At 58.8% G+C, this 112,957-nt stretch carries 108 protein-coding genes and 2 tRNA genes (2 of these 110 cut by a window edge); 50 read left to right on the top strand and 60 right to left on the bottom strand.

Annotation, left to right across the window (positions count from 1 at the left end):
- Nucleotides 1-349, top strand: the 3' portion of a protein-coding gene (locus THS5294_RS05610) for a hypothetical protein (protein ID WP_058122955.1). 29 nt of this gene lie to the left of the window's left edge; only the last 349 of its 378 coding nucleotides appear in the window; its start codon lies beyond the left edge, outside the window; its stop codon occupies nt 347-349.
- A gap of 17 nt (nt 350-366) precedes the next feature.
- Here THS5294_RS05610 and THS5294_RS05605 read toward each other — a convergent pair whose 3' ends face one another.
- The 3 genes from THS5294_RS05605 to THS5294_RS05595 all read right to left on the bottom strand — a co-directional run bounded on the left by THS5294_RS05605 (nt 367) and on the right by THS5294_RS05595 (nt 2,772).
- On the bottom strand, nt 367-1,053 hold the full coding sequence (locus THS5294_RS05605) for a hypothetical protein (RefSeq protein ID WP_058122954.1): 687 nt from the start codon (nt 1,051-1,053) through the stop codon (nt 367-369).
- 269 nt (nt 1,054-1,322) lie between these two features.
- Nucleotides 1,323-1,856 (bottom strand): hypothetical protein, encoded by a 534-nt coding sequence (locus THS5294_RS05600; protein WP_058122953.1) that lies wholly within the window; start codon nt 1,854-1,856, stop codon nt 1,323-1,325.
- Nucleotides 1,849-2,772, bottom strand: coding sequence for a helix-turn-helix transcriptional regulator (locus THS5294_RS05595; protein ID WP_058122952.1), 924 nt, complete (start codon nt 2,770-2,772; stop codon nt 1,849-1,851). Before THS5294_RS05595 ends, THS5294_RS05600 begins: the two co-directional genes overlap by 8 nt.
- Nucleotides 2,773-2,868: 96 nt before the next feature.
- Here THS5294_RS05595 and THS5294_RS05590 point away from each other — a divergent pair, with 96 nt between their 5' ends.
- Together THS5294_RS05590 and THS5294_RS05585 are read left to right on the top strand one after the other, a co-directional pair.
- Nucleotides 2,869-3,345, top strand: coding sequence for a hypothetical protein (locus tag THS5294_RS05590; protein ID WP_058122951.1), 477 nt, complete (start codon nt 2,869-2,871; stop codon nt 3,343-3,345).
- Nucleotides 3,346-3,496: 151 nt separating this feature from the next.
- Nucleotides 3,497-4,159: a recombinase family protein gene (locus THS5294_RS05585; RefSeq protein ID WP_058122950.1), complete on the top strand. Its 663-nt coding sequence runs from the start codon at nt 3,497-3,499 to the stop codon at nt 4,157-4,159.
- A 15-nt stretch (nt 4,160-4,174) separates the two neighbouring features.
- Here the strand turns inward: THS5294_RS05585 and THS5294_RS05580 are convergent, their stop codons facing one another.
- A complete protein-coding gene (locus THS5294_RS05580) occupies nt 4,175-5,443 on the bottom strand; it encodes a tyrosine-type recombinase/integrase (RefSeq protein WP_058122949.1) in 1,269 nt (422 codons plus the stop codon).
- A gap of 348 nt (nt 5,444-5,791) precedes the next feature.
- Between THS5294_RS05580 and THS5294_RS05575 the strand changes: the two genes are divergently transcribed.
- Nucleotides 5,792-6,829, top strand: coding sequence for a LacI family DNA-binding transcriptional regulator (locus THS5294_RS05575; protein ID WP_038005570.1), 1,038 nt, complete (start codon nt 5,792-5,794; stop codon nt 6,827-6,829).
- A gap of 19 nt (nt 6,830-6,848) precedes the next feature.
- On the opposite strand, the gene THS5294_RS05570 is transcribed toward THS5294_RS05575, so the two are convergent.
- From THS5294_RS05570 to THS5294_RS05560, 3 genes are all read right to left on the bottom strand, one after another.
- Nucleotides 6,849-8,264, bottom strand: a complete 1,416-nt coding sequence (locus tag THS5294_RS05570) for an L-serine ammonia-lyase (RefSeq protein ID WP_038005571.1) — start codon at nt 8,262-8,264, stop codon at nt 6,849-6,851.
- Nucleotides 8,265-8,330: 66 nt separating this feature from the next.
- The gene (locus THS5294_RS05565; protein ID WP_058122948.1) at nt 8,331-9,941 is read right to left on the bottom strand and encodes an LpxL/LpxP family acyltransferase; all 1,611 of its coding nucleotides are present in this window, start codon (nt 9,939-9,941) and stop codon (nt 8,331-8,333) included.
- Nucleotides 9,938-10,765 carry a glycosyltransferase family 4 protein gene (locus THS5294_RS05560; RefSeq protein WP_233486411.1) on the bottom strand — a complete coding sequence of 276 codons (828 nt, stop codon included), beginning with the start codon at nt 10,763-10,765 and terminating at the stop codon, nt 9,938-9,940. Before THS5294_RS05560 ends, THS5294_RS05565 begins: the two co-directional genes overlap by 4 nt.
- 331 nt (nt 10,766-11,096) lie before the next feature.
- Between THS5294_RS05560 and THS5294_RS05555 the strand changes: the two genes are divergently transcribed.
- A complete protein-coding gene (locus tag THS5294_RS05555) occupies nt 11,097-11,957 on the top strand; it encodes an alpha-1,2-fucosyltransferase (protein WP_058122947.1) in 861 nt (286 codons plus the stop codon).
- A 4-nt stretch (nt 11,958-11,961) separates the two neighbouring features.
- On the opposite strand, the gene THS5294_RS05550 is transcribed toward THS5294_RS05555, so the two are convergent.
- Both THS5294_RS05550 and THS5294_RS05545 read right to left on the bottom strand, forming a co-directional pair.
- Entirely contained in the window at nt 11,962-13,704 is a 1,743-nt protein-coding gene (locus THS5294_RS05550) for an ABC transporter ATP-binding protein (RefSeq protein ID WP_233486410.1), read from the bottom strand.
- Nucleotides 13,705-13,783: 79 nt separating this feature from the next.
- Nucleotides 13,784-15,025: a Coenzyme F420 hydrogenase/dehydrogenase, beta subunit C-terminal domain gene (locus THS5294_RS05545; protein ID WP_058122945.1), complete on the bottom strand. Its 1,242-nt coding sequence runs from the start codon at nt 15,023-15,025 to the stop codon at nt 13,784-13,786.
- Between the two features lie 169 nt (nt 15,026-15,194).
- Here THS5294_RS05545 and THS5294_RS05540 point away from each other — a divergent pair, with 169 nt between their 5' ends.
- The gene (locus tag THS5294_RS05540; protein WP_038005577.1) at nt 15,195-16,217 is read left to right on the top strand and encodes an aspartate-semialdehyde dehydrogenase; all 1,023 of its coding nucleotides are present in this window, start codon (nt 15,195-15,197) and stop codon (nt 16,215-16,217) included.
- Here the strand turns inward: THS5294_RS05540 and THS5294_RS05535 are convergent.
- Nucleotides 16,214-16,579, bottom strand: a complete 366-nt coding sequence (locus tag THS5294_RS05535; RefSeq protein ID WP_058122944.1) for a hypothetical protein — start codon at nt 16,577-16,579, stop codon at nt 16,214-16,216. The two genes, THS5294_RS05540 and THS5294_RS05535, sit on opposite strands and share 4 nt — an antisense overlap.
- A gap of 156 nt (nt 16,580-16,735) precedes the next feature.
- On the opposite strand from THS5294_RS05535, the gene THS5294_RS05530 reads away from it, so the two are divergent.
- Entirely contained in the window at nt 16,736-16,975 is a 240-nt protein-coding gene (locus THS5294_RS05530) for a hypothetical protein (protein ID WP_038005578.1), read from the top strand.
- On the opposite strand, the gene THS5294_RS05525 is transcribed toward THS5294_RS05530, so the two are convergent.
- On the bottom strand, nt 16,939-17,589 hold the full coding sequence (locus THS5294_RS05525) for a carbonic anhydrase (RefSeq protein WP_058122943.1): 651 nt from the start codon (nt 17,587-17,589) through the stop codon (nt 16,939-16,941). The genes THS5294_RS05530 and THS5294_RS05525 overlap by 37 nt on opposite strands.
- Before the next feature lie 152 nt (nt 17,590-17,741).
- Between THS5294_RS05525 and THS5294_RS05520 the strand changes: the two genes are divergently transcribed.
- Genes THS5294_RS05520 through THS5294_RS05510 form a run of 3 tightly spaced genes read left to right on the top strand, consistent with a single transcriptional unit; the run spans nt 17,742 to nt 20,430 of the window.
- Entirely contained in the window at nt 17,742-18,122 is a 381-nt protein-coding gene (locus THS5294_RS05520) for a hypothetical protein (protein ID WP_058122942.1), read from the top strand.
- Nucleotides 18,123-18,181: 59 nt separating this feature from the next.
- Complete coding sequence (locus tag THS5294_RS05515; RefSeq protein ID WP_170863225.1) at nt 18,182-19,579, top strand: leucyl aminopeptidase family protein; 1,398 nt, start codon at nt 18,182-18,184, stop codon at nt 19,577-19,579.
- The gene (locus THS5294_RS05510; protein ID WP_233486409.1) at nt 19,576-20,430 is read left to right on the top strand and encodes a C40 family peptidase; all 855 of its coding nucleotides are present in this window, start codon (nt 19,576-19,578) and stop codon (nt 20,428-20,430) included. The genes THS5294_RS05515 and THS5294_RS05510 overlap by 4 nt, the downstream gene beginning before the upstream one ends.
- 4 nt (nt 20,431-20,434) lie before the next feature.
- Here THS5294_RS05510 and THS5294_RS05505 read toward each other — a convergent pair whose 3' ends face one another.
- Both THS5294_RS05505 and THS5294_RS05500 read right to left on the bottom strand, forming a co-directional pair.
- Nucleotides 20,435-20,764 carry a DUF2794 domain-containing protein gene (locus THS5294_RS05505; RefSeq protein WP_038005975.1) on the bottom strand — a complete coding sequence of 110 codons (330 nt, stop codon included), beginning with the start codon at nt 20,762-20,764 and terminating at the stop codon, nt 20,435-20,437.
- Nucleotides 20,765-21,292: 528 nt separating this feature from the next.
- Nucleotides 21,293-22,162: a branched-chain amino acid aminotransferase gene (locus tag THS5294_RS05500; RefSeq protein WP_038005977.1), complete on the bottom strand. Its 870-nt coding sequence runs from the start codon at nt 22,160-22,162 to the stop codon at nt 21,293-21,295.
- Nucleotides 22,163-22,315: 153 nt separating this feature from the next.
- Between THS5294_RS05500 and THS5294_RS05495 the strand changes: the two genes are divergently transcribed.
- Genes THS5294_RS05495 through dxs form a run of 6 tightly spaced genes read left to right on the top strand, consistent with a single transcriptional unit; the run spans nt 22,316 to nt 27,528 of the window.
- Complete coding sequence (locus THS5294_RS05495; protein WP_058122941.1) at nt 22,316-22,819, top strand: MarR family winged helix-turn-helix transcriptional regulator; 504 nt, start codon at nt 22,316-22,318, stop codon at nt 22,817-22,819.
- Nucleotides 22,816-23,517, top strand: a complete 702-nt coding sequence (locus tag THS5294_RS05490) for a response regulator (protein WP_058122940.1) — start codon at nt 22,816-22,818, stop codon at nt 23,515-23,517. Before THS5294_RS05495 ends, THS5294_RS05490 begins: the two co-directional genes overlap by 4 nt.
- 48 nt (nt 23,518-23,565) lie before the next feature.
- Nucleotides 23,566-24,495, top strand: coding sequence for a histone deacetylase family protein (locus THS5294_RS05485; protein WP_058122939.1), 930 nt, complete (start codon nt 23,566-23,568; stop codon nt 24,493-24,495).
- The gene (locus THS5294_RS05480; protein ID WP_038005586.1) at nt 24,492-24,734 is read left to right on the top strand and encodes an exodeoxyribonuclease VII small subunit; all 243 of its coding nucleotides are present in this window, start codon (nt 24,492-24,494) and stop codon (nt 24,732-24,734) included. Before THS5294_RS05485 ends, THS5294_RS05480 begins: the two co-directional genes overlap by 4 nt.
- Before the next feature lie 4 nt (nt 24,735-24,738).
- Nucleotides 24,739-25,608 carry a polyprenyl synthetase family protein gene (locus THS5294_RS05475; protein WP_058122938.1) on the top strand — a complete coding sequence of 290 codons (870 nt, stop codon included), beginning with the start codon at nt 24,739-24,741 and terminating at the stop codon, nt 25,606-25,608.
- A gap of 9 nt (nt 25,609-25,617) precedes the next feature.
- On the top strand, nt 25,618-27,528 hold the full coding sequence (gene dxs, locus THS5294_RS05470; protein ID WP_058122937.1) for a 1-deoxy-D-xylulose-5-phosphate synthase: 1,911 nt from the start codon (nt 25,618-25,620) through the stop codon (nt 27,526-27,528).
- 6 nt (nt 27,529-27,534) lie between these two features.
- Here dxs and THS5294_RS05465 read toward each other — a convergent pair whose 3' ends face one another.
- Genes THS5294_RS05465 through hslO form a run of 8 tightly spaced genes read right to left on the bottom strand, consistent with a single transcriptional unit; the run spans nt 27,535 to nt 36,574 of the window.
- Nucleotides 27,535-28,332 carry an ion transporter gene (locus THS5294_RS05465; RefSeq protein WP_058122936.1) on the bottom strand — a complete coding sequence of 266 codons (798 nt, stop codon included), beginning with the start codon at nt 28,330-28,332 and terminating at the stop codon, nt 27,535-27,537.
- Between the two features lie 5 nt (nt 28,333-28,337).
- A complete protein-coding gene (locus THS5294_RS05460; protein ID WP_058122935.1) occupies nt 28,338-29,546 on the bottom strand; it encodes a class I SAM-dependent RNA methyltransferase in 1,209 nt (402 codons plus the stop codon).
- Between the two features lie 15 nt (nt 29,547-29,561).
- Entirely contained in the window at nt 29,562-31,412 is a 1,851-nt protein-coding gene (locus THS5294_RS05455; protein WP_370736571.1) for an ABC transporter ATP-binding protein, read from the bottom strand.
- A complete protein-coding gene (locus THS5294_RS05450) occupies nt 31,409-33,250 on the bottom strand; it encodes an ABC transporter ATP-binding protein (protein ID WP_058122934.1) in 1,842 nt (613 codons plus the stop codon). Before THS5294_RS05450 ends, THS5294_RS05455 begins: the two co-directional genes overlap by 4 nt.
- A 32-nt stretch (nt 33,251-33,282) precedes the next feature.
- A complete protein-coding gene (locus THS5294_RS05445; RefSeq protein WP_038005980.1) occupies nt 33,283-33,876 on the bottom strand; it encodes a LysE family translocator in 594 nt (197 codons plus the stop codon).
- A gap of 16 nt (nt 33,877-33,892) precedes the next feature.
- Nucleotides 33,893-35,011, bottom strand: coding sequence for a CCA tRNA nucleotidyltransferase (locus THS5294_RS05440; protein WP_058122933.1), 1,119 nt, complete (start codon nt 35,009-35,011; stop codon nt 33,893-33,895).
- A complete protein-coding gene (locus tag THS5294_RS05435; protein ID WP_058122932.1) occupies nt 35,008-35,586 on the bottom strand; it encodes an NUDIX hydrolase in 579 nt (192 codons plus the stop codon). The genes THS5294_RS05440 and THS5294_RS05435 overlap by 4 nt, the downstream gene beginning before the upstream one ends.
- The gene (hslO, locus tag THS5294_RS05430; RefSeq protein WP_038005598.1) at nt 35,579-36,574 is read right to left on the bottom strand and encodes an Hsp33 family molecular chaperone HslO; all 996 of its coding nucleotides are present in this window, start codon (nt 36,572-36,574) and stop codon (nt 35,579-35,581) included. The genes THS5294_RS05435 and hslO overlap by 8 nt, the downstream gene beginning before the upstream one ends.
- Nucleotides 36,575-36,661: 87 nt before the next feature.
- Here hslO and THS5294_RS05425 point away from each other — a divergent pair, with 87 nt between their 5' ends.
- Entirely contained in the window at nt 36,662-37,096 is a 435-nt protein-coding gene (locus THS5294_RS05425; protein ID WP_058122931.1) for an NUDIX domain-containing protein, read from the top strand.
- Between the two features lie 28 nt (nt 37,097-37,124).
- Here the strand turns inward: THS5294_RS05425 and THS5294_RS05420 are convergent, their stop codons facing one another.
- The gene (locus THS5294_RS05420; protein ID WP_058122930.1) at nt 37,125-39,323 is read right to left on the bottom strand and encodes a transglycosylase domain-containing protein; all 2,199 of its coding nucleotides are present in this window, start codon (nt 39,321-39,323) and stop codon (nt 37,125-37,127) included.
- Between the two features lie 272 nt (nt 39,324-39,595).
- Here THS5294_RS05420 and THS5294_RS05415 point away from each other — a divergent pair, with 272 nt between their 5' ends.
- Nucleotides 39,596-39,934: a P-II family nitrogen regulator gene (locus THS5294_RS05415; protein WP_038005603.1), complete on the top strand. Its 339-nt coding sequence runs from the start codon at nt 39,596-39,598 to the stop codon at nt 39,932-39,934.
- A gap of 24 nt (nt 39,935-39,958) precedes the next feature.
- Nucleotides 39,959-41,272: an ammonium transporter AmtB gene (locus THS5294_RS05410; RefSeq protein WP_038005605.1), complete on the top strand. Its 1,314-nt coding sequence runs from the start codon at nt 39,959-39,961 to the stop codon at nt 41,270-41,272.
- A gap of 315 nt (nt 41,273-41,587) precedes the next feature.
- Here THS5294_RS05410 and trxA read toward each other — a convergent pair whose 3' ends face one another.
- From trxA to regB, 8 genes are all read right to left on the bottom strand, one after another.
- Nucleotides 41,588-41,908 carry a thioredoxin gene (gene trxA / locus THS5294_RS05405; protein ID WP_038005607.1) on the bottom strand — a complete coding sequence of 107 codons (321 nt, stop codon included), beginning with the start codon at nt 41,906-41,908 and terminating at the stop codon, nt 41,588-41,590.
- A gap of 76 nt (nt 41,909-41,984) precedes the next feature.
- Nucleotides 41,985-45,314: a double-strand break repair helicase AddA gene (gene addA, locus THS5294_RS05400; protein WP_058122929.1), complete on the bottom strand. Its 3,330-nt coding sequence runs from the start codon at nt 45,312-45,314 to the stop codon at nt 41,985-41,987.
- Nucleotides 45,311-48,319, bottom strand: coding sequence for a double-strand break repair protein AddB (gene addB, locus THS5294_RS05395; protein ID WP_058122928.1), 3,009 nt, complete (start codon nt 48,317-48,319; stop codon nt 45,311-45,313). Before addB ends, addA begins: the two co-directional genes overlap by 4 nt.
- The gene (locus THS5294_RS05390) at nt 48,316-49,002 is read right to left on the bottom strand and encodes a nucleotidyltransferase family protein (RefSeq protein ID WP_058122927.1); all 687 of its coding nucleotides are present in this window, start codon (nt 49,000-49,002) and stop codon (nt 48,316-48,318) included. Before THS5294_RS05390 ends, addB begins: the two co-directional genes overlap by 4 nt.
- Complete coding sequence (locus THS5294_RS05385) at nt 48,999-49,982, bottom strand: aminoglycoside phosphotransferase family protein (protein ID WP_058122926.1); 984 nt, start codon at nt 49,980-49,982, stop codon at nt 48,999-49,001. Before THS5294_RS05385 ends, THS5294_RS05390 begins: the two co-directional genes overlap by 4 nt.
- Nucleotides 49,975-50,454, bottom strand: coding sequence for a tRNA (adenosine(37)-N6)-threonylcarbamoyltransferase complex ATPase subunit type 1 TsaE (tsaE, locus tag THS5294_RS05380; RefSeq protein ID WP_058122925.1), 480 nt, complete (start codon nt 50,452-50,454; stop codon nt 49,975-49,977). The genes THS5294_RS05385 and tsaE overlap by 8 nt, the downstream gene beginning before the upstream one ends.
- Nucleotides 50,455-50,496: 42 nt before the next feature.
- Entirely contained in the window at nt 50,497-52,122 is a 1,626-nt protein-coding gene (locus tag THS5294_RS05375; protein WP_058122924.1) for a PAS-domain containing protein, read from the bottom strand.
- An 81-nt stretch (nt 52,123-52,203) separates the two neighbouring features.
- Nucleotides 52,204-53,592: a sensor histidine kinase RegB gene (gene regB, locus THS5294_RS05370; protein ID WP_233486408.1), complete on the bottom strand. Its 1,389-nt coding sequence runs from the start codon at nt 53,590-53,592 to the stop codon at nt 52,204-52,206.
- A gap of 145 nt (nt 53,593-53,737) precedes the next feature.
- Here regB and THS5294_RS05365 point away from each other — a divergent pair, with 145 nt between their 5' ends.
- Nucleotides 53,738-54,292 carry an ActR/PrrA/RegA family redox response regulator transcription factor gene (locus THS5294_RS05365; protein WP_038005987.1) on the top strand — a complete coding sequence of 185 codons (555 nt, stop codon included), beginning with the start codon at nt 53,738-53,740 and terminating at the stop codon, nt 54,290-54,292.
- Between the two features lie 121 nt (nt 54,293-54,413).
- Here the strand turns inward: THS5294_RS05365 and THS5294_RS05360 are convergent, their stop codons facing one another.
- The 3 genes from THS5294_RS05360 to THS5294_RS05350 form a co-directional block, all read right to left on the bottom strand.
- Entirely contained in the window at nt 54,414-55,286 is an 873-nt protein-coding gene (locus tag THS5294_RS05360; RefSeq protein ID WP_058122923.1) for a LysR family transcriptional regulator, read from the bottom strand.
- 236 nt (nt 55,287-55,522) lie between these two features.
- The gene (locus tag THS5294_RS05355; protein ID WP_058122922.1) at nt 55,523-56,005 is read right to left on the bottom strand and encodes a GNAT family N-acetyltransferase; all 483 of its coding nucleotides are present in this window, start codon (nt 56,003-56,005) and stop codon (nt 55,523-55,525) included.
- Nucleotides 56,002-56,595, bottom strand: coding sequence for an HD domain-containing protein (locus tag THS5294_RS05350; RefSeq protein WP_058122921.1), 594 nt, complete (start codon nt 56,593-56,595; stop codon nt 56,002-56,004). The genes THS5294_RS05355 and THS5294_RS05350 overlap by 4 nt, the downstream gene beginning before the upstream one ends.
- Nucleotides 56,596-56,787: 192 nt before the next feature.
- On the opposite strand from THS5294_RS05350, the gene ahcY reads away from it, so the two are divergent.
- The 4 genes from ahcY (at nt 56,788) to THS5294_RS05330 (ending at nt 62,302) form a co-directional block, all read left to right on the top strand.
- Nucleotides 56,788-58,176 carry an adenosylhomocysteinase gene (ahcY, locus tag THS5294_RS05345; RefSeq protein WP_038005622.1) on the top strand — a complete coding sequence of 463 codons (1,389 nt, stop codon included), beginning with the start codon at nt 56,788-56,790 and terminating at the stop codon, nt 58,174-58,176.
- A gap of 161 nt (nt 58,177-58,337) precedes the next feature.
- On the top strand, nt 58,338-58,679 hold the full coding sequence (locus THS5294_RS05340; protein WP_058122920.1) for a DUF2853 family protein: 342 nt from the start codon (nt 58,338-58,340) through the stop codon (nt 58,677-58,679).
- A 367-nt stretch (nt 58,680-59,046) separates the two neighbouring features.
- A complete protein-coding gene (gene clpB / locus THS5294_RS05335; protein WP_058122919.1) occupies nt 59,047-61,662 on the top strand; it encodes an ATP-dependent chaperone ClpB in 2,616 nt (871 codons plus the stop codon).
- A 52-nt stretch (nt 61,663-61,714) separates the two neighbouring features.
- Nucleotides 61,715-62,302 (top strand): hypothetical protein, encoded by a 588-nt coding sequence (locus THS5294_RS05330; protein WP_058122918.1) that lies wholly within the window; start codon nt 61,715-61,717, stop codon nt 62,300-62,302.
- A 65-nt stretch (nt 62,303-62,367) separates the two neighbouring features.
- Here the strand turns inward: THS5294_RS05330 and THS5294_RS05325 are convergent, their stop codons facing one another.
- On the bottom strand, nt 62,368-62,856 hold the full coding sequence (locus tag THS5294_RS05325; RefSeq protein WP_038005629.1) for a fasciclin domain-containing protein: 489 nt from the start codon (nt 62,854-62,856) through the stop codon (nt 62,368-62,370).
- Between the two features lie 238 nt (nt 62,857-63,094).
- Here THS5294_RS05325 and THS5294_RS05320 point away from each other — a divergent pair, with 238 nt between their 5' ends.
- Both THS5294_RS05320 and THS5294_RS05315 read left to right on the top strand, forming a co-directional pair.
- The gene (locus THS5294_RS05320; RefSeq protein ID WP_058123035.1) at nt 63,095-64,603 is read left to right on the top strand and encodes an FMN-binding glutamate synthase family protein; all 1,509 of its coding nucleotides are present in this window, start codon (nt 63,095-63,097) and stop codon (nt 64,601-64,603) included.
- Nucleotides 64,604-64,624: 21 nt separating this feature from the next.
- On the top strand, nt 64,625-64,987 hold the full coding sequence (locus THS5294_RS05315; RefSeq protein WP_058122917.1) for a SpoIIAA family protein: 363 nt from the start codon (nt 64,625-64,627) through the stop codon (nt 64,985-64,987).
- Here the strand turns inward: THS5294_RS05315 and THS5294_RS05310 are convergent.
- Both THS5294_RS05310 and THS5294_RS05305 read right to left on the bottom strand, forming a co-directional pair.
- Nucleotides 64,984-65,583, bottom strand: coding sequence for an enoyl-CoA hydratase/isomerase family protein (locus THS5294_RS05310; RefSeq protein WP_058122916.1), 600 nt, complete (start codon nt 65,581-65,583; stop codon nt 64,984-64,986). The two genes, THS5294_RS05315 and THS5294_RS05310, sit on opposite strands and share 4 nt — an antisense overlap.
- Nucleotides 65,580-66,320 carry an SDR family oxidoreductase gene (locus tag THS5294_RS05305; RefSeq protein ID WP_058122915.1) on the bottom strand — a complete coding sequence of 247 codons (741 nt, stop codon included), beginning with the start codon at nt 66,318-66,320 and terminating at the stop codon, nt 65,580-65,582. Before THS5294_RS05305 ends, THS5294_RS05310 begins: the two co-directional genes overlap by 4 nt.
- Before the next feature lie 98 nt (nt 66,321-66,418).
- Between THS5294_RS05305 and THS5294_RS05300 the strand changes: the two genes are divergently transcribed.
- From THS5294_RS05300 to THS5294_RS05285, 5 genes are all read left to right on the top strand, one after another.
- On the top strand, nt 66,419-67,879 hold the full coding sequence (locus tag THS5294_RS05300) for a DUF2125 domain-containing protein (protein ID WP_158508578.1): 1,461 nt from the start codon (nt 66,419-66,421) through the stop codon (nt 67,877-67,879).
- 128 nt (nt 67,880-68,007) lie between these two features.
- Complete coding sequence (locus THS5294_RS18320; protein WP_158508577.1) at nt 68,008-68,169, top strand: hypothetical protein; 162 nt, start codon at nt 68,008-68,010, stop codon at nt 68,167-68,169.
- A 96-nt stretch (nt 68,170-68,265) separates the two neighbouring features.
- Nucleotides 68,266-69,669, top strand: coding sequence for an allantoinase PuuE (gene puuE / locus THS5294_RS05295; protein WP_058122913.1), 1,404 nt, complete (start codon nt 68,266-68,268; stop codon nt 69,667-69,669).
- Nucleotides 69,666-70,487 carry a bifunctional allantoicase/(S)-ureidoglycine aminohydrolase gene (locus THS5294_RS05290; protein ID WP_058122912.1) on the top strand — a complete coding sequence of 274 codons (822 nt, stop codon included), beginning with the start codon at nt 69,666-69,668 and terminating at the stop codon, nt 70,485-70,487. Before puuE ends, THS5294_RS05290 begins: the two co-directional genes overlap by 4 nt.
- Complete coding sequence (locus THS5294_RS05285) at nt 70,484-70,984, top strand: ureidoglycolate lyase (protein WP_058122911.1); 501 nt, start codon at nt 70,484-70,486, stop codon at nt 70,982-70,984. The genes THS5294_RS05290 and THS5294_RS05285 overlap by 4 nt, the downstream gene beginning before the upstream one ends.
- On the opposite strand, the gene THS5294_RS05280 is transcribed toward THS5294_RS05285, so the two are convergent.
- The 8 genes from THS5294_RS05280 to THS5294_RS05245 all read right to left on the bottom strand — a co-directional run bounded on the left by THS5294_RS05280 (nt 70,985) and on the right by THS5294_RS05245 (nt 79,489).
- The gene (locus THS5294_RS05280; RefSeq protein WP_058122910.1) at nt 70,985-71,671 is read right to left on the bottom strand and encodes an ABC transporter ATP-binding protein; all 687 of its coding nucleotides are present in this window, start codon (nt 71,669-71,671) and stop codon (nt 70,985-70,987) included. It lies immediately after the preceding gene.
- Complete coding sequence (locus tag THS5294_RS05275; RefSeq protein ID WP_058122909.1) at nt 71,668-72,414, bottom strand: ABC transporter ATP-binding protein; 747 nt, start codon at nt 72,412-72,414, stop codon at nt 71,668-71,670. The genes THS5294_RS05280 and THS5294_RS05275 overlap by 4 nt, the downstream gene beginning before the upstream one ends.
- Complete coding sequence (locus THS5294_RS05270) at nt 72,411-73,376, bottom strand: branched-chain amino acid ABC transporter permease (protein ID WP_058122908.1); 966 nt, start codon at nt 73,374-73,376, stop codon at nt 72,411-72,413. The genes THS5294_RS05275 and THS5294_RS05270 overlap by 4 nt, the downstream gene beginning before the upstream one ends.
- Entirely contained in the window at nt 73,373-74,293 is a 921-nt protein-coding gene (locus tag THS5294_RS05265) for a branched-chain amino acid ABC transporter permease (protein ID WP_058122907.1), read from the bottom strand. The genes THS5294_RS05270 and THS5294_RS05265 overlap by 4 nt, the downstream gene beginning before the upstream one ends.
- A gap of 42 nt (nt 74,294-74,335) precedes the next feature.
- Nucleotides 74,336-75,478 (bottom strand): ABC transporter substrate-binding protein, encoded by a 1,143-nt coding sequence (locus THS5294_RS05260; protein WP_058122906.1) that lies wholly within the window; start codon nt 75,476-75,478, stop codon nt 74,336-74,338.
- A 33-nt stretch (nt 75,479-75,511) separates the two neighbouring features.
- Nucleotides 75,512-75,748 (bottom strand): Lrp/AsnC ligand binding domain-containing protein, encoded by a 237-nt coding sequence (locus tag THS5294_RS05255; protein WP_038005653.1) that lies wholly within the window; start codon nt 75,746-75,748, stop codon nt 75,512-75,514.
- Between the two features lie 72 nt (nt 75,749-75,820).
- A complete protein-coding gene (locus THS5294_RS05250; RefSeq protein ID WP_058122905.1) occupies nt 75,821-77,800 on the bottom strand; it encodes a CocE/NonD family hydrolase in 1,980 nt (659 codons plus the stop codon).
- An 84-nt stretch (nt 77,801-77,884) separates the two neighbouring features.
- Nucleotides 77,885-79,489 carry an ABC transporter substrate-binding protein gene (locus THS5294_RS05245; RefSeq protein WP_233486407.1) on the bottom strand — a complete coding sequence of 535 codons (1,605 nt, stop codon included), beginning with the start codon at nt 79,487-79,489 and terminating at the stop codon, nt 77,885-77,887.
- Nucleotides 79,490-79,731: 242 nt separating this feature from the next.
- Here THS5294_RS05245 and THS5294_RS05240 point away from each other — a divergent pair, with 242 nt between their 5' ends.
- Genes THS5294_RS05240 through THS5294_RS05230 form a run of 3 tightly spaced genes read left to right on the top strand, consistent with a single transcriptional unit; the run spans nt 79,732 to nt 83,220 of the window.
- The gene (locus THS5294_RS05240; protein ID WP_038005656.1) at nt 79,732-80,712 is read left to right on the top strand and encodes an ABC transporter permease; all 981 of its coding nucleotides are present in this window, start codon (nt 79,732-79,734) and stop codon (nt 80,710-80,712) included.
- The gene (locus THS5294_RS05235) at nt 80,709-81,629 is read left to right on the top strand and encodes an ABC transporter permease (protein ID WP_058122904.1); all 921 of its coding nucleotides are present in this window, start codon (nt 80,709-80,711) and stop codon (nt 81,627-81,629) included. Before THS5294_RS05240 ends, THS5294_RS05235 begins: the two co-directional genes overlap by 4 nt.
- Nucleotides 81,619-83,220 (top strand): ABC transporter ATP-binding protein, encoded by a 1,602-nt coding sequence (locus THS5294_RS05230; protein WP_058122903.1) that lies wholly within the window; start codon nt 81,619-81,621, stop codon nt 83,218-83,220. Before THS5294_RS05235 ends, THS5294_RS05230 begins: the two co-directional genes overlap by 11 nt.
- Nucleotides 83,221-83,299: 79 nt before the next feature.
- Here THS5294_RS05230 and THS5294_RS05225 read toward each other — a convergent pair.
- Nucleotides 83,300-83,376 (bottom strand) — tRNA-Met (locus THS5294_RS05225).
- A gap of 74 nt (nt 83,377-83,450) precedes the next feature.
- Between THS5294_RS05225 and THS5294_RS05220 the strand changes: the two genes are divergently transcribed.
- Nucleotides 83,451-84,809: an FAD-binding oxidoreductase gene (locus THS5294_RS05220; RefSeq protein ID WP_058122902.1), complete on the top strand. Its 1,359-nt coding sequence runs from the start codon at nt 83,451-83,453 to the stop codon at nt 84,807-84,809.
- Between the two features lie 38 nt (nt 84,810-84,847).
- On the opposite strand, the gene hemC is transcribed toward THS5294_RS05220, so the two are convergent.
- Nucleotides 84,848-85,801 carry a hydroxymethylbilane synthase gene (gene hemC, locus THS5294_RS05215; protein ID WP_058122901.1) on the bottom strand — a complete coding sequence of 318 codons (954 nt, stop codon included), beginning with the start codon at nt 85,799-85,801 and terminating at the stop codon, nt 84,848-84,850.
- 101 nt (nt 85,802-85,902) lie between these two features.
- Here hemC and hemE point away from each other — a divergent pair, with 101 nt between their 5' ends.
- Nucleotides 85,903-86,946: a uroporphyrinogen decarboxylase gene (gene hemE, locus THS5294_RS05210; RefSeq protein WP_058122900.1), complete on the top strand. Its 1,044-nt coding sequence runs from the start codon at nt 85,903-85,905 to the stop codon at nt 86,944-86,946.
- 298 nt (nt 86,947-87,244) lie between these two features.
- Entirely contained in the window at nt 87,245-87,553 is a 309-nt protein-coding gene (locus THS5294_RS05205) for a hypothetical protein (RefSeq protein WP_058122899.1), read from the top strand.
- Nucleotides 87,554-87,560: 7 nt separating this feature from the next.
- Here the strand turns inward: THS5294_RS05205 and fosX are convergent, their stop codons facing one another.
- Nucleotides 87,561-87,965, bottom strand: coding sequence for a FosX/FosE/FosI family fosfomycin resistance hydrolase (gene fosX, locus THS5294_RS05200; protein WP_058122898.1), 405 nt, complete (start codon nt 87,963-87,965; stop codon nt 87,561-87,563).
- Between the two features lie 131 nt (nt 87,966-88,096).
- Entirely contained in the window at nt 88,097-88,978 is an 882-nt protein-coding gene (hemF, locus tag THS5294_RS05195; protein ID WP_038005671.1) for an oxygen-dependent coproporphyrinogen oxidase, read from the bottom strand.
- A 253-nt stretch (nt 88,979-89,231) separates the two neighbouring features.
- Between hemF and THS5294_RS05190 the strand changes: the two genes are divergently transcribed.
- Together THS5294_RS05190 and THS5294_RS05185 are read left to right on the top strand one after the other, a co-directional pair.
- Nucleotides 89,232-90,530: a D-alanyl-D-alanine carboxypeptidase family protein gene (locus THS5294_RS05190; RefSeq protein ID WP_058122897.1), complete on the top strand. Its 1,299-nt coding sequence runs from the start codon at nt 89,232-89,234 to the stop codon at nt 90,528-90,530.
- Between the two features lie 444 nt (nt 90,531-90,974).
- The gene (locus tag THS5294_RS05185) at nt 90,975-91,859 is read left to right on the top strand and encodes a DMT family transporter (RefSeq protein ID WP_058122896.1); all 885 of its coding nucleotides are present in this window, start codon (nt 90,975-90,977) and stop codon (nt 91,857-91,859) included.
- 305 nt (nt 91,860-92,164) lie between these two features.
- Here THS5294_RS05185 and THS5294_RS05180 read toward each other — a convergent pair whose 3' ends face one another.
- The 8 genes from THS5294_RS05180 to THS5294_RS05145 form a co-directional block, all read right to left on the bottom strand.
- Complete coding sequence (locus THS5294_RS05180) at nt 92,165-92,944, bottom strand: succinate dehydrogenase iron-sulfur subunit (protein ID WP_058122895.1); 780 nt, start codon at nt 92,942-92,944, stop codon at nt 92,165-92,167.
- 101 nt (nt 92,945-93,045) lie between these two features.
- Nucleotides 93,046-94,857 carry a succinate dehydrogenase flavoprotein subunit gene (gene sdhA, locus THS5294_RS05175; RefSeq protein WP_038005678.1) on the bottom strand — a complete coding sequence of 604 codons (1,812 nt, stop codon included), beginning with the start codon at nt 94,855-94,857 and terminating at the stop codon, nt 93,046-93,048.
- 17 nt (nt 94,858-94,874) lie between these two features.
- Complete coding sequence (gene sdhD, locus THS5294_RS05170; protein WP_058122894.1) at nt 94,875-95,249, bottom strand: succinate dehydrogenase, hydrophobic membrane anchor protein; 375 nt, start codon at nt 95,247-95,249, stop codon at nt 94,875-94,877.
- A gap of 24 nt (nt 95,250-95,273) precedes the next feature.
- The gene (gene sdhC / locus THS5294_RS05165; protein ID WP_038005682.1) at nt 95,274-95,654 is read right to left on the bottom strand and encodes a succinate dehydrogenase, cytochrome b556 subunit; all 381 of its coding nucleotides are present in this window, start codon (nt 95,652-95,654) and stop codon (nt 95,274-95,276) included.
- Nucleotides 95,655-95,927: 273 nt separating this feature from the next.
- Nucleotides 95,928-96,959, bottom strand: coding sequence for a MaoC family dehydratase (locus tag THS5294_RS05160; RefSeq protein WP_058122893.1), 1,032 nt, complete (start codon nt 96,957-96,959; stop codon nt 95,928-95,930).
- Complete coding sequence (locus THS5294_RS05155) at nt 96,959-97,162, bottom strand: DUF1737 domain-containing protein (RefSeq protein ID WP_038005685.1); 204 nt, start codon at nt 97,160-97,162, stop codon at nt 96,959-96,961. The genes THS5294_RS05160 and THS5294_RS05155 overlap by 1 nt, the downstream gene beginning before the upstream one ends.
- Nucleotides 97,163-97,165: 3 nt before the next feature.
- Nucleotides 97,166-97,711: an NnrU family protein gene (locus THS5294_RS05150; protein WP_058122892.1), complete on the bottom strand. Its 546-nt coding sequence runs from the start codon at nt 97,709-97,711 to the stop codon at nt 97,166-97,168.
- Nucleotides 97,712-97,717: 6 nt separating this feature from the next.
- Nucleotides 97,718-98,581 (bottom strand): HpcH/HpaI aldolase/citrate lyase family protein, encoded by an 864-nt coding sequence (locus THS5294_RS05145; RefSeq protein ID WP_058122891.1) that lies wholly within the window; start codon nt 98,579-98,581, stop codon nt 97,718-97,720.
- 315 nt (nt 98,582-98,896) lie between these two features.
- Here THS5294_RS05145 and THS5294_RS05140 point away from each other — a divergent pair, with 315 nt between their 5' ends.
- Entirely contained in the window at nt 98,897-99,199 is a 303-nt protein-coding gene (locus THS5294_RS05140; protein WP_038005691.1) for a hypothetical protein, read from the top strand.
- On the opposite strand, the gene THS5294_RS05135 is transcribed toward THS5294_RS05140, so the two are convergent.
- Complete coding sequence (locus THS5294_RS05135) at nt 99,196-99,951, bottom strand: sulfite exporter TauE/SafE family protein (RefSeq protein WP_058122890.1); 756 nt, start codon at nt 99,949-99,951, stop codon at nt 99,196-99,198. The two genes, THS5294_RS05140 and THS5294_RS05135, sit on opposite strands and share 4 nt — an antisense overlap.
- 187 nt (nt 99,952-100,138) lie before the next feature.
- On the opposite strand from THS5294_RS05135, the gene mdh reads away from it, so the two are divergent.
- The 8 genes from mdh (at nt 100,139) to lpdA (ending at nt 110,591) form a co-directional block, all read left to right on the top strand.
- Nucleotides 100,139-101,101, top strand: a complete 963-nt coding sequence (mdh, locus tag THS5294_RS05130) for a malate dehydrogenase (protein WP_058122889.1) — start codon at nt 100,139-100,141, stop codon at nt 101,099-101,101.
- 233 nt (nt 101,102-101,334) lie between these two features.
- Entirely contained in the window at nt 101,335-102,528 is a 1,194-nt protein-coding gene (gene sucC / locus THS5294_RS05125; RefSeq protein ID WP_038005695.1) for an ADP-forming succinate--CoA ligase subunit beta, read from the top strand.
- 5 nt (nt 102,529-102,533) lie between these two features.
- A complete protein-coding gene (gene sucD / locus THS5294_RS05120) occupies nt 102,534-103,421 on the top strand; it encodes a succinate--CoA ligase subunit alpha (protein ID WP_038005696.1) in 888 nt (295 codons plus the stop codon).
- Between the two features lie 29 nt (nt 103,422-103,450).
- Nucleotides 103,451-104,041: a hypothetical protein gene (locus THS5294_RS05115; protein WP_058122888.1), complete on the top strand. Its 591-nt coding sequence runs from the start codon at nt 103,451-103,453 to the stop codon at nt 104,039-104,041.
- Nucleotides 104,042-104,105: 64 nt separating this feature from the next.
- Nucleotides 104,106-107,063 (top strand): 2-oxoglutarate dehydrogenase E1 component, encoded by a 2,958-nt coding sequence (locus THS5294_RS05110; RefSeq protein ID WP_038005698.1) that lies wholly within the window; start codon nt 104,106-104,108, stop codon nt 107,061-107,063.
- 6 nt (nt 107,064-107,069) lie between these two features.
- The gene (gene odhB, locus THS5294_RS05105; protein ID WP_058122887.1) at nt 107,070-108,560 is read left to right on the top strand and encodes a 2-oxoglutarate dehydrogenase complex dihydrolipoyllysine-residue succinyltransferase; all 1,491 of its coding nucleotides are present in this window, start codon (nt 107,070-107,072) and stop codon (nt 108,558-108,560) included.
- Between the two features lie 159 nt (nt 108,561-108,719).
- The gene (locus THS5294_RS05100) at nt 108,720-109,130 is read left to right on the top strand and encodes an MAPEG family protein (RefSeq protein WP_058122886.1); all 411 of its coding nucleotides are present in this window, start codon (nt 108,720-108,722) and stop codon (nt 109,128-109,130) included.
- 69 nt (nt 109,131-109,199) lie between these two features.
- A complete protein-coding gene (gene lpdA / locus THS5294_RS05095; protein WP_058122885.1) occupies nt 109,200-110,591 on the top strand; it encodes a dihydrolipoyl dehydrogenase in 1,392 nt (463 codons plus the stop codon).
- A 67-nt stretch (nt 110,592-110,658) separates the two neighbouring features.
- On the opposite strand, the gene THS5294_RS05090 is transcribed toward lpdA, so the two are convergent.
- Together THS5294_RS05090 and THS5294_RS05085 are read right to left on the bottom strand one after the other, a co-directional pair.
- Nucleotides 110,659-111,306 carry a GntR family transcriptional regulator gene (locus tag THS5294_RS05090; RefSeq protein WP_038005702.1) on the bottom strand — a complete coding sequence of 216 codons (648 nt, stop codon included), beginning with the start codon at nt 111,304-111,306 and terminating at the stop codon, nt 110,659-110,661.
- A 15-nt stretch (nt 111,307-111,321) separates the two neighbouring features.
- Nucleotides 111,322-112,032 carry a M48 family metallopeptidase gene (locus THS5294_RS05085; protein WP_082644950.1) on the bottom strand — a complete coding sequence of 237 codons (711 nt, stop codon included), beginning with the start codon at nt 112,030-112,032 and terminating at the stop codon, nt 111,322-111,324.
- 112 nt (nt 112,033-112,144) lie between these two features.
- Between THS5294_RS05085 and THS5294_RS05080 the strand changes: the two genes are divergently transcribed.
- Together THS5294_RS05080 and THS5294_RS05075 are read left to right on the top strand one after the other, a co-directional pair.
- The gene (locus THS5294_RS05080) at nt 112,145-112,483 is read left to right on the top strand and encodes a TIGR02300 family protein (RefSeq protein ID WP_058122884.1); all 339 of its coding nucleotides are present in this window, start codon (nt 112,145-112,147) and stop codon (nt 112,481-112,483) included.
- 81 nt (nt 112,484-112,564) lie between these two features.
- Nucleotides 112,565-112,640 (top strand) — tRNA-Ala (locus THS5294_RS05075).
- Between the two features lie 91 nt (nt 112,641-112,731).
- On the opposite strand, the gene THS5294_RS05070 is transcribed toward THS5294_RS05075, so the two are convergent.
- Nucleotides 112,732-112,957, bottom strand: the 3' portion of a protein-coding gene (locus THS5294_RS05070; protein WP_058122883.1) for an SDR family NAD(P)-dependent oxidoreductase. Its footprint extends 509 nt past the window's final position; 226 of the gene's 735 nt are visible here — the last part of the coding sequence; its start codon lies beyond the right edge, outside the window; its stop codon occupies nt 112,732-112,734.

The following is a 112,957-nucleotide window of genomic DNA, read 5'->3' as shown; positions in this document are numbered from 1 at the left end:
CCAGAATTTACGTACCTTTCGCCGCGACTTCAAAGCGCTGGCAGACACCGTGAGGGCAGCTGATGGAAAGTACGTGATGTATGAGGTCACCCCATCGGCTACATTGCCCTCGATTATCAGCAAGGCAGACTTTGACCGCGTGGTAAGCGCCGAGATGCATGGTGAACCTAGCGCTTTCTCAAAGCGTATCGCGGGTGGTCGCTTTACCCAGGACCGGTTAGACCGTGCCTATGGTGCTCTAGCTCGAAAAGCCTTAAAGAATAGCATAGCGGAACATGGACGCTCCAAAATATTGAGCAGGCGAGAATACCTTGACTATTACAATCTCAACATCTTTAGGAGGCACTAAGTATTTCAGTTCTATGCTCAGTTGCATTCAGCATCAAATTTACGAATTGATCGTTGGATGTCTATGTCGGTACCACTAAGAATATCTCGTGATAAGGAGCCTCTAGCTTCTCTGCAATTCCAATATTTCTCTTCCTTTTCTTGTTTCAAAAAATGCTCCTTATCTCTTTCTTTGATATATAAAATTAAAGCAGTATTGATTGTGAAGAGGGTAAGACAAACAACCCACGTCCATGTATGGTCGTTTTCTAAAATGGATTTGTGTTCATTCCAGATTGCATCGAAATGGAAAACAAAAAGCAATAGAGCAAAAAATAAAACTATGTAATAGATTATTGCTGCATTTGGACCAAGGATAAGCCCAAAGGACAGAAGAAGCACAACATATACAAGCCAAGCAGCGAGCTTCGAAACGGTTGTTTTCTTTGACTGGTAGTTATCGCTTTCTAGAGCATCATTTTCTGACCCCACTGGGGCGTAATTGGATGTTTCAAAGTATTGTAAAAAAGCATGATTTTTGGAAAAATATTCATCTTCGTCAATGTGCCATTGGTTAGCGATCTTTTCTGCCGATTTGAAAAAGTGATCTCGACACCGCTTGTTGATTGCCCGTTGAAAAGCTTTAAGGTTTCTATAGTCTATATCACAGTCTTTATGTAGTAAAAGGTGTTGAGATTGAAATAGATCTCGAAGTGATTTCTTCATTGGGATTATTCCTTTATTAAGCTGCTAATAACCCCGAACATTTCGGGCTATAAAATCAAACTTAAGGAAATTTAGAAAGATGCCCCACGTTTCTCCGTGGTATCTTTAGCTCTATCGAGGCCTCAGTTTCCAAAAATAATGGAACGCACGCATTGCGGATAGGTTCTAACCGTATCTGAAACTTCGTTATTGCCGTCAGGGCATCTTTTTATTGCCATTCAATTGAACGTTTGCGGTTTGATCTGAGAGTTGCATTTTCTTGAATAGACCTACAGGATCGCTCTGAATTTGGGGTTCTTAACAACATCAAGAATTGTCAAACTAAGCGCTTGATTGAATGCTGTCGCCGTGTTGTTGCAGGCAGCCACAGCGGAGAAGCTTGTGCTATATTTTGTTGCACGCTGAACGTCTAAACTTCCTTTTGGCGTCGATACAGTCATTCCGATTGTCCATATGCCGGAGAAAGTGTCGGGCTCAAGCTTTGTCACTATAATGCTTATTGGGGTTCCCTTCGCTTTAAATACGTCGGCGGCTAGCAGCTCCGTTAGGAAAGCCTGTTGGACTACTGTTGCCGCATCATTACCTCCACCGATGTCGATTGGCCCTGCCAATCGACAAGTTGGTCGTTCCGGGACATTTTCGGCAAGTCTTACAGAGGCAACGTTTGCTTTCCTTCCGCTTGCCGCGATGCTTTGAAGTGCGATAGTATTCTGCGGGTTGGCTTGGTATTGCTGAGATATGTAGCTGTCGCAGCCAGAGACCAACACCGCACAGGTCAAAGCTACTCCTGTAAATTTACGCATCTATCTCCACCTCTCCAGCCCAATCCGGGTGTTGCATTTCATGAAGGAGCTCCAGCTCACCTCTACACTTAACTATCAAAAGAAGACTACCATCTGGCAAGCGCTTTTTTCGTTCAGAAGGATGGAACTGCACGCTCTGCGCGCGATCGGCCACCCGTGGCGAAAACACAAATCGCCACGTCTTAAGCTCGTCACCGTGATAAATGCCAAAACTTTCCGCCGCCCAAGCTTTAAGGTTGAACCCACGTGCATCGAACATTTCGCTTGTCAGCTCTACACTCTCAATCAGCTCCAACCGAAACGTCTTGATAACGCGGCCTTGGCGGGCCACCAAATACCCAAATCGAGAGTAGATAAGGCCAAGCGGTTCCACTGTTCTGGGCACTGGTTTGCGCTTTTGAGGCGACCGGTAGAGCAGTGTAAGGCGTTCAAACCCCTGAATAGCGCGTTCTAAAGTGACAAGTATGTCAGGGGCAATTTCTGCTTTAGGTCCAACCCGTCCAAGATAGGCCACCCGCTCAATCAATGTTTCCTGGTCCATGTTAGCACTTACGCCCGCTGAGCTTTGCGCTGCTAGTAGCTTGGACAGTGCCAACCGCTCAGAGCCACCAGGGAGCGCTTCTAGCAAGCTTTCGAGCGAAGCGCGGTCAATGCCACTCAGGCCCAGCATTGCAGCTGGTAGCGCGTTTTTGAGCCGGTACCGCTTCATGAGGTGGTGGTCGCTGTCCAGAACCCCTTTTTTTTCGTCCAGCCCCCAGTTTTTTAGCTCTTCTAGTAGGCGCATCACAGTGCGCCTGCTGCACTCCATTTCGACCATCAGCTCTGAAATTGTTCGACCGACCGTGCTTGCCTGCAGGTAGGTTATCAGCTTCAGAAGCTGAGCCGCTTGTGCGTTACCGTCGCCGCGTTCAGACATTTCAATACCTTATTACATGCCGCTTGAGGGCACATAAGAACGATAGATTGAACTTACTGAAACAAACAACTGCACATCAGCAAGAGGAACGTAAAAATGCAGAATTTTTTGAACGAAACCGCTAACTTGGGTACGACTGGAAAATTGGTCAAGGCGACGAAGCGCACTTACCGGGGTCAGACGATTGCAGATATGCGCCATGATATTGTTACCCGCGCACAGCAGACCATTGAAGCGCTTGATGGCTATAAGGGAGGCGTTCTTCGCGCGCCAATGGCTCGCAGTATCCGAAATGGTCTGTGCGTTAAGCTTGGATACGGCAAGCGCAACGTTGGGTTCTTTGAAGGTGAAGGAAGTGACCGTGTCGCTGTCATTTCTGACCGCAACTTTGCACGCAATGAAGCATACGCAGCAGCAGTTTATCTGGAAAAGGTTGTTGAAGCAGTCAGTGCTGGTGAGTTTGATGAATTACTTGGTCATACGCTCAACAAGCTGAAAGCCCGTTTCGTCAAAGAGGATGAAAAAACAGACGATAAGCCTGATGCGAACGTTCACCACTTTGCGGCTGAGTGAGTGCACGAGGTGTGGGGGCGGCAAGTCCCCCAAACCCAACCTGCATATCGTGAAATAGCAAGCCTAGTAGAGCCTTAAATAACTATCAACCAACCTTGCATTCTTACATAGCGTTCTTACATAGCTCTCAACAAACAAGATGAGGGTGAAAATGCAGCGTTTCGTGGTCTACACGCGGGTGAGCACAAAGAAGCAGGGGGACAGTGGCTTAGGCCTCGACGCCCAGGAACGCGACATTCAGCTTTTCCTGGAAAACTACAGCGAAGTTCCTTGGGAAGTGGTGGCTCGGTTTCAGGACGTGGAAAGCGGTTCTCGTTCGGACCGGCCTGAACTTAAAAAAGCTATTACCCTGGCAAAAAGCAGTAACGTAACGCTGCTTGTTGCCAAGCTGGACCGTCTAAGTCGGTCTGTGGCGTTCATTGCTCAATTGCTTGAAGACAAGAAGTTGAATTTTCGCGTTGCTTCGATGCCCTACGCAGACAAGTTTCAACTGCATATCTACGCGGCTTTGGCGGAGCAGGAACGTGACTTCATTTCAAAGCGTACGAAAGCTGCTCTTCAGGAAGCAAAGGCCCGAGGTGTAAAGCTTGGCGGTTACCGCGAAGGTCACAAAGCTCACCACGACGCTATTCGTCAGAATGCAGACAGGGTGGCGGAGCGTGTTGCCTCAACCATTCTCAGCAGGCGTGCTGTAGGCACGACTTTTCAAGCTATCGCTGACGAACTAAATGCGCTGGGCGTTGAAACGGCCCGTGGTGGCAGGTGGCATGGCACTACCGTTCGTAACTATGCACAGCGTTTGGAAGCAGCGTGAAGACCGCTAAGCATTCTACCCATTGACTGGTTTCTCATTCACGCGTTCAATCACTTTGCTGAGCGAGGGAGCGTATTCCTTCGCGGTCGCGTGATGGTACCATCGAGCAATAACTTCCGGGCTACTCCCGCCGTTAACGGCAAGTTCGTGCAATCGCACATCAGAATGGATTAGGCGTTGCTCAAAATACAAATGACGCAGGCTGTAAATCGTGCGCCTTCGGTGTGGTGGTGAAGGTTCAAATTCCATTCCTGCCCACTTGATGAAATGGTTCCATTGAGTTTTGAAAGACGCAACGGGACGACCAACATACGCAGATGCCAGCTGTGTGCTGCGAGGATGTCCAAATATAAAGCCGAAGTCCTTCTTGAGATGCGAGCCCTCTAACTGCTCAAAGTACTGCCATAGTTCAGCCAAGCCTATTACAGGACGAACAACCAAGTCGCCGTCCTTGCGTTTAGCAGTGTGAACTTTTAGCAGAACATAGGTTGAACCGCCCTCGCTGATGAGCTCCAAATCTTCCCAGCGCAAAGACGCCATCTCTTTTCCAGGGCGAATACCGGCGAAGTAAATCACCAAGCAATACAGGCGGAACAGACGCCGATAGTCACGGACGTGCGGGCCGTCAAATTCGTGCGGGGCGTCTACCCAATCGTCTAGCTTGCTTCGGAGAACGTCCGCTTCTTCTGTTGAAAAGCTGGGCCGACGTGCAAAAGCGCTTACGTTTTCAATGGTCGGGATGGACAGGATATAGTCCTGACGTAGGGCAAACTTGAACACAGCCCGTAACACCGCGTTGTCGCGGTTAATAGTCGCCGGTTGCACCTGAACGCCAGGCCGGGCACCGTTGTTCTGACGCTGTTCCTGGAAGCGTTCAACGTCCATAGGTCGAATTTTGTGGAGCTGCATCTCTCCAAAGAACGGGTTCAACGCACTCTCAACTATCGATCTATGATACTTGTAAGCGTTTTCGCTGCACCTTTTAACTTTTGCCTGACCTTGTTTCCATTCGAGATACTCAGAGGCGACACGTGCAAATTGGGTCGGTCTAAGTGGCAGGCCTTGCTGACTACGACCTTCGGCCTCTCGAAAGCGGTCAATTGCAATGCGCTCAGCTTCCGCTTCGTATCGTGAGCGTGTTGAAAAGTCCAAATGTCCAGCACTTGACGGGACGGAAATTCTGGCACGCCAGAAGGGGCTTTCCTTTCCTTTGAACCTTCGTTTGTAGAGCAGGATTTGCCCGCTGAAGACACGCTTCTCAACTGTTCGTTCGCTATTTGCCACTCTGCCCCTCTTTCACTGGCAGTTCATCTTACTATCGGAACATACCGTAAAAAGAAGCTCGCCAAAAGCTCGCCAATAAAATTTGTAAGTCATTGAAAAATATAAGCTCGTAAGATCATGAAAAGGTGGCATTTTTTCATCTAAGTCTTTGTAGTTACGTATCTGAATGCCCCTTAGGAGGGGGCTGCTCTATCCAGTTGAGCCACGGGGCCTGCGGTGGGATCATTACCGCTCATGGATCGGCCTCGCCAGTTTATTTTTGTGGCTACGCTCTCAAAGCCGGCTTTCGCTTGATCAGCCTAGGCTTATAGCGCTAACAAAATAGGGCAGAGAACAAGGAATACCTCATTGGCAGGACGCAACGGCGACGAGCGGCGCGGGCAATTAACACTTCGGGATGTCTCGGAAGCATCGGGCGTATCAGAAATGACCGTCAGCCGGGTGCTGCGCAATCAGGGTGATGTCTCTGCGAAGACGCGCGAAAAGGTTCTCGAAGCGGCGCGTATGCTGGGTTACGTGCCCAACAAAATTGCGGGGGCTTTAGCGTCAAATCGGGTGAACTTGGTTGCGGTCATTATTCCGTCGATGAGCAACATGGTCTTCCCTGAGGTCTTGGCCGGGATCAACGAACAGCTCGAAGGTACGGACCTACAGCCTGTTGTCGGTGCCACATACTACGATCCAGAAAAAGAAGAAAAAGTTCTGTACGAAATGCTGTCATGGCGCCCGTCGGGCGTTGTGATCGCGGGGTTGGAGCATTCTGAGGCGTCACGCGCGATGCTCGCCAACGCGGGCTGTCCTGTGGTTGAGGTCATGGATGTGGACGGGGAGCCGGTGGATGTGGCGGTGGGAATTTCTCATTGGCGCGCGGGCTATGAAATGGGTCAAGAAATCCTGAGCCGTGGATATCGACGGATTGGCTTCATGACGACGACCTCCGAAGGCGATCACCGTGCACGCAAGCGGATGGAGGGGCTGGAGCGCGCCTTGGGCGAGGCCGGTGTGACCCTGGCAGATCAAATTTTCTATTCGGGCAACTCTGGCTTTGCCAAAGGCCGTGAGATGACAAATGAGATGCTCACTCGGACCAAAGACCTCGACTTTCTCTATTACTCCAATGACCTGACGGGGGCCGGTGGGCTGCTGTATTGCCTTGAGCAGGGATTGGATGTTGGTGGCGATTTGGGGATGGCAGGGTTCAACGGCTTTACCCTGCTTGAGGGATTGCCGCGCGTATTGGCGACCACTGAAAGCTGTCGTCGTGAAACCGGGATTGAGGCGGCGCGGATCATCGCTGGCCAGCATGTGTTTGAGCCCGGCGCGGACCGCCGGATTGAGCTAAAACCCACGATCCGTGCGGGCGATACGATGCGGCCGAAGCTCTAGGTCTTGGAGGCCTAAAAACTCAGCATTGCGGAAGGTTTACGGCCAATCCGCCAAGGCTGGTTTCCTTATACTTCATGTTCATATCCAGCCCGGTCTGGCGCATGGCCTCAATGCAGTTGTCCAGCGGCATAAAGTGCGTACCGTCACCCCGTAGGGCGAGCGACGCGGCGGACACAGCCTTGATCGCGCCAAGGCCGTTGCGCTCGATGCAAGGCACCTGCACAAGCCCGCCAGCTGGATCACAGGTCATACCCATGTGGTGTTCCAGCGCGATTTCGGCTGCATTCTCAATCTGTTCATTCGTGCCGCCTAGGGCGGCACATAGCCCGGCCGCTGCCATCGCCGATGCGCTCCCGACTTCGCCCTGACAGCCGACTTCAGCCCCCGAGATGGAGGCATTGTGCTTAATCAGCCCACCGATCGCGGAGGCAGTCAGAAGGAAAGTCCGCAGCCCTTCCTCGGTCGCGCCAATGCAATGATCGCGGTAGTAGCGCAGCACCGCCGGGACGACACCAGCCGCCCCATTGGTGGGTGAGGTCACGACGCGGCCCCCTGCGGCGTTTTCCTCATTCACGGCCATTGCGTAGACCGAGAGCCAGTCATTCACGACATGAGGTTGTGCGAGGTTCTGCCCCGATTCTTGTCGCAGCTGTTCATGGATCGCCTTCGCGCGGCGCTTGACCGATAGGCCGCCGGGCAGGATGCCGTCCATCCGCAGCCCGCGTTCGATGCAGCCGTCCATGGCCCCCCAGATTTCACTCATCCGACGGTCAAGTGTTTGCGCATCCATGTGGCTGACTTCGTTGGCCCATTTCATCTGTGCAATCGTCTTGCCGCTTTTCGCCCCCATCGCGAGCATCTCTTCGGCAGAGCCAAAGGGGAAAGGGTAGCCCGCTTCCTCTTTCTCTGCGTGAAATTCATCTGCACCACCATGTTTACTGGCTGCAAGCTCGGCCTCGGTCATCACAAAACCGCCACCGATCGAGTAATACGTTTCCTGCATATAGAGCAGGCCAGAGGCGTCAAACGCCTTGAGGATCAGACCGTTGGCGTGTCCTTCAAGGGCGGGGCCGTAGTCGAATACAAGGTCAGCATCGGGATCAAAGGCAAGGGTTGGCAACCCTTCGGGAGAGAGCGTTTTTTGCGTGCGTAACTCGGCTTCAAGTGCCTCAGCGGCATCGGGGTCGAGCGTGTGAGGCAAAAAGCCCATCAAACCCAGGATCACCGCGCGGTCGGTTGCGTGGCCCTTGCCCGTAAACGCCAGCGAGCCATGCAGCGATGCCGCAACTGAGGCCAGTTCGCCGGCTCCGGGTTCCTTTTCGCGGCCACCGCGTAAATCGTCCAAGAACCGCGCCGCCGCAGTCATAGGGCCCATCGTGTGGGAGGACGACGGCCCAACGCCGATTTTGAAGATATCGAAAATACTTAGAAACATGGCGCTTCCTCCCGTGCAAAGACTACGGTGCGCGCCCAGACAAACGGCTTCCCTGAGCGACGTTTTTCACGCTTCGTGCGACGGGGTGGGATCATTCCATTGGCCAATTTTCCAGCGATTGTGCAGCCAATGCCATTGTCCGGGTGCGGCTCGGACCTGTTCCCCGAGCCTGTCATTAAAGGTCTGCATCATTTCGCGCGCATGGGTGTGCGGAATAGGCTCCTCAGCGACAATCTCAAATCCATCGCGGGTGCGCTTGGAAAAAATAGGAACCAGGGGTAAATCATAACGCAGAGCCATTTGTGCTGCTGACAAAGAGGTCACTGCGGGATGCCCCATAAATGTTAACGTTGTGCCGTCTTGGATGTATTGATCCATCAAAAGGGCAATAAATCCACCCGATCTGATGTGCTTGATCATGTTGCGATTGCCCACAGAGCCACGTGCAATAATGGGCGCCCCGCCTGCCTTAATCCCGCGGCGAAAGAGAGGCTCGTAATGGGGGTTATTGTTGGGTCGATAAAGGGCGCCAGTTTCGAGGCCCTGCGCTTTGAGGGCGTGTCGGATGGCCTCCCATTGGCCGAAATGGCCAGAGACGATGATGGCGCCTTTGCCTTTTGCCTGTGCTTGGCGCAGGGCTTCTAGGCCAGGGCCGTTGATCGGTATAGCCTCAGCCTGCGCCGCAAATTCTTGATTAAACAAGATTTCCGTGAGCGTCCGGCCTGTATTGCGCGCGACCTGTCCCAAGATTTGGCGGCGTTGAATTGGATCCATGTCTGGAAACACACGATGCAGGTTGTCTGCAGCGCGCCTCCTCAAACTGGGCACAAGGTGAATGGCAGCATTGGTCAAGTGCCCTGCAAGAGCCGCGCGTAGCGGCAGCGGCAGCACCTTGGCTGCACCTAGAAAGCCGCGAATTAATGTAGCCTGTAGGCGGTAGTTGGCGGCCTTCAAAGCGGGAGTGCGGCGGGGTTTGACTGTAAGCCTATGTGCCGCTGACGTGTATCGGGCAATTGCGAAGGACTTTAGCCAGTTTTTTCTTATCTTGAGACTGCCGACGTTATTGCGTCCACTGGACACTCCAGAAGGATTGGCCGAGCAAATGGGCTGCCCCGTGGTGCGAGTCAGTTGTAGTAGTGAGCCGATCGGACGGTCGACCACCTTGGAAGCGGCCAACAAACGCAACGCGGCGGTCCTTGATAGCATCGTGGCCGTTAGGCGTAGCAAGGTAACTGGTGGCCGCACGAGCTGTATTCCTTTGTCTTGTAGGATAACCTCGGTGCTACCCATAGTTTCGCGCGTCTGGAATTGAATAACGCCCAGTTCGTCAATATGCGTCTTTGCCAGCTCAAACGCAGGCTCAAAAGTTGAAGGGTTAACAACCGCATCGTCCTCAAAAACGATTGCCGCGTCTAACTCTTCATCCACGATTTTTTGCCAGACTGCGCGATGGCTTTTGTAGCAGGCGATTTCACCCTTCGATAGTTTGAACGGATAGTGCGGCCGCACATGACTTGTCCGCGTAACATTTGAATATAGCGTACCGTGGTCCAGTGCTGCGCCATCTATTGCTGGAAACACTTCAGCAGGTATCGGCAAAGCGGCAATCAAGTCCGCCACGATAGGTTTTCGAGCCGTCGCGCGTTCTAGGTGAATAATGAAGGCCTTGATGTTCATGCGCTCGCAGCCTCGGCCCACAATTCTTGGTACACAGTGTCGATACCGCTGATCTCTTCTTGCGCGCTGTGGCGGGTGCGAGCGGTGTTTAGGGCGTGGTCAGACATGCGCGCAAGTTCTGTTGGGTTGTTCAGAAGCGATTGGATCGCCTGCGCCGCCAGATCGTCTTCGCCAATCGGCACGACGATACCTGCTTGTCCCGCATCGCTGAATGTCTTGAAATATCCCGTATCTGATCCCACGAAGGGGACTCCGCTGGCCATCGCCTCTAGAGGGGTCATGCCATAGCCTTCGTAGCGAGGTAGGGCTACCAGAAGGCTAAGCGCAGGCAGCATCTTTTGAAGCGTTTCAGGAGGTATTTCCCCGGTAAAGATGATCTGATCTGATAGGCCGACTGCCGCAATTTTTGCCTTTAGATTATCGGCAAATACGGTGTCTTTCGGGGCAATTTTGCCGATAATTAAGGCCACTGTGTCCGGAGCGTTTGGCAGTACCTTTAGTAGCGCTTCGACAAAGACATCGGTACCTTTCTCAGGACGAACCCGTCCGACAGATGCGATCCCTCGCGTCCCACCGAACCCCAATTCTTGCCACGCCGTTAAGCGATTTGCGGCGGGCTTAAACAGGTTTGTGTCTACTCCGTGCGGCACCACAGCGCTTACATTCGGGACATAGGATGCAGCGGCACTGGTTGTCGCGATAACAGCATCCATACGGGAAATAAGCCATCTCGGGTATGCGGAATGCCGCCGCTGCGCAGCTGAAGTAAACACGATCTTGATTGGCAGGCGCAGCACATCCCGCGCCCAAATGGCTACGCGCATTTCAGGGTTGCGTCGCACGTGCCAAATAACTGGCTGTTGGGCGGTACGGCACAGTTTGCGTGCTTCTCTAATGGTCGTCGGTGTCGGACAACCGGGGAGTGGGGATCCAACAAGTCGAAGGTTGTATCTCTGCATTTGGCCGCGAACGACGGTCGCCGCGGTAGCGGACACCCCAGTGAAGTTCGGGTTGAAATTGGTCACAATAAGCGCAGGAGCAGACATAGGTGAGCTATGCCCCATCCCTTCCTGTTTTACCAGCCTGAGGCGGCTTGGCGCGTCGGCGCTAGGAATGCTGGAGAACCGCAAAGTGTGAAAAGGAAGAAGGGTTGCGATGATAACTGTTCGGCTGCTGGGAGGTCTTGGAAATCAGTTATTTCAGTACGCCACAGGGCGTGCTCTTTCTTTGCGTTTAGGCGTGCCACTTGCCATCGATGATCGTGAAGCAAAGCGCGCTGAACATACTTGGTTGCAGCCTGCGTTACATCACTTTGACACCCATGCACTCGGCGGCGCACCTTTGCCACCTGATCGCGCGAAGCGTTTGCGATATGCCGCATGGCGCGCATTCGGTCGATCACCTCAATTTTTGAGAGAGACCGATTTGGGTGTTAATGCCGCGATTATGAACGCAGCCGACAATGTATACCTGCACGGCTACTTTCAAAGCGAACTCTATTTTCACGATTTCAAAGAGCAAATTCGATATGATCTAAAGGTTATGACACCGCCGAGCGCGGAGAATGCGGATTGGCTTCTGCGTCTGCGCGAAACGTCCGGTGCGACTGCTGTGCATTTGCGTAGAGGTGATTATGTGGCAAATGCCAAGGCCGCAGCCACCCATGGCAGTGTCGGGCCTGACTACTATGCAAGCGGCATTGCGGAGCTGGAAGCGCGTTTGGGTAGAGAGCTTGAGCTTTTCGTGTTTTCCAACGATCCAGATTGGTGTCGTGAAGCGCTCTCGCTGCCTCGCCCATTTACCGTGATTGGGCACAATTCAGCAGATGATCACTATGAAGATCTTCGCCTTATGGCGGCCTGCCAGCATCAGATCATTGCCAATTCCACGTTCTCGTGGTGGGGAGCCTGGCTAGGTGCATCACCAACTCAGACAGTCATCGCACCCGCGCAATGGTTTGGTGCGGGTGCGCGCCAAAATCCCGATATCTTGCCGGAACATTGGCTTGCTATTTGATCGTTCAGTCTTGGCTGTCAAATTGTAGCGCGCTGAGTTGGGTATAGAGCCCACCTTTGCTGAGCAATTCATCGTGGGTGCCGCGCTCCGCCACACGGCCCTCGCTTAGGACAAGGATTTGGTCGGCGGCGCGGATGGTGGAGAGCCTGTGGGCAATCACGAGAGTTGTTCGATTTGCGGAAAGCCGTTCGAGTGCGGCTTGGACAAGAGCTTCGGATTTAGTGTCCAAGGCCGACGTGGCTTCATCCAACAAAAGGATGGGCGTGTCGCGCAGGATGGCGCGCGCGATGGCGACCCGTTGCCGTTGGCCGCCGGACAAATTTGAACCGCGAGGTCCTGCAGGGCTGTCGAGGCCGTTTGGCAGATCAGCAAGAAAGTCGGACACGTGTGCAGCCTCAATCGCCGCTGCGATCTGATCTTCGGTGACATCAGTGCGACCTACGAGGATGTTTTCACGCAAGGATTCATCAAAGAGCAATGTCTCTTGGGACACGACAGATATCAGGCTGCGTAGGTTCTCTAGCGGCCAGTTGCGGATATCTTCGCCACCCAAACGCACCGTTCCTGACTGCGGATCAGCCAGCCGGGTCAGCGCATTGAAAACTGTACTTTTCCCCGCGCCAGATAGACCGACAAGGGCCGTAGTCTTGCCCGCTGGAGCCGTGAAATTCAGCCCGCGCAGGACAGGCGTATCGGCGTACGATAGGTTTACGTCGTCAAACTGCACGTCCAATGCTGCGGGTGTTGCGGGGGCCTTAACGGCTGCGGTGATTGTCGGTTGAGTGTCGAGCAACCCATAAATGCGCGTCAGGCTCGCCATCATGATTTGATACATCCCCGCGAGGTTCGCGAGCCGTCGGATCGGCTGAAACGCGAGGGCCATGGCCGCGAAAAACGACATGAACTCACCGATGGTTTTTTCGCCCAAAATGATCTGCTGCCCGCCATAAAGCATCACCGCGAAGAACCCAAAGCCAACCGATAAATCTACGATGCCGGGGATAGTTGCGTTGCCGGCCTGCGTCTTGACCGAAGCGGTGATATGTTCGGCCGTGACACTGCGAAAGCGGCTCTTTTGGTAGGCCTCCATCGTGTTCAGTTTGATGGGGGTGATGCCGTGGAAAATCTCATCTAGGCGGGTTGTGCGGCGGCCCGCGATATCGCGCAAAGCAAAGCTTTTCTTACGAATATACCGCTGTACGATCAGGGAAGGCACCATCAAGAGCGGTGCCCCGATAACCGCGACAAGCGTCCACATAGGGTCCACGAGGATGGCCACAATCATCAGTGATATCAGGGCGATGGTATCGCGTCCCGCCCCGAGAATGAGTGTGTTCCATGTATGTTGAATGGCCAATACATCGCCCTGGACACGCTCGATCAAGACGCCCGGCGGGTTGGCCTGATAAAACGCATTGTCGAGGTTGAGGGTATGGGCCAGCAGGTCCTCTTGGAGGGCGCTGGATGTGCGAAACGATACCGATGCCATGATGATCCGCTGGGTCACGCCGGCGAATGCGCGTGCGGCGAACAACCCAAAAATCCCAAGGCCGACCCAAAAGACCAGATCGCTGCGGCCCGCGACGAAAACCTCATCAAACATAGGTTCCAGCATGTAGCTGAGCGCGCCCAACGTGCTGCCCTCGATGATCATCAAGATGGCGGCAAAGATCAGCCACGGCAAATGCTTGCGCAAATAGCTGCGCCAGAGGCGGGCGAAGGGATGGCGTTGGGGTTCAGAAGTCACGGTGATGCACGGGTGTCCTTGGGTTGCGTCGGCTTACCCGTTTCTGCGGCGCGCGCCAAGTGGTGCAGCATCTGCGCGGTCAGGGGGCTCTGGGCGGCGTCTTGCGCTCACCCTGTTCTGGGCGCAGGCCATAGGGGGCTGCGAGCGCCCACACATGATCCGGGATCATATGTTTCATCCGGGCAGGAGCCGCGCGGCGCAGATGCAGGATTGTTTCAACAGCTTTCATTTCTAGGCGAGCCTTGGCGAATTCACGCCCCTTTGGTCCAATCCGAGGCTGTAGAAACGATACAATGGGGCGAACCCAATCGGGCATCCGCCGCAGTGGTAGTCCACCTGCGGCTCGCGCAGTATTTTCGGCAAAACCTTTGACCGCAGCCGTGCGCTTGCCCGAGGATCCGACAGGTGACAGTCGGATTTCGTCGCCCAAAGCGTTCAGCATCTCTTGCCCACGTTCGTTTCGCACGATCAGCCATTGCTCACCTTCACCTGCCATGTATCCGACGGTGATATCCGCAAGGGCGTTGGTGTAGTCGGTGCACGTCCGGCACGTCAGTGGAAAGAAATCGTCGGGCAGGTTGCTGATTGGTAGCGACAAAAAGGGGATTAGCTTGGTCTTGGCGTTCTCAAACCGGACCTCAACCCGGTAATCGGCTCTAAATTCGAGGTACGTGACGGTTTCGGGTTTGTCGGTCAGGAGCGCGAGGAAGTCGTGAAAGTTTTCCGTCGTTGTGTTGTCGGAGCAGGGCGTGCCGATGACGTACAGGCGCTCAAACCCAAGCTGGGCTTCGATGTTGCGTAGGGCGTGTACCTGACAGGGGATGCCGATGATCGCGAGGCGTTTGTGCCCCGCATCCGCCGCTGGCTCCAGCAGGGATAAAAGCGGTGCATAGCCCATACGCATTCCGCGCACACGGGCCATATCCGCAGGATCGGTGATGATGACTGGGACAGGGCGAAAGATATCATCCTCAGCGGGCGCGAGGGTCAAGACCGCATCCACCGCTCCGGTTTCCAACAGTTTTGCGGCCAGCGATGTCGTGATCCCAGTCCATTGCGCGCCGGGCTTAGGTATCCGCATCGCGGCGCGGTGCATGGCAATGTGCGGCCCGAAAAAACGGGCGTCTTCGTCGGCCGTATCGCGTGGTGCGCCGTGTACTTGGGTTTCGAGCTTGGGGAAATCTGGTGTCGTAAATTGGCAGGCTTGGCCACATTCCGCCGCCAGTTTCATCCGCGACAGGCCGCAATCGGTGCACATCTTACCGCGTGGCAAAGCCGGCGCAGGGGTGGGGGCGGTTAGGGGGGATGTGGCGTCTGGCATGGTGATATCTCAGTTTTGATGTCACGCTACCACATGTCTAGTTTTGTTGACACATGAAACGTGATGCTCCCCAATCATCAAATGTCATGGCGGTTGCGGCCCCATAGCCCTTTCCTCTTACGGCGCGCTGGGCTATGAGGCCCCGTCCTGATCGAGAGGAGACCCGGAGATGGGCTATAAAGTCGTCGTCGTTGGCGCCACGGGAAATGTGGGCCGCGAAATGCTGAATATTCTTTCTGAACGTCAGTTCCCCATTGATGAGATCGCCGTACTGGCGAGCCGTCGGTCGCTGGGTACCGAGGTGAGCTTTGGCGACAAGACCCTCAAGACGCAGGACCTTGCTACGTTTGATTTCACTGGCTGGGATATCTCGCTCTGGGCTGTTGGCTCTGAGGCGACCAAAGAGCACGCGCCACGGTCCGCCAAGGCAAACTGCATCGTGATCGATAACTCGTCGCTGTACCGCTACGACCCGGACATTCCGCTGGTCGTGCCAGAGGTGAACCCCGAAGCCGTCGATGGCTATGCAAAGAAAAACATCATCGCCAACCCCAACTGCTCAACCGCGCAAATGGTTGTGGCGCTGAAGCCGTTGCATGATCGCGCACGCATCAAGCGCGTTGTGGTCAGCACCTACCAATCCGTATCTGGCGCGGGCAAAGGCGGCATGGACGAGCTGTGGGATCAGACCAAAGCGGTCTACAACCCCACAAGCAATTCTGCCCCGGCCCAATTCACCAAGCAGATCGCGTTCAACGTCATTCCGCACATCGACGTCTTTATGGACGACGGGTCGACCAAAGAAGAATGGAAGATGGTCGCGGAGACGAAAAAGATCATTGAATCCAGCATCAAAGTTACCGCAACATGCGTGCGGGTGCCTGTGTTCGTCGGTCACTCCGAAGCGATCAACATCGAGTTCGAGGACTTCCTTGACGAAGACGAAGCCCGCGAAATCTTGCGCACAGCGCCGGGTATCCTTGTGGTGGATAAGCGCGAAGACGGTGGCTATGTCACGCCCGTCGAATGCGTCGGCGACTACGCCACATTCATCAGCCGTATCCGTCAAGACAGCACGATTGAGAATGGCCTGAACCTGTGGTGCGTCTCGGACAACTTGCGCAAAGGCGCTGCGTTGAACGCTGTGCAAATCGCGGAAACGCTGGGTAACCGGGTGCTTAAAAAGGGCTAATATTTCTCCACGAGAATATAGTCATCGGGGTCGGGTCCAGAGATGGGTCCGGCCCCGTTTTCGTTTGGGATGCTGGTGGCCAAATGGGCGTGGGTGTGTCCGGGAAAAGGTGTGTTGAACCGCATGGCAAGTTGTCGATACGCAGGCCCAATCGCTCCTGCTTTGCAAAGCCGCACGTTTCCTTTGATCCGATACAAGGCTAACCCGCCACCGGCCGGTTTGAACGTGTAGCCATGTGCCGCCAGTCGCAGTTGCAAGTCGGTCCAATCCTGCGCAATCGCGATGTCGCGGGCAAGTTTATCGCGCAGCTTCCAAGCTTGCTCCTGCCGGGCGCGAATCTGTTGTGCCGAGTGATCATCCATTCACTCAGCTTCGCGGTACTTAGTTAAAACTATCTGAATCCTTGGCGGGTTTTGGATTTGATAAAATGCATTTCAAATCCGCACTTCGATATAGAGGATTTCTTTAGAAAACTGATCTAGAACGGCGCTGTCGGGGCACGTCCAGCGGAGCGTACTATGCAAAAGATATTGAAAAAATTGTCTAAGAAAGACGAAGAGCCAACCACCGCTGAAATGCGCGAAATGATATTGCGATTAGAGCGTGATGAAGCGTTTGAAGCAGATGCCGCCGAGACAGCCTTATGGGCGCAGAAGAAAGAAAAAGCCAACAGGAAGAACGGTTTCCTGTCAGCGCATATGCCGCCGGTTAAGCGCAAACGTCAGGCTTCGACGAATAAGTCCGCTTTGGCGTCGTAGATATGTAGCCCACCTTGGCCGATATCGGTCCAAAGGCCATGAAGTGCGAGCGAGCCATCCATGACGCGTTCGGCCACAAACGGGAAGGTCATCAGGTTTTCCAGAGAAACAAGAACTGCTTTCTTCTCAAGCGCTTCGAGGCGTGCGTTTTCGTCTGCAATGTCTCGAACCTGTTCAAATCCAGGGCGCAGTAGGTCCATCCAGCGGCCAACAAAGCTTTCGGTTTTCTCTAGTTCAGGCGCATGGCCAAGGCACATCTCATGACATCCCTTAACGCCGCCACAACTTGAGTGACCTAGAACAATGACTTGACTCACTTTCAATGCGGTCACAGCGTATTCAACCGCGGCGGATGTGCCGTGATGATCGCCGTCTGGCTGAAACGGTGGGACTAGGGCCGCGATGTTGCGGTGAATAAAGAACTCACCCTGCTCGGCACCAAACAAAGCTGTCACGTGAACACGACTGTCACAGCAGGAAATAATCATGCACCGAGGCCGCTGCCCTTCTTGGGCAAGTCTTTGATACCACGCTTTATTGGCGTTGAACGTCGTGGCGCGCCATCCGTGATATCGTTGGAGTAACGTGGCTGGCAGCGGCTGGGCATGCTTCATTTTGAGTGTCTTTTCATAGAATTTGTATCGCTTCTATGTCGGAAACGCAGGGAATTCGAGTGATTTGTCGCCGCAGGGGGAAAGGCTTTCTTCACTTTTCTGGTTCATGTTCAGCTCCAACTGTGGGGGCGCAGTTATGTGGAGTGTGGGATATGAAAACGGTAGCAACGCTACGTTATGATGAGGCTGTGCGATTTGATGCAGAGCGGTTGGAGGCCTTGTGTCGTGACTACGGAGAGGACGCGGCGGAAAAGGTTATCGCACGCGCGCTTGAGCAGATAGCGATCAAGATGGCAGCACTTGAAGTTCTGTTTGCTGAGCAAAGTTATGCTGGGATGGACCAAATCTGTGCCAGCTTAACCCGGATTGCAGGCCAAATCGGGATGACTACGATGGCGCGTGTGGCGCGTGACGTGCGTGCGTGTATTAAAAAGGGTGACGTAGTCGGCATCGCGGCGACCATGGGTCGTTTGCACCGGATCGGTGACAATTCGGTACACGCGATTTGGTCGGTTGAGGACATATCCGTCTAAGGGCTTGCGGCAGGGGCTGGGGTTAGTAGGTTGCATGGAACAACTGAAAGGTTCGCGCCATGCCCTCGGATACCTTGCCCCGGTTTGCTCCGCCTGATGCGGCTGCCACGCCGCTCCACATCCTGCCGCAGGATACGTTTGCAGATTGGCTGGGCGCTCAGCCAGAGCGTTTGCAGGCGTGGGTCGAAAGCTGCGGTTTTCGCGCAGGCCTGGGGGAAATTCTCCGTGTCCCGGGCGATGATGGTGCTTTGTCCGCGGTTCTCATGGGTTGGGGCAAGCCAGCGGCCCATGCACGGGGCCGTTTTGCCGTGGCGCGTGCGCTGAGCGCGCTAAAGACGGGCACATACAAACTGGATGGGCCGCTCGAAGGTGATGATCTCAATGAGGCTGCTCTTGGGTGGCTCTTGGGCGGGTATGCGTTCGATCGATATGCAACGCAGTCGCCGCCAACCGCCAAGCTAGTCGCACCGGCGGGCATCGATGCCGCCCGGATTGAGGCGATTGCAGCTGGCGAAATCCTGACCCGCAACCTGATCAACACCCCCGCGGCCGACATGGGCCCGGAGGCTTTGGAACAAGCGGTGCGGGACCTAGGCGCGGCCTTTGGTGCAGAAGTTATATCAACCATTGGCGATGATTTGTTGACCGCCAATTTCCCAATGATCCATGCGGTGGGTCGCGCGGCGGAACAAGCGCCGCGTTTGTTGGACATGACTTGGGGCGATACCGGGCCCACATTAACGTTGGTCGGTAAGGGCGTGTGTTTTGATACCGGCGGGCTGAACCTGAAGCCCGGCGCATCAATGGGGTTGATGAAAAAGGATATGGGCGGCGCGGCCACGGTCTTGGGTCTTGCTCATATGATCATGGCCCTGAACCTGCCGCTCCGGCTGCGGGTTTTGATCCCAGCGGTGGAAAACGCGGTCGCTGGCAACGCCTTCCGCCCCGGTGATATCCTGTCCTCACGCAAAGGGCTGAGCGTTGAGGTGAACAATACGGACGCCGAGGGGCGTCTTGTTCTGGCGGATGCCTTGGCCCTCGCCGATGAAACCCCTCCAGATTTGATGATTTGCATGGCGACGCTGACCGGGGCGGCGCGTGTGGCGCTTGGCCCGGACCTCGCGCCCTTTTACACCGACGACGCAGATGTTGCTGCATCCCTCGCCGTAGCCGGCACGCGGGTGCGCGACCCACTGTGGCGTATGCCGCTGCACCGGCCCTACGACACGATGATTGAACCAAAAATTGCAGACCTTGATAATGCGCCAAGCGGTGGTATGGCAGGGTCTATTACCGCTGCGCTTTTTCTTGATCGATTTGTGACGGATACGGCGCGGTTTGTGCATTTTGATATCTACGGCTGGCAACCAACCGCACAACCAGCGCGCCCGAAGGGTGGCGTTGGGATGGGCGCGCGGGCCATACTAGAGGCACTTCCGGAGGTGCTAAATTTATGAACGACATGTCAACGACTGACCAGCGCATGATACCGGCCAACGGACACGCGGCGGCTTTTGAACTCAAGGGCCAAGTCGAGGCTGCTCGCTTTGTCAAAGGCACGGTCAAATCGGTGAAACAGCCGCTTTTGAACCTGATGGATGAGCCCAGAGGCAAGCGTGCCTCGCAGCTTCTTTTTGGCGAACGGTTCCGCGTGATTGACGAACGGGATGGCTACGCCTTTGGTCAGGCAGAGCGAGATGGCTATTGCGGTTACGTGGTGTCCGGCGCGCTGGGCGGAGAGGAGCAGCCCTCGCATTGGGTCGCGGCCCCCGCCACACACCTGTACCCAAAGCCCGAGATCAAAGCCCCGCCCGAAGTTGCCATTTTCTTTGGAAGTCAGGTCAAAGTCGTCGCAGATCACGGTGATTTTGTAAAAATCGCGACAGGACATTTCGTGCCGCGCGCGCATGTGCAGCCTCTCAAAGCCCGCTTTTCGGACCCCGTTGGTGTAGCGGATCTGTTGCTCGGCACGCCTTACCTTTGGGGCGGGTCTTCGCGCTGGGGGATTGATTGTTCGGGCCTCGTGCAAATGGCGCTTTTGGCCTGCGGTATGGAATGTCCGCGCGACAGCGACCAGCAGCGCAGCCTTGGCCGAGATCTCCACCATGGGGAGCCGTATCTGCGCGGCGATCTGGTTTTCTGGGACGGACACGTCGGGATTATGGCCAGCGAGGATGTTCTTATTCACGCGAATGCGCACCATATGGCCGTCGCCTATGAACCCATTACTGAAGCGCGCAATCGGTTCCGTGATAGCAATGTTGGTGACATCGCCGCGAAAAAACGCCTCAAACTGCCCGACAACTAAGGGGCTAAGTGACGGACCGGATCAGCTTGCGTTCAAGCACACGCAGCACTGTCCGCAGGTCATGCCCACGCTTTAGGATCTGCCCATCCATTCCGATGATTGCATAGGCGCCTTGGCGGTTGGCCAGCTTGGGCCGTTTCTCGATCCGATACAGCGGTTGTTCCGCAGTACGCCGAAACACCGAAAAAACCGCGACTTCCTTGAGCGCAGATATCCCGTAGTCGCGCCACTCGCCGGCGGCGACCATGCGGCCATACAGTCCGAGGATGATGTTCAGTTCTGTGCGATGGAAATGCACGCTCTGCGCCGGATAGGACGAGGTTTGTATGTTCATATCCAAAAGGTACCCCGGTGAGCGTGCAAAGCAAGCCTCGCCACGAATTCGTCTCAAAATCACCCTGCCAAAGCCGCCGCGGCAGCGCGAATCTGCCATGGGCGTCCTGCATAAAAACTCTACGTAGCGAGAGCAATCTCGAACCCCGGCGCGGTGATTTCTTGCCCCCACCTAGTATGCCGCGTCGGGGCCTACGTCAGAATAACAGGCCAGTCAGAGCCGGAACGAGCGCCCCTCGGAGCTGAAAACAGCCCGAGGGGTTTCGTGTTTTTGGGGTGTTAACCATGTCGCCGTTTCGCCCTGAAATGACCCCAAGGCTGCCGCTGAGGCTACGCACTCCGGTCATGGTCGGGTGGCATAGATGTCCCTGTAGAGAGCATTTGCTCACCCCGGCGCGACGATTTCTTGCCCCCACCCAGTACGTTGCGTCGGGGACCTACAATCAAACAAATGGTCAAAATGGCCCGAAACGAGCAACCCCCGCCAGCGGCGGGGGTTTTCGTCGTGTTGTAGATGCTTGCGGGCGAATTAGGCGCGCACGAGCTTTTCGTAGTCTTCGGCAATTTCGCGGGTCAGTGCGCCGACCTCAAAATTGTAGTCGCCGATTTCGCCCACGGGTGTGACCTCGGCAGCTGTGCCCGTCAGCCAACATTGCTGAAAACCTTCCAGCTCCTCGGGCATGATAACGCGCTCATGCACGGTGATGCCTTTGTCTTGAAGCATCCCGATCACGGTCTGACGGGTGATCCCGTTCAGGAAGGCATCGGCCTTGGGCGTGTGCACTTCACCGTCTTTGACAAAGAAGATGTTCGCGCCCGTCGCCTCGGCCACATAGCCGCGATAGTCGAACATCATCGCGTCGGAACAGCCTTTGGCTTCGGCGGCATGTTTGGACATGGTCGCGATCATATAAAGGCCAGCAGCCTTCGCTTGGGATGGCGCGGTCTCGGGTGAGGGGCGCTTCCATTTGGCGATGTCGAGCTTGGCGCCCTTCATCTTGGCGTCGCCGTAATAGTTGCCCCATTCCCAGACGGCGACGGCCATGTGGACCGGGTTGCGCGCCGAGGCGACACCCATGTCTTCACCGGCGCCACGCCATGCTAGCGCGCGGACGTAGGCGTCCTGTAGGCCATTGGCCTCAAGTGCGGCCTGCTTGGCGGCTTCGATTTCGTCGACCGTGTAGGGCAGGTCAAAGTCGATCAGCTTGCCCGACTGGATCAGCCGCTCAGAATGTTCGCGCGATTTGAAAATCTTGCCCGAATAGCACCGCTCACCCTCAAACACAGAGGACGCGTAGTGCATCGCATGGGTGAGGATGTGCACATTGGCCTCGCGCCAGTCTACAAGCGCGCCATCCATCCAGATTTTACCGTCGCGGTCATCATACCCTCCCGCCATCGTTCGCTCCTCCAAATTTGCAAATATTGCGCGGTATAGGTCCGGAACGGACATTTTATTGCGCATTTCGTGTGAATCGCTACCAATGCGCTCTTGGAAAGTCAACAACACTGACATAAAATCGAATAAGACGTGATCAGAAAGGCCCTACCCATGGATCAGCCCGGACCCAGCAGTGGTGAGAGCCTGCTTTTTCTGACCGATGAGCAGTTGCGCAAAGGGATCGAGGCGATGTTTTTCGCCTATCGCGGGTTTACGGCCGATCCGGACCGTATCCTTGAGGATCATGGCTATGGACGCGCGCATCATCGGGCGATCCACTTTATCCACCGCGCACCGGGCACAACTGTAAACAACCTGCTCAACATTTTGGGCGTCACCAAGCAGTCGCTCAACCGGGTGCTTCGGACCCTGCAATCGGATGGCTTGGTTGAGGCGCGAGTCGGCGCCAAGGACAAGCGCGAGCGGCATTTGTACCTGACCGCCAAGGGGGGTGAGCTAGAGCGCGCGCTGTCCGACGCCCAACGTCAACGCATGCGCGCAGCTTTCCGTGAGGCGGGCCCAAATGCCGTCGCTGGCTTTCGCACAGTTCTTGAGCATATGATGGATCCTGAAATGCGTCGCCACTATGCGGCGATGAAGGAGCCCGGCCAATGAGTGCAGACCAGCAGGCCCACGTTTTGCTCGTCGACGATGATGAGCGGATACGGACCCTTTTGCAGAAGTTCCTTGTGCGAAACGGCTATCTGACCACAGCCGCGCGGGATGCAGATCATGCGCGGCGGCTATTGGCGGGGCTCGATTTTGACCTCATCATTCTGGATGTGATGATGCCTGGTGACGATGGCATTACCCTCTGCCGCGAAATCCGTGAAACCCGCGAAACGCCGATCCTATTGCTCACGGCCAAGGGTGAAACCGGTGATCGGATCACCGGGCTTGAGGCCGGTGCGGACGATTATATGGCCAAACCGTTTGAGCCGAAGGAGCTGTTGTTGCGCATCGGTGCCGTGCTGCGCCGGATGCCACAAGGCGCCGTGGCCTCTGCGCCCAAGGTCCTGCATCTTGGCGGCGTGCGTTATGACATGGAACGTGGCGAGCTGTGGCAGGGTCAGGCGCTTGTGCGGCTAACGGCGACGGAATCGAGCCTGATGCGGATATTCAGCGGCACGCCCCATGAAGCCGTGAGCCGGACTGAACTGGTTGAGCGTTTGTCCCGCGATGGCGTGCAAAGCCAAGAACGGGCCGTTGATGTCCAGATCACGCGCCTGCGCCGCAAGATCGAGACAGACCCCAAGCAGCCGCGCTACCTGCAAACGGTGCGCGGGGCGGGCTATATGCTTGCCCCTGATTAAGGCGGGTCGGGACTTCACCCCGCGGGGGCGGCGCTGTAGGGTCGCGCCATGACAACCGCGCTTTACACCCACCCCGCGTCGCTGGCCCACGTCACCCCCGAGGGCCATCCCGAACAAATCGCCCGGATCAAGGCTATTGAAGCGGCTTTGGCCGATATGGATCTTGATCGCCGTGATGCGCCGATGGCCGACGACAGCGTCGTTCTGCGCTGTCACCCGCAAAGCCATGTAGATACGCTTCGCAACTCGGTTCCCGAGGATGATCGGCTGGTGCAGATGGACCCGGATACGTGGATGTCCAAGGGCTCGGTTGAGGCTGCATGGCGTGCCGCGGGTGCTGCGGTGGCCGCCGTTGATGCGGTTATGGCCGGTGACGCTGCGAACGCCTTTGTGGCCACGCGCCCACCCGGCCATCACGCCGAAACCGAGAAAACTATGGGCTTTTGCTTTTTGGGGAATGTGGCGATTGCGGCAAAATATGCGCTAGAGGCCCATGGGCTCAGCCGCGTGGCTGTCGTAGATTTTGACGTGCACCACGGCAATGGCACCCAAGATTTATTGTGGAATGAGCCGCGCGTGCGGTTCGTGTCTAGCCACCAGATGCCCCTTTGGCCCGGCAGTGGCGAACGCAGTGAAAGCGGGGCCCATGGGCAGATCACAAACATCCCTCTGCCAACTGCATCGGACGGGGCCCACATGCGCGCCGTCTATGAGGCCGAGGTGTTCCCTATGTTGATGGACTACGCCCCTGAGTTACTCATTATCTCAGCCGGTTTTGACGCCCACCGCGATGACCCTTTGGCGGGCTTGAACTGGATGACCAAAGATTTCCGCTGGGTCACTGAACGGCTGTGCGATGTGGCCGATGCCACATGTTCAGGCCGGGTGGTGTCTTGTCTTGAAGGCGGCTATGACTTGGACGCCTTGGCGGCGTCCGTCGCCACCCACGTCAGCACCCTAAAGGAGCGCGGCCAATGACCGATAAACCCGTCGCCGAAATGACATTCGAACAGGCCATGGCCGAGTTTGAGGCCGTTGTGCAGCAGCTAGATCGGGGCGACGTGGCGCTGGATGCGTCCATCGCGCTTTATAAACGCGGTGCCGCGCTCAAGGCCCATTGTGAGGCAAAGCTGCGCGCCGCCGAAGAGCAGGTCGAGCAGCTTGTGCTGAACGCCGACGGGCAACCCACCGGGAGCCGTCCCGTAGGCGATATGTAAGACCATGTTCAAACAAGACCTGAGTGCTGCGCAATCCGCTTTGCAGGGTTGTCTGGATGAAATCATGTCCGCCCTGCCCAGCAGTGAGGTAATGGCGGGCATGCGCTACGCCAGTGCGGGCGGCAAACGCTTACGCGGGTTTCTTGCGATGGAAACGGCGCGGCTGTTTGATGTGGACCCGGCGCATGCGTTGCGCGCGGGGGCGGCGGTTGAATGCCTCCACGCCTATAGCCTCGTGCATGATGATATGCCCTGCATGGACGACGATGCGCTGCGCCGTGGCCAGCCCACAGTGCATGTGAAATGGGATGAAGCGACCGCCGTTTTGGTCGGTGACGCGCTGCAAACCCTCGCGTTTGAAATCCTTGCACATCCCGATACCCACCCCGATGGGGCCGTGCGTGCACAGCTTTGCTTGACGCTTGCGCGCGCCAGTGGGGCCGAGGGTATGGTGCTAGGGCAGGCGCAGGACATTGCGGCCGAGACCGCGTCCGCCCCCCTAACGCTTGATCAAATCACCGAGCTTCAGAGCAACAAAACTGGCGCGCTGCTGGTTTGGCCCTGTGAGGCGGGGGCTATTCTGGGCGGCGCTGATCCGGCACCTTTGGTGGAATACGCACGTGCACTTGGTCTTGCGTTTCAGATTGCGGATGACGTGCTGGATGTTGAGGGCGATGCCATCCTCGCGGGCAAAGCGCTGCAAAAGGATGCCGATGCGGGCAAAGCCACGTTCGTTTCACTGCTGGGACTAGAGGCCGCCAAGGCCCGCGCCCAATCCCTGATTGATGAAGCCTGTGCGGCACTTCAGCCCTATGGCCCCCGTGCTGATACGTTGCGTGACATTGCACGCTATGTTGTCACGCGCGACAGATAGGAGGCCGCGATGTCGGACCGTCCCGAGACACCTTTGCTAAACCGGATCGCCGGGCCCGCCGACATGAAGGGCCTGAGTGACTTTGACCTGACCCGCCTTGCCACCGAGCTGCGCAAGGAAACGATCTGGTCGGTTTCCCAGACGGGGGGTCACTTGGGTGCGGGTCTGGGCGTGGTTGAGATGACGGTCGCCATTCACGCCGTGTTTGACGCCCCGCGTGACAAGTTGATCTGGGACGTCAGCCACCAGTGCTATCCGCACAAAATCCTGACGGGGCGGCGTGACCGCATGCTGACGATCCGTCAAAAAGACGGTTTGTCGGGGTTCACCAAACGCTCTGAGAGCCCCTATGACCCCTTTGGCGCGGCGCATTCCTCGACCTCAATCTCGGCAGCTATGGGCTTTGCTGTCGCGCGCGATCTCGGCTCCGAAACGGTGGGCGATGCTATTGCCGTCATCGGCGACGGGGCGCTGTCGGGGGGCATGGCCTATGAGGCGCTGAACCACGCAGGCCATGAAGGCACACGGTTGATCGTCATCCTGAACGACAATGAGATGTCCATCGCCCCACCCGTTGGCGCGATGTCTAGCTATCTCAGCCGGCTCTATGCGGGCCAGCCTTTCCAGGACTTTAAGGCTGCGGCCAAGGGTGCTGTCCGCATGCTGCCCGAGCCCTTCCAAGAAGGGGCTAAGCGGGCCAAAGAAATGCTCAAGGGCATGGCGGTTGGCGGCACCCTGTTTGAGGAGTTGGGGTTTTCCTATGTCGGCCCGATTGATGGCCACGATATGGATCAATTGTTGTCCGTTCTGCGCACCGTCAAGGCGCGTGCCGATGGCCCGATCCTGATCCATGCTGTGACCCAAAAGGGCAAAGGTTACGCCGAGGATCGCCCCGACCGGGGCCACGCAACGGCTAAGTTCGATATGATCACGGGTGAGCAAAAAAAGGCGCCCAGCAACGCGCCCAGCTACACGAAGATCTTTGCCCAAAGCCTGATCAAAGAGGCGGAGCGGGACGACAAGATCGTCGCGATCACGGCGGCGATGCCGGATGGCACGGGGCTTGATTTGTTTGGTGATCGTTTCCCCAAGCGCACCTTTGACGTTGGCATTGCTGAACAACACGGCGTCACATTCTGCGCGGGCCTTGCGGCAGGCGGGATGAAGCCGTTCTGCGCGATTTATTCCACTTTCTTGCAGCGGGGCTATGACCAGATTGTCCACGACGTGGCGATCCAGCGTTTGCCCGTGCGTTTTGCGATTGATCGCGCCGGCTTGGTCGGCGCGGATGGCGCGACCCACGCGGGCACCTTCGACATTGGCTATATGTCGTCCCTTCCGGGCATGGTCGTGATGGCCGCCGCGGATGAGGCCGAGTTGGTCCATATGGTTGCCACCGCCGTTGCCCATGATGACGGACCGATTGCCTTCCGTTTCCCACGGGGTGAGGGCGTTGGGGTTGATCTGCCTGAGCGGGGCACGCCACTAGAAATTGGCAAAGGCCGGATGATCGCGCAGGGCGAACGCGTGGCGCTGTTGTCCTTTGGCACCCGCCTCGAAGAGGTGAAGGAAGCCGCCGAGCGGTTGGCAGATCGAGGGCTCAAACCCACTATCGCCGACGCGCGTTTTGCCAAGCCATTGGACCGAGACCTGATCTTGCAATTGGCCGCTGATCACGAGGCGCTGATCACGATCGAAGAGGGCGCCATCGGCGGCTTTGGCAGCCACGTTGCCCAGCTTTTGGCCGAGGAAGGCGTGTTTGATGACGGACTTAAGTTCCGCTCAATGGTCTTGCCCGACACGTTCATCGATCAAGCCAATCCACACGACATGTACGAAATCGCCGCAATGAATGCCGAGCATATTGAGGCGAAGGTCCTCAATGTCTTGGGTGTTAAGGTGCTGGAAAAGCGGGCCTAAACGGCCTCACTTTTCACTCAAGCGCGCTTCAATCGCCTTGAGGCGATCCAAAACTTCATCGCGGTAGGCATCCGTGGCTTCGGTGGTTTCGACCTCCGAGGCCTCTTGCATCGAGTTCACCACAAGGCCGACCACAAGGTTCACCACCGCAAAAGTCGTGATCAGGATGAACGGCACGAAAAATGCCCATGCGTGCGGATAGACATCCATCACAGGGCGGACGATTCCCATGGACCAGCTTTCCAGTGTCATGATCTGAAATAGCGAATAGCCAGAGCGCCCCAGCGTACCGAACCATTCGTCGAAATTTGCGGCCTGCTCCGGGGTGCAAAGGGGGCAGCCCGCGCCGAACAGTTTCGTGGCCATCACAGCGCCGATGTAGAAAATCAGGGTCATCAACCCAAACACCGAAGCCATGCCGGGCAGTGCTTTGAACAGTCCCTCTACCACGCGCTTGAGGCTGGGCACGGCGGTGATCAGTTTCAGGACCCGCAGGATGCGCAGTGCCCGTAGGACCGACAGTCCTTGGGTTGCGGGCATCAGCGCGACAGCAACAATCGCAAAGTCAAAGATGTTCCAGCCATCTTTGAAAAACCGACGGTCCATCGCGAACAGTTTGAGCACAATTTCAATCACAAAGATGCTCAGACAGATGGTGTCGAGCATCAGGATCAGTGGCCCAAAACGATCCATCAGCGTTTGGGATGTTTCCATCCCAAGGATGATCGCGTTGAACACGATGACGGCGATAATGAACGTGCGAAAGGCTTTGCCGAGCAAAAAGTGTTCAAGCGCTTGGCGCATAAAGATCAGTCCTTGGAGAATGAAGCCACGGTTTCGATATGTGGCGACCAACGGAATTGGTCAATGACGCGGACCCAATTGAGGGTATAGCCCGCCTGCACCAACGTGGCGGCTTCGCGGGCGAAGGTCACGGGGTTGCACGACACAAACGCGATGCGCGGGATGCTGCTTTGGGCCAGTTCGGCCACCTGAGCCTCGGCGCCTGCGCGGGGCGGGTCGATGATGGCCGCGTCATACTTCGTTAGGTCTTCGGGCAAGACGGGGTTGCGGAACAGGTCGCGACGCTCGGTCGTGATGGGCTTAAGGCCTTGGTTGTGGCGCACGCCGTGATCCAGCGCGGCCAAAAGGGTCTGTTCGCTTTCCATTGCGTGCACGGACGCCTGTGCGGCGGCGGGGAACGTGAACGTCCCACATCCGCTGAACAGATCAATCACCCGGGATGCCGAACCGATTGCGTCCATAGCGGCGCGCACAAGGGCGCTCTCACCCTCGGGCGTGGCCTGTAGGAACGCGCCGGGGGGCGGCACGACGCGGGCGGTGCCAAAGCGTACGCCGGGGGCTGCGGCTTGGAGCACAGGCTCACCGTTCCATGTGACGCGGGCAAAGGCGGCAACATAGGATGGCAACTCTTGGCGGATGCTTGCGTCCAGTGGCTTGGCGTTCTCAATCGCAAGGTCGAGGCCCGCGTCCGAGACCGTCAGGTGATAGGCCACTTCCGCCGCGCGGGATGCGGCGATCCGGGTCAAGGTTTCCAGCGTTGGGATCGCGGCCAAAATGACGGGGTCCAGCAACAAGCAGTTCGGCACCGGCGTGATGGTTTCGGCCGCGCGGGCATGAAACCCGACCAACGCGCCCTTTTTCGTGCGCTTGCCGTGTAGGGTACCGCGCCGGCGCGTGCCTGCCGGGCTCGTGAGTGTCGGCTCGGGTGACACGTTCAGGTCTTGGGCGGCGAGGGCGGTTTGAATGACCTGTCGTTTCCACCCAGCCACAAAATCGTCGCTTGCGTGCTGCAACGCGCAGCCACCGCAGGCGTTATAATGCGCACAAGGCGCTTTGACCCGATGCTCTGATGGGGTGACGATCCGAATGTCCGTCAGCCGGTCGCCCTGCGGTGTGCCAGTGACTACCTCATCAGGGAGAGTGCGGGGCGCAAATAGCGGCCCCTCTGCGATGCCATCGCCGAGGTGGCCTAAACGTGTGATCTTGATGTCCATGGCGCGCTTGTAGGTCTATTCGGCGGCTTCAGCCACCCCGATAAATCCACCTGACTGTCGGTCCCAGTATCGGCGATACAGCCCATCCTGCGCCAATAACTCAGCGTGGCTGCCTTGTTCCACGATACGACCTTGGTCCATCACAACGATGCGGTCCATACGGGCGATGGTGCTGAGCCGATGGGCGATGGCGATGACGGTTTTGCCTTCCATCACGCGCTCTAGGGCAGTTTGGATTTGGGCCTCAACCTCACTGTCGAGGGCGGATGTCGCTTCATCCAGCACCAAAACGGGCGCGTCCTTTAGGATAGCACGGGCCAGAGCGATCCGTTGGCGTTGCCCGCCCGACAGTTTCACGCCCCGTTCCCCCAGATGCGCGTCATAGCCCGTGCGGTCCTTGTGATCCTTGAGGCCAAGGATGAAGTCATGGGCCTCGGCGGCACGGGCGGCGGCCTCGATTTGGTCACGGGTTGCATCGGGCTTGCCGTAGCGGATGTTGTCTAGCGCGGAGCGATTGAACATCGCGGTTTCCTGCGTGACCATGCCGATCTGTTGGCGCAGGGATTGCTGGGTCAGATCGCGCAGGTCGTGACCGTCCAGCGTGAGCGTGCCGTCCTCGGGGTCCTGAAGGCGCAATAGAAGGCTGACCAAGGTGGATTTCCCCGCCCCCGACGCCCCGACCAAGCCCAACTTTTCACCGGGCGTGAGCGAGAGGTCGATGTCCTGAACGCCGCCTTCCTCGCGGCCATAAGTGAAAGTGACGTCCTTGAACGCAACAGCTCCCTTGGCCGTGTCCAACTCCCGCGCATCTGCGCGGTCCAGCAGGGTTTGCGGCGCGGTCAGGGTGCGCATCCCATCTTCAACTTCGCCCACGTTGGCGTACATCGCCATCAGCGTAAAGCTAACCCAACCGGTCATCTGCGCGATGCGGATCGACACGGCGCCAGCGGCGGCGATGTCACCGGGGGTTGTGACGCCAAGCGTCCATAGCCAAGTCGCACCCCCAATCAGCAGCACGGGTAAAACACCCGCTGTCGTCATCAGGGCAAAGCGAAACCCAGTCGAAAGCTTCCCAAAGGCGAGAGCCTTGCCGCGTAGCGTGCTCATGGCATCGAGGGCGGCGCGGTCCTCATGGTCCATGTGGCCGAACAGCTTGACGGTTTTGATGTTGGTGATCGTGTCCACAACTTGACCCGTGACCATGGCGCGAGCGCCCGCGCGGTCACGTGACCTGATCCGGATACGGGGCATGAACCAGCGGATCATCAGGAAATAACCGACCAGCCAAATCACCAGCGCACCAGCAATCCGCGCGTCGATTGTCGTCAGCAAAAGGGTCGAGCCGATCAGGGTCGCGAGGGCAAAGGCCACGACGTTGATGAACTCATTCGTGACGTCCGTCAGCGCCCGCGCTGTCTGCATTTGTTTGGAGGCGATCCGCCCCGCAAAATCGTTGTCAAAGAACGAAACGGCTTGGCCCAGTGTCCAGCGGTGCAGCCGCGATTGCACCAGCGGATAGACGTTGGGGGGCACGACGATCCCATTGAATGCTGCGGATGTGCCAAACAAAAGCGGCCGGATCAGCAGGAAAAACCCAACAAAGACGAGCAAAAGGGGCCAGTTGTCTGCAAAGTACGTGGCGGGCCCGGTTGATACCGCGCTGTCGATCACGGCACCCAGCAAAAAGGCGGAGATCACCTCGGTCGCGCCCGCAAGAGCAGACACTCCGAATGCCACGATCAATACGGGCCACGTCCCTGCGAGGCACCATTTGAAGAACGCCCAAAGCGTGCGCGGCGGTGGGCCATCTGCGGGTTTGAACGGGTCGATCAGGTTGCCAAGGCGCGCGGCCACTTGCTGCATCATTCTGCTGCCTCCGTGGCAATAAACCCGCCGGATTGCCGCGCCCAAAAGCTGGCATATAGCCCGCCTTCTGCCAGCAAATCTTCGTGCCGGCCTTGCTCCGCAATGCGGCCATCGTCCAGCACAAGGATGCGGTCCATCTTGGCGATTGTTGAAAGGCGGTGGGCAATCGCGATCACTGTCTTGCCTTCCATCATGCCATAAAGGGTGTCCTGAATGGCGGCCTCGACTTCACTATCGAGGGCGCTTGTCGCCTCATCCAGCACAAGGATTGGTGCGTTTTTTAGGATCACGCGGGCCAATGCGACCCGCTGCCTTTGCCCGCCCGATAGCTTGACGCCCCGCTCGCCGACCTCGGCCTCATAGCCTTTGCGGCCCTCGGGGTCCTCTAGTTCGAGGATGAATTCATGCGCCTCGGCCTGTTTGGCGGCGGCGATGATGTCGTCCATGCTGGCACCGTCACGGCCGTAGCGGATGTTATCCGCAACGGATCGGTGCAAGAGCGAGCTGTCCTGTTGGACCATGCCAATTTCACTGCGCAGGCTGTCTTGGGTGACGTGGGCGATGTCTTGGCCGTCGATCAAAATGCGGCCGCCCTCGGTGTCATAAAACCGTAAAAGCAGTTTCACGAGGGTCGATTTTCCCGCCCCTGACCGCCCGATAAGGCCAACTTTTTCACCGGGTTTGATCGTGAGAGAGATTTGATCCAAGCCCCCCGCGCCGCGTCCATAGTGGTGGGTCAGCGCGTCCATTGTGATCTCACCTTTGGTGAGATTTAGCGGCTTGGCGTCTTTGGCATCAACCAGCGTGATGGGCTGGGAAATTGTCTCCATTCCCTCGGCCACGACGCCCAAGTTGCGGAAAAACGATGACAAAGCCCACATGATCCACCCGGTCATCGCGTTCAGCCGCAGGGTCAGCGCGGTGGCCGCTGCGACAACTCCGACGGAGGCAGTGCCCTGCATCCAGAGCGCGATGGCCCAGGCGACCACCCCAACAATCAGCAACCCGTTTAACAGCGTAAGAACCACGTCCATAACGGTGAAAATCCGCATTTCACGCGCAAATGTCTGTCGGGTGTATTCGATGGCGTCGCGGGCGTAGTCGACCTCCTGCTCGTGCTGGGCGAACAATTTGACAGAGTGGATGTTGGTGTAGCTGTCCACCACGCGCCCTGTCGTCATGGACCGCGCATCTGATGCGGCTTTGGACGCGGGGCCCACGTTTTTCATGGTCCAGCGGACCAGCGCGCCATAAAGCCCAAACCACGCCAAAAGCGGCAGCAAAAGGCGAGGGTCGGCATCAAACAACAGCACTGCCGCGCCGATCAGATAGGCCAGCGCAAAGGTAATCGCGTCAAAGATTTGAAACACGGCCTCGCCTGCAGCAGGGGGCGTTTGCATGATACGGTTCGCAATCCGGCCGGCGAAATCATTTTCAAACCAGCCGACGGATTGGCGCAGAACCTGCCGGTGCGCGCGCCACCGGATCAGCGTGCCAAAATTCGGCAGGATCGAGTTGTTCAGTAGCATGACGTTTAGCGCTTGGACTGCGGGGCGCAGAACCAAGACAAATACGCCCGCGACAATCAACTCGGTTCCGTGGGCCTGCCAGACTTGGGTCGGTGTCTGATCCGACAGTAAGTCAACGAGACGACCCATGTAAAAGATCAAACCGATCTCGACCATCGCGACCAATACCGACGTTAGGGCGGCAAAAGCGAAGATGCGTTTGAAGGGCTGGGACAGATCCCACAGGAACGGCCACAACCGCTTGGGCGGCGTGTCAGTTTCCCGGTAGGGGACGTAAGGGTCCACCAGGTTTTCGAAAAAGCGCATCATGGGATTTGGTCCTTTGATGCGAATATAATCCCTCAGCTCAGAAAAACCATGACCGCCGATGCCAGAAGGGCGGCCGCCATCACAAGGTTAAACACCCGCCATGCGGTTGGGGTCTGAAGCAGATAGGCCAAAAGGGTGCCTGCGGCGGACCAAAACAGGCAGACAAAAAAGTTAGTGCCGGAAAAGGCGGATCCGATGCGCAGCGCCTCTTGGAGGGGGGGCAGGTTGGACGCAAACCCGGCAGAGGCTGCGAGTGCGACGGCCCAGACTTTGGGGTTGACCCATTGGAACAAGATCGCCTGCACAAAGGTAAACGGACGCTCATCCGGGTTGGGTGTGGCGGATGGTTTGGCCATGGCCAGCTTGTAGGCCATGTAGGTGATCCAGCCGCCCGCAATCAGCTTGAGCCCCCATTCCAACGCGGGGGCGGCCAACAAAAGCGCGCCAATCCCAAGGGCGGTCAGACCCGCGGTGATGCCCACCCCCACCACGACGCCCAAAACGTGGGGCAGCGTGGCCTTGAACCCAAAGCGCGCGCCCGAGGAGGTGATCAGGATTACGTTTGGCCCGGGCGAGAATAGACCCGCAAGGACAAAGGCATAGAGGGGATCGGTCAATAGAAACATGCGGGCGTTTGTGCCGCTATTGCTTGGGCGTGTCGAGGCCATTCAGCAGGGCGCGCGCGTCCAGTGTTCCGCGGCTTGCCAGCCATCGCGCGCGCGCGGTTGCCAGTGCTGCGCCCAGTTGCGGCCCGGTCAGCGGCGCAAGGTCCGCAGGCTTGACCGGAAACGTCGCCGCAGCCCCGTCCGCAAGGCCATCCGTCACCATCGGTTGCTCCAACAGGGCGGCCCGTAGGGTGAGCGCGTACAAGCCATCCGTAACCCCCAGTTCATACCCAAGCGCGAAAGGCGACTGGGTCGATGTCGCAGCTTCCCTGAGGCGCGCGAGGCGCTTGGCCTCTGCCTTTGAGAGGCGCAGACCGCTTGGGTCGCCGCCCAGTGCCCCAAGGCGCACTGTCCAATCCGGCGTTGTTTCCAGGTGGATCAGGGGCGCAAGCGCGCGTGTGTCTGCACCGGGTAGGATACGTTGCAACAACCCCGCCTGTGCCATTGCAGCCACTGCGGAGGCAGGGTCGGGCGCGGCGAGGAGTTTGCGCATCTCATGGCCGACGCGCTCACGGCTAAGTCCGGACAAGCCGTCGCCGAGTTCCGCACATGCGGCCAGCCCTTCTGCATCAAGGCTATCGCCATACAGCGCGGTGAACCGAAAGAACCGCAGGATGCGCAGGTAATCTTCTTGGATACGAGCCTGTGGGGTGCCGATGAACCGCACGAGCCGCGCGCGCAGATCGGGCAGGCCACCCAGCGGATCAATAACCTCACCGGCAGCGTTGGCATAAAGCGCGTTCATCGTGAAATCACGCCGGGCTGCGTCCTGTGCGATGTCAGTGCCAAAGGCGACGGTGGCCCGGCGGCCATCGGTTTCGACATCGCGACGAAAGGTGGTGATTTCGTGCGGGATGCCAGCGGCGATGACGGTGACCGTGCCGTGATCTATACCCGTCGGCACGACCTTGAGGCCGTCACAGGCTTCAATCACTTGGTGCGGCGTGGCCGAGGTTGCGATGTCCACATCATGGACCGGTATGCCTAACAGATCGTTGCGTACACAGCCGCCCACGGCATAGGCCTGATAGGCGCTGAGCCGGGCAAACACCTCTTGGGTGCCCGGCGCGCTTAACCATGTGCCCGCGATGTTCATAGCCGTTCCGCCAGACCGCGCAGCATCCGCGCGGTGGCGCCCCAGATGTAGTATGGCCCATAAGGGACCGTATAAAACTGACGCCAGTTGCCTCGCCACATGCGCCGCTCAATGATGTAATTCGCGGGCGTCATGACGTGGCTCATGGGCACGTTAAAAACTTCTTCCACCTCACCCGGCTCCGGCACCGGGGCGAAGGGGGCCGGGATATGTGCTAGTACGGGCGTGACGTTAAAGCCGGTGACCGTTTCATGCGGGGGAAGGGTGCCCAGCACATCTGCACCCGCTAAGCCGATTTCTTCGCGTGCTTCGCGAAGGGCGGCTGTGATGTCATCCTCATCCCCGTCCACTTTGCCGCCGGGAAAGGCGATCTGGCCGGGATGGTGTTTGAGCTTGGAGGACCGTTTGGTCAGCACCAGTTCCAGCCCGCGCGTGCTGTCTTGAACGGCGATCAACACGGCGGCGGCACGCAGGGTGCGCCCCGCGGGGGCGGCAACCTCTGGCGATAGGTCGTAGTCGGACGACCCGGTGCCCTCCGCGGCACAAGCGGCGCGGAGGGCATTGATATCAAGCATCAGGTTTGTCCGTTGCCTCAAACCCCAGTGTATTGGGCGCAAAGGTGTAATGCGCGCCACAGAACTGGCAGTCTGCGGTAACGGTGCCCTCATCTGTGGTCATATGCGCGATGTCCTTGGCCGAATAAATCGACAGGGACGTCCGCACACGTTCCTCTGAGCAGGTGCAGCCAAAGCGTACGCCGGTGGCCTCATAGACGCGGGGCTGTTCCTCATGGAACAGGCGGGTCAACAGCTCAGTCGGTGAAACGGTTGGCCCGATCAGTTCCAGATCATCGACCGTATCGAGCAGAACGTTGGCGCGGGTCCAGTTTTCGCCCTCATCCTCGCTGAGGATATCTGTGGCGGCCAGCAGGCCTGCGTCGCCAGAACCGCCTTCACCCGTAACGTGCGGCGACGCTTTGGGCATATGCTGCAACATCACACCCCCTGCGCGCCAAGCGGATTCTTCGCCGGGCAGCGTGCTGCGCCCATAGCTAAGCGCAAAGCGAGTCGGGATTTGCTCGGACTGTGCGAAATACGTCTCGGCGCAGGAGGACAAAGAGCCGCCCGCCAAGGGCGTGATGCCTTGGTAGGGGGCCATGTCTTGGCCTTGGTCGATCAGGATCGCAAAGTAGCCTTTGCCCACGAGGTCAAAGATATTGCCCACGTCCAGCGGCGCGTCCTTGTCATAAGAGGCATAGGCACGGATCTGGCCGGGCTCTCCTTCGGCGGTGGGGCCGTAGTAATCGGTCGCCAGAATACGCACGGGGCCATCGCTGCGGACCTGAAGCGACAGCTTCCAGCGCAGTTTGATGGTTTGCCCGATGAGCGCAGTCAAAAGGGCCATCTCGGCCACCAATGCCTCGACTTGCGGGGGGTAGTCATGTTGTTTGAGGACGTTTTCCAATACTCCGTCCAGCCGCGCCACGCGGCCGCGGATATCTGAAGCGTCGAGTTGGAACGGCAACACGGTGTCATCCCAGGCGATTTGAGTGCCTGTGGTCATGGGCTTTCCTTACCTTGTATCGGCTGGCATAGGGGGAGCATATAGGCGCCCTGCCGCCCCGATCCAAGCCCCCTATGAGTTGCCGCCATGATCCCTCGCTTTGGTCCCGCCCCGCTTCGGGCTCGCCGCTATACCCTGCGACCTGGTGCATATGCGCTTTTGCCGTTGGGGGATCGTGTGCTGATCACCCGACAATTGGGCGATGAGGATGAGTTTCAGCTGCCCGGTGGCGGCATGGATCCGGGCGAATGTCCGCTGCGTGCCCTGCACCGTGAGGTCTATGAGGAAACGGGTTACCGCATTGCGGCACCGCGCCGATTGGGGGCGTTTCGGCGGTTTGTCTATATGCCGGAATACGACCTGTGGGCGGAAAAGCTGTGCCACATTTATATGGCGCGGCCCACGCTGCGGGTCGGCCCGCCGCTTGAGCCGCTGCACGAGGTCCACTGGCTTCCACGCGCAGAGGTGCCTGAACTATTGGGCAACAGTGGTGACCGCGCGTTCGCGCAGGCCGTTCTATAATGCTGGCCTGATTGGCGCTACCCGTGGATTAGTTCCCCAAAATAGCACCCAGCGCATCCAACAAAAACCGCTCAAGCCGATCCTGGCCCTGTGGGGCGCTGTATGGTTGGGGCTGCGGGGCGGGGCGTCGATCTGTGGTGGCGTCGATCATGGGCAATGGGCTGATCGGTAGGCCATCATGCACTCGGACCATCGTTTCGCGCCAAATTTCAGCCGGAAGGCCGCCGCCCGTGACGCCGGACAAGGGGGTGTTGTCGTCATATCCCATCCAGACGCCGGTCACATAATCACCCGTGAACCCGATGAACCACGCATCGCGCGCCGCCTGCGTTGTGCCCGTTTTGCCGGCAGCGGGGCGACCATCGGGCAGTTGAGCCCGCCCGCCGGACCCGGTCTGGACAACCTGGTGCATCATATAGACCAACTGCCGGGCGGAGCGTTCTTGGATCACGCGTTCACCCAATCCACCCTCCTGTCCTATCAGTGGGGTGGGGTCAGCGCGCAGGGACAATGACAAAAGACCGTAGGGCGTAACGGAGGTGCCGCCGTTGAGGATGCCCGCATAGGCACCGGTCATTTCCACCAACGTGCTTTCGGAAACTCCAAGCGCGAGTGCCGGCCCTTGGGCAAGGTCGCTGTTGATGCCAAACTGCTCGGCCACGGTGCGCACCACGTCGCGGCCGATATCCTCGGATAGTGCGACTGTTGCCGCGTTCAGCGACTGTGCCAGTGCAAATGTCAGATCGACGTCGCCAAAGAACTCATTTGTGTAGTTTGCAGGACTGTAGGTGCCGGAGCCCGGAACTTTGATGGCCAAGGGGGCGTCGGTGATCGTGCTGTCATAGCGATAGCCGAGATCAAGGGCAGCGGCGTAGACGAACGGTTTGAACGCGGATCCGGTTTGCCGCATCGCCTGTGTCGCACGGTTGAATTGGCCTGCGCGTAGGGTATTGCGGCCACCGACCATCGCGCGCACCGCGCCATCCGCGCTCATCACGACAATGGCGGCTTGTGCGTTGGATCCTTCGCGGACCTTTGTCTCAAACACCAGTTCCAGCGCGTCTTCGGCGGCCTGTTGGATGCGTTGGTCGAAGGTGGTGCGCAGAACGACATCTTCGGTCGTGTCGCGGGTCAGGAACGAGGGGGCTTTGCTCATGACCCAATCGGCAAACGCATTGCCGGATTGGTCGCGTGCTGCGGTGGATAGGGTCGCGGGGTTAGCCTGCGCTTGGGCATATTGGGCCGAGGATAAATAGCCCTGCTCATGCATTAGCCGCAAAACCGTGCGCGCCCGGCGCTGGGCGCGTTCAAGGTTGCGGGTGGGCGCATAGTAGGAGGGCGCAACAAGAAGCCCGGCCAGCATTGCGGCTTCGGCGGGGCGGACCTCCATCGCGGATTTGTTGAAATACCGCTGGCTCGCGGCCTCAAACCCACGGGCTCCGGCGCCCAGATAGGCACGGTTCAAATAGACGGCGAGGATTTCTTCCTTGGTGAACTTCCACTCCATCGCCATGGCGAAGGGCACTTCCTTTAGCTTACGCCAAACGGAGCCGACCCGGCATTGCGCTTCATACTCAGCCTCGGTCATCCCGCTGGACGGCAGATACGGATCACCTAGGCACACCAGCTTGGACACCTGTTGGGTGATGGTCGAGCCGCCGTTGCCGGACAAAGGTCCGCGCCCTTCGCGTAGGTTGATCCGGATCGCGGATGCGATGCCGCGCGGGCTGACGCCAAAGTGGCGGTAGAACCGTCTGTCTTCGGTCGCCACGACCGCGTTTACGAGGTGGGGTGAGACAGTGGCAAAGCTGACGGGGCCGCCAAATTGATCGCCGCGCCACGCATAGACGGCGTTGTTGCGATCATAAAACGTTACGGAACCCCGGTGCCGACCATCCTTAAGCTCGGCCATTGTCGGGATGCTTTGGTAGGAAATCGCGACGGCGCAGGCAAGAATCAGCGCACCAATGACCGATACCCGCCATGTGATGCCCCAAATGAGCCGCAAGATCAGGCGAAGCAGCCCTGTGAACAGCATCTTGATGCGACCCATAAACGTGCGCGGTTTTTGCGTCCGCGCGCTGCGCTTTGGCGCCTTTGTCCGTTTAGAAAACGTAAAAAGTCGCCTGAAAAAGCCGCCACGCTTTGCCTTTGCGGGTTTTTTCCGCTTTGGCGCTGGCGGCCGTCGATCAGCCACAAGTGGACGCCTTTTGCCAGAGTTCGCCATACTGCCTCGCTCGTGTGTCGCCTTTTCGGCGGAGTTTTGCGCAGCATACCGCGTGGCGACTCGGATGTAGACCGAAAGTTGATGAGCGATTTCTTAACGCGTCGCTCAAAAAATGAGCAAAGTCGCTTTTTTGTGCACATAAACGCGTAACTCGCCCTCTGGTTGCAGAAAGCACCCCCCATTCCGTTGCGAACCGACGCGGTTGCCCATGTTTTGAGCCTGTGGACTCCCCAAGGGCGGGGGCAAAACAAAAAACCGGAAGGGTGAGAAACGTGAAACTCATTATTGCAGCAATCAAGCCGTTCAAGCTTGAGGAGGTCCGCGAAGCGCTGACCACTCTCGGCGTGCGCGGCATGATGGTGACGGAAATTAAGGGCTTCGGCTCACAGTCGGGACATACGGAAATTTACCGTGGCGCAGAATACGCCGTGAACTTCGTGCCGAAAGTCAAACTGGAGCTCGTGGTGGCGGACGGCATGGCCGACCAAGTCGTTGAGACCATCCAAAGCACCGCCAAAACCGATAAAATCGGTGACGGCAAAATCTTTGTTCTGGACGTAAACCAAGCCGTTCGGGTCCGCACCGGCGAGACCAACGACGACGCTCTGTAAGCCAGAGACATAGGGGAATAACCAATGAAAACTAAAGTGCTTCTTTCCACCCTAGCCTTGGCGGCGTTGCCCGCTGCGGCTTTCGCGCAGGAGGCTGCGCCCTCCTTCGATGAAATCGGCCCCTACATCATGACCACCCTGCTGTTCTGCATGGCTGGCTTTTTGGTGTTCTTTATGGCCGCGGGCTTTGCGATGCTTGAGGGCGGCCTTGTCCGGTCCAAGAACGTGACCATGCAGATGACCAAAAACATCGCGCTCTATTCTGTGGCGGCGATCATGTACTGGTTGATCGGCTTCAACTTGATGTACCCCGGTGATTTCAACGGCTACGTCGGTTCGTTCTTCGTGCCAACCGTGCTGGACCCCGTTGGCGTGTCCGCTGCGGATGCCGCGCTGGATTACGCCTCCATCGGTTCGGATTTCTTCTTCCAGCTGGTGTTTGTTGCGGCGACTGCGTCCATCGTATCTGGCGCACTGGCTGAGCGGATCAAACTGTGGCCCTTCCTTGCCTTCGTCGTCATCCTGACCGGCGTTATGTACCCAATTTCCGGGTCCTGGCAGTGGGGCGGCGGCTGGTTGTCCGAAGCTGGGTTCTCCGACTTTGCTGGTTCGACTGTTGTACACTCCGTAGGTGGCTGGGCCGCTCTGGCCGGTGCGATCATCCTCGGACCACGCTTGGGCAAATACTCCAAAGAAGGCAAAGTCACCCCGATGCCTGGTTCCAACTTGGCACTCGCCACACTCGGTACGTTCATCCTGTGGCTCGGCTGGTTCGGCTTTAACGGTGGTTCGCAGCTTGCGATGGGCACCGTGGGTGATGTGTCCGACGTGTCGCGCATCTTTGCCAACACCAACATGGCTGCGGCCGCTGGTGCGGTGACCGCGTTGGTCATGACACAGCTGCTCTACAAAAAGCCCGATCTGACCATGGTTTTGAACGGTGCGCTGGCCGGCCTCGTGTCGATCACGGCTGAACCCCTTGCCCCGACACTGTTCGGCGCACTGTGGATCGGTTCCGTAGGTGGTGTGATCGTCGTCCTCGCAGTGCCACTGCTGGACAAGCTCAAGATCGACGACGTCGTTGGTGCCATTCCGGTTCACCTGTTTGCCGGTATCTGGGGCACAATCGCGGTCATCTTCTACAACGGTGACGCGGCTCTGGGCACACAGCTTCTGGGTATCGCGGCATACGGCGTGTTCACCTTCGTTGGCGCGCTGATCGTGTGGATCATCCTCAAGGCAATCGTGGGCATCCGCGTCTCTGAGGAAGACGAGCTGGTCGGCTTGGACAAGGCAGAGTTGGGGATGGAAGCATATCCCGAGTTCGCCAATTCCTAATTTAACCGCAGTCTGCTGCGTATGACGAGTGGCCCGGACAGAGCGATCTGTCCGGGCTTTTTCGTGGGCTGAGGTTATTGTTTTTTGCTGTCGAGGGTGGGGAATTCATCCGTGTTAACGACATTTCCATCGGCCTCCCCAGCTTTTTGAAAAGGCGCCAGGCGTTTTCGTTGAACTGGGGTGCTGGCGTGTGCGGCTGTGGCCATTGTGCCAAGCCAACGCGCATCCAAAAGGAAACGTTTCTGTGGCCCGCAACGCAAAACCGCCGGGCTGTAGGGCCCGGCGGTTTGATATTCGATTATGTCCGAAAGAGGCTTAGACGCTCTCTTCGATCCAGCTTTTGAGAGCTGCCGCAGGAGCGGCGCCAACTTTGTTGGAAACAACTTCGCCGTCTTTGAACATGAACAGAGCCGGGATGCCGCGAACGCCCATCTGTGCGGGGGAGTTCGGGTTTTCGTCTACGTTCACTTTGACGATTTTCACGCGGCCTTCGTATTCCTCCGACAACGCCTCAAGTGCGGGGCCGATTTGTTTACAGGGACCACACCACTCGGCCCAGAAATCCACCACGACAGGGATGTCGGACTGGCGGACTTCGGTATCAAATGTGTCGTCGGATACAGCAACGGTTGCCATGATGTCTGTCCTTAAAATGGGCGACCCGGGATGAGTCGCGCGTTGGGTCGAAACCTAGGAATGGCACGCAGCGGCGTCAACCATCCACGGTAGTTTGTAACGCAGCGGTTACCAGATCATGGGGTAGGACCATAAGGCTGGCAGTCCGTGTCCAGACGATGGCCGGGGTGATCTTTCGATCCGGGTACAGCGGCGCGAGCGCCTGCGCGTAGGCCCCCATTTGCCGCAATAGGCCCAGTGGCACGGCCTGCGGGGTGTCGGGAACGACGGCGTTTGTTTTGATGTCGGCGCAAATGATTTCGGATGGGGTGACCAGAAGACGGTCGATCACGCCATATAGCACGCGGTCATCGCCCGGCAGGGGCGGCGCGCTTATGGCGACCTCGGACAATGTGTCGGGGGCAAAAACGTGTGGCAGCGCATTGAGGGTGCCGACCGCCTCTTGGATCAGGTGATCAGGGTTCAGGTCGGGGTGGCCGTTGGTGGCCCCGGCCAAAAGATGGCGCGCGGCTGCGTCCCAGTCTGATGGCGGCACGTCAGTCAGATGTTCCAACAATAGGTGGATCAATGTCCCACGCAGCTTGGCGATGTCCTCGGTCAACCCTTCGCCAGACAAGGCCTTGGCTCCGCCCAAGTCAGAGGGGGAGCGCGTTTGCGCCGTCGCAATCGGGCCGGGGGCCTCTGCGCGGTAGATCGCATTGAGCGGGGGCATCGGCGCGGCCACGGTCGGGGCGGTTTCGGTCGCGTCAGACCAATCCCCCGAGATAAGCTGCAAGCCTTGCTCACCGTCCATGGTCAGCGGCTCGGCGCCCAAATCACGCATGCCCTCTTCGATCTTGCCGTACCACGAGGCTGTCGGGTCCTTGCCCAACTCCCCGGCGGCACCAACGATCAGCCAGCTTTCGGCCCGGGTCATGGCGACGTACAGCAGGCGGTCTTTTTCGTCCTGCTGTGCCATGGCCTTGGCCTCGACCTGTTCGGCCAGCTCCGGCGGGGTCAGGGACGCGCCGGGTTTCCACGCAAGCAGATCGTCCGGCCCCTCTACAAAGCGGGGCGCGCCTTGGGCCTTGATGAACTGACACTCCGGTAGGATCACAACCGGACTTTCAAGCCCTTTGGCCCCATGCACAGACATGATCCGGATCAGGCCGGCGCGGGCATCCATCTGCCGTTTTATCTTGATTTCTTCGGCGTCGAGCCACGTCAAAAAGCCGGTCAGGCTGGGCACATCGTTTTGCTCATAGGTCAGGGCTTGTTGCAGCAGCGCGTCCAGCGCCTCGATGCATTCATCGCCCAACCGCGCCCGAAACCTGCGCCGTCCGCCCATGCGGGTTAGCACCCGTTCGAGCAGCTCGTAGGGGCGCAGAAAATCGGCAACGCGCAGCAGTTCTTGCAGCTCGGTCACGGTGTTTTCTGGCGTGCCACGGCGGCGCAATGCCTCCCACAGGAAGGCTTTGCCACGGGGATGCGCGAGGCGGAACAGATCATCCTCAGACCATCCAAACAGCGGTGAACGTAGGACAGCAGCGAGGGACAGATCATCCTCGGGCGTCGCGAGAAACGACAAAAGCGCGGTCAAATCTTTGACCGCCATTTCCCCCGAAATCCGCAGCACATCCGCCCCCGCAAGCGGCAGGTTCCGTGCTTTGCATTTCTCAAGGATCAGGTTGAACAGTTCCTTACGGCGTTGCAGCAGAATGACGATATCGCCGGGCTGAACAGGCCTGCGTTCCTTGCCCACGGTGATCAGGGTGTGATCGCTCAGCATCTGTTCGATCTGTGCGGCGACCCGCTCGGCCATCAGCACCTTTGGGTCGTTGCGGGCGGGGCGATCCACGGGGTCAAACCACGCGCGATCTGGGTCAGCCTCGCCCAGCGACGGGATCACGGGCCACAGGTCTACGCGTCCTGGTTTGTCTTCAAAAAATGCAGTGTGCAGCACCTTGGAGCCCGTACCGGGCGCGCGGCCACCGCCGCAGGTCGCGTCCACAAGGTTCAAAATCGTTGGGGCAGAGCGGAAGGAATATTGCAGCTCACGCGATTGGAAGGGCGCATCAACCGCCGCCAAACGCTCGGCGAATGTTTCCCGCATTTCGTCGAATTTTTCGGGGGCCGCCCCTTGGAACGAATAGATCGACTGCTTTTTGTCGCCCACCACGAACAGCGTGCGGGCTACATCCGACCGCGCGCCCTCGCCGCTGGCGAATTCGGCGGCCAAGGCGGTGATCACGTCCCATTGCACGGGCGAGGTGTCTTGGGCCTCATCCACCAAAATATGATCGATCCCGCCGTCGAGCTTGAAGAGCACCCATTGCGCTACGTCTGAGCGGGACAAAAGTGCGCGCGTTTTCTGGATCAGGTCATCGAAATCGAGCCAACCGCGCGCGGCTTTTCGGTCCTCAATCCGGGCAAGATAGGGCGCGGCAAAGGCATGAAGCGCTGCCGTTTGCGCCGCCGCAGCCTGCCTGCCACGCCGTTCATGGGCGGCGCGTGCGACTTCTTTGAGATCCTCGATCATATTGGGATCAAGTTTTTTGAGGACGGGCGCGGTGACCGGGTTTTTGCGCAGTTCAAACTTGCCTGTCAGGAAGGTATTTAGAAATGCCTCTAACACCTCTTGCGAGGCGTGGTTCAGGTCAAGCGGCGCGAGCCGTTCGGCGAGGGCGACCATCGTCTTGCTGTCAACGCCCTGCAACGCGCCGCGCATCGTGTTGAAGTCATGCAAAACCTCGGGCGTCAGCGCCTGCGCCATGACATCGTCAGCTTCATCCAGACCAAAGGCCGCAAAGATATCAGCGCGGGATCGGGCGCGTGCGAAATGGTCGCGTGATTTGATGATCTGGGCGCAGAATTTCTCAGCGTCTTGGTCGGTCAGGTGCTGGGCGACATCGTCGAACAAGGCGGTGCCTTCGGGGGTGGCGACCAGTTCTTCTAGGGTTTCTGCGGCCAGCAAGGCGCCCGCGCGGTCGTCCATTTCCGAGAATTGGGGCGAGACACCAGCCTCAAGCGGAAATCGCCGCAGGAGCGAGGCGCAAAATGCGTGGATCGTTTGAATTTTCAGCCCGCCGGGGGTTTCGATCGCGCGGGCAAACAGGGTGCGCGCGTGGTCCAGCGGTACCTCAGAGCTGTCTGGCACACCCATTTCGGACAACTCGGCGCGCAGCTCCGCGTCCTCCATCATGGCCCACGCGCCCAGTTGTGCGAACAGACGGTTCTGCATCTCACCGGCGGCGGCCTTGGTGTAGGTCAGGCACAGGATACGCTCGGGCGGGGTGCCCTCGAGCAGCAGCCAAGCCACACGGTTTGTCAGAACGCGCGTTTTGCCAGAACCTGCGTTTGCGGAAAGCCACGTAGATGTGCCGGGGTTGGCGGCCGCGATTTGCGCGGCAGAGGCAGGGTGGGTCATGGCGCGTTCTCCTCCCGACCTACTCGGATCAATGTGGCGGGGGCCGTGTCGTCCCATTCGCCCCGGCGGGCAAGGTGCGCGTAGTCGCTTTCGTATGTCACGCCGTCCATTGCGCGGTGCGAAATGTAGCCCTGATCGGGGCTGTCGTAGCTGCTGATCAGGCGGATCAATCCGGCGCGTGTTTCAGGCAGTAGATCAACCTGCGTATCATCCACGACGGGGTTCATATTGACCTCAAGGTCTTTGGCCGCAGAGCCAAGCCCGATGTAGGTCATGCCTGCAACATCTCGCACCCCAAGGGTTTTGAAGCCACCGCCCTCAACGATCAGCGCCTCAAGCGGCATTTGACGGTCAAAGAACGTTTGCACTTTGGCCGATGGAATCTGACCGGTTTTGTAGTCATAAATCCACACACGCCCATCCGGCAGTGTGTCGATCCGGTCGGCTTCGGCTGACAGGGTAAAGTCAATTTCGGGCAAGGTGATGCGGCCGCGTTCCTCGGTCAGTGCGGGGGTCGCATGGGCCCTGCGTTCGGTTTCACGCGCCAAGAACTGAGGCGCGATCCGCATGAGTTTGGCGCGCCATAGGCGTCGAGCAGCGGGCCAGGGGGCTTGCTCGGTTAGGGTGTCTGTTAGGATGCGCTCAAATAGCGGTAATGGGTCTGTGGGCAGCCCGTCCTGGGTGGCGGCGGTAAACCGATCCATGACAGCATGGATGATCGTGCCGCGCAGCGGGGCGTCTGGCGTTTGGCGCAGGGGATCAAGGGCGCGCAGGTTCAGCACGTTGGCAGCATAAATGGCGTATGGGTCGCGGATCAGCGTCTGGATGCGGGTCACGGATAGTTGCCGCGGACGGGCGGCCAAAACCGGGGCAGGCGCGGGACGCGGGGCGCGCGGAGTGGTGGTTTCGGGCCGGTCAAGCGCCTCTGCCTGCAGGGTCCAAGGGGTGGCACGATCGGTCATCGACCTAAGCGCATCGGGGCCTTCGGGGGCCAATCCGCGCAGAAGGTTCGTCAGCCGGTTCAACCAGCGGGAGGGCACGGTTTCCGCCTCCGCGTCGCGCAAAGACCGCGTGAGCCAGACTTGTTTGCCTGCGATAGCTTGTTGGAAATCATGGGCCGATAGACCAATGCGCCTGTCGGGTGTGCGCAGGCCCGCATCCATGCGCATTTTGCGGTTCATCCAAGGGTCCGGTGTTGGCAGATCAGGCCAGACACCATCGTTCAGCCCGGCCAAGATCACCAGATCGGCACCTTGGACCCGTGCCTCCATCGCGCCCCAAATCATCACGTTGCTGTGGCCGGTAAAGGGTTCGCGGACCTCACCGGCCTGTAGGACTGTCGACAGGATCGTGCCGTATTCCGCAAGGGTCATGTCCGGGCCATCTTGGCCTGCATCGGTGCGCAGGGCTGCGATGGTTGCGGCGGCCTCAATGCCGGGGGCCTTTTCCCACAACTCGCCCGCGCCCGCGGCGTCAGGCCCCGCACACAGGCGTTCGCACAGCGCGATATGGGCCCTAAGATGATCTGCCAGTGGGCGATCCGGGGCTTCGGCGGCGCATAAATCCAAAAGGTCACACAGCCATGCGACCCACGTTGGCAAAGTCTCAGGCGTGGGTGTTTTACGATCCGTCAGCCATTGGGTGACGGTAGTGCGGTCCGGAAAGGGGCACCCCCGGCGCAGCAGGTCGAGTTCAAGGTTACGTGTGAACAACAGGTGTTGGCCCCGGTCATCGCGCCCCGAATGTGTCAGCGGGTGTTTGAGCAGCGCAAGAAGCCGCTCCGGCGTCATGGGGCGCCCCATCATTTGGGCAACCATGCGCAACAAGCGGCCCGGCGCGCTAAGGCCCAAGGGTGCGCCCGCGCTGTCATCGGGGGTGATGCCCCATCGGTTTAGCGCGGATGTGACCTGCCGTGTCAGCACCCGATCCGGTGAAATCAATGCCGCGCGCGTGCCGTCCTCGACCGCTTGGCGCAATCGCAGGGCGATAGTGATGGCTTCCGAGCGTGGGGTGCGAGCTTCTAGCAAGGTCATGCCATAGGTGGCCGCCGCAAGGTCAGGGCGCAGGGCGGGCCCCTCGGCGCGCCATTGGTCCGTTACGGGCGCAGGTCGCAGCGCGAGCGACAAAAGCCGCGTACGCTCTGGCGCATTTGGGCTATGCGCGGACCATTGCGGCAGTTGCGCAGGATCAATGCCGACCCCATCGCACAGGGCCGCGTAGCGAAATTGCGGATGATCCTCAGAGCCTTGCGCCACGAAGCCACGCCACAGTGTGGGCGAGAGCGTTTGGTCCACGCCGGGCAGAATCAGCGCGCCTTGGGGCAAGCTTGCGATCCGTTCCATCAGTCGCAACGTGGGGCCGCGCGACCCGGTTGAGCCGGCCACAAGGATCGGATCCTGCGGGGGGTGCGCATCCCAGCGGGCAAAAAGCGCGTTGAGTGCCGCGGCTTGGCGCGCCTCGGGGGTGATCAGTTCAGGGTGCGTGCCATCAAGCGCGAGGTAGCGCGTGACGATGTCGAGAAAGGTCAGTGAGCGTTCCCAATGTGCCGAGAGTGTCCCGGTCTCAATCGCGTTGAGGGCGGATGTGGGTACGCGCTCTTCCTGCATTTCGCCCAGCAAATCGCATAGGCTGCCCGCAAGGTCGAAGGCCGCGCTGCGCGGGGCCAAATCCGGTGCCGCGTCCAGCAACCGTCCAACCAAATGTGACACCGTCAGCCGTAGGTGCAGGGGCGAGACAGCGTTTGGCAGCGGGTTGGTCGGGCACAGTGCCGCCGGGTCACTGACCAGCATCAACTTGGGCAAAAAGCCGTGGCCGGTCGCGAGGAAAACTTCGCGCAAGCGGCGCTCCATCCGGCGAGTGTTCACGAGGATCGTGACCCGCGCGATTGCTTCGGGCGGTTGCCCAGCAAGCCGTGTGCGCAGTCCAGCCACCAATGCTTCTGAGAAATCGACGCCAAGGGGTTCGGCAAAAACGCGCGGTGTGTCGGATGGGGAAAACAAGGTCATGGGCGCGTTTGCTCCCGCAGCATGGTTTCAGCGAGCGTGATACCCTCTGGGTGGCCAACATCGGCCCAGTGGCCGGGATGCACAACGCCGTGCAGGCGCCCTTCTGCGGCCATCGGCGCCCATAGTTCCCGCAAGGAAAACACCTGATCTGTGATGTGCGCAAGGCCTGCGGTTTTTACGATCCCGGCCCCGGTATAGACCATCCCGTCTGCGTCGCGGACCAGCGCGCCGCTTGACGTGATCGCAAAGTCGCCGCCGCCTTTGCGGCCATGCGCGCGGTCGAGGGGGACCAGCAGCAAAAGCCCATCCATCCGGGTTGGATCCCATGCGGCGCGTAGTGTTTGGGCCGCCGATGGGCCGGTCCAAACCGCGTCTGAGTTGAGGGTCATGACCGGATCAGACCCAAGCAACGGCAGGGCATTGCGCAACCCGCCGCCGGTTTCCAACACCGGGTTGGGTTCGACCACGCAGGTCACATCGGCTTCGGTCGAGAGGTGCGCCTGAACTTGTTGTGCATGGTGGTAGGCGTTCACGACAATCTGGGCAGGTAACGCCGCGCGGGCTTGTTCTAACGCGTGATCCAAAAGGGGGCGACCTGCGACGGGGATTAGCGCCTTTGCCGTCGTTTCCGTTAGCGGTCGCATCCGGGTGCCAAGCCCCGCGGCAAAGATCATAACATTCATCGCCGGGCCTTGATTTGGGCCAAGTGATTGGCGTCGGGCGCGGGCAGTGCTGCGCAGAGTGTGGCCAGTGGCGCAAGGTCAGGATGGGCAAGACAGGTTTGCAAATGCCTCCAGACACGGGGCAGCAGCGACAGGTAATTGGCCTTGCCATCGCGCACCCAAAGGCGGGCGAAAACGCCCAGAATTCGCAGGTTTCGCTGCGCCCCACAAAGTGCAGCTTGCCGGGTGACAGCGTCCACGGTTTGGCCAGTTCCGGCGGCAAAATGAGCAATCATGGCCGTGTGAATGGCTGGGTCCACATTGCGCCTCGCATCCAGCGTCAGCGACACCAGATCATAGGCGAGCGGCCCAAGCATCGCATCTTGGTAGTCCAACAGCCCAACCCGGGAAAGGCCGCTGCGATCCGGCAACCACAGCAGATTTTGCGCGTGATAGTCCCGTTGGATCATACCCATCCGCTCGGGCAAGATATCAGCGGCGAGGGTGCTAACCGTTTGGGCGATTTCGGTTTCAAGCGTTTGGCTCGGCGCGTACCAGACTGCGGCCAGTGCCGCGAGTGGGCCCATTGTGGCTGCGTCATAGGGGGCAAGACCCGGCGCAGGTGTTTGGTGGTGCAACGCGATCAAAACGTCCACGGCGGCGGTGTACAGCTCAACCTCCATCTCGGGGGCGCGGGCCAGCGTGTCGGCAAAGAGGTCATCGCCCAGATCCTCAAGCAGTAGCAGTCCTGCCGCCACGTCTTGTGCATAGATTTCAGGCGCACTTAGCCCGGCGTCGCGCAGTCGGGTTGTGATGTCGACAAAGGGGCGCACATCCTCACCCGCGCTTGCGGGCGCATCCATCAAAATGGCGCGGCGATTGTCCTGCACCAGCCGGACATAGCGCCGATTTGAGGCGTCTTGTTGCAAGGGCTGTTGTTTGGCGGTGGCCCATTCGGTTTGGGCCAAAAAGGCTGTGATGTCGTCTGCGCGATTAGTCATTCAGCGCGCCTTCGATTTTTGTGCGCAGGGGGCTGTGAGGGCCGGTGATCATGAGTGTCCGCGTGTCGTCATCATCCGTATGCCCAAAGGTCAACGTGACGGCGCCAGCTGGGGCGGCGTCGCCCAAACGGTCAGGCCATTCGATCAGGCAAATCGCGGTTTGCCATGCCTCATCTAGGCCCAGCTCAAATACCTCATCCGGCGCGGTGAGGCGATAGAGGTCAGCGTGCCAAATCTCAGCCGTGCCAGCGATATAGGTCTGCACCAAGGTGAATGTGGGCGACGGCACATCCTCGGGTGGCTGGTCCGCATTGGCTTGCAGCGCGTGGATGACAGAGCGCGCAAAGTGCGACTTACCAGAGCCAAGCGGCCCCTCAAGGAGAAGCGTGTCCCCCGGTGTCAGTTCAGCGGCCAGCCTTTCGGCAAATGCTGCGGTGGCCTCGGGCGAGGGGAGGAGCGTTTTTGACGTCATGACACAGACATAACGAGCCTGCGTCCCTAGCCGCAAGGGCTGTTACGATGACGATGTGGCGGAGGTCTTTTGCTTGCGCTTTTTGGTCGGGGTTGCGTCCACAATGACTTGGTCCGGGGGGGCAATGGCGGGGGCTTTGCCTTTTTCCAAGAAGCCAACAAGGGTCATGCTACCCGCGAGGGGCGAGACGCGTATATGCAACATACGCCCGTCGCGCAGAATGATCGTGTCGAACCATTCCGCCCGTTTGCTGAGCGAACCCACAAAATCGCGCAATTCGCCCCAGACCGGGCTGGGCGCGCTGTTTTCCTTCCACAAGGCGATAGCGTCGGCCGCAGATACCTCCGTCAGGGAGAACCGAGGATCATGTTCCCACATTTCGGAGTAGCGTGCGTTGGACAGCGTAAGTTGGCCTGCGGGTGTGAACACGACAATCGCCTCATCGCCGCTGTCAAAAACGGATTGAAACATCTCTAGCTCAGCGCGGAACCTGCGGGTCACGGATATTTCGGCGCTGATGTCCTCGATCAACAGGGCCACGGCACCGTCTGCATGGGGGCGGCCCGTGACGCGAAACGTTTGACCGGATGCAAGGCTCCAGGTTTCCTCATAGGTGCCGGTGCCTTCGGTCCGCTCTAGCTTGGTCAGGCTATCGCGCCACGATTTGTAGTCCTTTGGTTCGGGCAGGCGTTGGCGTTCACGCAGGTGATCAAAGAATACGGCGAGCTTGGGCCGTTGCGAAAGCCAAGCCCCGTCCAGATCGGTAAGGTTTATCAATGCAGGGTTAAACAAGGCCAACTGGCGGTCCCGATCAAAGATCGCGAGACCGGTAGGCAGGTGTGCGAAGGTCTTGGTGAGCGTTTGGATAAAGTTGCGCAAATTGTCCTCTGCGCGGACGACTTTATCCAAGGGTGTGGCGTGAATGTAGCGGTTGCCGGACACCGGTTCACTGATAGTAAGCTCGAACCAAAGGCTCGTCATCTGGTCATCGCTGGTGATTTTGCGACGTAGGCTCCCGGCTGTTACGGTGGCTTCCTCGGGGAAAATGCGGCCAATCGGCCAAACGCTGGCAGCGGCTTCCCCCTTTTGCTCCGCAAGGCGTTGGCGATAGGCGGCATTGGCCCAAATAATCTGACCCTGCTCATCCTGACACCAGCTAAGCGCGGGGGCGGTTTCGGCTGCCGCACGCAAATTCGCCATATCGCGGGTCAGACTGTCGAGCGTAGATTGGTCAATGCGCACCGTGTCTTGCGCGCGGTCCGCGGCCGAGACGGTGATGCGCAGCAACTCACCATCACGCACACCTAAAACGGTCATCCGGTCTTTGCCCATCGTGCCGTTCAGGCGAAAGGCGCGACCATCTTTGCGCAACCCATTTAGTGCGTCGCTGATGCCGTCGATTAGGTCAGCAAGGGCTTCTTCCAGCGATTCCCACGCGGTGAGGTGATCCACAGGTGTTGGAATAAGAAATCCGGCGCCGCCAGAATGTTCCAGCAAATACCCATCCCGAAAGATAAAGCGTCGGGGTTCGGCGAGCACATCATCGGGTGCGTGTACCGGGCCCGTGCGTACCCGCGGGGCAAGCAAAAGGATGGCAAACAAAGCGGCCAAAGTTGCACAAAAACTTACAAATAAAAGGAGGCCCATAAAGAGTGGATCCATGAGCATTGCATTGCCTTCCTTTAAAACGCCCTCCTTTTTAGGTGAGAGGTGGTTAATAAGGGGTTAACGCTGCTCAGGCTGGCTTAACTATCGATCAATCAACTGGTTCTCACCGAGGGGGCCCATCACGTCGGTAGCCTCCATCACGACCGCCTCACGCGGCCATGTGACATCGACAATTGCGCCCGATCGATCACCGCGCTCCTCGTTTGTCAGGAACGGGTCTGTGCCGTTGGCAAACGCAACCTTGGCGCCGGTCCGCTCCAAAAGGGTTTTGGCAATAAATAGGCCCAAGCCCATCCCCTCATAACCCTTGCGCTGGCTCACCTCACGGGCGGGTTTGCGACGGCGCAGGAAGGGGTCACCGATGCGTCGGATCAACTCGGGCGGATAGCCCGCGCCATCGTCAATCACCCGAATTTGAACCATATTTTGGTTCCAGTGCGCATCGATCCAAACGCGACTATGGGCAAAGTCGACCGCGTTTTGCACCATGTTGCGCAAACCGTGCAAAAGCTCAGGCTTTCGCTGAAGATTGGGCTGCTTTTCATCGCCGCCTATCAGTGGTGTGAAGGTATATAGCAGTTCAATCCCGCGGTCCGAGTGGGGCTCTGCGGCCTCTTTTACCAGCCCCGAAATCGGCACAGAGCGGACGTGTAAATCATCCTTACCGGCGCGGCCCATTGATCGCAAAATGTCGCGGCAGCGGTTGGCCTGCTCGCGGATGAGTTCGGCATCCTCGCGTAGGACTTGGTCGTCCTGAAGCTCTTCTACCAACTCGGAACTGACCAGCTTGATTGTTGCTAGAGGCGTGCCCAATTCGTGGGCTGCTGCTGCGATAACGCCACCCAAATCCGTCAGGCTTTGTTCCCGGGTGAGGGCCATTTGAGTTGCAAAAAGAGCGTCTGACATGGCGTTGCGTTCCTGCGTGACGCGCTGCGCATAGGCCGACAAAAACAAAGCTCCCACGATGATTGCGACCCAAAATCCCCACAGGTAAATTTCCGGCATCTCAAGGATGAAACCCTCCTGCGTGCGTAATGGCACGTGGAAGACGCCGAGCGCAGAGATCAACACAAACGTGACGCAGCCCAGGAAAACGGTGGACCGCAGGGATAGCGCGGTTGCCGAAATAGTGACCGGAGCGATGAATAATAGGGCGAAGGGGTTGTTCAATCCGCCCGTCAGAAACAGCAGAAATGTCAGTTGGGCCACGTCGAACAGCAGTGTGAGCATTGCGTCGCGGTCGCTGAGGCGCTGGTTCACGGGGAACACGGTCATGGCGAGCAAATTGGCGATGACCGATGATCCGACCGCCAAGAAACACAGGCCTAGTTCAACGCGCAATGTCAGGAAAAAGCTTGCAATAACAAGGGTGACCGTTTGGCCCAGTACAGCCAACCAGCGCAGGTTGATCAGCGTCCGCAATCGAATACGATCATCCCGCGCGCCGCCGGAAAAGGGGTTATCTGCCATGCTCATGGTCCCGAAGGGAGGGTGCGGGGCGGCGAGACGCAAGGGTTTTTTAACAATGATGATGCGGTTTTGTGCCTCGGGGCATTTGACCAATGTGTTAATTCCCCATAGCGTGCATGAAAAAAACAGCCCAGGAGTGACCGCAATGGCTGAAAACGAAGCAAGGGATTTGGGGGCCGATCGTACGCTGTTACTGGTGGACGACGATGAACCGTTTCTGAGAAGACTAGAGCGCGCAATGGACAAGCGCGGCTTTGAGGTTGAGGCCGCAAGCAGCGTCGCTGCGGGTATCGCTATTGCGACCGCGCGCCCGACTGCATACGCCGTCGTCGACTTGCGACTTGAGGATGGCAACGGGCTGGATGTTGTTGAAACGCTGCGTGAAAAGCGACCCGATGCGCGTATCGTGGTCTTGACCGGTTATGGGGCGATTGCGACTGCTGTTGCGGCCGTCAAAATCGGCGCGACAGATTACCTGAGCAAGCCTGCGGATGCGAATGACATCACCAATGCGCTGTTGGCTAAGGGCGATGAACTCCCTCCGCCACCCGACAACCCCATGAGCGCGGATCGCGTCCGGTGGGAGCATATTCAGCGGGTGTATGAGCTATGTGATCGCAATGTCTCAGAGACCGCGCGGCGTCTGAACATGCACCGGCGCACGCTTCAGCGTATTCTGGCGAAACGCTCACCGCGATAGCGTTGATATTACTGAGAATTAACGCAGCATGGCGCTCATTAAGATTTGAGCGCTATGCAATCCATTAATAACTGGCCTTAAACAAGTTTGCAAAAACGTTGATTCAGAGATGCGATGCAAGTCATGCGTGGCTCAACAACCAACGCTTAAAGAGCCGTAAGCGCTGTGTTTCAGCGCCCTCTGGGTGGACTATCCAATAGCCAAGACCTTCGGTCGGTTTGGCGAAAACCTCAACTAATGTGCCATCTGCTAAATCGCGTCCGATAAGCGACCGCGATTGGATCGAAAAGCCCAGTCCGCTGCGCACAGCCGCGAGTACAAGCCCATTCGTCGCAAACGTCCGCATCCGAATATCGGGCGCGTGAAAGCCAAAGTCGCGTACAAGCACATGGTGTTCGCCCGGTATGTCGTTGGTCACCCACACGACATCGCCTAGCTCTGCCATGTTGCCTACGGGCTGTGCCGGCGCCAACTGAGGGGCGGCGACGACGATGAATTCTCCGGTCAACAATGGCATGGCGGTCAGGCCGGGCCACGCGCCGTGCCCGTAACGAACCGCGCAATCCACCAGGTCGGTTTTGAAGTTAACCAATGCATTGTTCGGCAAGATCGCCAGTTCAATATCGGGGTGTTTTGCCCAAAAGTCCGAGACGCGGGGCATTAACCAATTTTCTGCAAATGCCAGTGTGCATGACAATGTGAATGGGCGCATCGCAGTGATATCGGACAGGCGTGCGCAGCCCGCGGCGATTGTGCCAAACCCTTCGGTCAAGTGCGTAGCCAGCAGCGCGCCTTCGGGTGTGGGGGCCATACCTTGGCCAGCGCGGGTCATGAGAGTTTGACCAAAGTGTTTTTCGAGCGCGCGGACATGTTGCGCGATTGCTGCATGCGTGACGTTGAGCGTACGAGCCGCCTCAGAATAGCTGCCCGTGCGCACAGCAGCATCGAAGGCCCGCAACGCGGGAAGAGAAGGAAGCGCGCGCCAGTCAATCATAGATGTAAGTTACACTTACATCCTCGAAATTGTCGAGAGTCGCTTTGGCAAAGGCACAAGGGTACATCAAAGACAGATTTGCCATAGGAGGTCATGATGTTTACGAAAGCTCTTGAGATATTTTTTCCCGCAGCTCGTCCCACACAATGGGAGGTGCCACGGTGTGCCAGGCGCCCATGCCTAACAGACCCGGATACAGCCTATAAAATCCATCTAGGTCAGTGGAGCCTTTATCGTTAAAGGTCGAAGCGTTTCCAAACCTTATCAACAATTTGCCCGTCATCTAGCTGATAGCCCTCAACATACTTCCAATCCCGAAACCCGCGGGATTGATAGTAGGGCAGGCCGCTTTCGTTGTCGGCGCGGATATGGGCATTGATCCATTTGTACCCGAGTTTTGAGGCGGCTTTCTTGGTCGCCTCAAATAGCGCAGAACCGATGCCCATCCCGGATTTATCTTGCGCGACGTAGGTGCCGATGTCGCATGCGTCGTCTGGAATTTGATCCCATGGTGCGATCAATTGGAACCCTACGATGTCACCCCCACTTTCAGCGACTGTCCAAGCAGACCGCGCGGGGGCTTTGGCCATCCAGCCGCGGATAAACTCGGCATCCACAGTCTGTGTCAATGCCGTGGTGCCGCCGGTTTCAATGATGGGGTTCAGTAGAGCGGCCATTGCGGCGGCGTCAAACAGCTGGGCAGGGCGCGTGGCGATCATAGGGCCTCCATCAATTGGGCGTGGCGTGCAGTGAATGCATGGCGGACCTCCAGTGGTGGGCGCAACGCGATGCTTAGGCCTTCGGTTATTGCGGGGTCTGGGGCGCCAAACAATTTGTCCGCCTCTGCCTGCGTAAAGCCCGCGATTTGCGTCGCCTCTAACCAAGCGCTGATGCGGTCCGCCTTTTTGATCTGTTTCTTGACGGCGGCGGGGACCTGCGCGGGCACTCCAAACCGGATGTGAATGGCCGCCTGTAGTTTGTCGTCCAGCTTGCCATACCCTGGGCCCACTGCGGCCTTTACCGGGGAAATCATATCGCCGATCACATATTCAGGTGCGTCATGCAGCAGGGCGGCCAATTGCCATTTCACCGGAGCATCCGGGCTCAGCCGTGAATAAAGCGTTTCAACCAAAAGGGAGTGTTCAGCCACGGAATAGGCGTAGTCGCCTTGGGTCTGTCCATTCCAGCGCGCTACGAACGCGAGGCCATGAGCGATGTCCTCAACCTCAATATCCATCGGAGTGGGGTCGAGCAGATCAAGGCGACGCCCCGAGAGCATACGTTGCCAAGCGCGGGCAGGTCGGGCCATGTCTACCTCATTCCTTAATCAGCGATGCGCGACGGCATGACTGACGGTTTTTTGTGCAATCACCATGGTCACACTCTGTCCGGCACGCAAGGTTAGGCGCCAGACCGCCGCGGTCATGCGCAACCATAGACCCTACATGTTTTCAGTGTTATGGCCCCCGTCAAGAAGATCAACCCGAGAGGAGCCGCCCGGATGGCGCTTGATTATATCGTAAAAGACATCGCTTTGGCCGCATTCGGCCGCAAAGAATTGGACATCGCTGAGACCGAGATGCCCGGCCTGATGGCCCTGCGTGAGGAATACGGCGCATCCCAGCCACTCGCCGGTGCGCGCATCGTGGGCTCGCTGCACATGACAATCCAAACAGGCGTTCTGATTGAAACGCTGGTTGCACTGGGTGCGGATGTCCGCTGGGCGTCGTGCAACATTTTCTCAACCCAAGATCACGCAGCTGCCGCTATCGCCGAAGCCGGTGTGCCGGTTTTTGCCATCAAAGGCCAAACCCTTGAGGAGCATTGGGACTACTTGGACAAGTCGTTCATGTTCCCCGAAGGCCCGAACCTGATCCTTGATGATGGCGGCGACGCGACGCTCTACATCCTGCTTGGCGCCCGCGCAGAAGCCGGTGAAGAGATCATCCCCGTACCGCAGTCCGAGGAAGAGGCTGTCATCAAAGCCCAAATCGCCAAGCGTTTGGCTGCGAGCCCCGGTTGGTTCACCAAGATGAAAGAACAGATCCGCGGCGTCTCCGAGGAAACGACAACTGGCGTGCACCGTCTGTATGACCTGCACAAAAACGGCCAGTTGCCCTTCCCCGCGATCAACGTGAACGATTCCGTCACCAAGTCGAAGTTCGACAACAAATACGGCTGTAAGGAATCACTTGTCGACGGCATCCGTCGCGCCACGGACACAATGCTGGCCGGTAAGGTCGCGGTTGTGTGTGGTTACGGTGACGTTGGCAAAGGGTCTGCGGCATCCCTGCAAGGTGCGGGCGCGCGGGTCAAAGTGACCGAAGCTGACCCCATTTGCGCGCTGCAAGCCGCGATGGATGGATTTGAGGTCGTCCTGCTGGAGGACGTCGTATCCTCGGCGGATGTGTTCATCACCACGACCGGTAACAAAGACGTGATCCGCATCGAACACATGCGTGAGATGAAGGACATGGCGATCGTTGGCAACATCGGTCACTTCGACAACGAAATCCAAGTTGCGGCACTGAAAAACCACAAGTGGACGAACATCAAAGATCAGGTGGATATGATCGAGATGCCTTCGGGCAGCCGCTTGATTCTGCTGTCGGAAGGTCGTCTTTTGAACCTTGGCAATGCAACGGGGCACCCATCGTTCGTGATGTCTGCATCCTTTACCAACCAAGTGTTGGCGCAGATTGAGCTGTGGACCAAGGGTGACGAATACCAGCCCGGCGTCTTTATCCTGCCCAAGCATCTGGATGAAAAAGTGGCCGCGCTGCACCTTGCTAAAATCGGCGTGAAACTAACGAAGCTGTCCAAGGATCAGGCCGACTACATCGGTGTGGCCCAAGAGGGTCCTTTCAAGCCCGAGCACTATCGTTACTAAGCCATTTGAAATGGTTTTCTGCGGGGTCCCAGCTTGGGGCCCCGTTTTTTGTGCGTGGCCTTTGGTTAATTTCTCTCTTTGAGAACCGCGGAACAGCGGCTAGCGTGGCATGGCCGCTCCAATTAGGGCGGATGCATGATCCAACAGCTGGGAGACCAAATATGGGTAAGCGCGACGAATTGATTGCAAAATACGCAGATGATTTGAAAACAAAGATTGGTGTAGAGCCTGACATGAGCCTTTTGGAGAAGGTCACGATCGGATGTGGGCCAGCCATTTACAATGCCGATGCGGCGACGGTGGCTTCTTCTCAAGAGGCTGAGCTTGAGACCGTCAAAAACAACTTTTTGATCAAAAAGCTGGGGTTGGCCGATAGCCCTGAGTTGATGGACGGCATCAATGCCGTGATCGAGCAATACGGAAAATCCGAGCGGAATAAGTATCGCGCGGTGGTGTATTATCTGCTGACCAAGCACTTTGGCAAAGAAGCCGTCTACGCGTAGATCGCACGATAGGCTGACACCAAGGCCACGCCTTTGCGCGTGGCCTTTTGCGTAACTTACAACAAATCCTTCCTACTATGGTTTTGATTTGTCTCGGGCTTTGGGTTAGTGAATGTGTGTCCGGACCAGCATGGCCGGGCCCTCAGTTACGCGCCTCAGCTTGCAGGCGCCATGTCCGCGGGTGGTGCAGTCGAGCACGCGGGTGGCAGGAGGGTCCCGGGGGGTCGGGGCCCTCCTATTTTGTTTGTCGCGTTTTGTGCGGACTTGCAGCGCGCAAAAATAATCCCCAAATATTTTGTGAGGCTCGCCGAGCTGTGTGCCAAGATGGGCGCGGCAAGGGTGGGTGCTTTGAGAAGGAGTAGTGCTCATGGACTTGGAGAAGTTCACGGAGCGGTCGCGCGGTTTTTTGCAGGCTGCTCAAACGATTGCGATGCGCGAAAGCCATCAGCAACTGGCCCCCGAACATTTGCTAAAGGCGTTGATGGACGACGATCAGGGGATGGCGTCTAACTTGATTTCGGCCGCTGGTGGCAACGCAAAACGCGTGGCCGAGGCCGTTGATAGTGCCATTGCCAAGCTGCCCAAGGTCAGCGGTGACAGTGGCCAGACCTACATGGATCGCACGCTCGGGCAGGTTCTGTCCGAGGCGGAAAAACTCAGCAAGAAGGCCGGCGATAGTTTCGTCACGGTTGAGCGGATTTTGATGGCGCTCAACATGGTGAAATCCAAAGCCAAGGATGCCTTGGATGCGGGTGGTGTGAATGCGCAAGGCTTAAACGCCGCGATCAATGATATCCGCAAGGGCCGCACCGCTGATAGCGCCTCTGCGGAGGACAGTTATGAGGCGTTGAAAAAGTACGCAACTGACCTGACCGAGGCGGCGCGCGCAGGACGCATTGACCCTATCATCGGGCGGGACGAAGAAATTCGCCGCGCGATGCAGGTGCTGAGCCGCCGAACCAAAAACAACCCCGTTCTGATCGGTGAGCCCGGCGTTGGCAAAACCGCCATCGCCGAGGGTTTGGCCCTTCGCATCATCAACGGTGACGTACCGGAATCGCTGCGCAACAAGACGCTGATGGCGCTTGATATGGGCGCGCTGATTGCTGGTGCGAAATACCGTGGTGAGTTTGAGGAACGGCTCAAGGCTGTGCTGAACGAAGTGACCTCGGCTGCTGGTGAAATCATCCTGTTTATCGATGAAATGCACACGCTTGTGGGCGCCGGTAAATCCGACGGTGCGATGGATGCGGCGAATTTGATCAAACCCGCGTTGGCCCGGGGGGAGTTGCATTGTATCGGCGCCACCACCCTCGATGAGTATCGCAAATACGTCGAAAAAGACGCGGCGCTGGCCCGGCGGTTCCAAACGCTGATGGTCGAAGAACCGACTGTGCCGGACACGATTTCGATCCTGCGTGGCATTAAGGAAAAATACGAACTGCACCACGGCGTGCGGATTTCCGACAGCGCGCTGGTCGCCGCCGCGACGCTTTCGCAGCGTTATATCACGGACCGTTTTCTGCCCGATAAGGCGATCGACTTGGTGGATGAGGCTGCTTCGCGCCTGCGGATGGAGGTCGACAGCAAGCCCGAGGAATTGGATGCGCTGGACCGTGACATCCTGCAAAAGCAAATCGAGGTAGAGGCCCTGCGTCTTGAGGACGACACCGCTTCTCAGGATCGGTTGAAAAAGCTGGAGGCCGAGGTGGCAGACCTGCAACAGCAGTCCGCTGAGATGACCGCCCAGTGGCAGGCTGAGCGTGACAAGCTCGAAAGTGCGCGTGGCTTGAAGGAGCAGTTGGATCGGGCTCGTGTCGATCTGGATGCGGCCAAGCGCGAAGGCAATTTGGCCCGTGCGGGGGAGCTGTCCTACGGCGTGATCCCGCAATTGGAAAAGCAGCTGTCTGATGCCGAAAACCGTGAGGATGAGGTCCTTGTGGAGGAGGCCGTGCGCCCCGAGCAAATCGCTTCTGTGGTGGAGCGGTGGACCGGCGTGCCCGTGTCCAAGATGCTAGAGGGTGAGCGTGAAAAGCTGCTCCGGATGGAGGAAGAAATTGCCTCACGCGTGATTGGGCAGACCCAAGCGGTGACCGCCGTCGCCAATGCAGTGCGCCGTGCGCGTGCGGGTCTGAACGATGAAAACCGCCCCTTGGGCAGCTTTCTGTTCCTCGGCCCAACTGGTGTGGGCAAGACCGAGTTGACCAAGGCGCTGGCTGAGTTCCTGTTCGATGATGACAATGCGATGGTGCGCATTGATATGTCCGAATTCATGGAAAAACACGCGGTTTCGCGGCTGATCGGCGCGCCTCCGGGGTATGTTGGCTACGATGAGGGCGGCGTCCTGACAGAGGCCGTCCGGCGCAGGCCCTATCAGGTCGTGCTGTTCGATGAGGTCGAAAAGGCCCACCCAGATGTGTTCAACGTTCTGCTTCAGGTGTTGGATGATGGGGTGCTGACCGATGGTCAGGGTCGCACTGTCGACTTCAAACAAACGCTGATTATTCTGACCTCAAACTTGGGCGCACAGGCGCTAAGCCAGCTTCCCGACGGTGCCGACGCAGCGGAGGCCAAGCGCGATGTGATGGATGCGGTCCGAGGTCATTTCCGGCCCGAATTCCTGAACCGTCTGGACGAAACGATTATCTTTGATCGTTTGGCGCGCGCCGACATGAATGGCATCGTCGATATCCAACTGCATCGCCTGACCAAGCGGCTCGCGGGGCGCAATATCGTGCTCGAACTGGATGACGCGGCCAAGACATGGCTTGCGGATGAGGGTTATGATCCGGTGTTCGGCGCCCGGCCGCTAAAGCGCGTGATCCAGCGCAGTTTGCAGAACGAGTTGGCCGAGATGATCCTATCGGGTGATGTGGCTGACGGCGCGGTGGTGCCGGTCAGCGCCAGCAGTGATGGTCTGCTTGTGGGGGATCGGATCGCCCGAAGCGACCGCCAACCGCCCCAAGAGGCCGTTGTGCATTAATTGCGAGACGAGGCCCAGAACCGCTGGGCCTCGTTCATTTTATGGGGTGGCGATGTATCTGGAAACAAGCGAGCAGCTGGACGTTTTGCATTCTATGCAGGAAGTCTTGTGGCAATTGCAGCGTGATGAAAAGAACCGCACTAACCTAAAATGGGCTACGATTGCACTGTGTAGTGCGCTCAATAGCATGCTCGTGTGCAATCTTTCAGGTAGTATGCAGATTGGCGCTTTGCGCCAAAATGATGCTGTTACTGAAATACAGCGCTTGAATAACCGGGAACCGATCGCCCCCCAAAAGCTAAAACTCGCGGGGCCGCATGACTTATTGGAGCGTGTGCGGGGATTGTCTAGCCGAATGGAATCTGCAGGTCCTAACATCCAAATCCCTGAATCGGAGGTGCTAAGCTTTCGGGAGCTATTCTCGGTCCGAAATCAGTTTATGCATTTCGAGCCTCAAAGTTGGTTCATTCAGGTGGGCTGGCTTTTGACACATATTTCGACTGGTTCACGCTTGGCTGAGCGTATCGCGACGGACGACTATTCATTGCGACACCTGTCCCAACAGCAACAGATTGAAGTTCGAAACATATGCCCAAAAGTTAAGGCAAGATGCTCGGAGCTGCAGGTTAAGCCCATATGAAAAGGCCCCGGATCGCTCCGGGGCCTTCGTCTTGTGAACTGTCTGAGGCAAGCAGACAGATAGCCTTACATGTCGGCGGGCAGGATCACCTTGTCGATGACGTGGATGACACCGTTCGATGTCTCGATGTCAGCGGTGGTGACGTTCGCGTCGTTGATCATCACACCATTGTCGAGATCGATTGTGATCTCACCGCCCTGTACGGTGGCGGCTTTCATGTCGTCCACAAGATCGGTGGACATCACTGTGCCGGGCACGACGTGATAGGTCAGAACCGCGATCAGCTGCTCTTTGTTCTCGGGCAAGAGCAGGCTTTCGACCGTGCCCGCGGGCAGGGCGGCAAAGGCCTCATCGGTGGGGGCAAACACGGTGAAGGGGCCTTCGGATTTCAATGTGTCCACTAGGTCGGCTGCGCTGACGGCGGCGACAAGTGTTTCAAAGGTACCTGCGCCGACGGCGGTGTCGACGATGTCCTTTTTGCCCATGCTGCCAGCAAAGGCAGGCAGGGTCAGGGCGGTTGTGGCGGCGATGGCAAGTGCTGCAGTGCGAAGCATAGTTTAATTCCCTTTTGTTGTTTGGCCGCCGATGATCGGCTGGCTCGTGTGCAAAAAACACACAAGACAAATTGGGGCGAAAATATAGGTTTCAAGGGCGCCGATGTGGCCGTAAGCGGCGATTTGCCGGTTTTGGGGTCACGTTCATGTGAGCAGGCGGGAGCAGAATTGAGCCCTTGTGAACCATATGGGCGCGTATCACTGTTCGATTAATGGCTTGGAGTTCGATATGATTTTTATGGAAACCGCCGCGTGGGCGTTGCAGATTTTGGCGTTGTTGTTCGTGTTGATTATCGGCGTGATGGTCGCTGCTGGGTTGGTTCTGTTCGTCATCGACCGATCCCAAACTTCTGATGCGATCCGGCGCAATTACCCGGTGATCGGTAGGTTTCGACATATCTTCTCTGAACTGGGCGAATTCTTTCGCCAGTATTTCTTTGCGATGGATCGAGAAGAGCTGCCCTTCAATCGGGCGCAGCGGGATTGGGTCAAACGGGCCAGTGAGGGCGAAAGCAACACGATTGCCTTTGGCTCGACCCGCAACATTTCGGCGCCGGGGACACCCCTGTTCGTGAACAGCCCCTTTCCCCCGCTGGATGATCAATTCGCCAAGACCGAGCCGATGATGATCGGCCCCAACGTGCGCGTGCCCTATGTGGCCAAATCGATTTTTAACCTCAGCGGTATGTCCTATGGCGCGATCTCAAAACCCGCGGTTTTGGCGTTGTCGCGTGGCTGTGCCGAAGCGGGTATTTGGATGAACACCGGTGAGGGTGGCGTGTCGCCCTTTCACCTGCAGGGCGGGGCCGACCTTGTCTATCAGATCGGGACGGCCAAATACGGTGTCCGCGATAAGGACGGCAATCTGAGCGACGAAAAGCTGCGTGAAATCGCGGTACATCCGCAGATTGCGATGTTCGAGATCAAGCTCGCGCAGGGGGCCAAGCCCGGCAAGGGCGGTATCCTGCCCGGTGAAAAGGTGACCGCCGAGATTGCGGCCATTCGGGGTCTTGCCGTCGGCCAAGACGGGATCTCTCCGAACCGTCACCGGGAGGTGAATTCATGGGCGGATTTGCTCGATCTTGTGGCGCGCGTGCGGGATGTTTCGGGCAAGCCTGTCGGGATCAAGGCCGTTGTCGCCGCCCGCGAACCGTTTGAGGAATTGTTCGCCGAGGTCCTGCGCCGCGGCCCTGAAAGCGCGCCAGATTTCATCACCATCGACGGCGGCGAAGGCGGCACCGGCGCGGCACCCATGCCCTTGATGGACCTTGTGGGGATGTCCATCCGCGAAGCCCTGCCGATGGTCAGTAACTTGCGCGATAGCGTCGGCCTGCATGACCGCATCCGGCTGGTGGCCAGTGGTAAGTTGGTCAACCCCGGTGATATCGCATGGGCCATGGCGGCGGGTGCGGACTTTGTGGTGTCTGCGCGCGGGTTCATGTTCGCCTTGGGCTGCATTCAGGCCCTAAAATGCAACAAAAACACCTGCCCCACGGGGATCACGACCCATGATCCGCGTTTTCAAAAGGGACTCGTGGTGGAGGATAAATTCCGCAAAGTCGCGCGCTACGCCAAGGGCGTTGTCCATGAGGTGGAGATGATTGCCCACTCTGTCGGCGTGTCCGAGCCGCGCCTGATGCGGCGGCGGCATGTGCGAATTGTGCAACCCGACGGGACCTCAGTGCCGATGCATGAGCTGTTTCCCCGCGATCTCCCCTCACAAAAGGGGCCGACAATCCCCATATAAGGTGGAGAGAGGAGACGAAAAATGGCGATTAAATATCATGAACACGCAACCCAGCCGGTGTTTGAAATCGAAGTGGCGGGCAAGATCACGCAGGCCGATATGGACAGCGTTCTGCCGCGCCTAGAAGCATTCCTTCAGCGTCACGGCAAGGTCCGTATGGTTGAGGTGATCCCCACCTTCGAAGGCTTCGAGTTGAGCACCATCTGGGAGGGCATCAAGTTTGACGTCGCCCATATTCGTGACATTGACCGGGTGGCGGTGGTCACGGATGTTGGTTGGATCGGCGGGCTCACGCGGGCATTGTGCCGCGTGTCGCCCCTCGAAATCCGGGTGTTTGACATGGCAGAACTCGAGGCCGCCCGCGCATGGGTCGAAGCCCCCTAGATCATCGATTTAATCGCCGCCATGTGGTCGGCTTTGGCTTCGGGGATCAGCGAATGTGCCGCCTCTAGGGGGTTGGTTTCCAAACGGTCCACCAAGCCCCAGATCAAGGCCTCATCGGCGGTGATCTTTTGTCCTGCCACAAGGATCATCTTGGCTCGGGCCGGTCCGACCAATGTCGCAAGGCGGCGCGGGTCGGAGGGTTGCGGCAAGAAGCCCAGTTTTGCCACGGGGTAGAAAAATTTGGCATGAGCGGGTGCAAGACGCACGTCGCAGGCCAAGACCATCCCAAACGCCCCGCCCGCCAGTGTCCCGTTTAGGGCGGCGATGGTCAGGCATGGCAGGCGCACAATCGCGCGAGACAATTCTTCCCATAGGGGCGACAGGGCGAGGCCTGCTTTGGCTTCCTCCAGGTCGGCTCCGGCCGAAAAGACTTTGTCGCCTCCCCCCGTCAGGATCAGGGCGCGCAGGTCGGCCTTGTCGGCCATTTTCACCACTTGGATCAAATCGGCCAGCATCTCGGACGTGAGCGAATTGGCTTTGTCGGGGCGGTTAATCGTGAGGGTCCAGATGTCCTCGCTTTGGTCGAGCTCAATCATGCGCCCAATCCAATCCGTGCGCGGATATCCGCATCCCGTAGTGAGATTTCCTCACCCGCAAACGCGTCCGCATCGGCAGAGCACATCCACATCAACGCGCGCGCAGGCCAGTCCGCAGGGATGTGATCCTCCCACTCTAGGGCGGCGACGGGGCCGACGCCGGACGCCTTGATTTCATGCTGCATCTGCGTTGCGACCGTGCCGGGGGACAAGCCCATGATCCGCAGGCCCGGGTTTTCGCGGTGCGCGCAGCGGGTCAGCATGGCGGCCCCGGCTTTTGATGTGCAGTAGTGGCTCCAACTCTCTAGCGCGTTGTGGGCCGCACCCGATGAAATGGTGATGATCGTGCCGCCTTTGCGCATCTGCGGGATCGCCGCGCGCATGCCGTAAAACACCCCCTTAAGGTTGATATCGATCACTTGGCTCCACGCGTCGGGGTCGCTGTCGGCCAGTGATGCGATCGGCTCAATCACGCCTGCGTTGTTGATGACCACATCAAGGCTGCCAAATTCACGTGCGGCGGCGGATATCGCGGCCTCTACCTCCCAATAGCGGGCCACATCACAAGGGATAGCCAGCGCGTTTGGACCGATTTCACCCGCAATTTCCGCAACCGCGTCACCGTTGCGCGCCAGCAGCGCGACCTGCGCCCCGGCAGCGGCCATCATCCGCGCGGTTGCCTCACCAATGCCTCGGGACGCACCGGTAATCACCACGCCCTTGCCCGTCATATCCATTCTGTCGCCCTCCCGGATGCGCCTTGACCCTGTGTCCCACACACGAAACAAAGAGCTTTGAATATACATTTCAGGAAGGGTACCGGATGTCAAAATGCATGAGCCTGATGGCAAGCACCGCATTTATCATGAGCGCGGGCGCGGCTGTGGCCGACCTATCGGCACCGGACCTTTGGGCTGAGTGGCAAGAGATGCAAGAAGCCCTTGGCACCACAATCACTGCCCAATCCGAAAGCTATGCGAGCGGTGTCCTGACCCTCACGAACGTGGCGACACAAGCCATCATTGATGAGGTCGAAAGCACCGGGCGCATCGCCCAGATCACCCTGCGGGAGCAGGGCGACGGCAGTGTGCGTATCAAATTGGCCCCGGTCTATGCGCTTGGCATCACCGACACGTCGTTCGGTGAAAGCTCGGTCACCACAATGGAACTGCGACACACCGGGCTTGATATCGTCGCCCGCGATGAGGACGGCGCGCGCACTTATGATTATGGCGCGCAGCAGCTCACTTTGGATGTGGGCGACGTAGTGGTCGATGGTGAAACCATGCCGTTTCAGGTCTCTGTCACGGTGAATGACTTGGCCTCGCGCTATGTGATCGACATGGGCAGTGAGGCGCGGCCCTTTCAGTCGCAGGACACAATCGGTGCGATGCAAATCCGGTTCAGCATGTCGGACCCAACTGAGGGCGCGTTCAACATGCAGAGCGATTTCACCAATCTCACAAGCGCGTTTTCCGGCACTTTGAATGCCGCTGATGCGGCTCTGCCACTTGGTCCCTTGGGTGTCGCCCTAAAGGGTGAACTGACCCACGGCGGCAGCAGCGTTCAGTTCGCGGCCGAGGCAACCGATGGTGATATCCAGATGGAGGCCCGCACCGGTGCCGGGACCCTCGCCATGGATATTGACCCAACCAAATTTGGCATCTTTAGCGATACAACCCAAACCGAGATGCGCGCGCTGATCGGGGGCTTTCCCCTCCCGATTGAGGCCAGTGTCGGACGCTCGACCTTTGGCATCGCGATGCCTCTTGCGCGCACCGATGACCCCGCGCCAGTGAACCTTACTTTGGGTCTGCGGGAGGTTGTGCTGAGCGATGTGATCTGGGGCTTGTTTGACCCCCAAGGCATAATCCCGCGCGACCCCGCCACCATCGCCCTAGACCTCGAAGGTACGGCGACTGTCCTGTCGGATCTGACAGACGTCACGAATGACTTTAAGGCGGTCCAAGGCCCCCCCGCCCAGATCAATTCGCTCCGGCTGAATGATCTGGAGGTATCGCTGGGCGGCGCGCAACTCAGCGGGACGGGTGCCGCAACATTCGACAACTCAAGCGTCATTCCCGCGCCTGTGGGCCAGATCAATCTGTCGCTTAGCGGGGGTTTTGGGTTGTTGGATCAACTCGCGACATTGGGCGTGGTTCCACCCGAACAGGTGGGCATGGTGCGGATGATGTCTGGCATGTTCGCGACGCCCACAGGGCCTGATGAACTCGCGTCTGAGATCGAATTCCTCGAAGATGGCTCGATCCTCGTGAATGGCTTTCCGCTGCAATAACCCCGCATTCGTGAACGTTTTCAGGGGCAATCGGCTGGTTTTCGCGGATTTAGGGGGCACCCTTTGACAGGGTCGCCTTTGGTGGCTTAGCATTTTCCAACGTTGACCGGACGTTGGGAGGCTTTGCCATGGACACGCTGTTTTGGGCGTCCTTTGGGGCGATGACGCTTTTGCTACTTGCGCGGTTCGTCGTGCCAATCGTGGCGCCGGGGTCGATGGCCGCTCGACTTTTGACCGCGACGATCAAGTTCGGTGACGATGACGCGGACCCTGACCGCGAACGACGCTAAGCCCCCAAAGACCATCGCGCGACACCGCTCTGAGAGGCATTCCCTGTCGTGTGCGAAGGTCCTAAGCTGCGCGCATCACATCCACAGGAGCGAGCGATGCGCAGATATCCCCGAGATATGGTGGGCTACGGCCCCAAACCCCCAGAGGCCAATTGGCCCGGCGGTGCGCGGATCGCGGTGCAGATTGTCCTCAACTACGAAGAAGGTGGCGAAAACTGTATCCTCCACGATGATCCCGCGTCCGAGGCATTCCTATCCGAAATCGTGGGGGCCGCCGCATGGCCCGGGCAGCGGCATTGGAACATGGAATCGACCTATGAATACGGCGCGCGTGCAGGGTTTTGGCGACTGCATCGCTTGTTCACTCAGATGGACATTCCCCTAACTGTTTACGGCGTGGCCACCGCCTTGGCGCGCAATCCCGAACAAACCGCCGCGATGATCGACGCCGGGTGGGAGATGGCCAGCCACGGGCTCAAGTGGGTTGAACACAAGGACATGCCCGAGCCGCAAGAGCGCGAGAGCATCGCAGCCGCGGTCAAGCTGCACCGCGAAGTCACCGGCTGCCGCCCCGTTGGTTGGTACACTGGGCGGTGTTCTGAAAACACGGTGCGGTTGGTGGCAGAAGAGGGCGGCTTTGCTTATGTCTCTGACAGTTATGCCGATGATCTGCCCTATTGGGTTGAGGTCGGCGCGCGGGATCAATTGGTGATCCCCTACACGTTGGATGCCAACGATATGCGCTTTGCCACGCCCCAAGGGTTCAACGCGGGCGATCAATTCTACAGCTATCTCAAGGACAGTTTCGACGCGCTTTATGCAGAGGGTGGGCGGATGATGTCGATCGGTCTGCATTGCCGGCTGATCGGGCGGCCGGGCCGGGTACAGGCGCTTCGGCGGTTCCTTGAATACGTCGCCGCCCATGAGGACGTCTGGTTTGCGCGGCGGATCGACATTGCGACCCATTGGGCCAAGACCCACCCACATGTGCGGCGCGCCCGGCCCAGCCAGATGAACCGTGACACATTCGTGGCGACCTATGGCGGAATTTTCGAACACTCCCCTTGGGTGGCCGAGCACGCGCACCTGCTGGAACTGGGGCCCGCCCATGACACCGCGATTGGCCTACACAACGCGCTATGCCGAGCGTTTCGTGCGGCGGACCCCGCGCAGCAAATGGCAGTTCTGCGCGCGCACCCTGATTTGGCGGGTAAACTGGCGGCTGCCAAACGGCTCACCGCCGAAAGCACATCAGAGCAGGCAAGCGCAGGGTTGGACGCCCTGACCGATGCGGAGCGCGCACAATTCACCCAATGGAACGCGCAGTACGTCGAAAAGTACGGCTTTCCGTTCATTATCGCGGTCCGGGATCATGACAAGCCGAGCATCATCGCAGCCTTTGAGGCACGGCTCAATTCAGATGCTGACACCGAATTTGCCACCGCTTGTTACAATGTGGAACGCATCGCGCTGCACCGTCTAAAGGACCAGCTGCCATGAGTTATGCGTTTCCCAAGGGCGGCATGATGGGCCAAGACGCGAACCCCGAGGGCACGGCGATCTTTACCGAAGCCTATGCCGTCCTACCCGCAGTCACGCACACGGATATCGTGACCTCGTTCCTGCCCCACTGGGAAGGGACGCGCGCTTGGATCCTCGCGCGGCCTTTGTCGGGTTTTGCCGAGACGTTTTCCCAATACGCGATCGAAATCCAGCCCGAAGGCGGCAGCATGACGCCCGAATTGGATGTGCGCGCCGAAGCCGCTCTGTTCGTTACTCACGGCACGCCCACGCTGACCCTTGGGCGCGATACGTATACCCTGCGCGCGGGCAGCTTCGTTTTTATTCCGGCCAGTGCGGTCTGGACCTTGTGGAACCGGGCAGATGGGCCCTGCGGCATTCATTGGATCCGCAAAAAGTACCAAGAACTGCCGGACATGCCTCCGCCCGAAGCCTTCGTCAGCCATGAAGATGATATCCCGTCTTCTGACATGCCGAACGCTGGCGGGCTGTGGTCAACCAAGCGGTTCTTTGATCCGTTCGATCTGCGCTATGACATGCACATCAACATCGTGACCTTCCAACCCGGTGGTCGCATTCCCTTTGCCGAGACCCACGTGATGGAACACGGTTTGTACGTATTGCAGGGTACGGCGGATTACCTGTTGAACAAGGATTGGGTCCCTGTGGGTGCCGGTGATTTCATGTGGCTGCGTGCGTTTTGTCCGCAGGCCTGTATCGCCACAGGGGATGAGCCGTTCCGCTATCTGCTCTACAAAGACGTCAATCGTCATGCGCCGTTGGAGGGTTTCTTATGAGCACTCAAATCCTAACACCTCGTCCGCTGCGCCCCACGGACTTTGCGCCCTATGGGGATGTGGTTGAGCTGGGCAGTGATCACGTCCTGATCAATGACGGGCGCTGCAAGCGGTTCAGTGACCTTAGCGCGCTTGTCGCCGAAGGGGGCCGCGTGGGGATCAGCCTTTTCCAATCAGAGGTGCAGGCGCTGCCCTACAGCTGCACCCTGCTAGAGCGGCACCCCCATGGCAGTCAGTGTTTCGTCCCGATGGAAGGATGCACGACCCTGTACATCGTGGCCGAGGATGATGCGGGCACGCCGGTGCGCCCCAAGGCGTTTGTTGCCCATGGTCGCCAAGCGGTGAACATCGCGGCGAACACGTGGCACGGGGTTTTGACGCCGCTGTCGGATGGGGGGCTTTACACGGTCATCGACCGTGTGGACGGCGGCCCGAACCTTGAAGAATATCCCTTAGGCATGGCCCTGACGGTCCTGCCCGGCGGCGGGGCCGAGTGATCAAAGCCCAAGGTGGCGGTTTGTGACCTCGGGCGTCAGCTCAGCGATTGTTCCACCCCAAACGCGGGTCCCGCGATCAAGGATCACGGCCGTGTCGGCAATAGCGGACAGCTCCTTAAGGGATTTGTCGATCAGCAGAATACCAAGGCCCGTGTCCTGCTTAAGCCGCGCGATCACGTCCCAAATCGCCTGCCGGATCAGGGGGGCAAGCCCCTCGGTCGCCTCATCCAAGATCAACAGTCGGGGGTTTGTCATCAACGCGCGGCCAATGGCCAGCATCTGCTGCTCTCCGCCGGAAAGGGTCGCCGCACTTTGGTCCAGCCGATCACGCAAACCGGGGAATAGGTCCAGCACCGTTGCTTCGTGCCACGGACCGGGGCGGGCCGCCGCAATCAGGTTTTCGCGCACACTAAGGTTGGGAAAACACCGCCGCCCCTCGGGCACCAACCCGATGCCAGCTTGCGCGGCTTTGTGGGCCGGTAGGGCACGTAGGTCTTTGCTGTCGAATGTAATGGTGCCACCCGCCGGGATCATCCGGCAGATGGATTTGACGGTGGTGGATTTGCCCATCCCGTTGCGGCCCATTAGGGCCACGACTTCCCCCTGCGCCACCTCAAGTGAGACATCGAACAGGGCTTGGGTCGCACCGTAATGCGCGGTCAGGTTTTGGACGGACAAAAGGCTCATGCGTCCTCTCCCAGATAGGCGGCGCGCACATCTGGGTTGGCGCGGATTTCATCGCGCGTGCCCGTCGCGATCAGCTGGCCATAGACCAAGACACTGATCCGATCCGCCAGCGCAAAGACCGCGTCCATGTCGTGTTCCACCATCAAAATCGGCGCCTCATCCCGCAAACCATCGAGGAAACGCGTCAGCCGAGCGGACCCTTCTGCACCCAAGCCTGCCATGGGTTCATCCATCACAAAGGCCCGTGGTTTCAGGGTCAGGGCCACGGCCACTTCTAGCTGACGGCGTTGTCCGTGCGACAGGGCAGCGGTCTGCATATCGGCACTGTCTAGCAGGTCAACACGGTCCAGCGCGGCCTCAGCGGTGGCGCGCAAGTCGGCGTCATGCAGGGCGCCGCGAAAAAGCGGCACACGCCCGCCGCGCGCACCCAACGCACCAAGCACGGCGTTTTGCAGAACCGTGTCCTCCATCGCCAGTGCGCTCACTTGAAATGTCCGACCCAAGCCTGCGCGCGCGCGCTCCGCCACACCAAGAGCTGTCACGTCTTCGCCTAGCAAGTGCACGCTGCCCGCGTCGGGGCGCAACTTGCCTGCGATTTGCTGGATCAGGGTCGATTTGCCCGCGCCATTGGGGCCGATCAATGCATGGATTTCCCCGGGCCGTAGGTCGAGTGAGATACCACGACTTGCCTCAACCGCGCCGAAGTTTTTGGTAATTCCGCGGGTTTCCAAAACGGGGTTCATCGCTTTTCTCCCGCCACGAGGCCGATCAACCCACCGCGCGCAAACAGCACAATCAGCAGGAGTAAGACGCCCAAGCCGATCTGCCAAAACTCACTGATGTCGCCAAGGTGATGTTCTAGGAATATGAACACCGCAGCCCCAACCACGGGCCCATAAAGCCGCGCCACACCGCCAATAAGCAGAAATACGATCAGCTCACCCGACAGTTGCCAGCTAAACATCGTGGGCGAAACAAAGCGGTTCAAATCCGCAAACAGCGCCCCCGCAAGCCCGGTAATCGCGCCCGAAATTACGAACGCCAAAAGGCGCAAGCGAAAGGGCGATAGGCCCACGGTTTCCACGCGGTCCGGGCTTTGGCGCGCCGCGTTCAGCGCTAGGCCAAAGGGTGACGCCTTGAGCCGGGCATGAAGGAACAGCGCCAGCATCAATGCGGTAAACGCGATGGCAAAGAACTGGATGGGGTCCAAGGTGTTCAGGCCGGGAAATCCGTTGCGCACATAGATCGAAAGCCCATCCTCGCCGCCGTATGCGGGCCAAGAGATCGCGAAATAGTAGAACATCTGCCCGAAGGCGAGGGTGATCATAATGAAATAAACGCCCGAAGTGCGCAGCGTCAGCGCGCCAATCGCAAGAGCCGCAAGTCCCGATGACACCAGCGCCGTTAGCCAGATGATCGGCATCGACTTGGTGCCTTCTAGGCCCCAGATCATCGGCTGAAACGTTTGCGCGTGATGGGCCAGAATGCCCATCGCGTAGCCGCCGACACCAAAGAACGCCGCGTGGCCCAGGCTGACTAATCCGCCAATGCCCAGCGCAATATTCAGGCCGACACCCGCCAACGCAAGGATCGCGACCTTGGTGGCCAGCGTGATTGTAAACGGCTCATCCGCCCACAGTGCCCACAATGGCACCGCCAACAGCCCGAGTGTGAGGGCCGCGTTTAACCAACGCTCAGGGATCATGCGCGTACTCCGAACAGGCCCGTTGGTCGCCAGATCAGGACCGCCGCCATCAAGATGTAGATCGCCATAGACGCCAAGGCCGAGCCGACTGTCGCCGCCGAGGATGCGGGCATGAACAGCGCGAACATGCCGGGCAGAAGAAGCTTGCCCAACGTATCCGTCAGCCCCACCAACACCGCGCCCACCAGCGCCCCTTTGATCGAACCGATCCCGCCGATTACGATCACCACAAACGCGAGGATCAAGACCGGCTCACCCATGCCGACCTGTACCGATTGGATTGCCCCCACCAATGCGCCCGCTAGGCCCGCAAGTGCCGCCCCAAGAGCAAAGACGATTGTGTAGAGGCGTGAGATGTCGATGCCGAGGGCTGCGATCATTTCTCGGTCGCTTTCACCGGCGCGGATTTGGATGCCCAGCCGGCTGCGGGTGATCAGCAGCCCAAGCCCAATCGCCACTGCGATGCCAACACCGATCAGGAACAACCGATAGGTCGAATATTCGATCCCTCCGGGCAGGCTGATGGGGCCGGACAAAGCCGCTGGGATGTTGAGGTACAAAGGAAATGAGCCAAAGACCCAGCGCGTGCCTTCGGAAAAAATCAGGATCAATGCGAAGGTCGCAAGCACTTGGTCGAGGTGATCGCGCGCATAGAGCCGCCGGATCACGAGAACCTCAACCAAGGCGCCCGCTGCGGCTGCTGCCGCCAATGCGGCACCCAGCGCCAGCACGAATGAACCTGTGGCCCCGGCCACGGCCGCTGCCGCAAATGCGCCCACCATGAACAGCGACCCATGGGCCAGATTGATCAGCCCCATCACGCCAAACACAAGCGTCAGCCCCGCTGCCATCAGAAACAGGGTCACGCCAAATTGCAGGCCGTTGAGGACCTGCTCGATCAGAAGAATAAGACTCATGGGAGAGCGAAATGGACCGGAGCGTGCCCCGGTCCAGTTAAATTACATCTTACAGTCTGCGCCGTAGACATCACTGTGGTCCGTCAGAGCGGTGCCGATGATGCGGTTGGTGAAAACGTCGCCTTCTTGGATCACCTCACGGACATAGATGTCCTGAATCGGGTGGTGGTTGTCGGCAAAGGCGAAATCCCCCCGGGTCGAGGCGAAATCTGCCGCCTTGAGGGCTGCGCGGAACGCATCGGTGTCATTCACGTCGGCGGAGGCCATCGCGCTGAGCAACAGGTTGGCTGTGTCAAACCCCTGGGACGCATAGAGCGACGGCAGGCGGCCGTATTCCGCTTGGAAGCTTTCGACAAAGGCCGCGTTGGTCGCGTTGTCGATGTCTTTGTTCCACTGCGACGTGTTCACAACGCCCAATGCAGCTGCACCCACCGCTTGCAGGATGCCTTGGTCAAAGCTGAATGCAGGGCCCACAACGGGCAGATCTACGCCGCTATCGGCGTACTGCTTGAGGAACGAAATCCCCATGCCGCCGGGCAGGAAGAAGAACACGCTGTCCGCACCCGATGCCCGAATTTGGGCGATCTCAGCGGCGTAATCGGTCTGGCCCAGCTTGGTAAAGACTTCACCGGCCAGCTCACCGCCGTATTGGCGTTTGTAGCCTGTCAGAGCGTCTTGGCCTGCGGGGTAGTTGGGCGCGAGGATAAAGCTGTTGGTGTAGCCAGCGGAGTTCGCATAGGCGCCAGCGGCTTCGTGCAGGTTGTCGTTCTGCCACGCGACGTTGAAATAGTTGGGGTGACAGCCACGACCCGCCAAGGCCGACGGGCCTGCATTTGGCGACAGGTAGAATTTGCCTTGCGCGGTTGCCGCAGGCACCACAGCCATCGCGAGGTTGGACCAGATGATCCCTGTCATCACGTCCACTTTTTCGGACTGGATCATCTTGTCAGCCAACTGCACAGCGATCTCAGGCTTGCGCTGGTCATCCTCGATGATGACTTCGATGTTGGTGTTGCCGGATTGGTTGATCGCCAGCATGAAACCATCGCGCACGTCGATGCCAAGGCCTGCGCCGCCGCCCGAAAGCGTTGTGATCATCCCGACTTTGACCGCGCCGTGGCCATCAGCCACCGCAGCCGTGCCAAAAGCAGCCACAGTGGCCGCGAGTGCAAGGTGTTTGAACATAGTAATCCCCCTATTTGTCCCTTGGACGCCTGATCAAAAGGCTTTGAACGTAAGCGTCGTGAGCGTCCGCTCGATTCCATCGATGTCGAGCAGGTTATCGTTGATATATTTGCCCACATCCTCGCCTTCGGGGATGTAGAGCTTGAGCAGCAAATCATATTCACCGGAGGTGGAATACAGCTCCGAGTGAATTTCGCGCAGCGCGATGGCATCGGCCACGGTGTAGCCTGTGCCGGGGCGGCAGCGAATTTGGACAAATACGCAGTTCATTTGTGTCTCCCGTCGGCACATGTTCTCGTGCGCGCAGAAAAGCATGGCCGCGCGCGGAAGGGTAGAGGCATTTTACCCCCGTGGCACACGCGTGTCCCACGTGCGTTCAAAAACGAGGGTGTCGCCCTCCCAAGCTTTGATCCACGAAGTAATGGCGAAATCGGGTCCATCGCCGCGTTGATAGACCTCGCATTCGGTTCGCACCTGCCACGCTCCGCGCCCCTTGCTGCGGGTCCAATGGAACCGCGCGCTTGCGGCGCCGGGGTTATCCATAGGGATAGTAAAAGTTTCGTGGACGCAGAGCCCGGTTTCCAGGCCATGGGTTGTGTCGCGATAAACACCGTCGTCGCCAGTGATTTCGGTGGTGATGGTTCGGGCACCGTGGTCGGTGATGATCCGCTTGGATTCGGCGCGCGGAGCGAGGGTTTCGGTCACAAGCGGTGGGGCCGAGCGTGGCGGGCCAAAGCCCGACCATTCCGCGCCTGTGCGCCGCGGCACCTCGAGCGCGCCGCCGGTCACATGCAGGGTCACAGGCTTGGGGCTGGGAAAGGCAAAGGGGAAGTAGCTTGGCGCAATTGCGATCCGTAGACGGTGTCCTTTGGGCAGGCGATAGGCGATCTGATCAAGCGGAACGTCGATCTCCATCGTCGCGCCGGGGGCCACATCCACCGGGACATCATGGCCACTGCGGTGGCGCAGGTTTAGCATCCCCATCGTAATGAGCGCGGATGTCCCGTCGGGTCGCAGGTCACACAGCCGCACGACCACCTGTGCATGGGTTTGATCCGCGCTTAGTGTCAGGCGCACGTTCGGCGCGCCGAGGATTTGCACCTCGTCCTCCAAGGGTGCGCTGTCGAAACACAGAGCGAGCGCGTCATCAGGGCGTTGATCCGCGGGCAGTTCACCGGGACCAAAGCCAAAGGGAAAAAACTCACCCGCAGACAGGCCATGGGCGGCCTCGGTCCGGGCCAGTGCATCAACGGTGCCTGCGGTGTCGGCCAGCACATCGCCGTTCAGGTGGAGTGCAAGCGTGGGTGCGTCCGCCACGCCCTCTTGGCCCACCCAAACGCCGGGGCGTGTCGTGGGGCTGACCTCGGGTTTGATCGATTCCATCATCCACGCGCGGTAGGGCGGGTCGTCCATTACACCGGTCTCAGCGCCTTTTAACCAATGGTCGTACCAGCGCAGCATTTCATCCAGAAAACCGATTTGCGGACCGGGCACGCCGATGTGCGGGTATTTGTGGTTCCATGGGCCTACGATGGCGCGGCACGGGGCGGACAGATTTTCCAACAGTGCCGCCGGTGTGTTGCGGTAACCGTCGTGCCAGCCACCCACGGCCAAAACGGCGGCTTCGATCGCGTCCCAATCTTCACACACCGAGCCATGCTTCCAATAGTCATCGCGGTGGCTGTGCTGCGCCCAACGGGTCGCGAGGTCGGGGGTGGCTTCAAGCCGCTGTTGCCACATCTCGCGCCAAGCATCACCCACAAGGGCCGGGTCCGGCGGGACCGAAAACCACGACAGCGCCGTTGCCGCCCAGCCGGGGTTTTCGCCCAGCATAACGCCGCCCTTGTAGTGGATGTCATCGGCGTAGCGGTCGGTGGTTGAGCAGAGCGTGATGACCGCTTTTAGCGCCGGGGGGCGGCGCATCGCGACTTGCAGGCTGTTGAATCCGCCCCACGAAATACCCTGCATCCCGACCGTACCACTGCACCAATCCTGCGCAGCCAGCCATGCGATCACATCGCACGCATCCGACAGCTCGGTTTCGGTGTATTCGTCATGCATCACCCCTTCGCTTTCGCCGTTGCCACGGGTGTCCACGCGGACGCAGGCATATCCGTGACCGGCCAGATAGGGGTGACCAAGCGCGTCACGCACAGCCGTGCCATCGCGTTTTCTGTAGGGGATGTATTCTAGAATAACTGGCACTGGCCCCGCCCCCTCAGCCCGCCAAATACGCGCCGAAAGGCGGGTCCCATCGGTCAGAGGGATCAGAATATGAGGGTCTTCTGAGACCGGAAAGGGAAACTCTGTCACCGTGTCCATGGATGCTTCGCTTTGCTGGGGTACGTCACAAAAATGGCGGCGAAGTTGCCCTCGCCGCCATGTGGTCTGGATATGGGCGCGTGGTTACGCGAACCACCAACGCTCGGCGACTTTGTTGCCGTCGTTTTCCCAGTTGGCGGCGATGTTGCCATCATTCGCCAAGGATTTGGAGTGTGCGGCGATGAAGTTCGCCCACATGGCCACGATTGCGCCGCCATCGTCCTGCAACAGGCGCTGTGCCTCCCAGTAGAGGTCCTTGCGCTTGGTCTGGTCGGTCTCAGAGCGGGCCGAGACGACCACATCGTTGAAGCGATCTGCGCTTTCGGTGTCCTTCCACGCGGTATCGTTCCACTCTGTGTCAGAGGTGTAGGCCGCCGAGTACATCCAGTCTTGGGTCGGACGACCGCCCCAGTAACAGGCGCACCAGCCTTTTTTGTTCCACACGTTCGACCAGTAGCCATCCGATGGCTCACGGATCAGTTCGATCTCAATCCCGGCTTCCGCGGCGGAGGCTGCGATCAACTGGCCCGCATCAACGGCACCTGCAAAGGCAGCATCGGCAACGGACAGTTGGATCGGGCCGGAGTGGCCCGACTTTTCGTAATGGAAGCGCGCGCGATCGGCATCGAACTCATGCACCGGCAGTTCGGTGTTGAGGAAGGGCATCGCCGAGGACACAGGCACGTCGTTACCGGCCGCACCGTGACCCAGCAGAACCTTGTCCACCAGTTCCTGACGCTTGATCGCTAGCTTCAGCGCCATGCGCAGGTCGTAGTTGTCAAACGGGCCCACATCGAGGCGCATTGGGAACGTGTAGTGCTGTGTCCCGGTGACTTCCATCAGGTTCAGCGTGGGCACACGAGCCATTAGGGCGACCGTTTTGGGGTCCATGCTATCGGCGAAATCTACATCGCCGGACATGATCGCACTTTGACGCGCGGTCGTGTCGAGAACCGACAGGAATTCAACCTCATCAAAGTTGGCGCGGCCTTCTTTGAAGTAGTTGGGGTTGCGCTTGAATGCGGCTCGCACACCGGGCTCAAAGCTTTCGATCATGTAGCCGCCAGTGCCCTCAAGGCCCTGATTGTCGCCACCCTCGGGTTGGATCATCAGGTGATAGTCCGACACGATAAAGGGGAAGTCGGCGTTGCCGCTTTCAAGTTCAAACACGACCTGATTGTCGCCGTCCTTGCGGATTTCTTTAACGGCAGTGATCAGACCCTTCGCGGCAGAGGTGCTGTCCTCGGCGCGGTGACGGTTGAACGTGGCGATTACGTCCTCTGGGGTCATGGTCTTGCCGTTGTGGAACTCAACGCCGCGGCGCAGGTTGAATACCCAAGTGGACGCGTTGTTCGAGGGCTCAAAGCTCTCAGCCAGTTCGCCGACCAGCTCACCGGTGTTCGAGACTTCGGTCAGGTAGTTGCCGCGTGCAAATTGCACGGCCTGCATGAACCCGTTTTCTGAGTTGGCGGGGTCCATCACATCGGTGGTGGAGCCGTAGCCAAACGCTTGGCGTAGCTTGCCGCCGGTTTTAGGAGTAGCGGCTTCGGCTTGGCCAGCCAGCGACAGCGCCGCGGGCAATGCCACACCGGCGGCCAGCGCCGACATCACAAAGGAACGGCGGTCAATCTGCTTTTCCGTGAGCAGCTTTGCGCGGTTCTTGAGGTAGATATCCTTTTGTTTCGTCACAGTTTTTTCTCCCTGCTGTCTGACGACGCGTCTCATGCGTTTTGCCGTGTGCCGGTCGCACACCGCCCGGAGACGTCTGCGCGCAATGGTACCAGAGGATTTCCAACTGTGAAGGGGCTTTCCCGGAAAATGTCGTAAATGTTAAGATGGTAGTCGCAGATAGGCTGTTTACAATTTCTCGTTGTACACCAATGATGTGACCTAAAGCTGCCACAGAGCGGCGTAAAAGGGGGACGCACCTAGTGCATCCAGTATTCAAAACGGTTCTCAAGCGGCTCGGCTTGGGCGTTGCGACGTTGTTTGTGGTCTCTGCGATCATCTTTTCCAGCATTTCCATGTTGCCGGGGGATTTTGGCGAGGCTGTTCTAGGGCAGGCCGCGACCGAAGAAACTGTGGCCGCCTTCCGCGATGAACTGGGGCTCGATGAGCCGGCCGTGGTGCGGTACTTCCAATGGGTTGGTGCGGTTGCGACAGGCGACTTGGGCACCAGCTTTTCGGGGCGGTCGTCCTCTGGCGTGGATCGGTCCCGGCCGGTTGTGGATCTGGTGGGGCCACGGTTGTGGAACACGTTGTTCCTAGCTGGCGTGACAGCGATGATTGCTGTGCCGCTTGCGTTGCTGCTGGGTTTGACAGCTGCGCTGTATCGCGGATCAGTGTATGATCGGGCGGTGAACGTCACGACGCTTACGACGATTGCGACACCGGAATTCTTTGTGGCCTACATCCTGATCTTAGTGTTCGCGGCCATCAACCCATGGTTCCCGAGCCTTGCGAATGTGCAGGCCGACACGCCGCTGGCGGAGCGTTTGTACCGCGTGGCCCTGCCCGCGATGACCCTAACGCTGGTGATTGTGGCGCACATGATGCGGATGACACGGGCGGCCATCATCAACCTGCTCGCCTCACCCTACATCGAGATGGCGCGTCTTAAGGGGGCCACTCCGCGTGAGATCATTTTGCGCCACGCGCTGCCAAATGCATGGGCGCCGATTGCAACAGTGATCGCGTTCAACCTTGCCTATCTGGTGGTGGGCGTCGTCGTGGTTGAGGTCGTGTTCGTGTACCCGGGCATCGGTCAGTTGATGGTCGACGCTGTGACCACGCGCGACATTCCCGTCGTTCAAGCCTGCGCGCTGATCTTTGCGGGCACGTACATCCTGCTCAACTTGATTGCTGATATCATCGGCATCATCACCAACCCGAGGCTTTTGCACCCCCGATGAGCGACGCCCCCGAAACATATTCCGCCAGTGCAGAAGTTGGTGCCGTACGGGTCCGGCGGACGCGCACGCAGCGGGCTTGGATTGTGCTGCGCAAAGCGCCGATTTCTGCGTGGTTTGGCCTGTTGGTCGTCACATTCTATCTGTGTGTGGCCATCTTTGCGCCGTTCATCGCCCCCTATGGTGAGGCCGATAGTTCATTCGCGGCCTATGCCCCGTGGTCAGATGAACATTGGTTTGGCACCGATCAGATTGGGCGCGATATTCTGACCCGCTTGATCTATGGCGCGCGCAACACCATCGGAATTGCGCTTGCAACGACGCTGCTGGCCTTTGTAATCGGTGGCTCGCTCGGCTTGATTGCGGCGATTAATCGGTCGTGGCTGGATCAATTGATTTCTCGCGCAGTGGATGTGTTGATGGCGATCCCGTCGCTGATCTTTGCGCTGATGCTGCTGTCGATCTTTGGATCAACTGTGTGGTCCCTGATCGTGATCATCGCGGTGTTGGATAGCACCCGTGTGTTCCGCCTAACTCGCGCGGTGGCGGTAAACGTTGTGGTGATGGATTATGTTGAGGCCGCGCGCCTGCGCGGTGAAGGCCTCGCATGGGTCATGCGCCGTGAAATCTTGCCCAACATCCTGCCCCCCATGGTCGCCGAATTCGGGCTGCGGTTTTCCTTTGTGTTCCTGACCATTGCGGCCCTGTCATTCCTTGGTGTTGGCATCCAGCCCCCGACAGCAGATTGGGGTTCGATGGTGCGCGAAAACGCCTCGCTCATCCAGTTTGCACAGTTCGATTTGCGCGCCGCGTTCACCCCGCTTTTGCCCGCTGCGGCGATTGCTCTTTTGACGGTTGCGGTGAACTTCATCGTGGACTGGTTCCTGCAACAAACCTCCGGGCTGCGCGATGACCTCTGATCTTCTTCTTGATATGCGCGACATCCGGATCGACGGGTTTTCGGACGAACGTTGGCACCCGATCATCAAGGGCGTGAACCTGCAACTCCGCCGGGGTGAGGTCATGGGCCTGATCGGTGAAAGTGGTGCGGGTAAATCCACGCTGGGCAAGGCCGCGATGGGGTACACCCAGCCGGGCTGCAAGCTGACAGGTGGCTCAATCCTGTTTGACGGCATGGACCTTGCTGCGATGTCCGAGGCGCAAAAGCGTCCCCTGTGGGGCACGCGTATCGCCTATGTCGCGCAATCCGCAGCGGCCAGTTTCAACCCTGCGCACCGCTTGATTGAGCAAACGGTTGAGGCCACCAATCGCGCGGGCCTATCGCCTAACGGTAACCCCCGCGAAGACGCGGTTGAGTTGTATGATGCGCTGCAACTGCCCAACCCGAGCAGTATTGGCGCACGCTATCCGCACCAAGTGTCGGGCGGGCAATTACAGCGTGTGATGACCGCGATGGCGATGTCCCCCCGCCCCGACCTGATCATCTTTGATGAGCCGACAACAGCGCTGGATGTGACCACACAGGTTGAGGTCCTCGCCTCGATGCGCAAGATTGTCGAAGAGTTTAACACCGCCGCGATCTACATCACCCACGACCTCGCGGTTGTGGCCCAAATGGCCGACGTGATCAAAGTCCTGCGCTATGGCGAAGAGGTCGAAGAGGCCGAAACGCGCAAAATGCTCACTGCACCCGAGATGCCATATACCAAGTCTTTGTGGTCCGTGCGTGGCTTGGAAAAGCCCGAGGAGACGAGCGACGATTTGATCCTAGAGGTCAAAGGCGTTGATGCTGCATACGGCGTGGTGAAAGTCTTGCACGATGTGTCGATCACGATGCCCCGCGGCAAGACCGTCGCCGTCGTGGGTGAAAGCGGATCGGGCAAATCCACGACCGCCCGCGTTATTACCGGCCTGTTGCCCCAAAGCGGGGGCGAGGTGCTGTTCAACGGTGAGCCACTGCCTCCGCAATTGAAAAACCGCAGCCGCGCGCAGCTGCAAAAAATCCAGATGATCTATCAAATGGCTGACACCGCCATGAACCCCAAACAAACCGTGGGTGAGATCATCGGCCGACCGCTTGAGTTTTATCTGGGCTTTAAGGGTCGTGCCCGTGATGCGCGCGTGTCTGAATTGCTTCAGATGATTGAACTGGACGATAGCTTTTTCGACCGGCTGCCATCGGAGCTGTCGGGTGGGCAAAAACAGCGGATTTGTATCGCCCGCGCATTGGCCGCGGAACCTGAGTTGATCATCTGCGATGAGGTCACCTCGGCGCTCGATCAGATTGTGCAGGAGGGTATCCTCAAACTGCTGCTCCGCCTGCAAAAAGAGTTCAACTACAGCTACTTGTTCATCACCCACGATATCGCCACCGTAAAAGCGATTAGCGATGAGATCGTCGTGATGCTTGAAGGTAAAGTGGTCGAGCAGGGCCTAAAGAGCGATGTGTTAGAGCCGCCCTATCCGGATTACACGCAACTTTTGCTGTCGTCCGTGCCTGAGATGGACCCTGATTGGCTGACCAACCTATTGGATGCACGCGCGGGTTAACGCGCGTCGCAGGGCAATGTATCAACAACGTGCATTGCGCGCGGTGCTTTGCGCGTGAAAGTATCAAAAAGAGGGAGTGTGGTGGCGGTACAGGGACTTGAACCCCGGACACGCGGATTATGATTCCGCTGCTCTAACCAACTGAGCTATACCGCCGTGACGCGCCAATTACGGGGCGGGCGCGGGGACGTCAAGACCCATTTGCGACCCAAACCACATAGGGGGCCAAAATGATCGACGCGATACGGGCCATCGTGGGGCCAAGCCACGTTCTGGAGGGGGCGGATTGTGCGGGTTACAGCCGGGATTGGACGGGGGTTTACCCATCTGAACCGCTGTGCGTTGTACGCCCCGCCAATACCGCAGAGGTGGCCGCCGTGGTGCGTGTCGTGGCCGATGCAGGCGGCGCGATTGTGCCCGTCGGGGGCAACACGGGACTTGTGGGCGGCACCCAAGCCCGGGGTGAGGTCATGCTGTCGCTGGAACGGATGTCGCGCATTCGCACGATCAAGCCAGACGCCCGCATCGCCGTGGTGGAGGCGGGTGTGGTTCTGCAATCCTTGCATGACGCGGCCGACGCCCATGACCTGATTTTCCCGCTGACCTTTGGGGCCAAGGGCTCTGCGCGGATCGGGGGGTGCCTTTCGACGAACGCAGGTGGATCGAATGTGGTGCGCTATGGCTCGACCCGTGGGCTGTGCTTGGGGCTAGAGGTCGTTTTGGCCAGCGGTGAGGTATTGGATATGATGACGGAGCTGCACAAGGATAACTCTGGCTACGATCTGCGCGACCTGTTCATCGGGGCCGAGGGTACGCTGGGCATCATTACGGCGGCGGTCCTCAAGCTGTTCCCCAAGCCCGTCGGCTACGCTACCGCGCTTTTGTCCGCGCCTGATCTGGGGGCCGCGCTGAAAATTCTGCGCGCTTTGCAGGCGGCTAGTGGCGGCGCGGTCGAGGCGTTTGAATACATGCCCCGTAATTTCATGCAGCGCTTGGCGCAGCATCGGCCCGACCTGACGGTCCCGTTGAAGACGGGTGACTGCACGATAATGGTGGAATTGGGTGGCCTCGATATGGACGCACCACTGGCCGAAACGTTGGCCAGTCTGATGGAGGAAGGCCTCGTTCTAGACGCGACGCTCGCGGCATCTGAGGCGCAGCGCAGCACGATCTGGGCGATCCGCGAAGCATCCGCCGAGATCAAGTTCACGCAGCTGCCGATCGTAGACACCGACGTTTGTGTGCCGCTCGAAAAGGTAGCCCTGTTTGAGGCTGAGGTTCAGGCCCGTTTGGCTGAGCTAGACGCGGAAGCAACCGATATCACCGTGGCGCATTTAGGTGATGGTAACTTTCACTACGCAGTTTATCCGACGCACGATGATCCTGCGCATCTGGAGGCGGTGCGGGCGGTGATCGATGGGGTGACCGTATCGTTGGGGGGCTCAATCTCGGCCGAGCACGGTGTGGGGCGGTCGCAACTGGCGACACTGGCGCGGCATAAATCACCCATCGCGTTGGCTGTGATGCGGCAGATCAAGGGCGCGCTGGACCCGGGGAACGTGATGAACCCGGGCAAGGTGGTGCCGTAGGCTCGCCCTAGGGCAGGCCTACGGGGTTAACGTCGTGTTTAGGTCGTCAACCAGCTAAAGAAGTCATCAGGGGCGCTGGCGCGCATCCGGGCCGCGACAGCGCGGCCAATCTCGGCCCCGTCCTCAATCGCGCCGCTTTCAGCGTCTACGATAATCTCAGATCCATCTGGCCGCAGGATCTCTCCTCGGAAATCGACGGTTCCACCATTTAGGACGGCAAGCCCTGCGATAGGGGTCTCACAGGATCCGTCGAGCGCGGCAAGATAGCTGCGTTCCACCGCAAGGCGCTGGCCTGTGGGGATGTCATGGATGGCCTCTAGCATGGCGGCCGCGCGGCTGTCGTTTGCGCGACGTTCAATGCCGATGGCACCCTGCGCTACGGCGGGCAACATGTCGTCCTCAGAGATGGCAGTTTTCGGAACTTCATCCATGCCCAGACGATTAAGCCCGGCCATCGCAAGGAAGGTCGCAACCGCGACGCCATCATTAAGTTTTTTCATGCGTGTCTGTACGTTACCGCGAAACTCAACTAGTTGAACGTCCGGGCGACGGTTGGCCAATTGCGCCCGGCGACGTAGGCTGGAGCAGCCGACAACAGCACCCTCTGGCAGGTCCGCAAGGCCTGAGTGGTGTGGCGACACAAACGCGTCCCGCACGTCTTCACGTGGCAGGTAGGTATCAAGCAACAAACCCTCGGGCTGAAGCACAGGCATGTCCTTCATCGAATGCACCGCGATGTCAATTTTACCTGACAGCATGTCCTCTTCGATTTCTCGGGTGAATAATCCCTTGCCACCAATCTCCTTGAGCGGGCGGTCGAGCACACGGTCGCCCGTCGTTTGTATCACAACGATCTCAAAAGCCTCTTCCGGAAGGTCGAAAGCCTTGGATAGTCGGGCCCGTGTTTCATACGCCTGCGCCAAAGCGAGGGGTGAGCCACGTGTGCCAATTTTCAGGGGTGAATTCGGGGTCGGGAGTGTGATATTCGACATAGGCGTTCTCTTACATGTGTCAACTTAGATTGACAATCGGTCTGCTTCTGCCAGTTTGACATGAGAAAGGGACGCTTTGTCCAGTGCATAGGAACGACCAAATGACTCAGACTAAGAAACTCCTTCGCAGCCTCAATGGCGAAACCCAGTCGGTTCCGCCGATTTGGATGATGCGCCAAGCGGGTCGCTATTTGCCAGAGTACCGCGCGACGCGGGCTGAGGCTGGGGATTTTCTGTCGCTTTGCTACAACTCTGAGTTGGCTGCTGAGGTGACGCTTCAGCCGATCCGGCGTTATGGTTTTGATGCTGCGATCTTGTTTGCGGACATCCTTTTGGTGCCCGAAGCGCTGGGCGCGGATCTTTGGTTTGTTACCGGTGAGGGACCCCGTTTGTCGACGATCCAAGCGGATGCAGACTTTGATCGGATTAAGCCCGCGGATGCCATCCATGACCATCTTTCGCCGATCTATGAGACGGTGAAAATTCTGCGACGTGAGTTGCCGGAGGAGACCACTTTGATTGGTTTCGCTGGCGCGCCATGGACCGTTGCGACCTACATGATTGCGGGTCAGGGCACGCCAGATCAGGCGCCTGCGCACAAGCTAATGATTGAAAACGTAGCACTTTTTGACAAGATCATGGATCGCCTGACGGAAGCAACGATCACCTATTTGGATATGCAAATTCAAGCGGGTGCTGAGGTCGTTAAGATATTTGACAGCTGGGCCGGGAGCCTGAAGGGCGAAGCGTTTGAGAAATATGCCGTGGCGCCCACGAAGCGTATTATTGACGCGCTTAAGGCCAAGCATCCCAACACGCCGATCATTGCCTTTCCGCGTGAAGCGGGCGACGGCTATATCGGCTTTGCTGGAAAGACCGGCGCGGACTGTGTGGCGTTGGATAACTCGGTCACGCCAGAGTGGGGCGCGGCACACGTTCAGGTTGATGGCTGCGTGCAGGGTAACTTGGCGTCCCGTCACATGGTGACGGGTGGTCAGGACCTGATTGATGAGGTGCGTCACATTCGTGAGGCGTTCTCTAAGGGGCCGCATATCTTTAACCTTGGTCATGGGATTACGCCTGATGCGGACCCTGAAAATGTGACGCTTATGATCGAAACATTGCGCGAGTCTGTGCCCGCATAAATTAACGTTTCAGAAATTGGTTTGCGCAAAGTGTGCGTATACCAATGTTAATTTAGAGTTAAAAACGCCCCGCCCGGTTGCCGGTGTGGGGCGTTTTTGTGTGATCTGGCGTTGGGTTCTGACAATTGCGGCTGAGTTTTGTACAAAACGTCGGCGGGCGTGGGCGGCTTCGGTTGCTGTAAAATGGGTGATCTGAATTTTTTGGCCGACTTTTGTACAGATGGGAACCAGTCTTAACGTTGGCTTAACTGCTCTGACAGAGATCGGGGGTGTGACCGTGTTTTTGAAAGGATCGCTCATGCGCCCTGGTTTTGAAAATCTGCCCCCGTATTTGGCTTTGTCTGATGCGCGCGCGAAGTTGGGGTTTTGGTTGGAGCGTGCGCGTCAGGAGGATGCGTGGCTGCCGATTATGAAGCATCGCCGGATCGTGGGGGCGTTGATTGGTCCGCGTGATTTAGAGGTTTTGGATTTGGCCAGTAACAGTTCCGCAACCTATTCCGAGTATATGAGGTGGGAGCGGCGCGCGCGGATTGAGCAAGTGAACGAGGCATTGGAATTGAAGGCTCGGGCAAAGGTCCGGGAGGCTGCGGCTTTGCGCGGTGAATAGGACGGTTTTAGCGGCTTGAGTAACGCTGCAACCGTTGCTCAAGGGTGCCGCTGTGCAATTCGAACAGGTGGTTGTCGTGGTCGTAAAAGTAAATGGAGTGGCCTTCGCCGTCTACGCGGGGGCGGCCTTCTTTGATTTGTAGGCCGAGGGATTTGATGCGCGCGAGGCGGTCGTCATATTCATCCGGGCCCATTTTGAAGGCGACGTGGTTGTAGGTTTTTTCTTGCAGGGGCGCGCCTTGCATGATGGCGACCCAGAGGCCTCCGACTTTAAAAAATCGTTCTTGTGAGAGGGAGAATGTTTCTGCGCCGCTGTCATAGATCTTTTGCGCGTCGAGGACGGTTGCGAGCACGGTCTCCATTTTATCGAGATCGCGCACGATAAAGGTCAGGTGGCTCAGGCCTTCAATCATTTCTCAACCTTTGGCAGATACTTTGATTGGGAAGGTTAGCGGGCGTTGCGCAGGTACGCTAGGCTTTGGAAATGTGTCGGCACCAACCCGTCCTTTATGGATTGGATTGATGCCGGAATGTTAATGTGTGGTTAGGTCCATTTCGCCTCTGGCGGGAGGGACATGAGGACGGCGTCTGCGTTGTGGCCTGTTTCGAGCCCGAATTTGGTGCCGCGATCATAGACGAGGTTGTATTCGGCGTAGAGGCCACGGTGGATGAGTTGTTTTTCTTTGTCTGCTTCGGTCCAAGTCGCATCGCGGTTTTTCTCGGTCACGCCAGTGAAAGCAGGCAGGAATGCGCGGCCTACGTCTTGGGTGAAAGCGAAGTCCTTGGCCCAATCGCCGGTGCATAGATCGTCGTAGAAAATGCCGCCTACGCCGCGTGCGCGGCCACGGTGGGGCACGTAGAAATACTCGTCCGCCCATTCCTTGAAGCGTGGGTAATAGGTTGTGTCGTGTTTATCGCAATGGTCCTTGAGGACGTTGTGGAAAAAGGCTGTGTCCTCGGCGACTTCAATACAGGGGTTGAGGTCTGATCCACCGCCGAACCACCAAGCATGTGGGGTCCAGAACATGCGGGTGTTCATGTGGACCGCTGGGGTGTGGGGGTTGCGCATGTGGGCAACGAGGCTGATGCCGGACGCCCAAAAGCGGGGATCTTCGGCCATGCCGGGGATGTCTTTGCGTGCGGCCATTGCGGCGACGGCACGGGGGGCAAGGGTGCCGTGAACCGCCGACCAATTTACGCCGACCTTTTCAAAGAGGCGGCCGCCGCGCATCACGCTCATGATGCCGCCGCCGCCATCCTCGGCGCGTGTGGTTTCGGTGACCTCAAACCGACCCGGGGGCAGGTCCGCAAAGGGGCCTGTGGTTTGGCTGTCTTCCAACGCCTCAAAGGCGGCCACGATTTGATCGCGCAGGGAGCGAAACCAGGTGGCGGCTTGGTCTTTGCGGGTGTCAAACATTTCGGTCATTCGAGTGTCTCCTTAGGTTGACACTAATTTATCATTGAAATCGCGGTCATGCCAGCACTGTGGATACGGGTTGTTAGGAAAGGTGCGCTATCACTTTCGAGAGTTGGTGTTCCTTTTGAGGGGTTTAGTTTTTTCGGGAAAGGGCTGGTTTCTCTGGAAATTTTGCGCGGGGTGTGTTTTTCTGGTCTTAATAATTCCGGGAGGGCAAAGCCCCCCAAGACATAACGGCAGATCGGGCAGTGATTTGACGCAGATGATACAAAGGTTGGCTTTTGTGGCCGTCCTGTCGCTTTGCATTGTGCTCGGCGGCGGGAAGATGACGTTCGCGGCGCCCTACGCGGCGATGGTTATGGACGCGCGCACCGGCGAGGTGCTGCATTCGCGCAATGCGGATACGCGGCTGCATCCCGCGTCGTTGACCAAGATGATGACGCTGTATGTTGCGTTTGAGGCGATCCGTTTGGGCGAGATCTCTTTGGACACGAGTGTACGGATTTCGCGGTTTGCGGCGTCTGAGCCGCCCTCAAAGCTGGGGCTGCGGTCGGGGCAGAAGATCAAGTTGCGCTATCTTATCAGGGCGGCAGCGGTGAAATCGGCCAACGATGCGGCAACGGCGATTGGTGAGGCTATTTCGGGGTCTGAGGCTGCGTTCGCTAAGCGGATGACGCGTACTGCGCGGGCGCTGGGCATGACGAACACGACCTTTCGCAACGCTCATGGTTTGACGCAATCGGGGCATTTGTCGACCGCGCGGGACATGACGGTGATGGGACGGCGGCTGTTTTTCGATTATCCGCAGTATTACAACATCTTTTCTCGGAAATCGACGGACACAGGCATGGGCACTGTGCGAAACACGAACCGCCGTTTGTTGAGTAATTATCGTGGTGCGGATGGGATCAAGACGGGTTTTACGAACGCGGCGGGCTTTAATTTGGTCGCGAGTGCGGAGCGGGGCGAAGAGCGGATTATCGCGACTGTGTTTGGTGGGCGTTCGACCGTGACGCGGAATGCGCGTGTGGCCGAATTGTTGGATATGGGGTTTAAGCGCGCGCCGAGCCATGCGGCTGTGCGTAGGCCGCGTTTACCTGTCTACGATGTTAGCCCAACGGCTGGCATGACCGCTGTGGCGAAGTCGAGCCGGCCCGTTGCGCGGCCCGATCGTGGGACGCTCGGCGATAGTGTTTTGATTGCGATGAATAGCAGTAGCCCGAGCGGTGGAGCGGCTGTTCCAGCGCCACGGCCTGTTGATGGGGCGTTGATCGATAGCGCGGATATTCAGCGTGAGGTGGTCACCCGCGCAGCACGGTCCTCTGGTGGGCGGGTGTTTGGTATCCAGTTGGAACCTCAGTCGACGCGCTATGCGGCGGACAAGTTGCTGCTGCGCACGGCTTTGCAAGAGATTGATACCTTGGACACGGCTTTGCGGCAGGTCACGAAACAGCGGCAGGGGTATATGCCCAGCTTTGTGGGGCTCAGTCAGCGCGAGGCGCAGCGTGCGTGTAGCAGGCTTTTGTCTCGGCAGGTGCAGTGTGAGGTTAAGGACGGCTGATTCCGCATCGGCCTTTGTGTTGAAGGCCGTTTTGCTGAGTGATGGCTGTCGTTTCTTAATGCCAGGTGCTGCGCGTTTGTTTTGAGGCCCGGTTCCTTTGGGTGACTGCATTTCGTCTTCTTGATGCTGATTATGGACTGCCTTCTTCGTGGAGAGGCGCCTAAAGATGGGCCCCTGCACTGAAATGGCTGGCCGGTTGGGTGCTGGCCCCCGTTTCCAAAACCATGGTTGGACTAGATTTCGCGCGACAAGGTTGAAGGGTTTCCTGGTGCTGCGTTTTCTATGATGCGCCAGAGGCCTTGAGTTGGCTGGCGTGAATTCCGGCGTTTGGGGAATGGCGGTTATATGCGGGTGCTGTTGGCCTAAGAGCGCGTGTGCGCAGCCGTGATGATCCGCGACCTTGGGGCGTTTGTTTTTGGCAGTCGCCTCGGATAGAGGCGTTTTATGTCCGTTGAACGCACCACCAAATTTGCATCGTTGATAGTGATCGCCACAGGGATTCTGTGGGGGTTTTACTGGTTGCCTGTGCGCCAGATGGAGGCGCTGGGCTTGGCGGGGCCTTGGGGGACAGCGGTGATTGCAGCGGCGTCTGTTGCGGGTTTGACGCCCTTTGCCCTGCGGTACTGGCGCGCTGCGACCGGGCCGCATCGGATGACGCGCTGGGCCTTGGTTATGGGCGGTGGGGCGTTTGCGCTTTATTCGATTGGGTTTATCTATGGGCGCGTCGCGCTTGTGATCCTGTTGTTTTTCCTCACTCCGGTGTGGAGCACCCTGATTGCGCGATACGTGATGGGCTGGCACACGCCGGTTCTGCGATATGTCGCGATTGGGTTTGGATTGTGCGGCCTGAGCCTGATGCTTAGCGCGGGGGGCGGTGCGCCGGTGCCCAAGTCCCTGGGCGAATGGTTTGGGCTGATTTCGGGGGTGTGTTGGTCGGTAACGACGACGGTCCTGCGGGCCAAGCCTGCGCTGCCGCCGGTCTTGGCGGCGTGGTTGTTTTCGCTTGGAGCGCTGGCCACGGCGCTGTGTCTTGCGGTGGTGTTGGAGCCGATGCCGAACGCCGTGACGCTTGCGCAGATCGGGTTGGCGATTGGAACCGGATGGATCTGGTGGGGCGTTTCGATTGCGGGGCTGTTGTGGGCCACGGCACGATTGGACCCCGCGCGTGTTGGGATTTTGTTGATGGCCGAAGTGCTGATCGGGACGGCCGGTGCCGCGCTTTTGGCGGGTGAGGTTTTGACACCGTTAGAGGTGTTTGGCGGCGGTCTGGTTGTGGTGGCCGCTGTGCTAGAGGTTTGGCCACAACGGGCCAATGTGGCGAAAATCTGACGAAAGTAAGGGAATCCGTACTGGCCCGATGGAGAAATATGGTTAATGTTCTTTGTGTGTTCTAGATTAGTGAGTATTGTTTTATCTCGTTAAAAACCGGGCTTGGGGTGGTTTCTCTGGTCTCATTAAGGCTCCCGCCACCGTAGGATTTGGTCCCTGATCCATGGCCATACCCGGTGAAATAAGAAAAGCGCCCCACCAGCATGGGGCGCTTTTTCTTTGAGGACTGCCAAGGACTGCCCAGTGGTTTGATCCAAATGAAAAAGGCACCCGAAGGTGCCTTTTGCGATAGGATTTGGCGCCGCTTAGACGTGACGCTCAACCATCATCTGCTTGATCGACGCGATTGCCTTGGCGGGGTTCAAACCCTTGGGGCAGGTCTTGGAGCAGTTCATAATTGTGTGGCAGCGATACAGCTTGAAGGGGTCTTCGAGAGCATCCAAACGCTCACCCGTGGCCTCATCGCGCGAATCGATGATCCAGCGGTAGGCATGTAGGAGGGCGGCTGGCCCGAGGTATTTGTCGCCGTTCCACCAGTAGCTGGGGCAGGATGTCGAGCACGACGCGCACATCACGCATTCATACAGGCCATCGAGCTTTTTGCGGTCTTCGATGGACTGGCGCCATTCCTTGGCGGGGCGGTTGGTCTTGGTTTCCAGCCACGGCATAATGGAGGCGTGCTGCGCGTAGAAGTGGGTCAGGTCGGGGATCAGATCCTTGACGACTTCCATGTGGGGCAGCGGATAGATTTTGACGTCGCCCTTCACCTCATCCATGCCGTAAATGCAGGCGAGTGTGTTGATGCCGTCGATGTTCATCGCGCAGGAGCCACAGATGCCTTCGCGGCAGGACCGGCGGAAGGTCAGTGTGGGGTCGATCTCATTTTTGATCTTGATGAGGCCGTCCAAAACCATCGGACCGCAGGTATCCATATCGACGAAATAGGTGTCGAGTTGGGGGTTTTTGCCGTCTTCGGGGTTCCAGCGATAGATCTGAAACTTGCGAACGTTGGTGGCGCCTTCGGGCTTGGGCCATGTTTTGCCCACGGTGATCTTGGAGTTCTTAGGCAGGGTAAATTGTGCCATGGGTCGCTCTCCTTAGGTGTCGGGTGTCGTCGGTGCGAGGGGGGCAGTCGACCATGGCGCGGGGGCCACGGTCGATCCCGGTCCGTATGGGGTGCTGAGGCTCAATACACCCGCGCTTTTGGCGCGATTTTCTTGAGGTCAATGCCGCCTTCGTTGTGGCTGCTGAGGGGTTCGAGGTGAACGCCGCGGTAGTCCAGTTTGGCCGCGCCGTTTTTGCCTGTGAACCAGACGAGGCTGTGCTTGCGCCAGTTTTCGTCGTCCCGGTTTGGGTAATCCTCGTGAGCGTGGGCGCCACGGCTTTCTTTGCGGGCCTCGGCGGCTGTGATGGTGGCCACGGCATTGGGCATCAGGTTGGCCAATTCGAGGGTTTCCATCAGGTCCGAGTTCCACACCAGGCTGTTGTCGGTGACGGCGATGTCGTCCATTTTGGAGGCGACGTCGTCCATCTTGTCCTTGCCCTCAGCGAGTGTCTTGTCGGTGCGGAAAACGGCGGCGTCGGCCTGCATGGTTTTCTGCATCTCAAGGCGCAGTTCGGCGGTGCCGACCTGACCGCGGGCGTGACGCAGGCCGTCGAAGCGGGCCAGAGCCATGTCCACGGAGCGTTGGTTCAGCTCGGGGTTGGGGGTTTTGGGATCGACGATTTGACCGGCGCGGATAGCAGCGGCGCGGCCAAAGACCACGAGGTCGATCAGTGAGTTAGAGCCCAGACGGTTGGCGCCGTGGACCGAGGCGCAGCCTGCCTCACCCACAGCCATCAGGCCGGGAGCGACGTTATCGGGCTTGTCCTTGGTGGGTGCGAGCACTTCGCCCCAGTAGTTCGTGGGCACGCCGCCCATGTTGTAGTGCACCGTGGGCAGAACTGGGATGGGCTCTTTGGTCAGGTCCACGCCCGCAAAAATGCGTGCCGATTCCGAGATGCCGGGCAGGCGTTCGGCCAGTGTTTCTGGGGGCAGGTGGTTGAGGTGCAGGTGGATGTGATCGCCTTCGGCGCCCACGCCGCGGCCCTCGCGGATTTCCATCGTCATGCAGCGCGAGACCACATCGCGCGAGGCGAGGTCTTTGTAGGTCGGCGCGTAGCGTTCCATGAACCGCTCGCCTTCGGAGTTGGTCAGGTAGCCGCCTTCGCCGCGTGCGCCTTCGGTGATCAGGCAGCCGGAGCCGTAGATCCCGGTGGGGTGGAATTGCACGAACTCCATGTCCTGTAGCGCGAGGCCCGCGCGGGCAACCATGCCGCCGCCGTCACCTGTGCAGGTGTGTGCAGACGTGGCCGAGAAGTACGCGCGCCCGTAGCCGCCAGTGGCCAGAACGGTCATCTTGGCGTTGAACAGGTGCAAGGTGCCGTCATCGAGTTTCCAGCACAGAACGCCTTGGCACTGCCCGTCTTCGGACATGATCAGGTCGATCGCGAAGTATTCGATGTAGAACTCAGCGTTGTTTTTCAGCGACTGACCATAGAGCGTGTGCAGAATGGCGTGGCCGGTGCGGTCGGCTGCGGCACAGGTCCGCTGCACGGGGGGGCCTTCGCCGTATTCGGTGGTGTGGCCGCCGAAGGGCCGCTGGTAGATTTTGCCTTCTTCGGTGCGCGAGAACGGCACGCCGTAGTGCTCTAGCTCATAGACCGCTTTGGGGGCTTCGCGCGCGAGGTATTCCATCGCGTCGGTGTCGCCCAGCCAGTCGGAGCCTTTGACGGTGTCGTACATGTGCCACTGCCAGCTGTCAGGGCCCATATTGCCCAAGCTGGCCGCGATGCCGCCCTGTGCCGCCACAGTGTGGGAGCGTGTGGGGAACACTTTGGTCACGCAAGCGGTCCGCAGACCTTGCTCAGCCATGCCCAAAGTCGCGCGAAGACCAGCGCCACCAGCGCCGATCACCACGACGTCATATTCATGCGTCTCGTAGTCGTATGCAGCCATTTTCAAACTTCCCTGTTTTAGAGAGCCATGCGCGCAATGGCGAACAGGCCAACGGCGATGAGAATGTAGGAGAACCAGTTCAACCCAATGATCAGCAGCTTACCGCGCGCGCCGTGGACATAGTCCTCAACGGCGACAACGGCTTCGCTGGTCACGTGGGAGATAGTGACGATGAGGCTGAGGGCCACAATAATCGCAGGAACAGGCTGGCTGAAGTAGGCCACGACCTCTGCGTATGTGCCGCCAAAGCCGGCCAAGAATGTCACCAAAAACACAGGCACAACCACGACGAGCGCCAGAGACGTCATCATCATGTGCCAGTGGTGGTGCGTGCCGTGACGGCCGGAGCCCAAGCCATCAGCGCGTTTTCGATCAGTCAAATAACGTTGCATGGGATGTTTCCTTGCTTGTGCGGCTCAGACGAGCGCGACGATCAGGGTGACCAGTGTCGAAAGGCCCAACATGCCGATCGCCAGTTTTTCGGATGTGGGCACGTCAACGCAGTAGCCGAAGTCCCACAGGAGGTGCCGCAGACGGCCCAGCATGTGATACACAAAGGCCCAAACGCCGCCGAGCATGATCAGGCTGCCGAACCAGCTGCGCAGGAACCCGTCCATCGCCGCGAATGCGGTTTCGGAGGATGCGGCGGCCAAGAACCATGCCACGACCAAAGTCGAGAGGCCGAGCAATGCGATGCCGGTGATGCGCACCAAAATCGACGAGATCGAGGTCAATTGGGGGCGATAAACCTGGAGGTGCGGGGAGAGGGGTCGCTCTACCTTTTTGACGTCAGCCATGGGCACGTCCCTTTCTGGTTGTAATTTTGTCGGTCATTGTTGGCGTTTATGCATAAGAGTTTTTCGCCAAGAGTCACGTGGAACAAGCCGATATTCCCATCAAAGGGGCGCGCAAATCGACGCATCGGCCCATATGTGATCACGAATGGTTTTGGTGTGATCACGTATAGGCAGGCTGTTTAGTTGTGCATTTTGGCGACGTTGGGTCGCCCGGTGCGGGCCGCAGGTGTGAGTCGTGTGATTTGTGATCACACCGCGCGGCCCTACGCCTTGTCAAAGTGGCATCAGCGCCCAGTAGTCCAGATCAAGCAGAACGTTGGGATCGTATTTGCCGTCTTCGCCGCGCAGAACGAAGGGCGCGCCACCTTTGGTTGCAACCAGCCGCAGGCGAATCGCACCCACACCGGGGGCTGAGGTTTCGGCGATGTCCAAGACTTCGGACCATGCTTTGACCGTATCACCCGAGAAGCAGGGGTTTGCGTGTGCGCCTGCGTTCAGGCCGACGATCATTTGTGCGTTGGCCAAGCCATTGAAAGACAAAGCACGTGCCATCGAGATTACATGGCCGCCATAGATCAGGCGCTGCCCGTCGGGGCGGAAGGTGGCGTCGAAATGCACCTTGGCCGTGTTTTGCCACAGGCGCGTGGCGATCATGTGCTCGGCCTCTTCGATGGTGACGCCGTCAACGTGGTCGATCTGCTCTCCGATTGTGTAATCGGACAGGCGATGCGGCTCCCCGGCGAGGGTGAAATTGTAGTCCGCGAAGGTCAGCCCCTGTGGGATTACGAGGTCGCTGGCCGCGATGGATTTGGACAGCGTTGGCACCACGGTTTCGGGGGCCGGCGCGTCGATGTCGCGCTTGCGCACCATGACCCAGCGGACATAGTCCATCACGGTTTCGTCCCGTTGGTTCAGCCCGCGTGTGCGGACATAAACCACTCCGGTTTTACCGTTGGAGTTTTGTTTCAGGCCAATAACTTCCGAGGTCGAGCGCAGCGTGTCGCCTGCGTAGACCGGCAGGTGCCAGCGCCCTTCGGCGTAGCCTAGGTTGGCGACGGCGTTCAGGGACACGTCCGGCACAGTTTTGCCGAAAATCACGTGGAATGCGGCAAGGTCATCAATCGGGCTGCCGGGCAGGCCGCTGGCCTGTGCGAACGCGTCTGAGGAATAGAGCGCGTGGCGGGCTGGATAGAGCGCGTGATAGAGCGCGCGCTCGCCCCCGGACACCGTGCGTGGGACCGCGTGTTCGATGGTTTGGCCGAGCTGATAATCCTCAAAGAAGCGACCGGGATTGGTTTTGGCCATTATTGTTCTCCGAGTTTGATGTCGGGCGTGTAGGTGCCTTCGACGTCTTTTGTGACGGCTTGGCCGCAGCGCATGATGCCTTTGACGGGGTCAAAGGTTTGCGTGGGAGAGCCGTAGAGCGTCCAGCCTTTGTTCAGGGCGTCGGTGACTTTGTGGCAGAAGGCGGATGTGTCGTCCTCGGACAAAAAGCGATAGAGTTGCATGAGTTAGCCTCCTACGGGCGAGACACCCGCCCAAACGTGAATTGCCATGACGATGGCCATCAGCACGAGGCCGATGATCAGCGCCTTGATGTCGCCTTTGACGGAGACGGCCTTGGGCCGCTCCCACTCAGTGGCGCGGTTGATAAGGATGACGCTGACGACGGCCCATGCGAGCAGGCCCCCAAACAGCAGGATCGACGCAACATCGCCGTTCACCAGCAGGTGCGCGACGGCCCATGTTTTGAAGGCGGTCAGTTGGGGGTGGCGGATTTTGGCCGCCAGCGTGCCCTTGGCCGCGCCCACGCCGTAAAGGTAAAACGCCAGCAACATCAGCAGGTTGTTGATGTGTGTCATAAAGCTGGGCGGTTGCCAGACGGGGACAAAGTCGGCCGCTTTGTAGCCCAGAACCATCAACACGATGCTGCCGATGATCAGGACGGCGGCGATGCCTTTGCCTGCGGTGCCCATTTGACCGCGCAGGCCCGGAGCCACGCGTTTGAACAGGTGCGCGGCCCACCAAAGGGCGATGCCCGCGATCAAAAGTGCCATTGAGATTTACTCCGCTGCGGTTGCGATGGCGTTGGCCATGGCGAGGGTTTTGCGCGCGGTTTCCACGTGCAGATTCTCAACGATCTTACCGTCTACGACAGCGATGCCTAGGCCTTCGGCTTCGGCGGCCTCAAACGCGTCGATTTGGCGGCGGGCAAGGTCGATTTCTGCCTCAGACGGGGAAAAGGCGGTGTTGCAGACGTCGACCTGCGCGGGGTGGATCAGCGTTTTGCCGTCCATGCCCATGTCGCGACCTTGGGCGCATTCGGCAGCAAGGCCTTCGGCGTCTTTGAACGCATTATAGACACCATCGACGCACACAATGCCCGCCGCGCGCGCCGCGAGCAGGCACATTTGCAGCGAGGTGAGCAGGGGTTCACGGTCCGCACGGAAGCGGGTGTTGAGATCCTTGGCGAGATCGTTTGTGCCGAGGATAAAGCCGCCCATCCGAGGGGCTTGCGCGATTTCGAGGGCGTTGAGGATGCCGAGGGGGCTTTCCATCATGGCCCAGATTGTGGTGTCGGCGCAGGCGGGGTGGGCGTCCAGCAGGGCGCTGAGGGCATTGATGTCCGCCGCGGAGTTCACTTTGGGCAGGAGGACCGCCTGTGGCCCGGTGGGCGCGATAACGGCGACATCGGCGTGGCCCCAATCGGTGTCGAGCGCGTTGATCCGCACGATCTGGGCGCGATCGCCGTAGCCGCCAGCGGTAAGCGCGGCGGCGAGGGTGTGGCGTGCGTTTTCTTTTTCATCAACGGCCACGGCATCCTCAAGATCGAAGATGATGGCGTCCACTGGAAGGGTCTTTGCCTTTTCCAATGCGCGCTCTTTTGAGCCGGGAATATAGAGAACGGAGCGGTAGGGGTGGGTCATGGTCAAATCCTTCTGCGCTGCGGCATGGTTTTGCACGGCTGGTAATATGACGCAAGTCGGAACGTGTATTTGGGACGTTTTGTTGCGTGAGGGTTGGCTTGGCGCCGGAAAAACACACGCTAGGCGAGAAAATGCGCGAGCTTAACTTTTTTCTAAGCAGTTTAGCTCAGGTTGGCTGCATCAGAAGGGTCGGCCTCGCTTGTTGGGGAAACGGCCACCAACACAGGGGAGAGTTTGGCGTAGGCCGGATTTGTCCCAGCGATCCCGGCGTTTGTCAGCTCTCCTTCACACACGAAGGTTAGGTAAGGTTAGACCATGAAGACATCTATTTTTACAGCAGCTTTGATCGGGGTGACCGTGTGGTCCTCTTTGCCGGCGGCTGCCGAAGTTTGTGGAAAGCGTGACACGGTTTTGAGCCGTTTGTCGGAAAAGTTTGGTGAAACGCGTCGCAGTCTTGGACTGGGGGCGAATAACGGTGTGGTTGAGGTGTTTGCCTCGGATGATACCGGGTCTTGGACGATTACGGTGACGATGCCAGATGGGCGGATGTGTCTTGTGGCGTCTGGCCAGTCCTATGAGGACACGATTGACCCGCTTCAGGCATCTGACGACGCCTAGGCAAGTGCGTCATAGATCAGTTTGCTGCCCGTGCAGGTTAGCAAAACGTAAGTTACTGCAAAGAACAGACGCTCTGGGATGAGGCGGTGCGCCTTGACCCCGAGCCAAGTGCCCAGCAATGCAAAAGGTGCAAGATACACCCCTGCAAGCAGGGTTTCTGCCGTAAAGACACCGAGAAATGCGTAGGGCACGGCCTTGAGGATGTTAATGATCCAAAAGGTGATGACTGTTGTTGCTTGAAACGTGGTCTTGCTGAGGTTTTGTGAGAGCAGAAAGATTGCAGCGGGTGGGCCACCCGCGTGGCTGACAAAACTGGTGAAGCCCGCGATCACGCCGAATGCGGCGCCAAGTGCGGGGCGAAAAGGTTGGGGTGCGATGCGGATGAAGCCGCGGGCGCGGGCCAATTGAAACGCGACAAAGCCGATGGAAATTGCCCCGATCAAGAGGCGCAGTATGTTCGGATCAGCGATTTGATAGAGCCAAATCGCTAGGGCCACGCCCGGAATTGCACCGATACATAAGGCTGCGGCGGAGGGTGCGTGCCATTTTGCCCAATAGGGTTTGAGCGATGATATATCCACCAACATGAGCAACGGTAGCACCACGCCCAAGGCTACCGCTGGGTCCAGCACAAGGGCGAGAATCGGTGTCGCAGCAAAGGCAGCGCCGGAGCCAAAACCGCTCTTGGATATTGCGGCAAAGATGATCGCAGGGATCGCGAGGGCGAAAAATGTGAGGTCGAAGGTGATCATGCTGGCCGAATTAGATGGTTAACAAATTGTGCTGGAGACAGCGGGCTATAGCACGTGTTTAGGCGCTATTTACCGCGCATCCCATCGGTTAAGCGAGGCTTTCTGCCGCGCTGGCACAGTCTTGCGCCGCGTTAGTTGAGTGGTTAGGCGTGCTCGGGTCATTAATATCCCACCGGAGAGACCTTCCATGGCCAGAGCTAAAATTGCCCTTATCGGCGCAGGCAACATCGGGGGCACGCTTGCCCACCTCGCTGCTATCAAGGAATTGGGCGACGTTGTCCTGTTCGACATTGCGGATGGTCTGCCCCAGGGCAAGGCGCTGGATATCGCCGAATCCGGTCCCTCCGAAGGCTTTGATGCCGACATGAAGGGCACCTCGGATTACGCGGATATCGCAGGCGCCGATGTGTGCATCGTGACCGCTGGTGTTGCGCGCAAACCCGGCATGAGCCGTGATGACCTTCTGGGTATCAACCTCAAGGTCATGAAATCCGTTGGTGAAGGCATTGCTGCCCACGCGCCCGACGCCTTCGTGATCTGCATCACCAACCCGCTGGATGCGATGGTTTGGGCGCTGCGCGAATTCAGCGGTCTGCCCCACCACAAGGTCTGCGGCATGGCTGGCGTTCTTGACAGTGCACGTTTCCGTCACTTCCTTGCTGAGGAATTCAATGTGTCCATGCGCGACGTGACGGCCTTTGTTTTGGGCGGCCATGGCGACACAATGGTGCCATCGGTGCGCTATTCGACCGTTGGCGGCATCCCGCTGCCCGATCTGGTGGAAATGGGTTGGACTACGCAAGAGAAACTGGACGCCATGGTGCAGCGCACCCGTGACGGCGGTGCCGAAATCGTTGGCCTGCTGAAAACCGGTTCTGCGTTCTATGCGCCCGCGACCTCGGCGATTGAAATGGCTGAAGCCTATTTGAACGATCAAAAACGCGTTCTGCCCTGTGCTGCGTATTGTGACGGTGATCTGGGCGTAAAGGGCATGTACGTTGGTGTGCCCACAGTGATCGGCGCCGGTGGCGTTGAGCGGATCGTGAACATCAAGCTCAACAAAGAAGAGCAAGAGATGTTCGACGTGTCCGTGAACGCGGTTAAGGGCCTGGTCGACGCATGTAAGGCCATCGACGACAGCCTCGTCTAAGCGACTCACCTACGAGTTGAGCATTGGGTGTTCCTTCGGGAGCACCCTTTTTTGTTGCGCTTTGCGAAATTGCATACTGCTGTATGCCGAATTTGTGATCACACTTTTTTGCGGTGTGATCACAAATGTGGGTTTTTTAGGGGAAATACCACTGCTGCGGCGTTATGGCGTTTTGCAGGGTTAATTGGCTGTGTCAGACCAAGCGTCAACAACAAGCAATATGGGACAGTTTCATGAACATCCATGAATACCAGGCGAAGGCCCTTCTTCGCTCCTACGGCGCTCCGGTCTCGGACGGACGCGTGGTTTTGAAGGCAGAAGACGCCAAAACCGCTGCGGGCGAAATGGACGGACCCCTGTGGGTTGTAAAAGCACAAATCCACGCTGGTGGCCGCGGCAAAGGTTCCTTCAAGGAAGCTGACGCAGGCGAAAAGGGCGGTGTGCGCCTTGCCAAATCGGTGGAAGAAGCTGCGGACGAAGCGAAGAAAATGCTCGGCCGGACGCTAGTCACGCACCAAACCGGCCCCGCTGGTAAGGTTGTGAACCGTATCTACATCGAGGACGGTTCCGGGATTGAGACCGAACTTTACCTTGCTCTGCTGGTGGATCGTCAGACATCGCGCGTCAGCTTTGTGTGTTCGACCGAAGGCGGTATGGACATCGAAGAAGTGGCGGAAAGCACGCCTGAAAAAATCCTCAGCTTCTCTGTTGATCCGGCCACGGGTTACCAAGGCTTCCACGGTCGCCGCATCGCGTTTGCGCTTGGGCTGACCGGCGCGCAGGTAAAACAATGCGTGAAGTTGATGGGCCAGTTGTACCAGTGCTTTGTCGAAAAAGACATGGAGATGCTGGAGATCAACCCGCTGATCGTGACCGACAAGGGCGACCTGAAGTGTCTGGACGCGAAGATGGGTTTTGACGGCAACGCGGTCTACCGCCACGCTGACATCGCCGCTCTGCGCGACGAAACCGAAGAGGACCCCAAGGAATTGGCGGCCTCCAAGTTTGACCTGAACTACATCGCTCTGGACGGTGAAATCGGGTGCATGGTGAACGGTGCGGGTCTTGCGATGGCCACGATGGACATCATCAAGCTGTACGGCGCTGAGCCTGCAAACTTCCTTGACGTGGGCGGCGGTGCCACCACTGAGAAAGTGACCGAAGCGTTCAAGATCATCACATCGGACCCCAACGTGAAGGGCATCCTTGTGAACATCTTTGGCGGCATCATGCGCTGTGACGTGATCGCTGAGGGCGTTGTGACGGCTGTCAAAGAGGTCGGTCTTCAAGTGCCCCTCGTTGTGCGCCTTGAGGGCACAAACGTGGAGCAAGGCAAGGAGATCATCAATACCTCCGGCCTGAACGTGATCGCTGCAGACAACCTGAAAGACGGTGCGCAGAAAATCGTCAAAGCGGTGAAGGGATAAGACCGATGGCAGTTCTCGTAAACGAAAATACCAAAGTCATTTGTCAGGGTTTCACTGGCTCGCAGGGGACATTCCACTCTGAGCAGGCGATTGCCTATGGCACGAAAATGGTGGGCGGCGTGACGCCGGGCAAGGGCGGTCAGACGCACCTTGACCTGCCTGTGTTCAACTCGGTCCATGAGGCCAAGCACGTCACCGAAGCCAACGCGACCGTGATCTACGTGCCGCCCCCCTTTGCGGCTGACAGTATACTTGAGGCGATTGACGCTGAGATGGAACTGATTGTCTGCATCACCGAGGGCATCCCGGTTCTGGACATGATGCGCGTGCAGCGCGCCCTTGAGGGCACTTCCTCGCGTCTGATCGGGCCAAACTGCCCCGGCGTGATCACGCCTGACGCTTGCAAAATCGGCATCATGCCCGGTCACATTCACCGCCGCGGGTCGGTTGGTGTTGTGTCCCGTTCGGGCACGCTGACCTATGAAGCGGTCAAGCAGACATCCGATCTGGGCCTTGGCCAGTCTTCGGCTGTTGGCATCGGCGGCGACCCCATCAAAGGCACCGAGCACATCGACGTGCTGGACATGTTCCTTGACGATGATGAGACGCATTCGATCATCATGATCGGTGAAATCGGGGGCTCCGCTGAAGAAGAAGCCGCTGAATTCCTTGCCGAGCAGCGCAAAAAGGGCCGTTGGAAGCCAACAGCTGGTTTCATTGCTGGCCGCACGGCGCCTCCGGGCCGCCGCATGGGTCACGCTGGCGCGATTGTTGCAGGCGGCAAAGGCGACGCCGAAAGCAAGATCGAAGCGATGAAGTCTGCTGGCATCGTTGTGGCCGAAAGCCCTGCAACGCTGGGTGAAGCCGTTCAGGAAGCGATTGCCGCTGGTTAATCGCCGCCTGGAGAACGGGGAGGAACAACATGGGACTGGAAGGGCTGATACGCGCGACTGTGTTGTGTGTTGTGCTTTCCTCTCCTGCCGTGGCGCAGGGGCTGGAACCCTGTGCCGAACCGTTCGAAGAGGCTGAAAAATTCTACGGCGCGCTGGAAGCTCAGGGCTGGAGCGCGCCGCAGACCGATATGGTTGAGCGCCTGATGTGGATCAACGCCGTCGCCTATTTGGGCGGCGACATGGGCGGCGCGACCCTGCGCGAGGTGCTAGACGCACAGCGCATGGCCGCGGCCAACTACGGACGGCTTAAGGCGCTGCCCACATCCCAGACGCGGGTGTTGGTCAATGGCGCGGCCGTGATGTTGGCCAGCTGGCAACGCCCCGCAGATACGATCACCTCTGTGCAATGCCGTGTGGCGATGGATGACCCGTCCGCCCGCGCACCACAGACAGGATTTGGCACCCACACCGACGTCCGTGTGGACGCCGATAATCCGGGCCTGTCCGTATACCGCTTTCACTACAACCAAGCCGCCATTCGCGCGGAATTGCCCGATGCGACGCCGCCCGAAGTCGTGGTGAACATCCGGCATGAGTTTTTCGTGGAGGGGGCGCAATGAGCAGTCAGCCCTCCCTCCCTCCTGAGTTTACAGCTTACGGTCCCAACCCAAATGAGGTGTCCCAATGACCGAACACTCCTCCAACGACCAGTTCCACGCCTCTAGCTTTATGCAGGGCCACAACGCGGAATATCTGGAACAGATGTACGCGCGTTACGCCAACGACCCGGCAGCAGTGGACGAATCGTGGCAAGCGTTTTTCCGGGCGATGGGGGACGACGAGGTCTCTGTTAAGCGCGAAGCAGAGGGGCCAAGCTGGGCGCGCGCCGACTGGCCGCCGCAGCCCACCGACGATTGGACCGCCGCATTGACCGGTGAATGGGCCCCGGCCCCTGAGGTCAAAGGTGCTGGTGACAAGATCAAGGCCAAGGCCGCCGCGACCGGTGTTGAGGTCTCGGACGAGCAGATCAAACGTGCTGTGCTTGACTCGATCCGCGCGCTGATGATCATCCGTGCCTATCGTATTCGGGGTCACCTTGTGGCTGACCTTGACCCTCTGGGGATGCGGGACCAGACCCCCCACCCAGAGCTGGATCCCAAGTCCTATGGCTTTACCGAAGCCGACATGGACCGCCCGATTTTCATCGACCAAGTGCTGGGGCTGCAAGTCGCCACCATGCGAGAGATCATGGCGATCGTGAAGCGGACCTATTGCGGGACTTTTGCGCTGCAATACATGCACATCTCGAACCCCGAAGAGGCCGGCTGGCTGAAGGAGCGGATCGAGGGTTTGGGCAAAGAGATCGCGTTCACCCGCGAAGGCCGGAAGGCGATCCTCAACAAAATGGTTGAGGCCGAGGGTTTCGAGAAATTCCTCCATGTGAAGTACATGGGCACCAAGCGGTTTGGTCTGGATGGTGGCGAAAGCCTGATCCCTGCGATGGAGCAGATCATCAAGCGCGGCGGTAACCTTGGGCTGAAGGAAATCGTCATCGGGATGCCGCACCGGGGCCGTTTGTCAGTGCTCGCCAATGTGATGGCCAAACCCTACCGCGCGATTTTCAACGAATTTCAGGGCGGATCGTTCAAGCCAGAGGACGTGGATGGTTCGGGCGATGTGAAATACCACCTCGGCGCGTCGAGCGACCGGGAATTTGACGGCCACCCTGTTCACCTGTCGCTGACGGCGAACCCCTCGCACCTAGAGGCGGTGAACCCCGTCGTTTTGGGCAAAGTCCGCGCCAAGCAGGATCAGTTGGGCGACACGGAACGCACGGCCGTGATGCCGATCCTGTTGCACGGTGACGCGGCGTTTGCTGGTCAGGGTGTTGTGGCCGAGTGTTTTGCTCTGTCGGGTCTGCGCGGGCACAAAACCGGCGGCACGATGCATATCGTTGTGAACAACCAGATCGGCTTTACAACGGCGCCGCACTTCTCGCGCTCTAGCCCGTATCCCACGGATAACGCGCTGGTGGTTGAGGCCCCAATTTTCCACGTGAATGGCGACGACCCCGAGGCCGTGGTGCACGCCGCCAAGGTCGCCACTGAGTTCCGTCAAAAGTTCGGCAAGGACGTCGTGATCGACATTTTCTGCTACCGCCGGTTTGGTCACAACGAGGGCGATGAGCCCATGTTCACCAACCCGCTGATGTACAAGCGGATCAAGAAGCACAAAACGACCCTGACGCTGTATACCGAACGTCTGGTTAAGGATGGCTTGATCCCCGAGGGTGAGATCGAGGACATGAAGGCCGCGTTCCAAGCGCACCTCAACGAAGAGTTCGAGATCGGCAAAGACTATAAGCCCAACAAGGCCGATTGGCTGGACGGGCGTTGGTCGCATCTGGATCGCAATAAAGAGGACTATGTCCGCGGCGACACAGCGATCAAGCCTGAGACGTTGGCCGAGGTTGGCAACGCTTTGGCCCGCGCGCCTGAGGGTTATCCGCTGCACAAAACGGTTCAGCGGCTGCTGGAAGGCAAGGCCAAGATGGTCGAAACCGGTGAGGGTTTTGATTGGGCCACTGCCGAGGCATTGGCGTTTGGCTCGCTCCTGACGGAGGGCTACAAGGTCCGCCTGTCGGGGCAGGACAGTACGCGTGGCACGTTCTCGCAGCGGCATTCGGGTCTGGTGAACCAAGAAACTGAAGAGCGGTTTTACCCCCTCAACAACATCCGTGAGGGTCAGGCGCAGTACGAAGTGATCGACAGTGCGCTGTCGGAATACGCGGTGTTGGGCTTTGAATATGGCTACTCGTTGGCCGAGCCGAACGCGCTGACCATGTGGGAAGCCCAGTTCGGTGATTTCGCCAACGGCGCGCAAATTATGTTCGATCAGTTCGTGTCCTCGGGTGAATCGAAGTGGCTGCGGATGTCGGGTCTGGTGTGCTTGTTGCCACACGGGTTTGAGGGGCAGGGCCCCGAGCACTCGTCCGCGCGGCTTGAACGGTTCCTGACCATGTGTGGGCAGGACAACTGGATTGTTGCGAACTGTACGACCCCGTCGAACTATTTCCACATTCTGCGCCGTCAGCTGCACCGTGATTTCCGCAAGCCGCTGGTTTTGATGACGCCTAAGTCGCTGCTACGCCACAAGCTATGCGTGTCCGACGCGGAGGACTTTACCACTGGGTCCAGCTTCCACCGGGTGTTGTGGGATGACGCGCAGAAGGGTCACTCCGATACCAAGCTGAAGCCAGACGCCAAGATCAAGCGCGTCGTGATCTGCTCGGGCAAAGTGTACTACGACCTGCTGGAGGCGCGTGACGCGGCCGGTTTGGATGACGTGTATCTCCTGCGCGTTGAGCAGTATTACCCCTTCCCTGCGATGGCCCTCATGAAAGAGCTGGAGCGGTTCAAGGGCGCCGATATGGTCTGGTGCCAAGAAGAGCCCAAGAATCAAGGCGCTTGGAGCTTTATTGAGCCAAACATCGAATGGGTCCTGAGCCGCATCAAGGCCAAGCAAACACGTCCGACCTATGTGGGCCGGACATCCTCGGCCTCGCCCGCGACGGGTCTTGCCAGCCAACACAAAGCACAACAAACAGCGCTCGTGAACGAAGCGCTTGATATCAAAGGATAATAGAAGATGTCCACTGAAGTTCGAGTGCCCACACTGGGCGAAAGCGTTACCGAGGCCACCGTGGCCACATGGTTCAAAAAGCCAGGCGACGCGGTCGCGGTGGATGAGATGTTGTGCGAGCTGGAGACCGACAAGGTGACGGTCGAAGTGCCTGCGCCCGCTGCTGGCACAATGGCCGAGATCGTGGCCGCCGAGGGTGAAACCGTTGGCGTGGACGCGCTGTTGGCGACCATTTCTGCCGGTGGCGAAGCGACCGCTGCACCGGTCGCGGCGGCCCCGGCCCCTGCCGCCGCTGATACGGGTGCCACCACGGATGTGATGGTGCCTACGCTGGGCGAAAGCGTGACCGAGGCGACTGTCTCAACTTGGTTCAAAAAGGTCGGCGACACTGTTGCCCAAGACGAAATGCTCTGTGAGCTGGAAACCGACAAGGTTTCGGTCGAGGTTCCCGCGCCTGCCGCTGGCGTGCTGTCCGAAATCCTCGCGCCCGAAGGGGCAACTGTGGATGCGACTGCCAAGCTGGCTGTGATCGGCGGCTCGGCTGGTGCGGCTGCTGCCCCTGCGGCGGCGCCCGCTGCTGCGCCTGCGGCCTCCGGTGCTAAGGACGTAGAGGACGCACCATCGGCCAAGAAAATCATGGCGGAAAAGGGCATTGATCCTGCTTCGGTTCAGGGCTCTGGTCGTGATGGCCGCGTGATGAAAGAGGACGTGATGGCGGCTGTTGCCAGTGCTGCTGCGGCCCCAGCTGCGGCTGCGGCCCCCGCCGCCCCCCGCGCACCCGTACCCGCCGATGATGCAGCCCGCGAAGAACGGGTCAAGATGACCCGCCTGCGCCAAACCATCGCCAAGCGCCTGAAAGACAGCCAAAACACGGCCGCCATGCTGACGACATACAACGAGGTCGACATGTCGGCGTCGATGGCGTTGCGCAAGGAATACAAGGACCTGTTTGAGAAGAAACACGGCGCGCGTCTGGGCTTTATGTCGTTCTTCACCAAAGCGTGCTGTCACGCCCTAAAAGAAGTCCCCGAAGTAAACGCTGAGATCGACGGCACCGACATCGTGTACAAAAAGTTCGTGCACATGGGCATCGCTGCGGGCACACCCACGGGCCTTGTGGTGCCAGTGATCCGTGACGCCGACCAGATGTCCTTCGCCGAGATCGAAAAAGCCATCGCAGAAAAGGGCAAACGCGCCCGTGACGGCAAACTGTCCATGGCGGAAATGCAGGGCGGGACCTTCACGATCTCGAACGGCGGCGTCTACGGTTCGCTCATGTCCTCGCCGATCCTGAACCCGCCACAATCGGGCATCCTCGGCATGCACAAGATCCAAGACCGCCCCGTGGTGGTTGATGGTCAAATTGTCATCCGTCCGATGATGTATCTGGCTCTGTCCTACGATCACCGGATCGTCGACGGCAAAGGCGCTGTGACCTTCCTCGTGCGCGTCAAAGAAGCCCTCGAAGATCCGCGCCGCCTGCTGATGGATCTCTAAAAAACACGCGGCAGCGCCTGATCGGCAAATATTTCGGTCAGGCGCTGCCTCACACAAGGGGATCATCCAAATGCCAGCGAAAACAGGACGAACGACCTCACGCCGGACTTGGCCTCTCGCATCCAAAACGGCCGATGGATCTCATCTCAGAGGATGCCCATGACCCCCGAACTTACTGCCCTCACCCTCGCGGCACTTCTCCAAGTGGTGCAATTCGTCCTGATGGCCGTCCCTGCCAACCTTGAGTTGGGCCCGGGCAAAACGGCCTCCGCACGGGATCGCGCGCGCCTTGGCGGCTCGCTTGAGGATCAACTTTCCGACAAAACCGCCCGCCTCTATCGGGCCCTCAACAACCACTTCGAAGGGCTGATCCTGTTCGGCATCGCCTGCACGGTGCTGACCCTCTCGGATGAGGCGACACCCTACACCGCCCTGCTGGCCTACACATACCTTGCGGCCCGCGTTCTCTACATCCCAGCTTACTACTTCGGATGGCGTCCTTGGCGCTCGGCCATCTGGCTCGTGGGCTTTCTTGCAACCACAGCGATGCTTCTTGCGGCTATCGCCTAATTCTTTGGTTCTCAAATATCCCGGGGGTCCGGGGGCTGGCCCCCGGCGACCGACAGAAAGGAAAACATCATGGCAAACTACGACGTTATCATCATCGGCTCCGGTCCCGGCGGATATGTCGGCGCAATCCGCTGCGCGCAACTGGGCCTGAAAACGGCCTGTGTTGAGGGGCGCGACACCCTCGGTGGTACCTGCCTGAACGTGGGCTGCATCCCGTCCAAGGCGCTGCTGCACGCCTCCCATCAGCTCCACGAGGCAGAGCATAACTTTGCCAAGATGGGTCTGACGGGTGCTGCGCCCAAGGTCGATTGGAAACAGATGTTGGCCTATAAGGATGACGTCATTGCCCAAAACACCAAAGGCATCGAATTCCTGTTCAAAAAGAACAAGGTCGATTGGATCAAGGGCTGGGCCTCCATCCCCAAGGCGGGTGAGGTCAAAGTCGGCGACGAAATCCATACCGCCAAGCACATCGTCATCGCCAGCGGCTCAGAGCCGGCCACCATTCCGGGCGCAGAAGTGGCCATTGATGAAAAGGTCGTCGTAACTTCCACCGGCGCGCTTGAGCTGAATAAAATCCCCAAGACCATGACCGTCGTAGGGGGTGGTGTGATCGGCCTGGAGCTGGGCTCCGTTTATGCGCGCCTCGGCACTGAGGTAACTGTGGTGGAATTCATGGACGGCATCACACCGGGCATGGACCTTGAGGTTGCCAAGCAGTTCCAGCGCATCCTCGCCAAGCAGGGCCTCAAGTTCATCATGGGCGCGGCTGTGTCCAAGGTTGCTGCCACCAAGACCAAAGCCAAGGTCACCTATAAGCTGCGCAAAGATGACAGTGAGCATACGCTAGATACCGAGGTTGTGCTGGTCTCTACCGGGCGCAAACCGTTCACAGAAGGACTGGGCCTTGATGCTTTGGGCATTGAGATGACCCCTCGCGGCCAGATCGCCCAGTCGAGCTATCGCACGAACATCCCCGGTATCTATGCGATCGGCGATGCAATTGAAGGTCCGATGCTGGCTCACAAGGCAGAGGATGAAGGTATGGCCGTCGCTGAGATGATCGCGGGCCAAAAGCCCCACGTGAACTATGGTGTCATCCCCGGCGTGATCTATACGCACCCCGAAGTTGCCAATGTCGGCCAAACCGAAGAGCAACTCAAGGAAGCGGGCGTGGCCTATAAGATCGGGAAATTCTCGTTCATGGGCAACGGGCGTGCAAAGGCGAACTTCGCGGCCGATGGGTTTGTGAAGCTGTTGGCTGATGCCAAGACGGACCGCATCTTGGGCGCACACGTCATTGGCCCAATGGCCGGTGACTTGATCCACGAAGTCTGTGTTGCCATGGAATTCGGTGCCGCTGCAGAAGATCTGGCGCGGACTTGCCACGCGCACCCGACATATTCGGAAGCAATGCGTGAAGCGGCTTTGGCCTGTGGTGACGGCGCGATCCACGCCTAATCGGCTTTGACAACCACTTGGGTTCGGCGCGGTTGCGCGCCGGACCAATCCGTTCCTGAATTCTGCGCTAAGTCGCCAACAGCTTTAGCCCTTGGGTCACGTCGGCGCGCACCGCGAGCCGTAGCCCCGGTTCATCCCCTGCGTTCAGTGCCGCGAGGATCAGGCGGTGGTGGCGGGGCGCCTCGGTCCGGTGCAGTCGCCCATAAAGTGCGCGCATCGTTGGCCCCATTTGCAGCCAAACTGTTTCCGCCATCGCAAGCATCGCAGGTGCCTGCGCGCGTAAATACAGCGTGCGGTGGAATTCGAGGTTGGTGCGAATATACCCCACCGCGTCCTTTTTCGCGATTTTCTCCGCGATAGAGCGGTTGATGATTTCCATCCGCTCGATCAGGGCTGAGTGGGCGCGGGGCAGGGCGCGCGCGGCCAGTTCCGGTTCTAGCAGGGACCTGAGTGCAGCCAGTTCTTCGATTCGCTCACTGCTTAATTCTGGCGTGCTGACGCGCCCGGATGACGATAGCGACAGCGCCCCTTCCGCGATCAAGCGACGCAGTGCCTCGCGCACAGGGGTCATTGAGACGCCGTATTCTTTGCCGATGCCGCGCAGGGTCAGCGGCTCACCGGGGATGAGTTCGCCGTGCATGACACGGGTCCGCAGCGCGCGGTACAGCTTGTCGTGGGCGGCAGAGGTTCCGCTGGATTTGGAGTCGATTAACATGGCGGGACGGTGCGCCTAGTCCGGGGTCGCGTCAAGGACACTAAAGTCCCACGCGTGTAATCCAGCCCCATGCGCCTTGAGCCACGCGCGGTGCGGTTGGTAGCGCGGCAAGAGGTCCTCGACCTGTGCCCAGAAGCGGGCGGAGTGGTCCATGTGGGCCAAATGCGCGACCTCATGGGCGGCGACGTAATCCAGCACCTCCCACGGGGCCATTACCAGCCGCCACGAAAACATCAAATCCCCCCGCGATGTGCATGATCCCCAGCGTGAACGCGTGTCGCGAAAGGTAATTTTGCCGTGATTGCGGCCCAAAGAGGTGGCGTAGCGCTCACAAGCTTCGGTGAGGTGGGTCTGGGCCAACGTGCGCAAAAGCGTCTTGATCCGTGGGCCAACTTTGGCGGTGTCATTGGGGACCAGCACCGCATCGGGCAACAATCGGGCCACGCGTGTTTGGCCCGCGACGATGGGCAGAACCTCACCCAAGATGGGCAATGTGCCACCGATGACGGGGTGCTGCACGCTGGGTGCGGCGGAGACATGTTGTCTGATCCAGGCGGCTTGGGCGTTGGCGAAGGCGTGCGCCTCCCGCAGGGTCGCGCGGCGCGGCAGGGTCAGCGTGACGCGCCCATCGGTGCGCCCGACCCGCAGAGAAAGCCGTGTCGCGCGGGGCGAACGGCGCAGATGCACTTCAACGGGAGGGATACCCTCAAGAATGATCGATTCCACAGGTCAATGCCCCCATCGTTCCGCACTGCCACGGGAAAGGCTTTGACACCCTTGTTCAGCTATGGCAAGGCACCCCAATTCATCTTAGCGTCCAAGACCTGAAGGAACTGACATGCCCAAAGAAGAATGGGGTGTAAAGCGCGTCTGCCCGACTACTGGCAAACGCTTCTACGACCTGAACAAGCGCCCGATCGTTAGCCCTTACACCGGCGAAGCCGTTAACATCGACACCGGAACCAAGACCCGCGTGCTGGCTGCGGACAAGGATGATGCGGATGCGGTCAAGGCCAAAGAGGCCGAAGACGATCTGCTGCTGGACGACGACGACACCGAACTCGAGGACGATGTGTCCATCGAAGACGATGCCGACGTACTGGATGATGACGACGAAGAGGACACTGTGTCTCTCGACGAAATCGCCGATGTCAGCAACGAAGGCGACGACGAGTAATCTCGTTGTGAAAAAGTGCGGCGCGGGAGAGATTTTCCGCTTGCGCCGCAGCCCGCGTCTTTCTATCTAGACGCACGGTTTGGGGCCTTAGCTCAGCTGGGAGAGCGCCTGCATGGCATGCAGGAGGTCAGCGGTTCGATCCCGCTAGGCTCCACCAAACCCTCTCTATGAAATGCATCCCACTGATTGTGAGGCTGAGGCTGGCTTATCGGTTCGCACTGCCGAATTGCCGCGCGTGATTGCGCGGGTTACTTGCCAAACACCCGGTAATACAGCCAATCGGGCAGGACCTGAGACCCCCGGAACAGCCAAGAAAACACGCGCGGAAAGCTCTTTTTGAAATCGCTCGTGCACATGTGGTCAAACATTTCTTGGGCGGCTTGCTCTGGCGTCATCAGGAATGGCATCGAAAAGTCATTCTTGTCCGTAAGCCGGGTTTTGATGAAGCCGGGATTCGCGATTTGGACATCGACG

This window comes from Thalassobacter stenotrophicus, from assembly GCF_001458315.1.
Lineage (GTDB): Bacteria > Pseudomonadota > Alphaproteobacteria > Rhodobacterales > Rhodobacteraceae > Thalassobacter > Thalassobacter stenotrophicus.
The sequence above is the reverse complement of the archived record's forward strand: the minus strand, read 5'-3'. Positions and strand labels throughout refer to the sequence as shown.

Coding starts and splice junctions, on each gene's coding strand:
- THS5294_RS05605 (WP_058122954.1), bottom strand. CDS start 1,053: ATGAAGAAATCACTTCGAGATCTATTTCAATCTCAACACCTTTTACTA.
- THS5294_RS05600 (WP_058122953.1), bottom strand. CDS start 1,856: ATGCGTAAATTTACAGGAGTAGCTTTGACCTGTGCGGTGTTGGTCTCT.
- THS5294_RS05595 (WP_058122952.1), bottom strand. CDS start 2,772: ATGTCTGAACGCGGCGACGGTAACGCACAAGCGGCTCAGCTTCTGAAG.
- THS5294_RS05590 (WP_058122951.1), top strand. CDS start 2,869: ATGCAGAATTTTTTGAACGAAACCGCTAACTTGGGTACGACTGGAAAA.
- THS5294_RS05585 (WP_058122950.1), top strand. CDS start 3,497: ATGCAGCGTTTCGTGGTCTACACGCGGGTGAGCACAAAGAAGCAGGGG.
- THS5294_RS05570 (WP_038005571.1), bottom strand. CDS start 8,264: ATGTTTCTAAGTATTTTCGATATCTTCAAAATCGGCGTTGGGCCGTCG.
- THS5294_RS05565 (WP_058122948.1), bottom strand. CDS start 9,941: ATGAACATCAAGGCCTTCATTATTCACCTAGAACGCGCGACGGCTCGA.
- THS5294_RS05560 (WP_233486411.1), bottom strand. CDS start 10,765: ATGCGCGTAGCCATTTGGGCGCGGGATGTGCTGCGCCTGCCAATCAAG.
- THS5294_RS05555 (WP_058122947.1), top strand. CDS start 11,097: ATGATAACTGTTCGGCTGCTGGGAGGTCTTGGAAATCAGTTATTTCAG.
- THS5294_RS05545 (WP_058122945.1), bottom strand. CDS start 15,025: ATGCCAGACGCCACATCCCCCCTAACCGCCCCCACCCCTGCGCCGGCT.
- THS5294_RS05540 (WP_038005577.1), top strand. CDS start 15,195: ATGGGCTATAAAGTCGTCGTCGTTGGCGCCACGGGAAATGTGGGCCGC.
- THS5294_RS05535 (WP_058122944.1), bottom strand. CDS start 16,579: ATGGATGATCACTCGGCACAACAGATTCGCGCCCGGCAGGAGCAAGCT.
- THS5294_RS05530 (WP_038005578.1), top strand. CDS start 16,736: ATGCAAAAGATATTGAAAAAATTGTCTAAGAAAGACGAAGAGCCAACC.
- THS5294_RS05525 (WP_058122943.1), bottom strand. CDS start 17,589: ATGAAGCATGCCCAGCCGCTGCCAGCCACGTTACTCCAACGATATCAC.
- THS5294_RS05520 (WP_058122942.1), top strand. CDS start 17,742: ATGAAAACGGTAGCAACGCTACGTTATGATGAGGCTGTGCGATTTGAT.
- THS5294_RS05515 (WP_170863225.1), top strand. CDS start 18,182: ATGCCCTCGGATACCTTGCCCCGGTTTGCTCCGCCTGATGCGGCTGCC.
- THS5294_RS05510 (WP_233486409.1), top strand. CDS start 19,576: ATGAACGACATGTCAACGACTGACCAGCGCATGATACCGGCCAACGGA.
- THS5294_RS05505 (WP_038005975.1), bottom strand. CDS start 20,764: ATGAACATACAAACCTCGTCCTATCCGGCGCAGAGCGTGCATTTCCAT.
- THS5294_RS05500 (WP_038005977.1), bottom strand. CDS start 22,162: ATGGCGGGAGGGTATGATGACCGCGACGGTAAAATCTGGATGGATGGC.
- THS5294_RS05495 (WP_058122941.1), top strand. CDS start 22,316: ATGGATCAGCCCGGACCCAGCAGTGGTGAGAGCCTGCTTTTTCTGACC.
- THS5294_RS05490 (WP_058122940.1), top strand. CDS start 22,816: ATGAGTGCAGACCAGCAGGCCCACGTTTTGCTCGTCGACGATGATGAG.
- THS5294_RS05485 (WP_058122939.1), top strand. CDS start 23,566: ATGACAACCGCGCTTTACACCCACCCCGCGTCGCTGGCCCACGTCACC.
- THS5294_RS05480 (WP_038005586.1), top strand. CDS start 24,492: ATGACCGATAAACCCGTCGCCGAAATGACATTCGAACAGGCCATGGCC.
- THS5294_RS05475 (WP_058122938.1), top strand. CDS start 24,739: ATGTTCAAACAAGACCTGAGTGCTGCGCAATCCGCTTTGCAGGGTTGT.
- dxs (WP_058122937.1), top strand. CDS start 25,618: ATGTCGGACCGTCCCGAGACACCTTTGCTAAACCGGATCGCCGGGCCC.
- THS5294_RS05465 (WP_058122936.1), bottom strand. CDS start 28,332: ATGCGCCAAGCGCTTGAACACTTTTTGCTCGGCAAAGCCTTTCGCACG.
- THS5294_RS05460 (WP_058122935.1), bottom strand. CDS start 29,546: ATGGACATCAAGATCACACGTTTAGGCCACCTCGGCGATGGCATCGCA.
- THS5294_RS05455 (WP_370736571.1), bottom strand. CDS start 31,412: ATGATGCAGCAAGTGGCCGCGCGCCTTGGCAACCTGATCGACCCGTTC.
- THS5294_RS05450 (WP_058122934.1), bottom strand. CDS start 33,250: ATGATGCGCTTTTTCGAAAACCTGGTGGACCCTTACGTCCCCTACCGG.
- THS5294_RS05445 (WP_038005980.1), bottom strand. CDS start 33,876: ATGTTTCTATTGACCGATCCCCTCTATGCCTTTGTCCTTGCGGGTCTA.
- THS5294_RS05440 (WP_058122933.1), bottom strand. CDS start 35,011: ATGAACATCGCGGGCACATGGTTAAGCGCGCCGGGCACCCAAGAGGTG.
- THS5294_RS05435 (WP_058122932.1), bottom strand. CDS start 35,586: ATGCTTGATATCAATGCCCTCCGCGCCGCTTGTGCCGCGGAGGGCACC.
- hslO (WP_038005598.1), bottom strand. CDS start 36,574: ATGACCACAGGCACTCAAATCGCCTGGGATGACACCGTGTTGCCGTTC.
- THS5294_RS05425 (WP_058122931.1), top strand. CDS start 36,662: ATGATCCCTCGCTTTGGTCCCGCCCCGCTTCGGGCTCGCCGCTATACC.
- THS5294_RS05420 (WP_058122930.1), bottom strand. CDS start 39,323: ATGGCGAACTCTGGCAAAAGGCGTCCACTTGTGGCTGATCGACGGCCG.
- THS5294_RS05410 (WP_038005605.1), top strand. CDS start 39,959: ATGAAAACTAAAGTGCTTCTTTCCACCCTAGCCTTGGCGGCGTTGCCC.
- trxA (WP_038005607.1), bottom strand. CDS start 41,908: ATGGCAACCGTTGCTGTATCCGACGACACATTTGATACCGAAGTCCGC.
- addA (WP_058122929.1), bottom strand. CDS start 45,314: ATGACCCACCCTGCCTCTGCCGCGCAAATCGCGGCCGCCAACCCCGGC.
- addB (WP_058122928.1), bottom strand. CDS start 48,319: ATGACCTTGTTTTCCCCATCCGACACACCGCGCGTTTTTGCCGAACCC.
- THS5294_RS05390 (WP_058122927.1), bottom strand. CDS start 49,002: ATGAATGTTATGATCTTTGCCGCGGGGCTTGGCACCCGGATGCGACCG.
- THS5294_RS05385 (WP_058122926.1), bottom strand. CDS start 49,982: ATGACTAATCGCGCAGACGACATCACAGCCTTTTTGGCCCAAACCGAA.
- tsaE (WP_058122925.1), bottom strand. CDS start 50,454: ATGACGTCAAAAACGCTCCTCCCCTCGCCCGAGGCCACCGCAGCATTT.
- THS5294_RS05375 (WP_058122924.1), bottom strand. CDS start 52,122: ATGCTCATGGATCCACTCTTTATGGGCCTCCTTTTATTTGTAAGTTTT.
- regB (WP_233486408.1), bottom strand. CDS start 53,592: ATGGCAGATAACCCCTTTTCCGGCGGCGCGCGGGATGATCGTATTCGA.
- THS5294_RS05365 (WP_038005987.1), top strand. CDS start 53,738: ATGGCTGAAAACGAAGCAAGGGATTTGGGGGCCGATCGTACGCTGTTA.
- THS5294_RS05360 (WP_058122923.1), bottom strand. CDS start 55,286: ATGATTGACTGGCGCGCGCTTCCTTCTCTTCCCGCGTTGCGGGCCTTC.
- THS5294_RS05355 (WP_058122922.1), bottom strand. CDS start 56,005: ATGATCGCCACGCGCCCTGCCCAGCTGTTTGACGCCGCCGCAATGGCC.
- THS5294_RS05350 (WP_058122921.1), bottom strand. CDS start 56,595: ATGGCCCGACCTGCCCGCGCTTGGCAACGTATGCTCTCGGGGCGTCGC.
- ahcY (WP_038005622.1), top strand. CDS start 56,788: ATGGCGCTTGATTATATCGTAAAAGACATCGCTTTGGCCGCATTCGGC.
- THS5294_RS05340 (WP_058122920.1), top strand. CDS start 58,338: ATGGGTAAGCGCGACGAATTGATTGCAAAATACGCAGATGATTTGAAA.
- clpB (WP_058122919.1), top strand. CDS start 59,047: ATGGACTTGGAGAAGTTCACGGAGCGGTCGCGCGGTTTTTTGCAGGCT.
- THS5294_RS05330 (WP_058122918.1), top strand. CDS start 61,715: ATGTATCTGGAAACAAGCGAGCAGCTGGACGTTTTGCATTCTATGCAG.
- THS5294_RS05325 (WP_038005629.1), bottom strand. CDS start 62,856: ATGCTTCGCACTGCAGCACTTGCCATCGCCGCCACAACCGCCCTGACC.
- THS5294_RS05320 (WP_058123035.1), top strand. CDS start 63,095: ATGGAAACCGCCGCGTGGGCGTTGCAGATTTTGGCGTTGTTGTTCGTG.
- THS5294_RS05315 (WP_058122917.1), top strand. CDS start 64,625: ATGGCGATTAAATATCATGAACACGCAACCCAGCCGGTGTTTGAAATC.
- THS5294_RS05310 (WP_058122916.1), bottom strand. CDS start 65,583: ATGATTGAGCTCGACCAAAGCGAGGACATCTGGACCCTCACGATTAAC.
- THS5294_RS05305 (WP_058122915.1), bottom strand. CDS start 66,320: ATGGATATGACGGGCAAGGGCGTGGTGATTACCGGTGCGTCCCGAGGC.
- THS5294_RS05300 (WP_158508578.1), top strand. CDS start 66,419: ATGAGCCTGATGGCAAGCACCGCATTTATCATGAGCGCGGGCGCGGCT.
- THS5294_RS18320 (WP_158508577.1), top strand. CDS start 68,008: ATGGACACGCTGTTTTGGGCGTCCTTTGGGGCGATGACGCTTTTGCTA.
- puuE (WP_058122913.1), top strand. CDS start 68,266: ATGCGCAGATATCCCCGAGATATGGTGGGCTACGGCCCCAAACCCCCA.
- THS5294_RS05290 (WP_058122912.1), top strand. CDS start 69,666: ATGAGTTATGCGTTTCCCAAGGGCGGCATGATGGGCCAAGACGCGAAC.
- THS5294_RS05285 (WP_058122911.1), top strand. CDS start 70,484: ATGAGCACTCAAATCCTAACACCTCGTCCGCTGCGCCCCACGGACTTT.
- THS5294_RS05280 (WP_058122910.1), bottom strand. CDS start 71,671: ATGAGCCTTTTGTCCGTCCAAAACCTGACCGCGCATTACGGTGCGACC.
- THS5294_RS05275 (WP_058122909.1), bottom strand. CDS start 72,414: ATGAACCCCGTTTTGGAAACCCGCGGAATTACCAAAAACTTCGGCGCG.
- THS5294_RS05270 (WP_058122908.1), bottom strand. CDS start 73,376: ATGATCCCTGAGCGTTGGTTAAACGCGGCCCTCACACTCGGGCTGTTG.
- THS5294_RS05265 (WP_058122907.1), bottom strand. CDS start 74,293: ATGAGTCTTATTCTTCTGATCGAGCAGGTCCTCAACGGCCTGCAATTT.
- THS5294_RS05260 (WP_058122906.1), bottom strand. CDS start 75,478: ATGTTCAAACACCTTGCACTCGCGGCCACTGTGGCTGCTTTTGGCACG.
- THS5294_RS05255 (WP_038005653.1), bottom strand. CDS start 75,748: ATGAACTGCGTATTTGTCCAAATTCGCTGCCGCCCCGGCACAGGCTAC.
- THS5294_RS05250 (WP_058122905.1), bottom strand. CDS start 77,800: ATGGACACGGTGACAGAGTTTCCCTTTCCGGTCTCAGAAGACCCTCAT.
- THS5294_RS05235 (WP_058122904.1), top strand. CDS start 80,709: ATGAGCGACGCCCCCGAAACATATTCCGCCAGTGCAGAAGTTGGTGCC.
- THS5294_RS05230 (WP_058122903.1), top strand. CDS start 81,619: ATGACCTCTGATCTTCTTCTTGATATGCGCGACATCCGGATCGACGGG.
- THS5294_RS05220 (WP_058122902.1), top strand. CDS start 83,451: ATGATCGACGCGATACGGGCCATCGTGGGGCCAAGCCACGTTCTGGAG.
- hemC (WP_058122901.1), bottom strand. CDS start 85,801: ATGTCGAATATCACACTCCCGACCCCGAATTCACCCCTGAAAATTGGC.
- hemE (WP_058122900.1), top strand. CDS start 85,903: ATGACTCAGACTAAGAAACTCCTTCGCAGCCTCAATGGCGAAACCCAG.
- THS5294_RS05205 (WP_058122899.1), top strand. CDS start 87,245: ATGCGCCCTGGTTTTGAAAATCTGCCCCCGTATTTGGCTTTGTCTGAT.
- fosX (WP_058122898.1), bottom strand. CDS start 87,965: ATGATTGAAGGCCTGAGCCACCTGACCTTTATCGTGCGCGATCTCGAT.
- hemF (WP_038005671.1), bottom strand. CDS start 88,978: ATGACCGAAATGTTTGACACCCGCAAAGACCAAGCCGCCACCTGGTTT.
- THS5294_RS05190 (WP_058122897.1), top strand. CDS start 89,232: ATGATACAAAGGTTGGCTTTTGTGGCCGTCCTGTCGCTTTGCATTGTG.
- THS5294_RS05185 (WP_058122896.1), top strand. CDS start 90,975: ATGTCCGTTGAACGCACCACCAAATTTGCATCGTTGATAGTGATCGCC.
- THS5294_RS05180 (WP_058122895.1), bottom strand. CDS start 92,944: ATGGCACAATTTACCCTGCCTAAGAACTCCAAGATCACCGTGGGCAAA.
- sdhA (WP_038005678.1), bottom strand. CDS start 94,857: ATGGCTGCATACGACTACGAGACGCATGAATATGACGTCGTGGTGATC.
- sdhD (WP_058122894.1), bottom strand. CDS start 95,249: ATGCAACGTTATTTGACTGATCGAAAACGCGCTGATGGCTTGGGCTCC.
- sdhC (WP_038005682.1), bottom strand. CDS start 95,654: ATGGCTGACGTCAAAAAGGTAGAGCGACCCCTCTCCCCGCACCTCCAG.
- THS5294_RS05160 (WP_058122893.1), bottom strand. CDS start 96,959: ATGGCCAAAACCAATCCCGGTCGCTTCTTTGAGGATTATCAGCTCGGC.
- THS5294_RS05155 (WP_038005685.1), bottom strand. CDS start 97,162: ATGCAACTCTATCGCTTTTTGTCCGAGGACGACACATCCGCCTTCTGC.
- THS5294_RS05150 (WP_058122892.1), bottom strand. CDS start 97,711: ATGGCACTTTTGATCGCGGGCATCGCCCTTTGGTGGGCCGCGCACCTG.
- THS5294_RS05145 (WP_058122891.1), bottom strand. CDS start 98,581: ATGACCCACCCCTACCGCTCCGTTCTCTATATTCCCGGCTCAAAAGAG.
- THS5294_RS05140 (WP_038005691.1), top strand. CDS start 98,897: ATGAAGACATCTATTTTTACAGCAGCTTTGATCGGGGTGACCGTGTGG.
- THS5294_RS05135 (WP_058122890.1), bottom strand. CDS start 99,951: ATGATCACCTTCGACCTCACATTTTTCGCCCTCGCGATCCCTGCGATC.
- mdh (WP_058122889.1), top strand. CDS start 100,139: ATGGCCAGAGCTAAAATTGCCCTTATCGGCGCAGGCAACATCGGGGGC.
- sucC (WP_038005695.1), top strand. CDS start 101,335: ATGAACATCCATGAATACCAGGCGAAGGCCCTTCTTCGCTCCTACGGC.
- sucD (WP_038005696.1), top strand. CDS start 102,534: ATGGCAGTTCTCGTAAACGAAAATACCAAAGTCATTTGTCAGGGTTTC.
- THS5294_RS05115 (WP_058122888.1), top strand. CDS start 103,451: ATGGGACTGGAAGGGCTGATACGCGCGACTGTGTTGTGTGTTGTGCTT.
- THS5294_RS05110 (WP_038005698.1), top strand. CDS start 104,106: ATGACCGAACACTCCTCCAACGACCAGTTCCACGCCTCTAGCTTTATG.
- odhB (WP_058122887.1), top strand. CDS start 107,070: ATGTCCACTGAAGTTCGAGTGCCCACACTGGGCGAAAGCGTTACCGAG.
- THS5294_RS05100 (WP_058122886.1), top strand. CDS start 108,720: ATGACCCCCGAACTTACTGCCCTCACCCTCGCGGCACTTCTCCAAGTG.
- lpdA (WP_058122885.1), top strand. CDS start 109,200: ATGGCAAACTACGACGTTATCATCATCGGCTCCGGTCCCGGCGGATAT.
- THS5294_RS05090 (WP_038005702.1), bottom strand. CDS start 111,306: ATGTTAATCGACTCCAAATCCAGCGGAACCTCTGCCGCCCACGACAAG.
- THS5294_RS05080 (WP_058122884.1), top strand. CDS start 112,145: ATGCCCAAAGAAGAATGGGGTGTAAAGCGCGTCTGCCCGACTACTGGC.